This window comes from Paraburkholderia sp. J63, from assembly GCF_905220245.1.
Taxonomy (GTDB): Bacteria; Pseudomonadota; Gammaproteobacteria; order Burkholderiales; family Burkholderiaceae; genus Paraburkholderia.
In genome coordinates this window covers 1-104,303 of the sequence record NZ_CAJMZF010000027.1, presented here as the reverse complement: position 1 = coordinate 104,303, position 104,303 = coordinate 1, and the positions used below count along the sequence as shown (strand labels likewise).

Here is a 104,303-nt window from a genome sequence, read left to right as displayed (position 1 = left end):
TGGTGCTTGAGCAGGACGAAGCCGGTATTCGAGTTCAGCAGGGGTTGCCCCTGGGCGTCCTTCGCGCCATCGGAAATGGCGCTCTTGCTGACCCGGTAAGCCACGACGTCGCCGTCGGCGATCGCTCGCACCGGTTCGTGCTGCTCACCAGGATTCAGATGCATGCCGCAGTGAAAACGGCGGTCGAAGGTGACTGGATAGACGCCGTGATGGCCGATCTCGAACTGGTCAACCAGGTCCATCATGGGATCGGGCCTCGACGCATCGGTAGACGTCAGGCCCGATGCGGGCAGAAAGGGAGGGCTGATAATCATGGCTTCAGTGGGACGACGAGTACTGGTCGGAGATTTTCAGGCTGGCCTTCGGCAGGGACGGCAGCGGCGTTGTGACGTTGTCCGGTCCAACGAAGGTAAACGAGGCGGCCTTGATGGTGTATGCGCCAGGACAATGGAACGTGATGTTGCCGTTCTCGATAACCACGGAAGCCCCACCGTTATTGAGGGTGATCTTCGACTTGGCCGATACCTGGACGTCCGCGCTTTCGCTCGCGATGCGCACCTGCTTCTGCGCAAAGAGGTCCAGCCCGTCCGTCAGCGCCGCTATCAGCACCTTGCCCTTCGCCGCGACAAAACTCAGCCCGAGCTTGTGCGCGCACAACGAGATCAGCTCGCCCGCCACCATGCGCAGCCGTTGCGTGACGCTCACGTCCATGTTCTGGCCGGCGGTGACGATCACGTTTTCGCCCGCCGAGTGCTGGGTCGATTTCGGCGTGACGAACGCCATGCCGCCCGGGGCGCTCGCGAGCAGCCCCGCGTCGCGAAGCTGGTTCAGCCCGTCGAGGAGCGCCGCCTGCGTCGCGCGGTCGGCAGGATCGGCCCCGGCCTGCGTCGTGGCCGCCGCGAGATCCGTCACGCGCTGTAGCGCCGACCTGAGCAGCGCAACGGCGGCAGGCATGTCGAGGTGAGGCGTATCGGCCCCCGCCGCCGCATCCGCCGTAAAGAACAGCCCTTTCGCCGCGCGCGTCGTGCCCCATCCCTGGGTCGTGATTTCGAACCCCTCCCCGCGCTTGAGCTTTTTGCTGTTGAGCAGGTACCCCTGGTTCATCGCCGTCTGGTTGTAGACCGTCGCGATCCGCGCGCTTTCCTTGCCCTGCAGATCGTTAAAGACGATCTCCGCGCCGCACAGCGGCGAGCGCCATATCGCGTAGGAAAACATCGCCTGCGCGCCATGCACCACGTCCGGGTGGGCATAGTCGTGCAGGGCGCCGGAGATATGGATACGGTCGACGTCGTTATGGGCCGCTTCGAGCAGGACCTCGGTGCCCGGCAGCAGCGGCGAATGGAAGCCCCCCTGATACGACGAGGACGGACGCAGCAGGCGCAGCTTCAGCAGTTGCCGGTCGGTATTGCCCGAGCCCTGCAGGAACTTCGGCAGGACCGGATAGCGGCCATATTCGTCCACGCACGCGTAGGGCGTCGAGTCAAATGTTGTCACGACGCCGACGACGGGGCCATTCAGAAATCGCCAATGCTTTTCGTAAACGAATCGAGGCCGGTATGCGAGGTGCGCGGGCATGGCCTTGAAGCGGGTGAACGCCGGTTTCGTGCGGCTGCCCTTCATGACCATCGACGTGATCACGAAACCGTATTTCGCGCTCGCGAGCTTCGCGTTCGTCAGCTTCATGACCACGCCCGGCGCGACGCCCTTCGCGTCGGTCGTGCCCGAGAGCGTCGCCTGCCGCGCGACCAGTTCGTCGCGCCGCGTCTGCACGACGGCCTCGCCCTGCTGCCGCGCGAGGTGAAACTCCGCGCTGCGGCTGATCTGGCCGAACACCGAGCGGTCCCCTGCGTCGGCGCAGACCTTCGCGCTCGCCCGTAGCGGGTCGTCCGGCATGCGATAGTTGCGCTCCCACACCTCGACCGACGCGGCGACCAGCCTGCGGTGCTCGTTGATCTTCTGCGCCGCTTCCTGCCAGTTGCTGTTCAGCCCCGCACCGTCGAGCAGCGGTACGTCGATCGAGCGGACATAGGCGCGCGGATTATTCGCAAAAACAAGGGTATCAAGCCGCCCGTTCTTGGCGCGGCCCTGTTTGTAAAACCAGAAAACGCCCTTGCGGCGGCAATGACGGGCGATCAGGTTGTAAAGCGACTCCTCGTACATGACAACCTGTTCCATCTTCTCGTCGAGTCCCTCAATCTGGAACTCCACGTCGAAGGCGTCGAAATTCTTCCGGTCGACGATCACCGTTGTGATCAGTTCCCGGAGGGTGACGTCCTTGAACGTATCGGATTTGACGATCCGTTTGAGCAGGGCCGCGAAGCGTGGCTCGATGCGCAGGCGGTAGGTGCCCTCGTCGCGACTCACACTGACCCGCTTCCAGCGTGTAACAACGCCGTTCCAGGTTGCCGCCTCACGATCGACGAAGCCAGCATAGCTCGCCGAAGGCACCGCCGCGCGCTCGTCGATCTGCAACCCCGCGCGTTTGCCCACGCAGAGCGTGCCGTCGATGGCCAGTTCCGGCGACGTGACCGTGACGTCAACGAAATAGTCCTGGCAGAAGCCCGCCTTCGCCTTGAACCTGACCACGTCGAGCGGAATTTCGACGCCGCCTATCCACAGGCTCAGGCGCTGGCTCAGACGCGCGCTCGGGTGGAGCAAGGTATCCCTGAAACGTTTTGTCACGGCATCCATATACGCACCCCTGTCCGTTTGAAATTAACGAGGCGAAATCTGTTGCATTCGCAACTACGAGCAGGAAAATCTAGGGTCGAAGAAATAGATGGTCAATCGAACAAACCGACCGGCATCTGAAATTCCAGTCAGATTTATTGAATATCGATAAATCGCCGACCTTCGATTTATTGAGAGACGATGACGTGATAGCGAAGAGGGAGGGTGTTATTCGCGCACGATCAGCACAAGAGATTCACGCGAGGAGAATGGCCAACCATCGCAATTCTCACGACGCAGAACGATCGCTGCGTGAACGTGACCCGATTCGTTCAGCGATACGATCGGCCACACTGCTCGTCGGCAAAGAGGCCGCGCTGTTCCGCTTCACGGTGCGCCATAGCCTCTTTTTCGCGGCCATCGTCGGCGTGATGACGCTGATTCAGGCCTATGTGCTCACGGGCATGATCCCCCATTGAGCGCGCGAAAGACACGCTCACCCCGCGTTTTAAGGGACTTTTAAGCCGCGCTGCCTACTCTGGATTCGTCCGGCGCACAACACGCGCCGGAGTACCTGACCCATTGGAGGTAAACAATGAAAGCACGCTCAACTCCGTGGATGGGCGCGGCCGCTTCGCTTGCCGCCGCACTCGCGCTTGCACTCGGCGCGCAAGGCGCTTTCGCCGCCACCCCGAGCGCCCCTGGCGCCGCAGCGCCGGCCGCCGCCGGCACCCTGCCGCCGGCGCAGCATGCGGGCAGTATTGCTTATCTGTCCGGCGGCATCGGCAGCGACCAGTCGGCGGCGTTCAAGGCCGCGATGACGCGCTACCCGCTCTCGCTCGAATTCGCGCGCCAGTCGGCGGGCGGCAACGAGTACCTCGCGAACGTGCCCGTCAAGATTGCCGACGCGCACGGCCAGCCGCTCCTCTCCACCCGCACTAACGGCCCGTTCATGCTCCTCACGCTGCCCAACGGCCACTACGTCGTGACGGCAAGCCATGATGGCAAGACGGTCCACCGCTCCGTGGATATCGGCAAAACCTCGCACGCGCACGAAGCCTTCGTCTGGCCGATGTAACGCGAACGCGGCGCAGTTCAGTGCAAAACGACGCAAGACGGCACAAGACGGCACAAGCCGGCGTAATCCGGCGGCGCACGCCGCCACGGCGTCGGCCACGCATGCGCATACGCCCCAGTGCGGCGCGTCCCGCACGTCGCGCCACGCGCCGCGCGCATTCATGGCATCTACATCAACTCCGGCCCCGTTTGCGGCTATGATCGTGGTCTGCAGCCCGCAGGCGCACCTGGGGCACGCCTGCCGTGCCCTCACCCGCGCCATGCGGACGGCCCACGTCTTCAACCCGCACGCAGCGGATTTCCCGGAGGAAGTCGGATGGCTTTGGGCTGGCTCGTCATACTTCCGTTCGTGGGCGCGGCGCTCGTGGCGCTCACGGCCCCGCACGCCCGTGCGCTCTCCACCTGGATCGCGTTCGCGACGGCGCTCCTCGGCCTCGGGCTGGCCTTAAGCGAACGCGTGGGCATGCCCACCTATGGCGTCATGCAGTGGCGCCGCGAGTGGGTGCCCGAGATCGGTCTCGCGCTCTCGCTGCGCCTCGACGGCCTCTCGTTCATGTTCGCGCTGCTCGTGCTCGCGATCGGCCTGCTGGTCTTCATCTACGCGCGCTATTACCTCGCCGGCAGCGACACGCTTCCGCGCCTCTATCTGCTGCTCCTGCTGTTCATGGGCGCGATGCTCGGCGTCGTGCTCTCGAACAATCTGCTGCTGCTCGTGATCTTCTGGGAGCTCACGAGCCTCGTCTCGTTCCTCTTGATCGGCTTCTGGCCTGCGCGGCCCGACGCGCGGCGCGGCGCGCGCATGGCGCTCACCATCACGGGCGCGGGCGGGCTCGCGCTGCTCGCGGCGGTGCTGCTGCTCGGCCACGTGTGCGGCAGCTTCGAGCTCAACGACGTGCTCGCGCAAACCGGCAAGATCCAGCACGACCCGCTTTTTCCGGCCATTTTGCTGCTCACGCTCTTCGCGGCGTTCACGAAGTCGGCGCAGTTCCCGTTCCATTTCTGGCTGCCGCACGCGATGTCGGCGCCCACGCCGGTCTCCGCGTATCTGCATTCGGCAACGATGGTGAAGGCCGGCATCTTCCTGCTCGCGCGCCTCTACCCGGTCTTCGAAGGCACCGACTGGTGGGCCTACTCAGCCACGCTCGCCGGTCTCGTCACGCTCGTGGGCGGCGCCTCGATGGCGCTGTTCCAGCGCGACATCAAGGGCCTGCTCGCCTGGTCGACGATCAGCCACCTCGGCCTCATCGTGCTGCTGTTCGGTCTCGACACCCAGCTCTCCACCGTGGCCGCGCTCTTTCACACCGTCAATCACGCGGTATTCAAGGCGTCGCTCTTCATGGCCGCGGGCATCATCGACCATGAGACCGGCACGCGCGATCTGGGCCGCCTGCGCGGGCTCGCGAAATACATGCCGCATACGGCCGTGCTCGCGGGCGTGGCCTCGCTCGCGATGGCGGGCGTGCCGCTGCTCAACGGCTTTCTCTCGAAGGAAATGTTCTTCGGCGAAACGCTTGCGCAAGGCATGTTCGGGCCGTTCAACTGGGCGATTCCCGTGATCGCGATCGTGGCCGCCGCGCTCTCCGTGGCGTACTCGCTGCGCTTCGTCTGGGGCGTGTTCTTCGACGGCGCCGCGCCGCGCGACCTGCCCCACTATCCGCCACACGAGCCGCCGCGCTTCATGAAGCTGCCCGTGGAGATCCTCGTGGTGCTCTGTCTGCTGATCGGCCTCTTTCCGCAGCAGACCATCGGCAGGCTGCTCGAATCGGCGGCGTGGTTCACGCTCGGCGGCAAGGTGCCCGAGTACAGCCTGAGCCTGTGGCACGGCGTCAACACGCCGCTCGTCATGAGCCTGGTCTCGTTCGCGGCGGGCGCGCTGCTGTTCTTCCTGCGCCGCGACGCATTCCGCCATCACCGCTCGGTGCTCTCGGACATGAACGCGAGCGAAGGATTCGACCGTCTCGTGCAGCGGCTCGAAAAAGGCGCGGCTGTGGTGGTACGCGTATTCGAGACGCGCTCGCTGCCCGACTACCTCGCGTGGATGATCGCGGCGATGATCGTCGTGCCGGGCACCGCGTTCGTCGCGCTCGGCGCCTGGGGCGGCGACTTCGTGCGCCTGCCCATCGACCCGCTCACGCTGTGCGGCCTCGTGCTGATGGCGCTGCTCGCCGCGGGCGTCGTGCTGGTGCGTGCGCACACGCTCTACGCGCTCGTGATGCTGAGCACCTGCGGGCTGCTGGTGACGCTCGCGTTCGCGCGTTTTTCCGCGCCCGACCTCGCGCTCACGCAGGTGTCCGTGGAAGTGGTGACGGTGCTGCTGCTGGTGCTGGCCATCTACTTCCTGCCCAACCTGCAGCCCGACATCGAGCCGATTCCCACGCGCATGCGCAACGGCGCGCTCGCGCTCGCGGGCGGCGCGCTGCTCGGCAGCGTGGCCTATCAGGTCATGACGCGGCCGCCCGCGCAGGGCATCGCGCCGTACTTCCTCGCCAACGCGCTACCCGGCAGCGGCGGCCACAACGTCGTGAACGTGATCCTCGTGGACTTCCGCGGCTTCGACACCATGGTCGAGATCAGCGTGCTCGTGGTGGCCGGACTCGCCGTGAAGGCGCTGCTGCGCGGCCTGCGCCTGAAGGCGCCCGACACCGGGCCGGGCGGGCTGCCGTGGTCGTCGCAATCGCATCCGCTGCTGCTCGCGATTCTCGCGCGCCTGATGCTGCCACTCACCGCGCTCGTGGCCGTGTTCGTGTTCCTGCGCGGCCACAATCTGCCCGGCGGCGGCTTCATCGCCTCGCTCATCCTCTCGATCGCGCTGCTGCTCCAGTACATGGCGAGCGGCGTGCTGTGGGCCGAATCGCGCATGCGCCTCAACTACCGCGCACTCGCGGGGCTCGGCATTCTCGTTGCGGCCACAACGGGTTTGGGCAGCCTCGCGTTCGGTCATCCGTTCCTCACGAGCGCGTTCGGGCACTTCCATCTGCCGCTGATCGGCGAAATCGAGCTGAGCACGGCGATGCTGTTCGATCTCGGCGTGATGGGCGCGGTGGTGGGCACGACGCTCACGATCGTTTCGCACCTGGGCGTGCGCGACAAGGACATGCAATCCGTGGAGAAAAGCTGATGGAAGCCGCCTTCGCCGCCGCAATCGGCGTGCTCTGCGCGTGCGGCATCTACCTGTTGCTGTGCGCGCGCGTGCTGCCCGTGATCCTCGGCATCACGCTGTTCTCGTATGCGATCAACCTGTTCCTGCTCGGCATGGGGCGGCTCGCCACCGGCAAGCCACCCGTGATCGCGGGCGCCGGCACGCCTCAGCTGGGCGCCCAGTATGCGGACCCGGTGCCGCAGGCGCTCGTGCTCACGGCCATCGTGATCGGCTTTGCGATGACGGCCTTCACCGTGGTGCTCGCGCTGCGCTCGCTCGCGCTCACCGGCAGCGACCACGTGGACGATCAGGCCGGCGCAAAAGCCAGGCAGCAGGCGAACGGCGGGGAGACGCGCGGCGCATGAATCACGCCCTCCTGCTCCCCATCCTGATCCCGCTCTTCGCGGCGGGCGCCATCGTCGCGCTGCCGTTGCGCGCGAAGCGCGTGCAGCGCGCGCTCAACACGCTCGCGACGCTCGCGCTGCTGCCCGTCGCCTGCGTGCTGGCCGCGCGCGCGGCGCAAGGCGATATCGCGAGCTATGCGCTCGGCGCGTGGCCCGCGCCGTTCGGCATCGTATTGCAGCTCGACCGCCTCTCCGCATTGATGCTGGTGCTCACCGCCGTGCTCGCGTGCTGCTGCCTGCTGGGCACGTCGAGCGCCGACGCGCGGCGCGGGCGCTACTTCCGCGCGCTGTTCCAGTTCGAGCTGATGGGCCTGAACGGCGCCTTCCTCGCGGGCGACATGTTCAACCTGTTCGTGTTCTTCGAGCTGCTGCTGATTGCCTCGTATGCGCTGCTGCTGCATGGCGGCGGCGCGCGGCGCGTGCGCAACGGGCTGCACTATCTGATCATGAACCTCGTGGGCTCGTCGTTCTTCCTGATCGCGCTGGGCGTGCTGTACGGCATCACCGGCACGCTGAACATGGCCGACATGGGCGAGCGTCTCGCGCATCTGAACGCCGGGACGCTGCCGCTCGCGCAGTTCGCGGGCGCGACCCTCATGCTCGTGTTCGGCCTGAAGGCCGCCGTGTTTCCGATGTCGTTCTGGCTCCCGCAGGCGTATCGCAGCGCCATCGGCCCCGTCGCCGCGCTGTTCGCGATCATGACCAAGGTGGGCATCTACGCGATGCTCCGTTGCGACGCGCTCGTGTTCGGCGGCGGCAGCAACGGCGGCGTGCTCGACACGTTCATGCACGACTGGGCATGGTGGCTCGCCATCGCGACCATCGCTTTCGGTGCGCTGGGCGCGCTCGCCGTATCGAGCCTGAAAACCACCACGGGCTACCTCGTGCTCGTTTCGGTCGGACTCCTGATCGCCGCCGTCACGCAGCAAACACCACTTGCGTGGAGCTCACTGCTTTACTACCTCATCAGCACGACGCTGTGCACGGGCGCACTGTTCCTGCTCGCCGATACGCTGGAGCCCGAGGCCGCAACTACGGCGACGCACCCGACGAACGCGCTTCATGGCGTCGAGCCCGGCTCGCTCGAGGCGCTCGACGACGCGGCGGCCGCAGCGATCTCGCCCGAGTCGGACAGCGAAGCGGTCGCGACCCTCGCCGTGGCGACGGCAGCGGCGCAAGCCACGCTCGTGCCCGTGGCGGCATCGGTAGAGGTCGCCACGGCGGAAGACCCCGCGCCGCAGGTTCCGCCCAAAGAGCACGCCCCGTGGCCTTCGAACGCCGCCGCGCTGCTCTATCTCGCCGCCGCAGTCGGCGCGGCGGGGCTGCCACCGCTCTCCGGCTTTCTCGGCAAGGCCATGGTGCTCGCGGCCACGCCTGCTCATGAAGCGGCCGTGCTATGGCCCGCCGTGCTGATTTCGAGCCTCCTGCTGATCGTCGCGCTGAGCCGCACCGGCACGCGCCTGCTGTGGGCCGAACCCGCCGCGCGCGCCGCCGCTTTCGCACCCGCGCGCGCGCCGAAGGGCAGCGCGGCCAAGCTCGCGGCCTGCGCGCTGCTGCTCGCCTGCGTGGTGGCGGCCACGCTCGGCGCGGGGCCGCTGCGGCGCTATCTCGACGCCACGGCCACGCAGCTGTTCGATCGCGCCGCCTACGTGCACGCGATCCCGCCCGCGCAAGACGCATCATCGGCGCCGGCTGCGCCATCCACCCAGACCAACGGGAGCTGACGATGTTCAAAAGGCTCTTTCCGCACCCGTGGCTCACCGTCGTGCTGCTCGTCTGCTGGGTGCTGCTCATGAACGACGTCTCGCCCGGCAATCTGCTGCTGGGCGCCGTGCTGGGCACCGCGATCTCGTTCTGCGTGGGCGAAGGATTGTGGCTGCAGCCGGTGCGTTTCGGCAGGCCCTGGCTGCTCGTGCGCCTGTTCGTGCACGTGCTCATCGACATCGTCGTGGCCAACGTGGAAGTCGCGCTGCTCGTGCTCGGCCCCACGAAGCGCCTGCGCCCCGCGTTCATCGAAGTGCCGCTCGACAGCACGCATGAAATCGCGCTCACCGCGCTCATCAGCATCGTTTCGCTGAGCCCCGGCACGCTGTGCGCCGAACTCAGCGACGACCGCACGCGCCTCATCGTCCACGTGCTCGACCTGGCCGACGAAGCCGCGCTCGTCGCGCTCATCAAGTCCCGTTATGAAGCCCCATTGATGGAGATCTTCGCATGCTAGCCATCGTGATCCCGGTCTCGTTCGCGATCCTCGGCATCGCGTTCCTGCTCACGCTGCTGCGCCTCGTGCGCGGCCCTTCGCTGCCCGACCGCATCGTCGCGCTCGACACGCTCAATGTGAACGCGATCGCGCTGATCGTCGTGTACGGCATCAGCCTGCGCTCGACGGTCTTCTTCGAAACCGCGCTGCTCATCGCGCTGATGGGCTTCGTGGGCACCGTCGCGCTCACGAAGTATCTGCAGCGCGGCGACATCATCGAACTCAACTGAACGAACCCACCCACAGGAGGCCCGCCGATGCAAACCGTCGTCGAAGCGATCGTGAGCGTGCTGCTGCTCGTCGGCAGCCTGTTCACGCTGATCGGCGCCATCGGGCTCGCGCGCCTGCCCGACTTCTTCATGCGCCTGCATGGCCCCACCAAATCGACCACGCTCGGCGTGGGCGGGATCGTGCTCGCCTCGGTGATCTACTTCAGCGCGCACAATAATTTCGCGAGCCTCCATGAGCTCCTGATTCCCGCGTTTCTGTTTCTCACCGCGCCTATCAGCGCGCATATGCTCGCGAAGGCCGGCATTCAGCAGCGCGTGCCGCTTGCGGCGGGCACGCGCGGGCGGCCGCCTGCAACGGGCGCTTGCGCGGAGCATGGGGATACGCGCGAGACGAGCGGCGGCGATGAAAACGCGAATGACGGCAAGCCTGCTCAGGACCCCTGATCGGCCAGGGCGACCCCACGCCCGCTCTTGCGCGCCTCGGCCAATACATAGTCGATAAACGTGGAAGCCGCACGCGTATGGTGGCGATTGGGCATGTACAGCATGTACATCTGCGTGCCGAAGATGCTCAGGCGCCACGCGTCGAGCGAAGTCACGACCTGACCATTGCGGATATCGTCATGAACCACATAGTCGGGCACGATACCCACGCCTAATCCCGCCAGAATCGACTGCCGCAGAAAAAGGAAGTTCTCCGAAATAATGGAAGGTTCGAGCAGCACCTCGTGCCGCTCCTCGCCAAGGTAGCCTGCAAGCCGCAACTGCCGCCCCACCACGGTCGCGGTGATGACCGGCGCGCGCGCAAGGTCTTCGAGCGTCTCGGGCATGCCGTGCTCGGCGGCCCATTGCGCCGATGCGCACGCGATATACCGCACCGCGCCCATGTCGCGCGCGACAAGATTCTGCGGCGGCTCGTGCATCACGCGCACGGCGATATCCACTTCGTCGCGCAGCAAGTCTTCGACGCGGTTCTCGAACATCACATCGAGCACGATGCCGGGATACAGGCGCTTGAAGCGGATCAGCCATTCCGACATCACGAGCTGTCCATAGCCGCTCGGCACCGAAAGGCGCACGCGCCCCTGCAGGCTCTGCCCGAGCGTGGAGACGGACTCGCGCGCCGCGAGCAGCGCGTTCTGGATCGCGCGCCCGTGCTCGTAGAGCTTCAGGCCGATCTCGGTCGGCTCCACGCGGCGCGTGGTGCGCCGCACGAGTTGCAGGCCGATCGACTTTTCGAGGTGGTTGAGGTGATAGCTCACGTTCGCGCGGCTCATCTTGAGGCGCCGCGCGGCCTCGCTCAGGTTGCCCGCGTCGAGGATCTCCACCAGCAGGGTCAGCGCATTGACGTCCACGGTTCGGCTCACTGTCAAATAATCTTTGACAGCATGTCAATGAACCATGGGATTGTCAATTAACGCTGGCATCCACACAATGAAACCCACATTGGAGAACCGCCATCCGGCCCGCCGCCCGCCGTGCCTTCGCAGACAACGCAAAGGCGCAACGGCAGCCGCGATCCGCCCCTAATCTGGAGACATCCTGCATGGCAACCGAAACGGCCGCCCCCGCTTTTTCCCCCGTCACCCATGAACTGCGCGGCAAGGTGCTGCTCGTCACCGTCGACAATCCGCCCGTGAACGCGCTGGGCGTGGACGTGCGGCGCGGTCTCGCCGCCTCCATCGAGCATGCCGAGGCGAACGCGGCCGTGCAGGCCGTGCTGATCGTCGGCGCGGGACGCAACTTCATCGCCGGCGCGGATATCCGCGAATTCGGCAAGCCGCCGCAGCCGCCCGCGCTTCCCGACGTCTGCAATCGCATCGAGGCCTGCCACAAGCCCGTGATCGCGGCCATTCATGGCGCGGCGCTCGGCGGCGGTCTCGAGATCGCGCTGGCCGCGCATTACCGTCTCGCCGTGACGGGCGCGAAGCTCGGCCTGCCCGAAGTCCAGCTGGGCCTCTTGCCCGGCGCGGGCGGCACGCAGCGCACGCCGCGCCTGATCGGCGCCGAAGCGGCGCTCTCGCTGATGCTGAGCGGCCGCCACGTGGGCGCGGCCGAAGCGCTGAAGCTCGGGCTCGTCGACCGCGCGGGCGCGAGCGACGATATCCTCGCCGAAGGCCTCGCCTACGCGCAGGAACTGCTCGCCGGCCATGCCCACGTGCGCCGCACGCGCGACGCGCAAGGGCTGGCCGACCGCGCCGCCGCGCAAGCCGCCATCGACGCCGCGCGCGCCGAGACCGCAAAGAAGTCGCGCGGACTGTTCTCGCCGCTGAAGATCGTCGATTGCGTGCAGGCCGCGCTCGACGAATCGTTCGACGAAGGCCTGCGTTTCGAGCGCAAGCAGTTCCTCGCCTGCCTCGAAAGCCCGCAGCGCGCGGGCCTCGTGCACGCGTTCTTCGCCGAGCGCGAAGTGCAGAAAGCCCCTGAAACGAAGAGCGCCGCGCCACGCGCGATCGAAACCGTGGGCGTGATCGGCGGCGGCACGATGGGCGCGGGCATTGCCGTGGCCGTGCTCGACGCGGGCCTGCCCGTGACGATGATCGAGCGCGACGACGCCGCGCTCGCACGCGGCCGCGCGCACGTCGAAAAAGTCTATGACGGCCTGATCGCCAAGGGCCGCATGAAGCCCGAAGCGAAGACGCAGATCCTCGCGCGCTTCAGCGGCAGCACCTCGTACGATGCGCTCGCGAACGCCGATCTCGTGATCGAGGCCGTGTTCGAGGACATGGCCGTGAAGCAGGCCGTATTCGCCGAGCTCGATCGTGTCTGCAAGCCGGGCGCGGTGCTCGCGACCAACACCTCGTATCTCGACATCGACGCCATCGCGGCCAGCATCACGCGTGCGCAGGACGTGGTCGGCCTGCACTTCTTCTCGCCCGCGAACATCATGAAGCTGCTCGAAGTCGTGGTGCCGAAAGCCGTGAGCGCCGACGTCGTGGCCACCGCATTCGATCTCGCGAAGAAGCTGCGCAAGGTGCCGGTGCGCGCGGGCGTCTGCGACGGCTTCATCGGCAATCGCGTCCTCGCCGTGTATCGCACGGCCGCCGATCACCTGATGGAAGACGGCGCCTCGCCGTACCAGATCGACAAGGCCGTGCGCGAGTTCGGCTTCCCGATGGGCCCGTACCAGGTGGTCGATCTCGCGGGCGGCGACATCGGCTGGGCCACGCGCAAGCGCCGCGCGGCCACGCGCGACCCGAACGCGCGCTACGTGCAGATCGCCGACCGCCTCTGTGAGCGCGGCTGGTTCGGCCAGAAGACGGGCCGCGGCTTCTATCTCTACCCCGAAGGCGCGCGCACCGGCGCGCCCGATCCCGAAGTGGAAACGATCATCGCCGCCGAGCGCGAGCGCGCCGGCATCACGCCGCGCACCTTCAGCGACGAAGAAATCATCCGCCGCTACATGGCCGCGATGATCAACGAAGGCGCGAACGTGGTGTTCGAGAAGATTGCGCTGCGTCCGCTCGACGTGGACGTGACGCTGCTCTACGGCTATGGCTTCCCGCGCTATCGCGGCGGCCCGATGAAGTATGCCGATACCGTGGGCCTCGCGAACGTGCTCGCCGACATTCGCGAGTTCGCGAAGGAAGACCCGCTGTTCTGGCGTCCTTCGCCGCTGCTCGTCGAGCTGGTCGAGCGTGGCGCGGACTTCTCGAGCCTGAACCAAACCGCCTGAATACAGGGCTTGGCCCGCGCTCGCGCAGGGTCCGCCAGGAGCAAGACACATGGATCTGAAATTCACCGCCGAAGAAGAAGCCTTCCGCAGCGAAGTACTCGACTTCCTGCGCGAGCGCCTGCCGCAGCGCATTGCCGACAAGGTGCGCAACGGCCGCCATCTCACGCGTGAGGACATGGCGCAATGGCACGCGATCCTCAACGAGAAAGGCTGGTTCGCGAATCACTGGCCGAAGGAATACGGCGGCCCCGGCTGGAGCGCCGTGCAGAAGTTCATCTTCGAGAACGAATGCGCGATTGCGGGCGCACCGCGCATCGTGCCGTTCGGCGTGAACATGCTCGGGCCCGTGCTCATCAAGTACGGTAGCGAGGCGCAAAAGCGCCACTGGCTGCCGCGCATTCTCGACGGCTCCGACTGGTGGTGCCAGGGCTATTCGGAACCGGGCGCGGGCTCGGATCTCGCCTCGGTGCGCACGAGCGCCGTGCGCAAGACCGACGAGCAAGGTGATCACTACGTGGTGAACGGCCAGAAGACATGGACCACGCTCGGCCACTATGCGAACATGATCTTCTGCCTCGTGCGCACCGCCACCGACGTGCGCAAGCAGGAAGGCATCAGCTTTTTGCTGATCGACATGAACACGCCGGGCATCGAGGTGCGCCCGATCATCACGCTCGACGGCGAACATGAGGTGAACGAAGTATTTTTCACCGACGTGCGCGTGCCGGTCGAGAACCTCGTCGGCGAGGAAAACAAGGGCTGGACCTACGCGAAGTACCTGCTCACCTATGAGCGCACCAACATCGCGGGCGTGGGCTTTTCGGTGGCGGCGCTCGCGCGCCTGAAGCGCGCCGCGCAAACGGTCAAGCGCAACGGCAAGCCGCTCGCGCAGGACCCGCAGTTCGCGGCGCGCGTGGCCAAGGTCGAGATCGACCTCGAGAACATGAAGACCACGAATCTGCGCGTGATCGCGGCCGTGGCCGGCGGCGGCGTGCCGGGCGCGGAAAGCTCGATGCTCAAGATTCGCGGCACGGAAATTCGTCAGGAGATTTCGTCGCTGCTGCGCCGCGCGATGGGTCCGTATGCGGCGCCCTTCGTCGAAGAAGCGCTGCAGGAAGGCTACGAGGGCGAAGCCATCGGCCCCGAGGAAGCCGCCAGCGCCGCGGCGCTCTACTTCAACAACCGCAAGCTGTCGATCTTCGGCGGCTCCAACGAAATCCAGAAGAACATCATCTCCAAGATGATTCTCGGTCTTTGAGAGGCCCCGCCATGAACTTCGAGCACACCGAAGACCGCCGCATGCTTGCGGACACGCTCAACCGCTTCATCGCCGAGCAATATGGTTTCGATGCACGCGATAAAATCGCGCGCTCCAGTGACGGTTTCAGCGCCGAAATGTGGCAGCGCTTCGCGGAGCTGGGCGTGATCGGCGCGCTGTTCGACGAGGCCGATGGCGGCTTCGGCGGCCAGGGCTTCGACGTCGCCGTGGTATTCGAGTCGCTCGGGCGCGGTCTCGTGGTCGAGCCGTTCCTCGATACGATGATCGTGGGCCGCGCGCTCGCGCAGGCGGGCAGCGATGCGCAACGCGCGCGCATCGCCTCGTTCATCGACGGCTCGCAGATCGCGGCCCTCGCGCACGACGAGCCGGGCTCGCATTACGAAGCGTCGCGCGTGAGCACGCGCGCCGAAAAGACCGGTGACGGCTGGCTGCTGCAAGGCGCGAAAGGCGTCGTGCAGCATGCGGAACACGCCGACGTGCTGCTCGTTAGCGCGCGCATCTCGGGCGACGAATTCGACGAAGCGGGCATTGCGCTGTTCCTCGTGCCGCGCGATGCACAGGGCGTGAGCGTGCGCGGCTATCGCAAGATCGACGGCGGACGCGCGGCGGAAGTGAGGCTCGACAACGTGACGCTGGGCGCCGACGCGCTCGTGGGCGCGGCCGGCACGGGCTTCGCGACGCTCGAACACGCGCGCGGCTATGGCCTGCTCGCGCTCGCTTCAGAAGCCGTGGGCGCGATGGACGTCGCGCGCGATTACACGCTCGACTACCTGCGCACGCGCAAGCAGTTCGGCGCGCCCATCGGCAGCTTCCAGGCGTTGCAGCACCGCATGGCCGACGTGCTGCTCGAAATCGAGCAGGCGCGCTCGGCGGTCATCAACGCGGCGGCAGCCATCGACGCGCCGCGCGTCGCGCGCGAGCGGGCGCTTTCGGCGGCCAAGTACACGATCGGGCGCATCGGCGCGCGCGTGGCCGAAGAAGCGATTCAGCTGCACGGCGGCATCGGCATGACGTGGGAGCTGCCGCTCGCGCACTACGCCAAGCGCCTCGTGATGATCGACCATCAGCTCGGCGACGAAGATCATCATCTCGCGCGCTATATCGCACTGGAACCCGCCGCCGCCTAACCCTTGCGGGCGATGCGAAAGCTCGCCGCCGCGTATGACGCGCGGCGTGGCCTTCCATTCCCAACGAACCAGGAGTGCCTGCTGATGCAGAGCGACAACCCGAGCCTGCCACTGGCGGGCGTACGCGTCCTCGATTTTTCTCGCGTGCTGGCCGGACCGTGGAGCGCGATGGTGCTCGGCGACCTCGGCGCAGAAGTCATCAAGGTCGAGCATCCCGGCCGCGGCGACGACACGCGCGACTGGGGCGTGCGCGTCGGCAAGACCGAGACCGCGTATTTCAACAGCGTGAACCGCAACAAGCGTTCGGTCACGCTCGACCTGCAAACACCCGAAGGCCAGCAGATCGCGCGCGAGCTGGCGAAGACCTGCGACGTCCTCATTCAGAACTTCAAGTTCGGCGGCATCGACAAGCTCGGCCTCGGCTATGAAGCACTGAGCGCCGCGAATCCGCGTCTGATCTATTGCTCGATTACCGGCTACGACCGCACCGGGCCCGAGGCGAAGCGCCCCGGCTACGACCTCGTGGTGCAGGGCGAAGCAGGCCTGATGGCGCTGAACGGCGAGGCGCATCAGCCGCCGCTGAAGTTCGGCGTGGCCGCAGTCGATCTGTTCACGGGCATGTATTCGGCGCAGGCGATACTGGCCGCGCTCTACGAGCGCGAGCGCACCGGGCGCGGGCGCCACATCGAAATGGCGCTGTTCGACTGCGGTCTCATGATCACCGCCTACTACGGGCTCGAAGCGCTGCTGATAGGCGAGGACCCGCCGCGCTACGGCAACGCGCATCCGTCCATCGTGCCTTATGGCGTGTTCGATGCGGCCGATGGTCCGCTCGTCATCACCGTGGGCAACAACGCGCAATTCGAGCGCTTTTGCCGCGAGGTGATCGAGCGCCCCGACCTTGCCGACGACGCGCGCTACAAGACCAATATCCTGCGCGGGCAGAACCGCGAAACGCTCTTGCCCGAACTCACGCGCGAGCTGGGCAGCCGCCCTCGCAAGCTGCTGCTCGAACGCCTCGCACGCGCCGGCGTTCCGTGCGGCGAAGTGGCGGGCCTGCGCGAAGCGCTGCTCTCGCCGCGCGCGACGCAGGGAGGACTCGTCACGCAGCAACCGCATCCGCACACGGAAAGCGGCACGACGCCGGTGCTCGCGCCGCCGTGGCGCTTCGACGGCGAACGCATGCCCGTGCGCCGCGCGCCGCCGCAACTGGGCGAAGGCACGCGCGACGTGCTGGAACAGACGCTGGGCTATTCGGCGGAAAAGCTCGCCGAGCTCAAGAGCAAAGGCGTTATTTGACCGGTTTGAAATCAGGTGCATCAGGAGGAGTGCTATGAAAATTCTCGTACCCGTCAAGCGCGTGGTCGATTACAACGTGAAGGTTCGTGTGAAGTCGGATGGCACGGGCGTGGATATCGCGAACGTGAAGTTCTCGATGAATCCGTTCGATGAGATTGCGGTTGAAGAGGCGGTGCGGTTGAAAGAGGCGGGCGTAGCGACGGAAGTTATCGCTGTGTCCGCCGGGGTCGTGCAGGCGCAGGAGACGCTGCGTACGGCGCTCGCGATCGGCGCGGATCGCGCTGTGCTGATCGAATCGAATGAGGAGTTGCAGCCGCTTGCGGTGGCGAAGCTTTTGAAGGCGCTCGTCGATAAGGAGCAGCCTTCGCTGATCATTCTCGGCAAGCAGGCTATCGACGATGATTCGAACCAGACCGGGCAGATGCTTGCGGCTTTGGCGGGTCTGCCTCAGGCAACGTTTGCTTCGAAGATCACCGTCGCCGACGGCAAGGCCACGGTTGCGCGTGAAGTCGATGGCGGTGCTGAAACGCTTTCCCTGCAATTGCCCGCTGTGGTGACCACCGATCTTCGTTTGAACGAGCCGCGCTATGTCACGCTGCCCAACATCATGAAGGCGAAGAAGAAGCCGCTGGAGACGGTCAAGCCTGAGGATCTGGGTGTGGACGTGGCGCCGCGTCTGAAGACGCTGAAGGTGGCCGAGCCGCCCAAGCGTTCCGCAGGCGTGAAGGTCGCCGACGTGAAGACGCTGGTCGAGAAGCTGAAGACCGAAGCCAAGGTGCTGTGAGAAGCGAGGAAAAAATGACGAGTCTGGTTATTGCCGAACACGATAACGTGTCGATTAAAGCGGCAACGCTGAATACAGTTGCTGCGGCACAGAAGATTGGCGGCGACGTGCACGTGCTGATCGCGGGTCACAACGCGCAAGCCGCTGCCGATGCGGCAGCGAAGATCGCAGGCGTGTCGAAGGTGCTGCTGGCCGATGCGCCGCAGCTCGAAGTGGGTCTTGCTGAAAACGTCGAAGCGACGGTCCTGACGCTTGTGCAAGACCCGGCAAAGAACTACTCGCACATCCTGGCTCCTGCAACGGCAGCGGGCAAGAACGTCACGCCACGTATTGCCGCGAAGCTCGACGTCGCGCAGATCAGCGATATCACCGCAGTGGATTCGCCGGACACGTTCGAGCGTCCGATCTACGCGGGCAACGCGATTGCCACCGTGCAATCGCAAGACGCCATCAAGGTCATCACGGTCCGTACCACGGCATTCGATGCGGTCGCGGCCGTTGGCGGTAGCGCAGCGGTCGAAAAGCTCGAAGCGGCAGCAGACAGCGGCCTCTCGCAGTTCGTCGGCCGTGAGGTCACGAAGCTCGACCGTCCGGAACTAACGAGCGCGAAGATCATCGTCTCGGGCGGCCGTGGTCTGGGCAGCGGCGAGAACTACACGAAGGTTCTCGAACCGCTCGCCGACAAGCTCAACGCGGCACTGGGCGCCTCGCGCGCGGCGGTCGATGCGGGCTACGTGCCCAACGATTATCAAGTGGGTCAAACCGGCAAGATCGTCGCGCCGCAGCTTTACATCGCGGTCGGTATCTCGGGCGCGATCCAGCATCTCGCGGGCATGAAAGACTCGAAGGTGATCGTGGCGATCAACAAGGACGAAGAGGCACCGATCTTCAGCGTGGCCGATTACGGTCTCGTCGGCGATCTGTTCACGGTCGTGCCGGAGCTGGCAAGCACGCTCGCCTGACGGGGCGCGGGCCGCGAGACGCGCGTCGAGCGCACGCCATCGCGGCCACCACTCTCGCTCCACGCGCGCAATTGCGTGGCCGGTTATATTGCGCAGGGGGCGCCGCGCGCGACCGTGTGCAATCGGGCTCGACCTGGCGCACCCGGGCAGCGCGGTCCCCTGCCCGATCAACCGCCGCCACGCCCGCACCGAAGCCGCCTCGTCGATGGAGCACGCCTACGTCCAGTTGCTGCACCTGCTTGCCGACTACCCGGGCTGGACGCTCGCGTTCGTGGTGTTCGCCGCATTCGTCGAGTCGCTCGCGCTCGTCGGCACGTTTTTCCCCGGCAGCACGGCCATGTTCATCGCGGGCGCCTTCGCGGGCACGGGCACGCTCAATCTGGGCTGGCTGTTCGTCTGCGCGATCGCGGGCGCCGTGGCCGGCGACGCCCTGAGCTTCTGGATCGGCCGCCGCTATCGCGACTCCATCGCCCAGGTCTGGCCGTTCAGCCATCATCCCGGCATCCTCGAAAAAGCGCAGGCCTATTTCGAAAGCCACGGCACGCGCAGCGTGATCCTCGCGCGCTTCATCGCGCCGCTGCGCGCGGTGGTGCCCGTGGTCGCGGGCATGGCGGGCATGTCGCCGCTGCGCTTCTTCGCGATGAACGTGATCTCGGCGCTCGTCTGGGCGCCCGCGCACATCGTGCCGGGCGTGGTGTTCGGCGCGTCGCTGCAACTGGCGGGCGCCGTGTCGTTCCGGCTCGTGGTCGCGCTCGCGATCATCGTGCTCGCCGGCTGGCTGATCTGGCGCTTCACGCACATGCTGCTGGGCCACCTGGACGCCTGGGCCAGCGACTCGCGCCGCGCCGCGGCGCGCTGGGCCGCGGGCCACCAGGGGCCGGCGGGCCGCCGTCTCGCGCGGGTGCTCGATCCGCAGCAGCCGGCGCTCGCCGCGCTGCTCGTCGTCACGGCGCTCGTGCCCGTGTGCGCGGCCGTGTTTTCCTATGTGCTGAGCAATCTGCTGCACGGCGCGCCGCTCGTGCAGGTCGACCAGTCGGTGCGCCAGTTCCTCCACTCGATCCACACCACCTGGGCCGACGAGGTCCTCGCCCACGTCGAAACGCTCGGCAGCAACTACACGCTCGCGGCGCTCGTGGCCACCGTCACGGCGTGGATGGCGCTCGAGCGGCGCTGGCGCACCATCGGCTACTGGGCGCTCGCCGCGGGCGTCTCGCAGGCGCTCATCCTCGTGCTGCGCTTCGCGATCCACCACGACATCAACGGCGCGGCGCACGTGGGCGCCTATGTGTTCCCGAGCGACCGCGTGGCCTCGATGGTGATCGTCTACGGCTTCGCGATGTTCCTGCTCGTGCGGCGCGTGAACATGGCGCAGGCGGCCATGGTCGCGACGGTGGGCAACGCGATCGTGGTGGCGGTCACGTTCGCGGGCCTCTATTTCGACCGCTTCCTGTTCTCCGACGCCATCGGCGGCGCCGCGTTCGCCTCGATCTGGGTGGGGGCGGTCGTGCTGCTCTCGCTGTGGCGCTATCCGCAACGGCCCGCCGCTCGCAACGTGATGCCGTCCGTCGTGCTCGCCGTGCTCGCACTGGCCTTCGTGCTGCAGCGCGGCGTGGCGCAGCGCGAGGCCGAGCTCGCTTCGCACGAGGAGGCGCCGCCCGTGTCCGTCACGCAGCTCGCGTGGACCGATTCGCTCTGGAGGACGTTCGCGTGCTATCGCATCGACATGAAGGGCGAGCGGCGCGAGCCGATGACGATCCAGTGGGCCGCCAGCGCGAGCGATCTGCGCGCGGCGCTGCGCGACGCGGGCTGGAGCGAGGGCACGCAGTTCTCGCTGAAGAGCGTGCTCTCGCTCGTCGCGCCGAACGTGGATGTGCTTTCGCTGCCGCTTTTGCCCAAGCTGAACAACGGCATGCCCTCGCCGCTCGTGTTCGAGCGCGCGTATCTGCCCAGCGGACCGGCGCGGCCCGGCAGCCGCCGCGACGTGCTGCGCTTCTGGCCGACGGGCTATGCGATCGAGCGGCGCGCGGGCACGACGGCAACACCACCGACGCCAGCGTCCGGCGGCTCGGAGCTCACGCCGATCTGGGCGGGCTCGCTCGTGCACGAGCGCTTGCGGCGCGCGTCCTGGCCGTTCAACGTGCTGGCCACCTACACCGACAATGCCGCCAACGCGCGCGACGCCCGCCCCGACCTGGCTGCGCCGGGCCAGCCCCCGAGCTGGCGCGCGATCACCATGCCGGGCAGCGAGGGCTGCGAAGGCCGGCCCGTGACGCTGATCGTTTCCGGCGGCCGCTGAGCCCAACGCGCCTGCTGGAGCCGTTAGATCCACTGAACCTGCGCAACTCGCCGAGCCTGATCAACCCGCCGAGGCCGCCATATCCGCGCAACCCGCCAGCCCCACCGTCCCGCATCGGCGCCCCGGCCGCGCTAACCGCCGTGGCTTTCCGCCCAGCTTCCCGTCGCCCGAAAGCGGTCGATGCGCTCGCGCGCGTCGGCGTAGGCCGCGTCGAGCGCGGCATCGGGGCCGACGTAGTTGCGCATCAGATCGTGAAAGCGGATGCTGCGTCCTTCCAGATGCGCGTCCGCACCATGGCGGCAGATATAGCCGCTGTAATGAAAGAGCGGCTCGGGCGAGCGCGGCCCGAACGCCGGAATCGGCAACACCCAGATCTCGAAGCCTTCATGCTCGGTGTGATCCCACATGGTGTGTCTCTCAGAGGCCGTGACGACGACTATCGTCGCACGCCAGGCCGCTCGCCTGCAAACCGCCCTTTTTCGCGAGTTTGGCTAAACTATGCGGGCAGCCGGCTCGCGCGGCGCCTTGGCGCGCCCGCCGCGAGCGGCACCCCGCAAGCGCCCTGCGCCCCGACCTGGCACCGAACAAAGCCAAACCAAGCCGAGCGATACCCCACACCATGACGCCGTCCACCGCAACGCCCGATCCGCAGTCTGTTTCCACTCCCGTCACCCGCAGCGCGTTCTTCATCGTCGCGACCCTCAACGAAGACGCCGCGAGCCGCGCCGCCGTGCGCGCCTGGTGCGCCGACGTCGCCAATCTCGTGCGCGCGGTCGGCAAGCGCGTGCCGGGCGGCAACCTCTCGTGCGTGGTGGGCTTTTCGTCCGACGCATGGGACCGCTTGTTCGGCGACCCGCGCCCGGCCGAGCTGCATCCGTTCCGCGAATTCGGCTCGGGCGAGCGCGTGGCGCTCGCCACGCCCGGCGACCTGCTCCTGCACATCCGCGCCGACCAGACCGACCTCTGCTTCGAGCTGGCCACGCAACTGATGAGCCGGCTCGAAGGCGCGGTCACGACCGTCGATGAAGTGCACGGCTTCCGCAATTTCGACATGCGCGCGATGATCGGCTTCGTCGACGGCACCGAGAATCCCAGCGGCAACGAGGCCGTGCATTTCACGGTGATCGGCCCCGACGAGGACCCCGATTTCGCGGGCGGCAGCTACGTGCTGGTGCAAAAGTACCTGCACGACATGAAAGGCTGGAACGCGCTCACCGTGGAGGCGCAGGAGCGCGTCATCGGGCGCACCAAGCTGCAGGACATCGAGCTCGACGAAAGCGTGAAGCCGAGCTGCTCGCACAGCTCGCTCACCACGCTCGAAGACGCCGACGGCAACGAGATCAAGATCCTGCGCGACAACATGCCGTTCGGCCGGCCCGGCTCCGGCGAATTCGGCACCTACTTCATCGGCTACGCGCGCTCGCCCGCGCCCATCGAGCAGATGCTCGAAAACATGTTCGTCGGCAAGCCGCCCGGCAACTACGACCGTCTGCTCGACTTCAGCCGCGCCGTCACGGGGAGCCTGTTCTTCGTGCCCTCGGAGCCGCTGCTCGAAGCGCTCGCCGAGCGCGTGCCGGGCTCGGCCGCCACCATCGACGTGGCCCCCGCCGACGCGAACGCAAACACGAACACGAACGACCAACCTGAACCCGAGCCCGCTGCCGTGCCGTGCGCGGACGGCTCGCTCGCCATTGGATCCCTCAAAGGAGCACCCCGGTATGAATAATCTGCATCGCGAGCTGGCGCCCATTTCCACGGCTGCGTGGTCGCAAATCGAAGAAGAAGTCGCGCGCACCTTCAAGCGCTCGCTCGCGGGCCGCCGCGTCGTCGACGTGAACGGCCCCGGCGGCATGGACCTCGCCGCCGTCGGCACCGGTCACCAGAGCGGCATCGAGGCGCCGCTCGAAGGCATCCGCGCGCGCCAGCGCGAAGTGAAGGCGCTGGTCGAGCTGCGCGTGCCGTTCGAGCTTTCGCGCGAAGCCATCGACGACGTCGAGCGCGGCGCGGAAGACTCCGACTGGCAGCCGGCCAAGGACGCGGCCACGCGCCTCGCGTTCGCCGAAGACCGCGCGATCTTCGACGGCTACAAGGCCGCGCAGATCACGGGCATTCGCGAAGGCACGTCGAACCCGCTGCTGCCGATGCCCGCCGACGTGGCCGATTACCCGACCGTGATCGCCAAGGCGCTCGAGCAGTTGCGCCTGCAAGGCGTGGACGGCCCCTACGCGGTGCTGCTGGGCTCCGACGCCTACACGGCCGTGAGCGAGGCGAGCGACTCGGGCTACCCGGTCCTCGAGCACATCCGCCGCCTCGTGAAAGGCGAGATCATCTGGGCGCCGGCGCTCGAAGGCGGCAGCATCCTCACCACGCGCGGCGGCGACTTCGCGCTGCACCTGGGCCAGGACGTCTCGATCGGCTACTCGTCGCATGACGAGAACGTCGTGCGCCTCTATCTGCAGGAGAGCTTCACGTTCATGATGCTCACGTCCGAGGCTTCGGTCACGGTCACGGGGGAATAAGCGCGGCCGCTGCATGACGCGCAAGCACGTGCATACGCGCGTGTGAAAAAGCAGGGGGCGCCTCGAGCGCCCCCTGCTTCGTTTACGTCATGCGAGCGTGCGGCGCAAGCCTCACTGATAGAAGTTCAGCGTGACCATCGCCGAGCGGCCCGGCGCCCACGTCGCGTAGATCGGATACGCGCTCTGGTAGTACTTCCTGTCGAAGATGTTGTTCACGTTGAGCTGCAAATCGACCTTCTTCGTCACGCGCCACGTCGCCGAGGCGTCGAAGCGCGCGTAGCCCGGAATCCACTTGCGCGTGGTCGACGACACCGACGCATAAGTCTCGCTCGACACCGTCGCGCCCGCGCCCAGCGTGAGCTTCGGCATGACGTCGTAGCTCGTCCACAGCGTGAAGTTGTGCTTGGGCACCATCACCATCGGCAAGCCGGAGTTCTGCGGGCTGGTCGGGCCCGCGTTGGTCGTGATCGCATCGAGATACGAGTAGCCGCCGAACACGGCCCACTGGTTCGTCACGTTGCCCGCAAAGCCGAACTCGAAGCCGCGCACGCGCTGCGAGCCCGCGTTGATCGTGCCGCCAAGGCCGTCGCTCACGCGCGCGTTGGTCTTGTCGGTCTGGAACAGCGCCGTGGTGAGCGAGAGGCGCTCGTGGAGCACGTCCCACTTCGCGCCCACTTCGATATTGCGCGAGCGCTCGGGCGCGAGGTCCTGGTTGGTCGCCGTGATCTGGTCGGTGCCGCCGCCGAGGCCCGAATTCGCGCCCGGCGGATTCGCCGAGGTGCCATACGACGCGTACAGGCTCACAGTCTGGATCGGCTTGAACACGAGGCCGAACTGGTAGCTGAAGAGGTTCGAGGTATTCGACAGATCGGGCACGCCCGCCTGCTGCGCCGTGACGTCGAAGCGGTCGAAGCGCAGACCCGCGTTGAAGATCCAGCGCTCGGAAAGCTGCACGCTGTCGAACAGATAGGCCGAGGCGGTATTGGTCTGCGTATGCGTGGCCGGTCCCGGGAAGCTCTTGTCGCCGTTGAGCAGCACGCTGCCGGTCCACGGATTGTTCGGATTCCAGTACGCAAGCGGCGTGCAGTTGTAGGCCACCGAGCACGGGCCGCCCGAACGGATGTTGTTGCCCGCCGAATCGGCCACGAGATAGCCCTCGTAGAGATCCTGCTCGTGGCTGAACTCCACGCCCGCCGTGAGCGTATGACGCATGCCGTAGAGGTCGAACTTGGCCGAAGCCTCGGTCTGGTTCGCCACGCTGTTGGTCGCGTATTTGCCGCTCTTCGCCTGCAGGCTCAGGATGTTCGAGGTCGCGCTCGTGAGCTGCGGATTCGTCGCAATGTAGTCGAGCGTCGAGCGGCCGAACATCGTCGTGTTCTTGAGCTTCCACGCATCGTTGAAGCGGTGCTCGACCTTCACTTCGCCCGTGTCGTTCTGGCCGCGCCGGTAGTCGCGCGCGTTCAGCCCGTAGAACTGGCCGCGATTGGTGGGCACCGGCGTGCCGCCCGTCGAGCGGAACGGCACGCTGAAGTCGGGCATGTCGTAGGTGTTCAGGTGGTAGTAACTCAGCGTGACCGTGGTGGGCGTGTTCAGGCCGAACGCGATCGACGGCGCCACGCCCCACCGCTTGCTGTAGATGTCGGTGCGGCCCGGCTGGTCGGCGTCGTGGCCCATCGCGTTCAGGCGGATCGCCGTGGTGTCGTTGAGCTTCTGGTTCCAGTCGACGGTCGCGCGGCGGTAGCTGTCCGTACCCAGACCCACGCTGCCGTTGATGAAGTTGTCGTTCTGCGGCGTCTTGGTCGTGATGTCGATGCTGCCGCCCACCGAGCCGCGCCCCGCATAGACCGAGTCCGGGCCCTTCACGACGCTGATGTTCTCGACGTCGAAGGTCTCGCGGTTCTGCACGCCCGAGTCGCGCATGCCGTCGACGAAGATCGAGTTGCGCGACTCGAAGCCGCGAATCACGGGACGATCGGCGGAAGGATTCGCCGCCGCGTCGCCGCCGAGGAAGGTGATGCCGGGCACCGTGCGCAGCGCGTCCTCGAAGGTCGTGACGTTCTTTTCCTTGAGCACTTCCTGCGGGATCACCGTGACCGAGCGCGGCGTGTCGATGAGCGGCGAGGTGAACTTGTACGAGTCGAGCGTCTTCGCCTGCATTTCGGAGGGCGCCGACATGACCTTCACGGCGGGCAAAGTGGCTTCGGCGGCGGCGTTGGCGCCGGCGTTGGGGCTTGCATTGGAACCTGCATCGGCGCCCGCATCGGCGATGGACACGGGCGCGTCAGGCGCGGCGTGAGCGGCCTGGGCGTGAACGGCGGGTGCGAAAAAGCCGGAGCAATACAAGGCTGCAACGGACGCGACAGCGCGCATCCGCGTCGGGAAGAGGACGGACATGGTGAGCGTTTGGATTGAAGGCGGACACGTCCTGAGCCGGGCGTCACGCGCCGCCCGCGTCAGCGAAATCCTGTGTTAAGTCTTATTTACGAATGCGTATGATTCTCATTTGCTGTTGCAATTGTAATTAAACGTTATAGATGTGTAAACTGTCGTTATGCGTTTTGCAGGTTTTCGCTGACGGACTCAGGAAGACCTACCCCGCCAAAAGCACCGGGCCGCTTCGCCGCATGCGTCGAGGCCGGTATGATGTCGGTCCCGCTCCGGGCGCGCAGGATCGCGCCCGCCTGGCGCCAACGCATCCATTCACGACGACTCAGAGGAAGACCGCCATGACGGCCGCAACCCAATTCGACCAGGTTTCCGTAGTCCGCAAAGCCAACGTCTATTTCGACGGCAAGTGCGTCTCGCACACGGTGCTGTTCGCCGACGGCACGCGCAAGACGCTCGGCGTGATCCTGCCGGGCCAGCTGAACTTCGGCACCGACGCCCCCGAGCTGATGGAAGTGCAAGGCGGCAAGTGCCGCATCCGCCTCGACGGCAGCGATGAGTGGAAGACCTATGGCACAGGCGAGTCGTTCTCGGTGCCGGGCAAGAGCCGCTTCGACATCGACGTCGTCGAGACGCTCGACTACTGCTGCAGCTACCTGTAAAGCGCGCACGCGCTGGTGGCCGCCAGCCCACGCCCGCCCTGCCTCGCGCACGGCGGGCGTTGTTGTTTTTTGGGGTGAGGTGCTGCGGGAGATCGCGGCGCGCCAAGCGCCGGACGGGTGGAGTATGAAACGATGCGGCGCGCAGACGATCCGCGCGCCGCGAGCGTTCAGCGCATGGCGCGCGTCACGCGCCCAGATCGGCGAGCGGATGCGCCTGCGCACGCCACGGCGAGCACAGGAAATGCCGCACGCGCTCCTCGCGCAATTCAGCGAGCGTCGCGGGCGCCCAGCGCGGCTTGCGGTCCTTGTCGACGAGATGCGCACGCACGCCTTCGCAGAAGTCGCCCTCTTCGATTGCGCGCGCAACGATCCCGAGCTCCATGCGGAAGTTTTCGGCGAGTGTCAACTGGCGGCCGCGCAGCAGCGCCTCGCGCGTGACTTCGAGCATCGTGGGCGAGTAATGCGTGAGCGCGTCGAGCGTGGTTTCGAGCCATGCGCGCACGTCCTCGGGCTGCTCGCGCTCGAGGTCGGCGTGCAACGCGCCGACGATCTGCTCGACGCGCGCACGCGGCTCGAAGTAGCGGGCAATCTGCGGCGCACGCGCGATCAGCGTGCTGGCATCCGCGGCGTGAGACGGCGCGTCGCGAGATACGTCAAACACGCCGCGCAGCGCTTCGAGCACGTCGCCATCGAAGCGGGCCTGCGCGAGACGCGCCTCGTAGCCGTCGAGCCACTCGCCCGGCACGCAGATATCGGCGAGATGGCAGTGCAGTGCGTCGGCGCCCGAAAGCAGCACGCCGGTCAGCCCCACGTAGAGCCCGGTTTCCACCGGCATCTTCGCGAGGAAATGCGTGGCGCCCACGTCGGGCAACATGCCGATGCGCGTCTCCGGCATCGCGATCTTCGTGCGCGTCGTGGCCACGCGCAGCGCCGCCGCCTGGCCGAGGCCCATGCCGCCGCCCATCGTCACGCCGTCGAGCAGCGCGACGAGCGGCTTCTCGAACGTATGCAGCGCGTAGTCGAGCCGATATTCGTCGACGAAGAACTGCTGCCAGCCGTGTTCGCCCAGGCGCTCGCCCGCGCGCGCGAGCCGGTCGATCGCGCGCACGTCGCCGCCTGCGCAAAAGCCTTTCGGGCCCGCGCCTTCGAGCACGAGCGCGACGATCGCGTCGTCGCGGCGCACGCGTTCGAGCTGCACGGCAATCTCGCGCACCATCGCATGCGAAAGCGCGTTGAGCGCGGCAGGGCGGTTCAGCGTGATGATCGCGACGCGATTGACCACGCGGAACAACACGTCCTGTCCGGCTTCCGGTGGAGTCTCGGCGGAAGCGGGTAGTGCATTCATTGCTTAGTTCTCCGTTTCAATATGCCAGTGCGGCTTGCGCTTCTCGAGGAAGGCGTTCACGCCCTCGCGCTGGTTGGGCGAATCGAACAGGTCGACGAAGCGCTCGCGTTCCACCGCGAGCGCCGCGCCGCGCGGCACGCCGTTGCGCGCCTGATGGATCAGCGACTTGCTGAACGTGACGGCCTGCGGGCTCAGTGACGCCACGCGCGCGGCCATGGCGAGCGCGGCCTCGCGCGCCCCGCCCTGCGGGACCACTTCTTCGACGAGGCCGATGCGCAGCGCCGTGGCGGCATCCACGCGCTCGCCGGTGAGGATGATGCGCTTGGCCCAGCCCTCGCCCACGAGCCAGGGCAGCGTCTGCGTACCGCAGCCGCATGGCAGCAGGCCCACGGCGGGCTCGGGCAGCGCGAGCTGCGCGTGTTCTTCGGCGATACGGATATCGCAGGCGAGCGCGCATTCTAGCCCGCCGCCCATCGCATAGCCGTTGATCGCGGCGATCACCACGGGCCGCGCGTTCTGCAGCGTCTCGAACGCGGCGCCGAAGGCCGAGGCCGCCGCACGCGCGACGTCGCGATCGCCCGTGGCGAATGCGTTCAGGTCGGCGCCCGCGCTGAAGAATTTCGACCCGTTGCCGGTGATGACGATGGCACGCACCTTCGCCTCGCGGTTGAACGCCTCGATCACCTCCTGAAGCTGGCCCAGGCCATCGACGGTAAACGCGTTCGCGGGCGGACGCGCGAGCGTGATGAGGGCCACCGCGCCGTCATGCGCGTACTCGAACTCGATCATTTCGGACTCCAACTGGATTTCAACGCAACTCGGGGAAGTCCTCTTCCCAGTATTCGTCGGGCTGGCGCGCGGGTTCCCCGGTGCGCTCCATTTCGCGGCGGCGCAACTCGACGCGGCGGATCTTGCCGGAAATGGTCTTCGGCAAATCGCTGAACTGCAGGCGGCGAATGCGCTTGTACGGTGCGAGCTTTTCGCGCGAGAAGCGGAACACCTCGCGCGCGAGATCGGGGCCGGCCTCGTAGCCCTGGCGCACGATCACGAACGCCTTGGGCACCGAAAGCCGCAACGGGTCGGGGCTCGGCACGACGGCCGCTTCGGCAATCGCCTCGTGCTCGATCAGCACGCTCTCGAGCTCGAACGGACTCAGGCGGTAATCGGACGACTTGAACACGTCGTCGGCGCGGCCCACGTAGACGAAGTAGCCGTCGTCGCGGCGCAGCGCCACGTCGGACGTGTGGTAGTAGCCGTTGCGCATGGCCTGCTCGGTGGCCTTCGCGTTGTTCGCGTAACCGGTCATCAAACCGAGCGGACGATGCGCGAGCGACAGCGCGATTTCGCCCTCGCTCACGGGCTGATCGTCGGGATCGACGAGCTCGACGCGGTAGCCCGGCAGCGGCCGGCCCATCGCGCCGGCCACCACGGGCTGGCCCGGCGAATTGCCGATCTGGCAAGTGGTTTCGGTCTGGCCATAGCCATCGCGAATCGTGATGTCCCACGCGTGACGCACGCGCTCGATAATCTCGGGATTGAGCGGCTCGCCCGCGCCCACGATCTCGCGCAGCTTCACCGCGTAGCTCGCGAGCGGCTCCTGCACGAGCATGCGCCACACCGTAGGCGGCGCGCACAGCGTAGTCACGCCGCATTGCACGAGCGCGTCGAGCGTATCCTTCGGCACGAAGCGCGCGTAGTTGTAGACGAACACGCAGGCCTGCGCATTCCACGGCGCGAACAAGCAGCTCCACGCATGCTTGGCCCAGCCCGGCGAGCTGATGTTCCAGTGCACGTCGCCGGGCGTGAGGCCGATCCAGTACATCGTCGAGAGGTGCCCCACGGGATAGCTCTGGTGCGTATGCTCGACGAGCTTCGGCTTCGACGTGGTGCCCGAGGTGAAATAGAGCAGCAGCGGATCGCTCGCGCGCGTCGGGCCATCGGGCTCGAAGGCGGCGCTCGCTTCATAGGCGCGCGAGAGATCGACCCAGCCTTCGCGCGATGCACCCACGGCGATGCGCTTGACGTCTGCATCGAGCGTGTCGAATTTCGCGAGCTCGGCCGCATCGACCACGACGTAGCGCGCGCCGCCCGCCTCCACGCGCTCGCGCACGTCGTCGGGAGAGAGCTGAGTGGTGGCGGGCAGCACCACGGCGCCCAGCTTCATCGCCGCCAGCATCACGTCCCAGAGCTCGACGCGGTTGGGTAGCATCAGCAGCAGACGATCGCCGCGGCCCACGCCTTCCGCACGCAGGAAATTCGCCATGCGCGACGAACGCTCGGACATCTGCGCGAACGAATAGCGCGTGCCGCCGTTCGCGAGATCGTCGACGATCCAGAGCGCCGGATTGTCATTGCCGCGCGCCATCACGTCGAAGTAGTCGAGCGCCCAGTTGAAGGTGTCGAGCTGCGGCCACGCGAATGCCTCATACGCACGCGCATAGTCGGTGCGGTGACGCAGCAGCAAATCGCGTGCGTCGATAAAGGCCTGCGCGGAAGGGGTGAACCCGGTCATCGTCGTCTCCTTTCCTGTCCTAAGGCGCGTGCGCGCTCTATTTTTTCAACCCATTCAATACTTCGTTATCCTTCCTTATAGCTGGCGCGCGATCACCATGCGCTGCACTTCGCTCGTGCCTTCGTAGATCTGCGTGATGCGCGCGTCGCGGTAATGGCGCTCGACCGGATAGTCGTTGAGGAAGCCATAGCCGCCGTGAATCTGGATCGCGTGCGAGCAAACTTCCTCGGCCATTTCGGAAGCATAGAGCTTGGCCTGCGAAGCCTCCGAAAGACAGGGCAAGCCGCGCGTGCGCAGCCTGGCCGCATGATGCACGAGATGGCGCGCGGCGTTGATGCGCGTGTGCATGTCGGCGAGCATGTTGGCCACGCTCTGATGCCGGATCAGCGGCTCGCCGAACTGCACGCGCTCGTGCGCATAGGTGCGCGCCGCGTCGAAGGCCGCGCGCGCGATGCCGAGCGCCTGCGCCGCGATGCCGATGCGTCCGCCTTCGAGATTCGAGAGCGCGATCTTGAGGCCCTCGCCGCGCTGGCCGAGCAGGTTCGCCTCAGGAATCGCGCAGTCGACGAGCGAGATCGGGCAGGTGTCCGAGGCGCGAATGCCCATCTTCTTCTCGGGCGGCCCCACGTTGAAGCCCGGCGTGTCGGTGGGCACGACGAAGGCCGAGATGCCGCGCTTGCCCGCGTCGGGATCGGTCACCGCGAACACGATGGCGAGGCTCGCGCGCGAGCCGTTCGTCACGAACTGCTTGTTGCCGTTGAGCACCCACTTGCCATCGCGCAGCTCGGCGCGCGTGCGCAGGTTGTTGGCCTCGGAACCGGCCTGCGGCTCGGTCAGGCAAAACGCGCCGATCATCTCGCCGCTCGCGAGCTTCGCGAGCCAGCGGTCCTTCTGCGCGTCGGTGCCGTACTGGAGGATCGGCCCGCAGCCCACCGAGTTGTGCACGCTCACGAGCGTCGCGCACGAGGCGCAGCCCGCGGCGATCTCCTCCATCGCGAGCGCATAGGCCACGTAGTCGGTATAGGAGCCGCCCTGCTCCTGCGGCACGATCATGCCGAGAAAGCCCAGCTCGCCCAGTTGCGCGACCACCTCGTCGGGCAGCTTGCCGTCGCGGTCCCATTGCGCCGCATTGGGCGCGAGGCGCTCGGTCGAGAAGTCGCGCGCGGCGTCGCGAATCATGCGTTGATCGTCGGTATAGAGCTCGTCCATCTGTGTCCCCTTCCTGTCTCGCCTGCGCGCCCGCGTCGCGTGGTGTCGTGGTCTCGTGACGGGAGCGCCTGTGCTTCAACTGTCGTCCCATGCGGCGGCCGCCGCAAGGTCTACGAAAAGTTTAGGCATCCGCGCCCCCGCATTCGATGCCCGCCACGATCAAAATCACTGAGCGAATTTGCCATAATGGCCTCCATAACCCCACTGGAGGCTATGCCTTGCATTCAGGGAAAACCAGCAAAGTGAGCGAAAAAGGCATGATCGCGATGAGCCTCGTGCACGAGACGCTCTCGCTCGCGCGAGCGCGCGGGCTCGACGTGGCGCCCGTCGTCGAGGCAGCGGGCATCGCCGCCAGCGCGCTCGATGCGCCGCAGGCGCGCGTGAGCGCCGCGCAGTACGGCGCGCTGTGGGCCGGCATCGCTGGCGCGCTCGACGACGAATTCTTCGGCCAGGACTCGCACGCGATGAAGCGCGGAAGCTTCATCGCCATGACGCACTCAGCGCTCGGCGCGCAGACGGGCCGCCAGGCGCTGCAGCGCACCGTGCACTTCATGCGCCTCGTTCTCGACGACCTCGCGGGCGAGATCGACATCGACACCACGCGCGTGCGCATCGCATTCCGCCAGCGCGCGGGCACGCCGGTGCCGACGCTGTTCGCCTACGCGACCTGGTTCATCCTTGTCTACGGATTGCTGTGCTGGCTCGTGGGGCGGCGCATTCCCGTGGTCGCGGCGCGCTTTCGCTGCGCGGCGCCGCCCGACGCGCACGAGTACCAGCTCATGATCTGCGAGGACATGGCCTTCGATCAGCCCGACTCGTGGTTCGACCTCGCGCCCGCGTTCCTCGAACTGCCCGTGATCCAGAGCGCCGCCTCGGCGCGCGCCTTCCTGCGCAATGCGCCCGGCAATTTCGTCGTGAAGTATCGCAATCCGGGCTCGTTCGCGGCACGCGTGCGGCGCGCGCTGCGCGCCCTGCCCGCGCACGCGTGGCCCGATGCCGACGCCATCGCGCAGCGCCTGAACGTGGCAAGCGCGACGCTGCGCCGACGCCTGCGCCAGGAAGGGCACAGTTGCCAGTCGATCAAGGACGAGCTGCGCCGCGACCTGGCGCTCGAGGCGTTGCAGGACCCCGCGCGCTCGGTCGCCGACGTGGCCGCCGCCGTGGGCTTCGCGGAGCCGAGCGCGTTCCATCGCGCGTTCCGCAAATGGACCGGCTTGCGCCCCGCCGAGTACCGGCAGCTGCGCGAACGGCCCGCTTCGAAGGCGCGGTCAGGGTGAGTTGAAGAGACACCGGATACGGCGCAAAGACCGACGCGCTGCGCGCGTATTTTTCTGGTTGCAAACCTTTCAGTTATCGAGATAACGCCTAAAATTCAAAGGGTTATCCCTTATACGAAAGGCATTGCCATGGACACTCTTTCGCGTGTGGCCACTGCTCTCGTGGCAGCGGCATGCTGCGTCGCTTCGGCGAGTGCGTGGGCCCAACCGTACAACCCGTCGGGTCCGTTGACGCGCGCCCAGGTGCTGGCTGACCTCGCTGCATGGCGTGCGGCGGGCTACGATCCACTCGACTGGATCCACTACCCCGAAAACGCCCAGCGCGCCGCGGCCATCGTCGCGCAACGGCGTGAAGCGAGCATGATGCCGCAATCGACGCAGTAAGCGTGGCGCGCTGAAGACTCTCCCCTCGGCGGGAGCGTCGATCCGTCTGCGAAGGCGGACCGAGGCTCCCGCTTTGTGCTTTTAGCGGCGTGCAGGCGCCCACCCCTACATTTGACGCACCGCAAACTGTTGCGGCCGTTCCACGTTCGCCAAGGCTTTTCTGCGTTTGCCGGACAATTGTTTAAAATCCCGCCCGTAAGCCGCGTGCACGGGTCCCGGCGACGCCCGCCGGCCGCCCGTGCAGCCTCCACAACAAATCAACCTGCACGACTCTCAAGGGCCCGACCTTCATGGACGCCATCAAACGCTATTTCGGATTCGAAGAAGCAGGAACGAACCTGCGCACCGAAGTGCTCGCCGGCTTCACCACCTTCCTCACGATGGCGTACATCATCTTCGTGAACCCGGCGATTCTCGGCGACGCCGGCATGCCCAAGGACGCCGTCTTCGTCGCCACCTGCCTCGTCTCGGCGCTGGCGTCGATCATCATGGGCCTCTACGCGAACTACCCCATCGCGCTCGCGCCCGGCATGGGCCTGAACGCGTACTTCGCGTACGCCGTGGTCAAGGGCATGGGCTTCACGTGGGAGGCGGCGCTCGGCGCGGTGTTCATCTCCGGGTGCCTGTTCTTCGTGGTCACGCTGCTGCGCGTGCGCGAGGCGATCATCAACGGGATTCCGCATTCGCTGCGGGTCGCGATCACCTCGGGTATCGGCCTCTTCCTCGCGATCATCTCGCTCAAGACCTCGGGCGTGATCGTCGGCAGCCAGGCCACGCTCGTCGAGCTCGGCAACCTGCACGACCCGCATACGCTGCTCGCGATCATCGGCTTTTTCGTCATCGTGACGCTCGACGTGCTCAAGGTGCGCGGCGCGATCCTGATCGGTATCGTGGGCGTGACGATCCTCTCGTTCTTCTTCGGCGGCAACCAGTTTCACGGCATCTTCTCGGCGCCGCCCTCGATCGCGCCGACCTTCGCGCATCTCGACATCAAGGCCGCGCTCTCGACCGGCATTCTGAACGTGGTGCTGGTGTTCTTCCTCGTCGAGCTGTTCGATGCGACCGGCACGCTGATGGGCGTGGCCAACCGCGCGGGCCTGCTCGTGCACGGCAAGATGCACCGCCTGAACCGCGCGCTGCTCGCGGACAGCACCGCGATTCTCGCGGGCTCGATCCTCGGCACCTCGTCGACCACGGCCTATATCGAAAGCGCCTCGGGCGTGCAGGCGGGCGGGCGCACCGGCGTGACGGCGCTCACCGTGGCCGTGCTGTTCCTCGCGAGCCTCTTTGTCGCGCCGCTCGCGGGCGTGGTGCCCGCCTACGCAACCGCGCCGGCGCTGCTCTACGTCTCGTGCCTGATGCTGCGCGAGCTCGCCGAGCTGCCCTGGGACGATGCCACCGAAGTCGTGCCCGCGGCGCTCACGGCGCTCGCGATGCCGTTCACGTATTCGATCGCGAACGGGGTGGCCTTCGGCTTCATCTCGTATGCGGGCCTGAAGCTGCTGACGGGCCGCGCGCGCCAGGTGCGCCTGATCGTCTGGATCATCGCGGCCGTGTTCCTGTTCCGCTACTTCTATCTGGGTTCGGAATAAGCGGCTGGCCCGTGCGCATCGTGGCCCGCGGTTGCGATCCTGCGCGAGCCACGTCAAGTATTCCGGCCACGCAGGCGCACGGCGCGCCATGTCGTCCTTATCATACGGATACCCGACGATACCGACGATAACGATCCCCGCAAAGGAACCGCCCCGTGGCCACCTACCCCGCCTCCGCAGAACGCTACTCGAAGCCCGCGATCTTCTTTCACTGGATCATCTTCCTGCTCGTCGCGCTCGCGTATCTCGCCATCGAGATACGCGGTCCCAAAGGCACGGACAGCCGCGTGTTCTGGAGCAACGTGCACTACTGGGCCGGCACGCTCGTGCTCTCGCTCGCCGTGCTGCGCCTCCTGTGGCGCATGTGGCACGGCGCGCCGCAGGATATCGATTCGAATCGCGTGCTCACGTTCCTGTCGCGGCTCGTGCACGTGGCGCTTTACGTATTCATCTTCGTGCAGCCGCTGCTCGGCATCCTGACGATCAACACCGGCGGCAAGCCGGTCACGCTCGCGGGCATCGACCTGCAGATCGTGCTGGTGGGCGCGGACCCGGTCGCGCGCAAGGTCATCAAGGAGGCGCACGAGCTGATCGGCAACGCGTTCTACTGGATCATCGGCATCCACGCGCTCGCGGCCATCGGGCACCATCTGGTGTTTCGCGACAACACGCTGCGCCGCATGATCTGAGCCGCGCACGAGCGCACGAGCGCACGCGGCCCGGCGCACGCCGTTGCGCGAGCAAAAACGAAAACCCCGCGACGTCTGGTACGTCGCGGAGAATCTCAAGACACTATTGGGACAAGAGACGGGACAAAAAACTCAGGACGCCGCCGCGTGCGCCTGCACGAAACGCACGTAGCCGCTGCGCAGCGTGAGGCACTGCGCACGCGTGTCGGAAAGCAGCCGGCGCGCGACTGCCTCGATGCGCTCGCGATGGTGATCGAATGCGTCGAGCATGTCTTCGGCGCGTGTCGAAGCCGCGCCAAAGTGATCCTCCAGCGCCGCCGCCGTGATCGTACATTCCACCCGCTCTCCATCGATCATCGCCGGAAACGCCAAGGTCAAATCGGGTCCCGAGTATTCGGGCACCTCATTCGGAAACAGAATCTGCATGAGAGTGGCCTTAGGTTGAGAGTGAGCGGGCCGCGCCTTTCGATGCTCCTCCCCGGCATACGCGCGGTTCAAATGTCGACCGCCGCAAGTGTCGCTTCGTTCGACACGATTGCGGCGGCCGTCTGGATTCACTTTAGGACACTTCCTGCCGCCCGCAAGCCCGACTTTGTCACACGCGCGAAAAGATCTTCGGGTCCGATTTTTTCAGCACTTTGCGAACAGGCCGTTGCGCGCGCAAACGGATGCTCCCGCGCCCTGGCCGCACATGGCATGGCGCACTGCAACACGGCACGCGCCGTCCGCACACGCGGGCGGCACATCGGGCACTCGACTTCGCAGAACCGGCTGTGCGAACTCACGATTCGCGATGCTGGCCATGCTCGATTTCGACGTCCTTCGGGTGCACGGTGAGCATCGCCACGAACGCGACGATGCCGCTCGACACGATCGCCATGCCGTACAGCACGACGCGGTGCTCGTCGAAGAGCAGACCGTGGATCGCGACCGCGAGACCCGCCAGCACGACAAAGACGGCGAGCGCCGCCACGAGGATCCTCAATTCGCCTTGGACCATGACGGCCCTCCGCAAGGAACCGCGGCCGCGCCCAAAACCCCGTCATGCCCGCTGCGCCGCCGCCGGGACGCCGCACGACGCCGCGCGTCTTGCGCCCCTGCCTTCATCCTGGCACTCGCGCGCGCAAAGGCAAGCCGCGCGTGAAGCGTGCGGGCCCGCGCCAATCGGCCCCCATCGTCCGGATTTGCCCGGAATCGCCCGGATGTGGCGCGCGCCGAGCTTCCTGTACCATGGACCGATTCGTACGCACGGATACAGCGCAGCGCCTGCGCAGCGTCAAATCAAGATTGGAGACACGCGTGACCCGACACCCCTCCGCCACCGTCAAGCCCCCCGAAGCGGCCCGTGCGGACATGATCGCCCAGGCGCACGCGCGCTCGCGCGCCATCGGCCTGCGCGTCTCCGAGGCGCCGGAATTCCATCCGCTCGGCCGCGCCGATCTGCGCGATCTGATCGACGGCAATCGCACGCTCTACACCCAGGCGCGGCCCGTGATGGATGCGCTGCACGCGCAGATCGTCGATACCGAGAGCATGGTGCTGCTCACCGACCGCAACGGCGTGATCCTGCACAGCCTCGGCGACCCCGACTTCGTCGAGAAAGCGCGGCGCGTGGCGCTGCGTCCCGGCGTCTCGTGGGCCGAGCGCGACCGCGGCACCAATGCGATCGGCACGGCGCTCGTCGACGGCCAGCCGACCACCGTCCACGCGGGCGAGCACTTCCTGCACGCGAACCACATCCTCACCTGCTCGTGCGCGCCGATCGCCGATCCGTGGGGCCGCACGCTGGGCGCGCTCGACGTGAGCGGCGCGCCACACGGTATGAACGGTTCTCACAAGCACACGCTCGCGCTCGTGCGCATGTCGGCGCAGATGATCGAGAACCATCTGTTCAACACCGAATTCGCCGATGCCATCCGGCTACAGTTTCACGCGCGCGCGGAGTTCATCGGCACGCTCTACGAAGGACTCGCCGCGTTCGCCGCCGACGGCACGCTGCTGTGCGCCAACCGCAGCGCGCTGTTCCAGTTCGGCTCGTCGCTCGCGGCGCTGCAGCAGCGCGGCTTCGAAGCGCTCTTTGGCCAGCCGTTTCCGGCGTTCATGCAGCAGCTCATGCGCGCGCGCGGCGAGCCGCGCAGCGAATTCATTGCGCTCACGCTGGCGAGCGGCGTGCGCGTGCTCGCACGCGGCACGCCGGGCGCGGCGGTCGTCGGCGCGCAGCCGGCCTGGCCCGAACGCGCCGCACGCCCCGCGCAGGCGGCCGAGCGAGATCCGGCGAGCGCCACCGCACCAGCCGGCGCGCGTACGGGCACGGCCGCGTGGCAACCCACGCTCGCCGACCTCGACACCGGCGACGCGCGCGTGGCCGCCGTGCTCGAGCGTGTCGCGCGCGTGCGCGGACGCGACATTCCCGTGCTCGTGCTCGGCCGCACCGGCACCGGCAAGGAATGGCTCGCGCGGGCGCTGCACCAGGATTCGCCGCGCCGCGATGCGCCGTTCGTCGCGCTCAACTGCGCGGCGCTGCCCGACACGCTGATCGAGGCCGAGCTGTTCGGCTACGAGGACGGCGCGTTCACGGGCGCGAGACGCCGCGGCAGCGCGGGCAAGATCGTGCAGGCGCACGGCGGCACGCTCTTTCTCGACGAGATCGGCGACATGCCGCTCGCGCAGCAAGTACGGCTCATGCGCGTGCTGCAGGAGCGCGCCGTGATGCCGCTCGGCGGGGCGCGCGCGGTGCCGGTCGACTTGCGCATCGTCTGCGCGACGCACCGCGACCTGCGCGCGATGATCGCCGAAGGCAGCTTCCGCGAGGACCTCTACTACCGCATCAACGGGCTCGCCGTCACGCTGCCGCCGCTGGCCGAGCGCAGCGATCTCGACGCGCTCGTCGCGCGCGTGCTGGACCACGTGCGGCGCGAGATCCACGCCGCGCCCACGCGGATCACGCCCGAGGTGCGCGACTATTTCGCGCGCTGCCGCTGGCCCGGCAATCTGCGTCAGCTTGCGAACGTGCTGCGCACCGCTGCGATCATGGCCGAGGGTGAGGACGCCATCGACCTCGTGCATCTGCCCGAGGACCTCGAGCACGACTGCGCGCCGGTTGAAAACGGCGATGTCGACGGCGATGGTGCCAACGCCCGCGATGCCGCTGTTGCGCAGACGCCTGGGTCTGCCTGCGCGCCGAAAGAAGGCGCCCACGCCTCGCGCCCGGCCCGCCTCTCGGACTGGCAGGCGCGCCTGATCGACGACGCGCTCTCGCGCCACGACGGCAACGTCTCAGCGGCGGCGCGCGAGCTGGGGCTCGCTCGCAACACGGTGTATCGGCATTTGCGGCGACGCTGAGGCGCGCGAGGCGGAGGGGATCGTACGGCCGTTGCTGATCGATCACGCTGAAGTCGTGCGAATCGAAGTCGTGCCGAAACGAAATCGCGTCGGACTCCGTTGAACCGCACCGAGCCGCATCTGAGCGCACGACCAGATCGCGGCCATTCGCACCGAGCCGCAACGAGCCACGCGCGCCCGCACGCGCTCGCCCCCCACTCTCACACGCCGCGCCGACAGACGAGTCCCGCCAGGTTAAGCTTCGCGTCAAACGAATCTCGCACGCGCATCATGGCCTCCCCTCAGGAACTCCGCCGCTACCGGCGCAACCTCGCCGACGAACTCGACAGCGCCGCCGTCTACGACACGCTCAGCGCCGTCGAGAAGGACGCGGGCCGGCGCCGGATCTTCGCCGAGCTCGCGGCGTCGGAGCGCGAGCACGCCCAGGTCTGGCGCGACAAGCTCGCCGCCAACGGCGTGCACGTGCGGCCGCACCGCCGCAGCGCGAAGACGCGTCTGCTGCAGACGCTCACGCGCACCTTCGGCCCCTCGCTCGTGCTGCCCACCGTCGCCGCCGCCGAGTACGCCGACCGCGACCGCTACGCGCGCGAACCCGGCGCGCAGACGCTTTCGGCGCAGGAGCAGCAGCACGCCGCCATCGTGCAGTCAATCGTGGCGAGCAAGCGCGCGCAAGGTCAGTCGAAGGGCGCGCAAATCGCGGGGGCCGAGTCGTGGCACAAAGGGGCGACCTCGGGCAACGACTTGCGCGCGGCGGTGCTCGGCGCCAACGACGGGCTGGTCTCGAACTTCTGCCTGATCATGGGTGTAGCCGGCGCCGGCAGCGCCAACCGCGCGATCCTGCTGACCGGCCTCGCCGGGCTGGTCGCGGGCGCGTGCTCGATGGCGCTTGGCGAATGGCTTTCGGTGACCAACGCGCGCGAACTCGCGCGCACGCAGCTCGCCAAGGAAGCCGACGAGCTCGAGAACACGCCTGACGCCGAGCGTCACGAACTCGCGCTCATCTATCAGGCCAAGGGCATCGACGCCGACGAAGCCCGCCGCGTGGCCGCGCAGATCATGCGCGACAAGAATGAGGCGCTGGATACGCTCGCGCGCGAAGAGCTCGGCATCGATCCGAAAGAGCTGGGCGGCAATCCGTGGACGGCCGCGGCCATGTCGTTCTGCCTGTTCGCGCTGGGCGCGGCGTTTCCCACGGCGGCGTTCCTCTGGGCGCACGGCATGGCGGCCATCGTGCAATGCGTTGCGCTGAGCACGCTCGGGCTCGCTGCCGTCGGCGTATTCACGTCGCTTTTCAACGGGCGCAGCGCGGCGTTCTCGGCGTTCCGCCAGATCGCCATCGGGCTCGCCGCCGCCGCGTTCACGGCGGGCGCGGGCCACTTGCTCGGGGTATCGGTCTCATGAGCATCGACGATTCCGGCAAGCGCGCAGGCGAGGAAAGCCGCGAGAACGGGTGTGGTGGCCAGAATGGCCGGAACGGCGATGGCGGCGAGCGCGCCAACGTAGCCGAGGGTGCCGCCGCAGACGTGCCATCAACGCCGCCGGCACCATCAACACCATCCGTGCCACCCGTACCGCTCGTGCGCATTGAGCCGCTTGGCCGCACGTTCGAAGCACCGCCCGAGCTCACGCTGCTCGAAGCGGCCGGATTCGCCGGCATCCGCCTGCCGCGCCTGTGCCGCAATGGCACGTGCCGCACCTGCCTGTGCCGCGTCGTGAGCGGCGAGGCGAGCTTCACGATCGAATGGCCAGGCCTGTCGCGAGAAGAAAAAGCCGAGGGCTATGTGCTGACTTGCGTCGCGGTGGCACGCACGGATCTCGTGCTCGACGTGCCGGACGCGGAACTCTTGTAGCCCGCTTCTGTGCCCACCCCAGCGCCCGCCCAAAAGCAAAACCGGCCCGCGACTCAACATCGCGGGCCGGTTGTCTTTGGCGAACCGAGGCGTCTGGCGCCCCGGCAGGCAGCGTTACTGGCTGACTTTACTGACCACCGAAATACACCGATTGCGGACCCGTGCGGGCGGCTTCGGAGACGTAGTGCGCGCCCGCCATCGACGACGAATTGCTCACGCCGCCATACGAGCTGTCACCCTGAGCGACGGGGGCGTTCACCGCCGTCACGCCGGCGTTCTGATTGCGCTGGGCCTGCTGGAACTCGACGAGCTGCGCGCGCACCTGGTCGCGTGTGAGGCCCTGGTCGGACTGCGCGAAAGCGGCCAGCGGCGCAGCGCAGGCAGTGGCGATGACAACGGCTTGAATGAGCGACTTCATGGCGATTACCTCCGAAATTGTATGAATCGCCTGGCATGCTGCATTGCGTCGCGCACCGCAGGCGTCGACTGGATTCTAGGCAAGCGCGGGCTCCGGATATATGGCGATCGTGACGAATTCCAGTTGCGAATTTCGCAATAATTCGCAGGCAAAGGCGGCACCAACATGTCCCCCAAAAACCCACTCCCATCGCGTCCCAAAGAAATAATCAGACAAAATCCGCGCGTGATTGTTGTCTCCAGGAGAACACTGAATTCGCTTTATCAGTATTTACCCTGATGCCCGGAAGACCTAAAGTGTCGACATGGGTCACGCCATCGTGCGAACCCCTTAAAAGAACTCGGAGGTCACAGTTATGAAGTCGCTTCTCAAGGCCGCAGTTGTAGCCGCAATCGTCGCCGTTCCGGCCCTTTCGTTCGCTCAATCGCAACAGCAACCTGTTACGCGCGCGCAAGTTCGTTCCGAACTCGCCCAGCTGCGCGCCGCAGGCTACGATCCGAGCGACTGGATGCACTATCCGGAAAACATCCAGGCTGCTGAAGCACGCGTCGCCGCCGACAAAGCCAACACAGCTTACGGCCCGTCGACGTCCGGCACCTCGCAGTCCGGTCAGTAAGTACGCTTGAACGGGGAAGCCGCGCGGTCGCGGTTTCCCCGTTCTGCTCCCGGCCGCCTTGCCCCTTACGTGGTCAGGAAGCGCCGAAGGAAATCAGGCCCGCCGCTCGAAAGAGCGGCGGGCCTGATCGTTTCTGCCGTTGAGAGCCTGGCGCGGTAGCCGTCAGTGACGACCTCCGCCGCCATGACCGCCACCCCGGCCATCGCCTCCGCCGTGGCCGCCACCCGAAGGTGCCCACGGGCCGCCGCTGTGGCCTCCGCCGCCATGCCAGCCGCCGGAATCGCCGTGACCGCCACCGCCGGGCCGTCCTCCCCATCCGCCGTGACCGCCGTCATGCCAACCGCCGTGATCGTGGTCATGGCCGTGGTAATAGCCGCCACCGCCGCCGCCCCAGATGCCGACGTTCACGCTGCCATACGCGGGCGCGACATAACCCGGCGCGTAGCCGTCATCGTAATAGCCGGGTTGTCCGTAGCCGTAGTCGTAACCCGGTGCAACACACCCGGCCAGCAGGGCCACGGCACCGGCCATCAACGCATATTTGAGCATGGCGAAGCCTCCTTTCTTACTGTAAGAAAGCAGCGCCAGTCTTAAGTTCTCTCTGAATTGTGAGCGTGGATTACGGATGTATCGACATATTCTGTCGGAATTCCGGCCCGCCGCTCGATCCCTTGCGCCTTAGTTGCGACGACCGAACGCGTCGTCGATCTTCCTGTCGGTCTGATATTGGCTCAGCGAATACACGGCCCAGATGGCGGCGGGAATCCAGCCGATCAGCGTGATTTGCAGGACCAGGCAGATGATGCCCGAGATGGGCCGGCCGATCGTGAAGAATAACAACCAGGGCAAAACGAGTGCAATCAGTAAACGCATCCTGGGACAATCCTCGCAAGTAAAAAAGTCAGTTGACGGGCGCGAATCGCGGCACGAGCGCGCCTTCGAATTCGACCAGTTCGAAGAAGATGGAAGCGGGCCGCGTCCAGATCGTGCCGTTCGCGGCCCGGTACACGATCATCGTGACCGAGGGATCGGACTCGAGCGTCGCCTCGCAAACCAGTTCGTAGATGCCACCCTTGTAGTGCCGATAACGCACCATTGCCTTGTCCTCGTCGATCGCGCAAACCGGTTTTGCGCCATCGGCGTAGTTTATCAATGGATCGCGCGCGGCCCGCCGGCTCGCGCGCGAGCGCGGTACGCTCCGCGCTCAGGTCGCCAGATCGGCGAACACGGACTTCAGGTCGCGGCCCGTGCGCAAGCGCGCCTGGCGCACCACGCGCGCCTCGATTTCACCCAGATGCTCGCGTACGGTGGCGAGCGCCGCCGCCTGATCGCCGGCTTCGAGCGCCGCGATGATCTGCGCGTGCTCGTCGGGTGCGCAAGAGGTGGCCTTCGACGGATCGAACAGCGCCTTGTAGAGCTCCGTGCGCGCGACGAGCTGCGCGAGCGCCGCCACGAGCGCCGCGCCACCCGCGAGCTCGGTCAGGATCAGGTGGAACTGGCCGGCGAGGCGCACGGCCTCGTCCACGCGGCCCTCGCGCAGCGCCTTCTTTTCGCTGCGCACGTGCGCGGCGAGCCTGCGGCGCATGCCCGCGTCGAGCGCGCCGCACAGGCTCACGACCACGCCCGCCTCCACCACCTGACGCGCCCGGTACGTCGCGCGGATGTCCTCCTCGGAGGGCGACGGCACGAATGCGCCGCGATTGGGTTCGAGCTCGAGCTTGCCTTCGAAGCCGAGGCGCGCGAGCACCTTGCGCAGCGCGCCGCGCGTGCAGCCGAACGCGGCCGCGAGCTCGCGCTCCACGAGCTGCTGGCCCGGCGCGAGCTTGCCTTGCAGAAGCGCCGAGTTGATGGAGGCATAGACGAGCGCTTCGACGTCGTCGGCGCTTTCGCCCGCGACGTGCCCTGCCTGGATGTCGGCTGTGCCGGTTGCCTCGCCGATGCGAGGCGGTTCGCCCGTACGGGCAGATCGTGTTGTCGAGGCCATGAGGAAGGCGCATGCGAACGGATTCAGGCGGCATTGTAGCGACGCACCTGGCCAGACGATATACGCAACGCGGTCGCCATCGTCATTTTTCGCTCTATACCGGGCATAGCACCCACACCCAGAATTGTTGACAATTATTTCGTATAATGGTCAACCAAACGACCGTATTAAAGTTGACCAGATGGGCATGACTTCCGACCCCGCTTCCGACTCCATGGATCCCAGCCAGCACGCAGTGGCCGTATCCGCACGCGCGAGCGCGCTCGCCTGGTACGCGGCCATCGTCGCCATCGGGCTGAATCTGCGGCCGCTGCTCACCTCGATCAGTCCCCTCATGGCGACCATCCGTCAGGCTACCGGCCTCTCGTTCTATGGCGCGTCGCTGCTCACGAGCCTGCCGGTCGTCGCGATGGGGCTCGGCGCGTTCGGCACCGGCGTGCTCGCGCGGCGCCTCGGCGAAACGCGAGGCGTGGCGCTCGGTCTCGTCGCGATTGCGGCGGCTTGCGGCGCGCGCGCGTTCGCGTCGACGGGCGGCGCGCTCATGCTCACCGCCACCGCGGCCGGCGCAGGCGTCGCGGCCATTCAGGCCCTGCTGCCCGCCGTGATGAAGCAGCGCTTCGCGCACCGCGTGCCGCTCGCGATGGGGCTTTTTTCGGCATCGATCATGGGCGGCGGCGGCCTCGGCGCGAGCCTGAGCCCGCTGGCCGCGCGCCTTGGCGGCTCGTGGCACGCGGGGCTCGCCGTCTGGGCGGTGCCCGCGCTCGCCGCGCTCGCGGTGTGGATCTGGCTCAGCCGCGGCGTGCAGCACGGCGCGCCGGCCAAGGCGACGGATAGAGCGGGGGCGGCCACGGCCGGCGCCCACCGCTCCGTGCCGGTGTGGCGCAAGCGCCGCGCGTGGACGCTCGGCCTGCACTTCGGCCTCGTGAACGGCGGCTATACGAGCCTCGTGGCGTGGCTGCCCGCGTACTACCAGCAGCACGGCGCGAGCGTCGAAAAAAGCGGCTCGCTGCTCGCCGCCATGACGGTCTTCCAGGCCATCTGCGCGCTCCTGCTGCCGCTCGCCGCGGCCCGCTTCAAGGACCGCCGCCCGTGGCTCGTCGCCGGGCTGACTGCGCAGTTGATCGGTATCGTCGGCCTCGCGGCCTGGCCCGAGGCCGCGCCGCTGCTGTGGGTGGCCGTCGCGGGCGCGGGGCTCGGCGGAACCTTCTCCGTTTCGCTCGTGACCGCGCTCGATCATTCGGGCGACCACCGCATCGCAGCGAGCCTCGTGGCGTTCGTGCAAGGGCTCGGCTTCGTGATCGCGGCGATCGCGCCCGTCGTGGCCGGCCGCGTGCGCGACCTCACCGGCGGCTTCACCGGCGCGTGGATCATGCTCGCCGTCTCCATCTCCGCGATGATCGTGCTCACGCTGGCTTTCTCGCCGCATAGCTATGGCCGCTGGCTCGGCCGGCACGGCACGGCCGCGCCCGACGCCTGAGCCACCGACCTCCGCACGCCGGGTGCCGCATCCACGCAACATTGGCGCGGTATGCTCCGTCAAACGTTTGCATTCACCGCTGTACGAATGTACAGTGCGTGCAGCCGATTCCCGTGCCGCCCGCTTGCCGTAGCGGGCTGCGCCGCCTTCGGGCGGGCGAGCCCGCCAGCCTTCGCACCGCGCGAGGCGAAGCGGCCAGGCGGGCCGGCTTACCGAAACGGAGATCACGACGTGCGATTCATCCTGACGGGGACCGTGCTGTGCGTCCTCGCATCCACCGCGCTCGCCGGGGAACATTACACCGAGGTCTGGAATCCGCCCGAGGCACGCATGCCCGCGCGTCTGCCCGGCGCAAATCCGGCCAGGCCCGAGAAGAAGGCTCATGCGCATCACGGCACGAAGCACAAGCTAGCGAGCGCCGGGCGCCCCGACGCGCGCAAGGTAGCCGAGCCCGCGGTACGCGCTTCGGCGGCAACGGTGCCGATGCTGCCCAATGTGACCAACAGCGGCGCCGGCCACTCGAAGCCGGACCGCGACCGCACGCCCTTTATCCCGCCGCAGATCGGCCCGGACGGCAACGTTCTCCAGGTGAGCTATGCGGCCCCCGCGCGCCGCGCGCCAAGTCCGCTGATGCCGGTGCCCACCGTCCCGGCCGCTGCGCCGTCCATCGTTCGCGCGCGCTGAGCGCCGCCGTCTCCTTCTCCAGACCAATCGGATCGCGGAAAAAAAGCGGCCCCGTCACCAGGCGGTGCGGGGCCGAATCCCATGTCAAGGAGATGCTCATGGAGGAGACGGTTTCATTCTGGCAGCGCCCGTAAAGCAACCCAACCAATGCTTTCAGCTATGCATATGGCGCGCGGCGTGCACGGCTGACCAGGCCCCATACGCATATCCTTAGAACAAAAAGTCGTTTCGCGAGGCGCGGCGCGCTCACTAAGATGGCGTTTCAGGCGTCAGGAGCGAAACCACGCGTTGCCGCGCGTCGCCGACGGCCCGCACCGGGCATCACCGCTTATCCGAGGAGCACCCCTTGAGCATCACCGATTCCAGACACCGCCCGCTCGTGGTCGGCATTGGCGGCACGACGCGCGAAGCGTCGTCGACCGAGCGCGCGCTCGCCTTCGCGCTGCGCGGCGCGGAGCAGTCCGGCGCGCGCACGCGGCTGTTCGGCGGCACCTTCCTGCACAGCCTGCCCCACTACGCGCCCGAAAGCGGCACGCTCACCGACGCCCAGCGCGAGCTGATCGAAACCGTGCGCGCGGCGGACGCCGTCATCATCGGGACGCCCGGCTATCACGGCGGCGTCTCGGGCCTCGTGAAGAACGCGCTCGACACGCTCGAAGAACTGCGCGCCGACGCGCGCCCGTATCTCGACGGCCGCGCCGTGGGCTGCATCGTGACCGCCTATGGCTGGCAGGCCGCCGGCTCGGTGCTCACCTCGCTGCGCTCGATCGTGCACGCGCTGCGCGGCTGGCCGACGCCGTTCGGCGCCGGCATCAACACGCTCGAGACGCGCTTCGAGAGCGCGCACCAGTGCTCAGATGCGAAAGTCGTCGAGCAGCTCTTCACGGTCGGGCAGCAGGCCGCGCAGTTCGCGCTCGCGTTCGATGCGCAGCGCGCGGCTTCGCAGGCCGGCGATACGCGCGCCATTGCGGCGGGCGCCGGCGCGGCGCGCAACGAGGATCGCCTGAGCCTCGCCGTCTGATTCGCTGCTGGATTCCGCGGGGCGCCTTCCGTGCGCCCCATGCGCTCGGCTCCGCCCCTGCCTCGCACCGCAGCACGTGCAACCGGCCTGACCCGCATTCGGGCGGAGGCTGCGCGCCCCATCCTGCATCCGCTCCACGTTCCTTCCTCCCGATCCGCACGCGCTACGCGCGCTGGCGCACACAGGCACGCGGGTTGCGTCATCCAGCCCACAGACGCCTCGTGCCGAGCGTTCCACATTGAAGCCGAACCGGCACCCTCGCCTCATCCGGATCATTCTGCTGACCGTTCCTGGCCACCCGTGATTTGCTTGCGACGAATGATTGGTTCCGCCCGCGCGCGGCAGCCCCTACGCTTCACTCGTACCGGCACACGAGCAACGAGGCGCCCATGCGTAATACGCACACGCACAAGAGCAGGACGCACCAGCAGGATCGAGAAGCCATGAATGCACCTATCCGCTATAAAGGCTACGAAGTCGCGCCCAGCGCAGAGCGGCTTCCGAACGGCCTGTACGCCGCCAATCTCACGATCGGCACGCTTTGCGCGCAAGCGTCGTCGCAGGCCGCAACGGCATCGAGCACTCCATCGAACGCAACTAACACATCGAACGCGCCGGACTCGCCTCGAAGCGCCCCGCGCGGCGCGCTCGTTTCGTTCGACGCGCTCGACTACTTTTTCGACGAACGCCACGCGCTCGCCTACGCGTGCCGCTGGGCGCGCATGTGGATCGACGAGCAGCGCCGCTGCGCGTGACGCCGCCCCTTCCCTTACAGTTGTGACAGAATAGGAGTCATATCACCGTCATCATTCACGCTCAATGTCCGAAACCGTGACGCAGCCAGCCGAGGGCGCAGACATCGACGAAAGCGCCCTCGCCGACCAGGACGCCGCGCTGCGGCACTGGACTCACGACACACCGGGGCCCATCAGGATCGGTTCGGCCGAGCACCGGACGATGTTCTCGCGGATGCTGCTCGACACGCACGATCCCTATCGCCCCGCCGTGCTCGACTGGCCGAAGCTCGAGCCCGACGAGCTGCGGCGCCTCACTTCGCTGCCGATCTGGGACATCGCCGTGCAGACCGAAGGACGCGCGTCGATCCGCGTGAAAACCTACGCCGCCACGGTCGCCGATCCGCTCCTGCGCGCCGCCATCGAAATGGACGGCGACGAGGAAGCGCGCCACAAGGTCGTGCTCTCGCATCTCGTCGAGGCCTACGGCATCGCGCTCGCCCCCGAACCCGCCTATCCGCCGCCGAAAGACCCGGAATGGGCGTGGATGTTCACGGGCTACAGCGAGTGCATCGACAGCTTCTTCGCGTTCGGCCTGTTCCGCTCGGCGCAGCGCTCGGGATTTTTCCCGGCCGAGCTCGTCGAGACCTTCGAGCCCGTGATCCAGGAGGAAGCGCGCCACATCCTTTTCTTCGTGAACTGGGTGGCCTGGTATCGCAAGAATCTGCCCTGGTGGCGCCGGCCGTGGCACTCGCTGCGCGTCGCGGCAATCTGGATCAAACTGGTGTGGGACCGCATGGCGATCGCGCGCGGCATCGACGCCGACGGCGTGGCGCACGACTCGAACTTCCTGCCCGCCAACCGCGAAGTGCTGGGCGATTCGCTCAAGCCGCGCGAGATGATCGAGCTGTGCCTGAGCGAAGACCGCGAGCGCATGAGGGGCTACGATTCGCGTCTGTTGCGCCCGACCTTCGTTCCCACGCTCGCCCGCCTCGCGCTGCGCTTGATGAAGCCGTAACCAGCGGCACGGCGCCGGATTTTGCACGATGAAGCACGCGGCGCGTGGGCATCGCGATGCATCGCCCCCACGGCTGCACGAGGAGGAGACCGCATGAACTGGACTGTCGACCAGCAACTCGACCTGAGCGCGACGCAAGCCGTCGAAGCCATCCGCGCGGGGCGGCTCAAAGCCGCCGATTACGTCGCCACCTTGCTCGCGCGCGCAGAGGCGCTCGAAAACCTCAACGCGCTCACGACGCTCGACGTGGAAGGCGCGCTCGCCGCCGCGCAGCGCATCGACGCGCTCGGCACGCACGAGCGCGCGCACCTGCCGCTCGCCGGCCTGCCCGTGGTCGTGAAGGACAACATCAACACGCGCGGCCTGCAGACCTCGGCGGGCACGCCCGCGCTCGAAGGCTTCGTGCCCGCGCGCCATGCGCCTTCGGTGCAGCGTCTCGTGGACGCGGGCGCGATCGTGCTCGGCAAGGCCAACATGCACGAGCTCGCGTTCGGCATCACGAGCACGAATCTCGCGCCGCACGCGGGCCCCGTGCGCAACCCCTGGGACCCCGAACGAATTCCCGGCGGCTCGTCGGGCGGCACGGCCGCCGCGATCGCGGCGCGCATCGTGCCCGCGGGCCTCGGCACCGACACCGGCGGCTCCACGCGCATCCCGGCCGCGCTATGCGGCATCGTCGGCTTGCGCCCGAGCGTGGGCGACGGCGGCACGCAGCGCCGCTACCACGACCCGCAAGCCGTGGTGCCGATCAGCCATACGCGCGACACGGTCGGGCCGATGGCGCGCACCGTCGCCGACGCCGCGCTCATCGACGGCGTGATCACCGGGCACGGCCCGCTCGCGCAAGCCGCCGTGACGAACCTGCGCGTGGGCTTGCCCGCGCCGTTCTGGGAAGGCCTCGAAGCCGCGACCGGGAACGTGGCCCGCGCGGCGCTCGCGAAGCTCGAAGCGGCCGGCGTGACGCTCGTGCCCGTGGAGATGAGCGACATCTTCGCGCTCAACGACCGCGTGAGCATGGCCATCGCGCTGCACGAGCCGATCGAGGACCTGCAGGCGTGGCTCGTCGCGAACCAGGCCCCCGCGCGGACCGTGGCCGACGTGGCGGCGCGCATCGCGAGCCCGGACGTGCGCGCGGCCTACGATGCGATCCTCGCGGACGTGCGCGGCGGCGACTATCAAACGGCAATGACGGTCTGGCGTCCGCGCCTGCAGCAGCTCTATGCGCAGACCTTCGCCGCCGGCGGGCTCGACGCGCTGCTGTTTCCGACCACGCGCCTCGCCGCGGTGAAGATCGACGAAGTGAACGGATCGTCGAGCGTCTCGATCGATGGCGGCGCACCGGTCGACGAACTGGAGGCGTATCTGCGCAACACCGACCCCGCGAGCAACGCGGGCATTCCGGGGCTCGCGCTGCCCGCGGGGCTGATCGACGCGCGGCTGCCGGTCGGCCTCGAACTCGACGGGCCGGCCGGCAGCGACCGCCGGCTGCTCGCGATCGGGCTCGCGTTCGAAGAGATTTTGGGGCCCTTGCCGGCGCCGGAAATTTGACGGGGTAAGATGCTTTTCGCGCGGCAAACGCGCAGTCCACTATTCGAAGAACCAGGAGACGTGTCATGAGGCTTTCGAAGCTCTTCCTTACAAGCGTACTTGCCGTATCGGCGTTTGGCCTGACCGCCGTCGCCGCTCATGCGGAAGACCTGCTCGATAGCGTGAAGCAGGCAGGGGTGCTCAAGATCGGTCTGGAAGGCACTTATCCGCCGTTCGATTCCCGCAACAGCCAGGGCGAGCTGGTCGGCTTCGACGTCGACGTCGCGAAAGCCGTGGCGGCCAAGCTGGGCGTGAAGCCTGAATTCATTCCCACCGAATGGAGCGGCATCATCGCGGCGCTGCAAGCCGGGAAATTCGATGTGATCGTCAATCAGGTGACCATCACGCCGCAGCGCCAGCAGGCGCTCGACTTCAGCCAGCCCTATACCTATTCGGCCGCCCAGTTGATCCAGCGTTCCGATGACAAGCGCGAGTTCAAGTCGCTCGACGAGTTCAAGGGCGACAAGAAGCTCGGCGTGACGCTCGGGACCAACTACGACCAGATGGCGCGCGCCGTGCCGGGCATCAACGTGCAGACCTATCCGGGCGCGCCGGAAAAGCTGCGCGATCTGTCCGCCAAGCGGATCGACGCGACGATCGACGACCGCCTGATGCTGCCGTACATCATCAAGAATTCCCAGTTGCCGCTGCGCCCCGGCGCCGTGCTCCAGGGCGCCAACCAGGACATGGGCATTCCGTTCCGCAAGGGTAATCCCAAGTTCGAGAAGGCGATCAACGACGCGCTGACTTCGCTGAAGCAGGACGGGACGCTCAAGAAGATCTCGGAGCACTGGTTCGGGACCGACGTTACGGTGCCGATCGCGCAGTAATGGGTGCGGTGAGGACGCGACAGTCGTGACTCCGGCACGCCGGCCGCGTTGACGGTCGGCGTGCGGGCAGCGATGAAAGAAGCCGCTAATTCCGCTATTGGCCGCGATCTCCGCTGAGATACGCCACGACGGCCCCGGTCAGCGCGAGGCCGCGCAACTCCTCGGGCGACGCCAGTTGCGCGGCGACGATCTCGCGATTATCGAGCCGCAACTCGGGCATGCGATCGAGGCGCAGCTCGAAGAAATACACCTGGTCTCTTCGTCCGTCCCAGATGCCGCAGGCGCTGCCCGCGGGGACCAACGGGCACGACGCGAGACCGATCTCCTCCTCCATTTCGCGCCGCGCCGCTGCCTCAGGCGCCTCACCGGGCCGGATACTGCCGCCCGGAAAATTCCACTCGGCCCGGTACGACGACTTCAGGAGCAGCAGCGCCTGCCCGACATAGATGGCGACGAGCGCGCCCTCATGACGAGGCCGCCGGACACGCCACCAGACACGCGCGAGCCGGAAGCCGACGCGAAGCGCCATGCGCCAGAGCGCGTCGATCAACATGGCCGGTCGCGCCCGCTTGAGGCTCGGCATGAACTCATGAGGTTTCTCCTTTCCGTTTTACCGAAAGGGTACCGGCTCTGCTCGCGCCATGCGTTTCAAACCGCCGTTGCGCCATGCTCGCCCCGCTGCGTCAATTGCCCGTACCCATCCATCCGGTTCCCGCGCTGGCGCCCGCTTCCCCTTGCCGCACGCAAAGGCGCGTCACATACTTTCGGCTACACTCCCCGCAGCACGACAAGCCCGCGCGGACGCGCCCTCTGCGCCGCGGCAACCCCGCTGCACCGCGCGGCCCCCGTACCCGACTTGCCCATCGCGCGCATCCATGCCTCACGTCTTCTCCGCCTGCCGCAGCCGCCGATCCGCTCTCGCGGCGCTCGCCCTCTCGCTCGCTGCCGCGTTCGCCGCCACCGGCTGCGTGCGTCTCTCCACGCTCGACGCAAACGGACTCTGGAAGGTCGTGGGCGAGCAATGCGTGCCGAACGCGCGCGACAAAGGCGAGCCCGGCCCCTGCACGACCGTGGACCTCCAGAAACGCTACGCAGTGCTCAAGGACATCAGCGGACGCGCGCAGTATCTGCTGATCCCCACCGACCGCGTGCCGGGCATCGAAAGCGCCGAGATTCTCTATGGCGGCTCGCCCGAATACTGGGCGGGCGCCTGGGCCGCGGGCCGCTACGTGGACGCGAAACTGAAGACGACGCTCGCGCCCACCGAGCTCGGCCTCGAAATCAACTCGTCGCAGCGGCGCTCGCAGAACCAGTTGCATATCCACGTCGATTGCATGCGCAACGATATCGCCGACGCGCTTGCGCCCTATCGTCACGACGCACCCGGAACATGGCGCTGGACGACGCTGGACGGCAAGCGTTATCGCGTCACGCGCGTGATGAGCCTCACCGATCGAGGCAATCCGTTCCGCGTGGTCGCGCGCGGCCTGGGCGCACAGCAAAGCATGGCGGTGCAGACGATCCTCGTGACCGGCGCCGGCCCCGACACCGCGCGCGACGGCTGGCTCGTCGTCAATAGCGGGCTCGACGTGGAAGGCGGCACGGGCACCGCCGAAGGCCTGCTCGATCATTCGTGCGCGCTCGCCCAGGCACACGCCCTGGCCCAATAACGCGGCGAGCGACGCTCACCGCGCTTCGTCCTCGCGCGCCAGTCGCGCCAGCCATCGACGGATCACCTGCTCCTCGTCGGGCGTAAAGCCTTCGGTCATCTGGGCCTCGAGTTTCTTCACGCGCACGCGGCACTGCTTGAGCAGCGTCTCGCCTGCGCCGGTCACCTCGATCTGCTGAATGCGGCCGTGGACCGGATGCGGCCGGCGCTCGATCGCGCCGCTGCGCTCGAGATTCGCGACGATCACGCTGACCGTTTGCGGCGTGAGCACGGCGAGCCGCGCGAGATCGGCGCCGGAAATCCCCGGATAGGCCGCGAGCATCGTCAGCACCACGAATTGCGGCGGCGTGATGCCGAGATCGGCCAGCGCACGCTCCATACGCAAGCGCTGCGCCGCGCCCGCCTGGCGCAGCAGATAGCCGATATGGCCCGCCTCACCGCGCTTTCCCTCGCCGGGTGCGGGGATGGGTACGTCACGAGTGCCTTCGTGCTTCGGCCCGGATTTCGCGGTCTTGCGCATGATGTCAGAGTTCGAATATGATGTTCGTGCTCTGATATTATCCTTCAACCGACGCGAGGTCCAGTCATGTCCGGCACTTCTTCCCGCATCAGCTACGAAACCTTCAGGCGCGACGCCGCGCAGGTGGCCGCCGCGCTTTCGGCGATGAGCAAGGCCGTCGACGACTCCGGGCTCGAAAAACCGCTCACCGAGTTGCTGAAGATCCGCGCATCGCAAATCAACGGCTGCGCGTTCTGTATTCAGTTCCACCTCAATATCGCGCGCGAGAAGAACGTGCCGCGCGCGAAGCTCGACCTGGTGGCGGCGTGGCACGAAGCGCCCGCGCTTTATAGCGAGCGAGAGCAGGTCGCGCTCGCTTATACCGAAGCGTTGACGTCGAAGCTGCACGAGGGGGTGAGTGACGCGTTGTACCGGAAGGTGGAAGAACAGTTTCCCGGGGCACAGTTGGCATTCCTGACTGCTGCCATCGCCAATATCAATGCGTGGAACAGGATTGCAGTGGCGTTGCAGTTTGCGCCGCCGGTGAAGGAAGAAAGCTGATCGTTTGCGCGCGCGACGGCTTCAGTTTTCGGCCGGGTTCGTGCCGCCTGTGCCGCTCTGTGGATCCCGGCTCATACAGGACGTGCCCCGGCGAGCACGGTCGCGCGGAACCGGTCGGGCAATGCGTTGGGGGTCAACACATCCACCGGTACGCCGAGCAGCTTGCGCAGCTCGTGACGAATTGCGCCGATGTCAAACAATGACGTTTCCGGTGTCGGGTCGACGAGGAGGTCGAGGTCACTGCCGTCCGTATCCAAACCCTGGAGGACTGAACCGAACACGCGCGCGTTTGCCGCGCGATGGGTTTCCACCACGCGCCGGATGGCTTCCCGATTCGATAGAAGTGCGTCTGAAGGCTTCACTACATGCTCCCGAGCCAGTTTTCGGTTCCATAATAGCAATGAATGCCTGACGCGACCCAAAAAAGGCGTTCCGCTCCAGCGAAACGCCCCAAGGGTCTCACTCTCAGTTCCTCATCCGCTCAAAGCCAAAGCATCACTCGGCTTCGAGCATCAGCAGTTGCGCACCATCGGCAACCTGATCGCCCACGGCGTAAAGCACTTCAGTCACCTTACCCGCCGCCGGCGCACCGATGGTGTGCTCCATCTTCATCGCCTCCATCACGATGAGCGGCGCGCCCTTCTCCACCACCGTGCCCGGCTCCACGAGCACGGCGATCACCTTGCCCGGCATCGGCGCCGTGAGGCGGCCTTCGCCGTGCTCGGCGTCCGCCGCGTGCGCAAGCAGGTTCTGCCATTCGAACGCCATGGCCGCGCCGAGGCAGAACACATGGAACACGTCGCCGTCGATGAACACCCGGCCCGTCACGCGCATATTGCCGATGGTCGCGCCGTATTCGTTCTCGCCTTCGCCGCGCCACCACGTGTAGCGCTCTTCCTCGTCCGCGCACGCGAACGTCTGCGCACCGCCATTGTGCGTGAAGGCCGTCGACAACGCCGCGTCGCTTTCGACGTCGCGCCACGCGAAGGTCTGCGCAAAGCCGCTATTGAGCCGCCAATGCGCCAGCGCCTGCCACGGCGATGCGCCCAGTCCCACGCTGCTCTCGCGCGCGATCAGCGCCGCACAGGCCAGCGCGAGCGCCTCGCGCTGCGGCTTGTTCTGCGGCGCGAACAGCGCGTCGTGATGACGCTCGATCAGGCCCGTGTCGAGATCGGCGCTCGCGAACGGCTCGCAGGTCACGAGCCGATGCAGGAACTCCACGTTCGTATGTGGGCCAACTACTTCGCATTCCTCAAGCGCGCGTCGCATCCGCGCGAGCGCGTCGTCGCGCGTCGCGCCATGCACGATGAGCTTCGCGATCATCGGGTCGTAGAACGGCGTGATGGTATCGCCCTCGCGCACGCCGCTGTCGATGCGCACGCTCGCGCGCTCGCCCGCGTCGCCGATCCTGAACTCGACGCCCTCGGGCATACGCAGATGCTTGAGCGTGCCCGTCGAAGGCAGGAAGCCGCGCGCCGGATTCTCGGCATAGATACGCGCTTCCAGCGCATGCCCCGTCACCGTGAGCTGCGCCTGGTCGAGCGGCAGCGGCTCGCCCGCGGCCACGCGCAACTGCCATTCGACGAGATCGAGGCCCGTGACCATTTCCGTCACCGGATGCTCGACCTGGAGGCGCGTATTCATCTCCATGAAGTAGAAGTCGGCGCCCGTCATGATGAACTCGACGGTGCCCGCGCCCACGTAGTTCACGGCGCGCGCCGCGGCAACGGCGGCTTCGCCCATGGCGCGCCGCACGCTGTCGTCGAGGCCCGGCGCGGGCGCTTCTTCGAGCACTTTCTGGTGGCGGCGCTGCACGGAGCAATCGCGGTCGAACAGGTACACGGCGCCCCCGTGCTGGTCCGCGAACACCTGCACTTCCACGTGGCGCGGACGCGTGAGGTACTTTTCGATCAGCACGCGGTCGTTGCCGAAGCTGCTCGCCGCCTCGCGCTTGCACGACGCGAGCGCGGCCGCGAAATCGGCGCTGCGCTCGACCACGCGCATGCCCTTGCCGCCGCCGCCCGCGCTTGCCTTGAGCAGCACGGGATAGCCCATCGCGTCGGCTTCGCGCTGGAGCAGCGCGGGGTCCTGGTCGTCGCCGTGGTAGCCCGGCACGAGCGGCACGGCCGCCGCGTGCATGAGCGCCTTGGCGGCGGCCTTCGAGCCCATCGCGGCGATCGCCTCCACAGGCGGCCCGATGAAGACGATGCCGGCCTCTTCGCATGCGCGCCCGAAATCTTCGTTTTCCGAAAGAAATCCGTAGCCCGGGTGAATGGCCTGCGCGCCGGTTGCTTTCGCGGCTGCGATGATGCGCTCGATGCGCAGATAGCTCTGCTGTGCGGCCGCCTCGCCGATATGCACGGCCTCGTCGCACGCGGCAACGTGCTTGGCATTGGCATCGGCGTCCGAATAAACGGCCACGCTCTTGATGCCGAGGCGTCGGCAAGTGGCCGCGACGCGGCAGGCAATCTCGCCGCGGTTGGCGATCAGAATCTTGTTGAACATAGGAGTCTCGCTATCGTTCTGGTTCGCCCGTCGATCACGCCGAATCGCGCCAGCGCGGCGTGCGTTTTTCAAGGAACGACGACACGCCGTCGCGCCCCTCTTCGCTCGCGCGGATGCGCGCAATGCGCACGGCCGTGTCTTCGATCAGCGTGTTATCGATCGTCTCGCCCGCGATGTCCTGCACGAGCTGCTTGCATTCGCGCACCGCGTTCGGGCTGTTCGCGCAGAGCGTATCGGCGATGCGCTGCACCGTGGCGTCGAGCTCGCTGGCGCTCACTGCTTCGCTCACGAGGCCGAGGCGCAGCGCCGTTGCGCAATCGAACGCCTCCGCCGTGACGAAGTAGCGGCGCGAGGCCTGCTCGCCGAGCGCGCGAATCACGTAGGGCGCGATGGTCGCGGGCATGAGCCCGAGGCGCGCTTCGGAAAGGCAGAAATGCACCGTCTCCACGGCCACGACGATATCGGCCACGCACACGAGGCCCATGCCGCCCGCGTAGGCGTCGCCGTGCACGCGCGCGATCACGGGCTTCGGGCAGCGGTACACGGCCGAGAGCATCTGCGCGAGACGCAAGGCGTCGGCGCGGTTTTCCTCGTCGGAGTAGCCGGCCATCTTGCGCATCCAGTTCAGGTCGGCGCCCGCGCAGAATGCCTTGCCGTTGCCCGCGAGCACGATCGCACGCACGTCGTCGCGCGCGCCGAGCGCCGTGAATGCGGCGGTCACGTCGGCGATCATCGTCTCGTTGAACGCGTTGCGCACGTCGGGGCGATTGAGCGTGACGGTCGCAACTTGGGCCCTCACCTCGACCAGCAGCGTTTCGTATTGCATCGTCATGTTCTCCTTCGCGCGCTCACATGCGGAACACGCCGAAGCGCGTTTCCTCGATCGGCGCGTTCATCGTGGCCGACAGCCCGAGGCCGAGCACGTCGCGCGTCTGGGCCGGATCGATCACGCCGTCGTCCCAGAGGCGCGCGCTGGCATAGTACGGATGCCCCTGGCGCTCGTACTGGTCGCGAATCGGCTGCTTGAACGCTTCTTCCTCGTCGGCGCTCCACGCGCCGCCCTTCGCTTCGATACCGTCGCGGCGCACCGTGGCGAGCACGGAGGCGGCCTGCTCGCCGCCCATCACCGAGATGCGCGCGTTCGGCCACATCCACAGGAAACGCGGCGAGTACGCGCGGCCGCACATGCCGTAATTGCCCGCGCCGAACGAGCCGCCGATGATGACCGTGAACTTCGGCACTTTCGCCGTGGCCACGGCCGTCACCATCTTCGCGCCGTTGCGCGCGATGCCTTCGTTCTCGTACTTGCGGCCCACCATGAAGCCCGTGATGTTCTGCAGGAACACGAGCGGAATCTTGCGCTGGCAGCAGAGCTCGATGAAATGCGTGCCCTTGAGCGCCGACTCGGAAAAGAGAATGCCGTTGTTCGCAACGATCCCCACCGGATGGCCCCAGATGTGCGCGAAGCCGGTGACGAGCGTGGTGCCGTAGCGCGCCTTGAATTCGTCGAAGGCGGAATCGTCGACGATACGCGCGATCACTTCGCGCACGTCGAAGGGCTTGCGCGTATCCACGGGAATCACGCCGTAGAGGCTTTTTGCGTCGTAGCGCGGCGGCATCGGCTCGCGCAGCACCACGGGCGGCGTCTTCGTGCGATTGAGATTACCGACGATCGAACGCGCGATCGCGAGCGCATGCGCGTCGTTCTGCGCGAGATGATCGGCCACGCCCGAAAGGCGCGTATGCACGTCGCCGCCGCCGAGGTCTTCGGCGCTCACTTCCTCGCCCGTTGCCGCCTTCACGAGCGGCGGGCCGCCGAGGAAAATCGTGCCCTGGTTCTTCACGATGATCGACTCGTCGCTCATCGCGGGCACGTAGGCGCCGCCTGCCGTGCACGAGCCCATCACCACGGCGATCTGCGGAATACCTTGCGACGAGAGATTCGCCTGGTTGTAGAAGATGCGGCCGAAGTGATCGCGGTCCGGAAATACGTCGTCCTGATTAGGCAGATTCGCGCCGCCCGAGTCGACGAGATACACGCATGGCAAGCGGTTTTCCTGCGCGATTTCCTGCGCGCGCACGTGCTTCTTCACGGTGACGGGGTAGTACGTGCCGCCCTTCACGGTGGCGTCGTTGCAGACGATCACGCACTCCTGGCCCGCGATGCGCCCGATGCCGGTGATGATGCCCGCGCCCGGCGCGTCGTCGTTGTACATGCCGTAGGCCGCGAGCTGCGAGAACTCGAGAAACGGCGTGCCCGGATCGAGCAGTTGCGCGATGCGCTCGCGCGGCAGCAGCTTGCCGCGCGAGACATGCTTGTCGCGCGCCGCCGCACCGCCGCCGAGCGACAGCTTCTGGATCTTCTCGCGCAGGTCCGCGACTACGGCTTCGAGCGCGGCGGCGTTCGCCTTGAAGTCATCCGAGCGCGGGTTGAGCTTCGATTCGATGATCGGCATCTCGTCTATCCTCAGGAATGCGAAATCAGGCGGTTTCCGCGAACAGCTCGCGGCCGATCAGCATGCGGCGAATCTCGCTCGTGCCCGCGCCGATTTCGTAGAGCTTCGCGTCGCGCCAGAGACGCCCGACCGGATACTCGTTGATATAGCCGTTGCCGCCGAGGATCTGGATGGCCTCGCCGGCCATCCACGTGGCCTTTTCGGCGGTGTAGAGAATCACGCCAGCGCAGTCCTTGCGCACCTGGCGCACGTGCTCCTTGCCGATCGTGTCTAGCTGGCGGCCGACCGCGTAGAGATACGCGCGGCACGCCTGGAACGTGGTGTAGAGGTCGGCGACCTTGCCCTGGATGAGCTGGAATTCGCCGATGGCCTGGCCGAACTGCTTGCGCTCGTGAATGTACGGCACGACCGAATCCATCACGGCGGCCATGATGCCGGTGGGACCGCCCGCGAGCACGGCGCGCTCGTAGTCGAGACCGCTCATGAGCACCTTCACGCCGCCATTGAGCTGGCCGAGAATATTTTCTTCCGGGACCTCAACATCCTGGAACACGAGTTCGCCGGTATGCGAGCCGCGCATGCCGAGCTTGTCGAGCTTTTGCGCCACGGAGAAGCCCTTCATGCCCTTCTCGACGATGAACGCCGTGATGCCGCGCGGGCCCGCTTCGAGATCGGTCTTCGCATAGACCACGAGCGTGTCGCAATCGGGGCCGTTGGTGATCCACATCTTCGTGCCGTTGAGCACGTACTTGTCGCCCTTTTTATCGGCGCGCAGCTTCATGCTGACCACGTCGGAACCCGCGTTCGGCTCGCTCATCGCGAGCGCGCCCACGTGCTCGCCCGAGACGAGCTTCGGCAGGTACTTGCGCTTTTGCGCCTCGGTGCCGTTGCGGTGGATCTGGTTCACGCAGAGGTTCGAGTGCGCGCCATACGAAAGGCCGACCGACGCCGAGGCGCGCGAGATTTCCTCCATCGCCACCATGTGCGCCGTGTAGCCCATGTTCGCGCCGCCGTATTCCTCCGAGACGGTCATGCCGAGCACGCCGAGGTCGCCAAACTTGCGCCAGAGGTCCATCGGGAACTGGTCGGTGCGGTCGATCTCGCCCGCGCGCGGGGCGATTTCCTTTGCGGCGAAGTTCGCGATGCTGTCGCGCAGCATTTCGACTTCTTCTCCAAGCGGGAACTGCAAACCGGGTACGTTGCTCATCTGCGTGTCTCCTTCCTGACTGTCGGGCGCGGGCGTTCTCGCGGCTGGCGCGACTGGCCCCTCGGGGACACATTTCACGCCACATTTACGTTAACGTCAATAGATATTTTTGAGTATCACTCAGATTTCCCGCCTGCCTATGTTTGCAAAGACCCGTACGCATTGCAAAGCGCGAGATATCGTGCATAATCGGCACGAATTCCGCCGGAAACTGAACTTTACTCAGAATGTCTACCGCCCCCAATACTTTCCTGCCCGCGTCGCGCCGCCAGCCCGCGGGCCGCAAGTCCCAGCAGCGCGTGAAGGAGATTCTCGAGGCCGGGCGCGAGGTGTTCTCCGAGAAGGGCTACACGCGCGCCACCACGGCGGAAATCGCCCAGCGCCTGGGTATCTCCGAAGCCACGGTGTTCAGTTACTTTCGCGGCAAGCGCGAGCTGTGCTCCCGCGTGATCGGCGACTGGTATGACGAGGCAATCGAGGCGATCGAGGCGGGCCTGCCGCGCGACGGCACCGTGCGCCAGCAATTCGCCTTCATCGTACGCATGCATCTGCGCCTGATGCTGGAAAGCGGCACGGGCATCTGCGAGCTCGTGCTTTCGGAAGGGCGCACGCGCCATCACGAGCTCAGCGAGGCGCTCACGGAAATGCAGCGGCGCTACACGGCGCCGCTCATGCGCGTGCTCGCGCGCGGCCAGGAATGCGGGCAGATTCGCAACGACATGCCGCTGCGCCTCTTGCGCTCGCTGATCTTCGGGCCGATGGAGCACGTGCTCTGGGACGCGACGCTCGCCAACCGCCGCACCGATATCGACGCCACAGCGGAGAAACTCGCCGACGTACTGTGGAATGCGCTGCAACCGCCCAATATCGAACTGGCCGCGCTCGCGCAATTCAGCCAGGACGTAGGCGAAGCCATGCGCCGCCTCGAACGCGAACGTGCGCCGCGCAAGGCGGGTCCGCCGGTGTCTTCGCACGATTAGCGTCTGGTTAGCGTCTGCTATGCCGGTAGCGGGCATCAAGGCGCGGCGTCCATCGCGCAGGCACCGCACGCAGATTTCGCGCTAAGCTGGCGCTTTCGTATCGGTGCTTCCCAGTCCTGCGTCCCACGTTGTTACGTCGCCGCGTTCAGACCACCATGCCCACCACGCTCACCGCTCCGCTCGCCTCCCGCTTCGCGTCGCTCGCGCTCGCTCACCTCACGCGCGAATATCCGAACAGGCTCACTCATTCGCTGGCCGGTCCGCAGGACGTGCAGGGCCCGCGCGCGCTGCATCCCGTGTTTTACGGCAGCTACGACTGGCATTCGTGCGTGCACGGCTACTGGCTCGTCGCGCATCTGCTCGAGCGCTTCCCCGGCTTGCCCGAAGCGCCGCGCATCGTCGCGGTGATCGACGAGCACTTCACCGATGCGAACATGGCCGGCGAGCGCGCCTATCTCGACCTGCCGCACAATCGCGGCTTCGAGCGCCCCTATGGCTGGGCCTGGCTGCTCGCGCTCGCGGCGCAACTGCACGGCATGCAGACGCCCGAGGCCCAGCGCTGGTCGCGCACGCTGACGCCGCTCACCGAGGCGTTCGTCGAGCGCTTCGAAGAGTTTCTGCCGAAAGCAACGTATCCGCTGCGTGTGGGCACGCACTTCAACACCGCGTTCGCGCTCACGCTCGCGCACGACTTCGCGCGCCGGACGTCGCGCGATGCGCTCGCGAAGCTGATCGAGGAGACGGCGCGGCGCTGGCACGAAGGCGATGCGGGATGCCAGGCGTGGGAGCCGTCGGGCGACGAATTCCTTTCGCCCGCGCTGATGGTCGCGGTGCTGATGAGCCGCACATTGGCCGCCAATGAATTCACCGCGTGGTTCGGGCGCTTTCTGCCCGCGCTGGCCGCACGCGAGCCGGCCACGCTGTTCATGCCCGCCACGGTCACCGACCGCAGCGACGGCAAGATCGCGCATCTGGACGGCCTGAACCTGAGCCGCGCGTGGTGCCAGCGCATGCTCGCGCGCGTGCTGCCCGCGGGCGACGCGCGCGCGGACGTGCTGCGCGAAGCCGCGCAAACGCATCTGGACACGGCGCTCGCGCACGTGGCCGGCGACTACATGGGCGAGCACTGGCTCGCGAGCTTCGCGACGCTTGCGCTCGAAGCCTGAGCGCTTCGCGCACCATCGCGGCGCTCAGAACGCCGCGGCTTCCTCGGCCACGCGCTCGCACAGCGGCACAGGATCGAGCAGCATCAAGGTGCCCTGCCCCGGCAACTCCACCGCCTCGCGCATGTCGCCGCGCGTTTGCATGCCCCCGGCGCGCGTGAACATCTCGGGCATCGTCAACTGCGCGCCGCCGTTGAGCGTGACGATGTCCTCGACCGAATCGACTAGCAGTCCGTACTTTTCTCCGCGATGCTCGACGATCAGGATCTTCGCGCGCGCGAGATCTTCGTAGGGCGGCATGGCATACATCGAGCGCACGTCGATGACCGTCACGAGCACGCCGCGCAGATTCAGCACGCCGCGCACGAAGGCGGGCAAGCCCGGCGTCCTGACGATATCGTCGCGATAGTCGATCACCTCGCGCAATTCGGCGATGCGCACACCGATCAACTGGCCGATGCGGAACGTCACGAGCGTCTGCCGCGTGCCGCCGCAACGCTTTTGCGCCGCATCGCCCGCCTGCACCGCCTTGCGATAGAGGTCGCGATGAGCCGTCGCCAGCGTCGCGATGCGCTCGTTCGCATAGAGGGCGTCGGCGCTCACGAGCAGCACGCCCGTCGAGTCGGCCGCCGCGAGATAGCCCGCGAACAGCGAGCGATGCGCGCCCCCATACGAAGGCATCGGCAAAAGCTCGTCTTCGTGGTACGCGACGATGCTCGCGACTTCGTCCACCAGCAGGCCGAAGCACCCCGCGTCGCGGTTGAGCACCACGATGCGCCGCTCGTCCGCGGCAGCCGGCGCATCGGGCGCAGGCGTAAAACCGAGGAAGGTGCCGAAATCGAGCACCGGCACGGTCGCGCCGCGCAGGTTGAGCATGCCGATACACACGTCGTCGGCCAGCGGCGAATGCTGGAGCGCCGGCACGCGGATGATCTCCTGGATCGCGCCCATCGGCAGCGCGAGCGCGGTGCCGCCCACCTTGAACGACACGTTCTGGTGCCGCTGGCCCTGCTGCGCCCTGCGCTCCGTTGTGTGCGCAACGTGTTCGGCAAAATGCGGCACGTCGCGTAATCCGAGCAGCGCCGCCGCCGAGAGCACCTGCAGGATATGCTCGCCGCCGTCGAGCTTGAGCACCGCGCCGATCGTCGCGGGCGCACTGCCTTCGGCCGTTTCGATCGCGATCACCTGATCCTTGGGCACGCGCAGTATCTCGCCGGTCGCATCGAACCGCAAGCCCACGCGTACGCCCGAGGCCTCCACGATGGCGATCTTGCGCGCGAGCGTCGCGCCTTCGTCGGGCAGATTGAGCAACTGGTGCAGATCGACCACGGGAATCAAGGTGCCGCGCAGATTGAACAGGCCGAGCAGATACGGCGGCGCGAGCGGGACCGGCGTGAGCGTCTCGGGATGATTGACGACCTCCTGGAGCGCGGCGACGGGCAACGCGAGCTCCGTGCCGGCGAGGAGAAACGACCCGTACAGCTCGAGCTGGGCGCCGGCGGCCAGCGTGCGATGGTTCATCGTGAAGCTCCCAAGCAAATTGAAACGGCGGGCATCGTCCGCAGGCCAATGCGCTGCATCCGGCAAGCAGGCGCGCCGCCTATGCAGGCCGCGAAAAGCGGCGCACCGCGTAGTCCTGCTGCCCGCAGTCGATGGTCAGTTGCCGCCCGCACTCGCCGCCCACGTCGGTGTGGATGACGCGCACGCGCGCGTGCGCGAGCAACTGCTGCGCCATGCGCACGTTGAGTTCGCCTATCGGCTCGTGAATCGTGGTGCGGTGATGCATCATGTTGGCGCCGCCCGCCAGCACGGCTTCGATTTCGCCTTCAGGCGCCGCCTCGGCGCCCATCATCGAGATCAGCGCGGGCAGCGCGTCGATCACGTACTTGGCATCCTGGCCGTCGCGCTCCGCTTTCACCGCGCGCAGCTTGCCCGCGGGCTGCGGCAGCAGGCAATGCGCGAGCCCGCAGGTGCCGCGCGCGCGCCACAAAAGCCCGATGCCCACGCACGAGCCCAGCGTGGCGCGCAGGATTCGGGCGTCCTCGCGCGTGCTCACCGCGATCTCGCACATGCGCACCTGCACGTCACGCGGGCTCATGATCGCGCTCCTCACTGTGCTGGCCGTTGCGGTAAATGAGCGGCTGCTCGAACGTGAAGCTCGTCGTCACCCGGCTCAGCGACTCCGACTCGCCCACGATCAGCACGGCATCGGGGCACATTGCGCGGCGCACGTTCGCGAGCACCGCCTGTTGGCCTTCGAGATCGAAATAGATCAGCACGTTGCGCAGCAGCACCAGATCGAACTGGCCAAGGTCGCGCGGCGCCGCGTAGAGATTGTGGCGGCGAAACGCAACATGCGCGCGCAACGCCTCGCCCACGTCCGCCTGCACCCCTTCGCTGCGAAAATACTTCTGCAGCAGCGCGGGATGACCCTGGCGCAGGCCTTCGATGCTGCGGCCCCGATAGCTGCCGGCGCGCGCACTCGCAAGAATGCCGTCCGAGATATCGGTGCCGACGATCGCGTAACGGAATGCCGTCTCGCGCTCCCGGAACTCCTCGCAGAGCATCGCCGTGGACCACGCTTCCTCGCCACTCGACGCCGCCGCCGACCACACGCGCAACGTCGCGCCGGCGTGCGCCGCGAACCATTGCGGCAAGAAAGTCTGCGCAAGATAGTCCCAGATGCGCGGCGTGCGGAAGAACGACGTTTCGTTCGTCGTCACGAGGTCGATGAAGTCGCCGATTTCATCGGCGTTCGTGTCGAGCACCTGCAAATAGTCGCGATAGTCGGGCAGACCGAGCGCCATCACGCGGCGGCGCAAGCGGCCCTTGAGCATGGTCCACTTGCGCTCGTTCATCGCGATGCCGGTATGGCGGCGCACCTGCTCGAACAACGCGCGCTGCACCGATGGTTCGACATCCTGATCGAAATCCACTGCATCCCCCGCGTCTTATACGACGAAGCGCGCCACCGTGTTGTCGAGCCCCTCGGCGCCGCCCTTGAGCGATGCCGCCGCGCGCGCGATGGTGTCGCAAGCGCCGGCCGACTTCTCGGTTTCCTCGGCCACCTGCTGGATCGCGGCGCTCACTTCGCGTGCGGCCACGAGCTGCTCGTCGGCGCCGCACGAGATTTCGGAGATCGCCTGGGTGGTCCGCGCGACGCCGGCCACGATCTTCTCGAACGCTTCGCCCGCCTGCTTCGAGATCTCGCTGCCCTGCGCGACCCGCTTGACCGACTCGTTGATGAGCTTGGAGATTTCCTTGGTCGCCTGCGAGGAGCGCTCGGCGAGCTTGCGCACTTCGTCGGCGACCACCGAGAAGCCGAGCCCGTGCTCGCCCGCGCGCGCCGCCTCGATCGCCGCATTGAACGCGAGCAGATTGGTCTGGCTCGCGATCTCGCCGATCACCTTGATGATCTCGCCGATGTCTTCGGACGAGCGGTTGATGAGCTCCATCGCTTCGATCGAACGCGTCACTGCCTTCGCGCCGCGTTCCGCTTCCTGCTGCGTGTCCTTGGCCAGTTGATCGGCGCCGCGCGAATTGTCGGCGATCGAGTTGATCGAGGCCGTGAGCTCCTCGATCGACGCGTTCATTTCCTCGACGGTTGCGCCGAGCAACTGCGCGCCGCCCGCGACCGTATCCGCACGCGCGGCAATGTCCTTCGACGAATCCTTGAACGTACCCGCCGATTCCACGACCTTACCGATCACGCCGGAGAGATCGCTCATCATGCTCTTGATGCCGGCCGCGAGCTGGTCGATGGGCTCGTCGCCGGCCACGTCCACGTGACCGGTCAGATCGCCCGACGCGGCGCTGCGCACCACGACCAGCAGCTTCTCGACCTTGTGCTGATCGGTCTCGGCGCGGCGCTTCACGCTTTCTTCGAGCTCGACCTGCGCGCTCACGTCGTTCGCGAACTTCACGACCTTGTAGAGGCGGCCGTTCACGTCGAAGATCGGGTTATAGGTGGCCTGAATCCACACGACGCGGCCGCCCTTGCCGATGCGTTTGTAGCGGCCCGCGTCGAACTCACCGCGGTTGAGCTTGGCCCAGAACTCGCGGTATTCGGCGCTCTGCGCGTGCGCGTCTTCGCAAAACATTCGGTGATGCTTGCCCTGGATCTCGTCGAGCCGGTAGCCGAGCGTATCGAGGAAATTCTGGTTGGCCTGCAGCACGATGCCGTTCGTGTCGAACTCGACCACGGCCTGGGCCTTGTCGATCGCGCGCAGGCGGCCTTCGTGGTCGGCGTGCTGCTGCTTGGCCTCGGTGATGTCGGTGGCGAACTTGATGACCTTGCAAGGGCGGCCGTCCGCACCGAGCACCGGGTTATAGGACGCGTTGATCCAGATTTCGCGGCCGCCGCGCCCGATGCGACGGTATTCGCCGCGATCGAACTCGCCGCGGCTAAGACGCTCCCAGAACTGGCGATACGCGTCGCTACGCACATAGTCAGGATCACAGAACATTCGATGGTGCTTGCCCCGCACCTCTTCGAGCGTATAGCCGAGCACCGCCAGAAAATTGTCGTTCGCATGCAGGACCGTGCCCTGCAGATCGAATTCGATCACGGCCTGCACCCGGTTCAGTGCTGCGCTCACTGCACTCAGCTCGATCAGTTCGAGTTGCCGGTCCGGCGTCGCATGTTCCATCTTTCTACCCCCGTTGTTGTTGCAGCGGCTGTGCCTCGCGGCGCAATCCAGCGACTCGCCCGCAGTTCGCGGGCGTTCTCTCATTGATTTTATTGACGTTTTTTATTACGTCTGCCTTTACATCGAAACCGATCGGGAAACACCCATTCCTGTGCCGACGCCGTCGCCCACGAATGGGCTTCCCTACTTGCGTAATAACGGCGCTCGCACGGTGCGGCTTGACCAGGGGTTTTCTCTAAGGCAAACGTTTGCTTTACGGGGCATTTTCGCGTTCCGGTGCGATCTTTTTCGTCCGCTCACGAATGAGCTTTTAAAGCGCGCAAATGATGAAAATTTAATGAAAGGTTTTTCCTTCCCGTGCAATTTTCTTTATTTCTCTTTGAATATTGCGCGGTTATGGCATTAAAGAAAAAGCGCGCCGTTGCGGCGCGCTTTTCATGGCATTGAGCGGGGAAAACTACCGCTGCACGTAGGCGACATAGGGCCCCGTCGCGCCCGCGCCCGACGACATCCCCTCGAGACCGTAATAGATGCGCCGGCCGTAGAAAAACGGCAGGCCCAGATCGACGGTCTGCGCGATGAAGGTGCCGAGATTGCTGAACGCGAAGTTCAGCGACGCGAACAGCGCATCCGCATTGCCGATGACGACGTTCGTCGTGGCATTCACGCCGTTCGTACCGGATAGCGTGACGGTGCGCTTGAGCGGCGAGGCGGGCACGTAAAAGCCGCTATCCTGGACGATCGACCAGTCCTCGAAACTCAGCGTGTTCGAACCCGAGTCCATGAACGTCTGCACCGTGCTGCCATTGCCAACGCTACCGCTGAAATTGCCCCAGCGATCGGTCGCGAGCACAGTGGCGCCCGCTCCGGCCAACAGGTTGTTCGCCTGCGTGCCGATGCCGAACGTGACCGTGCCGGTCGCGGTAGGCGCACCGTCCGCGGCAATCGCCGGCATGTCGACGATCAGGCCGTTGTTATCGATGGGGAAGAGCGCCACCGGATTCGCGACCTGATTGGCGAGCGGCATCGAAATGGGCGTGGCCGGACCGCTATCGGCGTAGTAGTAGCCCGCGCGCGGCGTGCTGCCCGCACACGCGGTGCCGCAGTCGTAGCGCGCGACACCGACGCCGAGGATGCCATTCGCGCCCAGCACCGCGGGGCTCGTGAGCGCCGTATTCCACACGCACGAGGCGGGCGCCTGCGAGGCGATCGCGGGGTCGGCGATGACCTGGATCGGCAGGCCGGCGGCGACCTCGCGCGCGAGCTTCACGTCCGCGGTGCGCAGGCTTCCCCACGTGTAGCCCGAGCCGAATGCGGCACAGGCCGCCACGCTCTTGCCGCTGGCGGGATCGGTCTGCACGGGCAGCGCGGCGAGCGTCGAGGCGGGAATCGCCGAAGCGTAGAGGCGCAGGCCGAACGAGCCGGTGTCGAGCAAGACATTGTCGATCGTCGAGCAGCTCGCCTGTGCGCCGCTGCCGGGCTGGCAAACCGTGACGCTCACGAGCGGAAAGTTGCGCACGACGCTTGCCGAGGAGACAAGTACCGGAATCGTATTGCCGATGTCGGCGGCGGAGCCGCCGCCCGAACCGGAGTTGCCGGAACCGGAGTCCGATGTGCCAGAGCCGGAGGTGCCTGAACCGGAGGTGCCTGAGCCCGAGGTGCCAGAGCCCGAGCTGCCCGAACCGGAGGTGCCCGAACCGGAGGTGCCCGAACCGGAGGTGCCCGAACCGGAGGTGCCCGAACCGGAAGTGCCCGAACCGGAAGTGCCCGAGCCCGAAGTGCCTGAGCCAGACGCACCTGAACCGGAGGCACCCGAGCCAGAAGTACCCGACCCGGACGCACCAGAACCCGAACCCCCGCTATTCGCTCCGCCCGACGCGCCGCCGCTCGTCGCGGCCGACGCCCCCGAAGCAGCCGAAGCACCCGAAGCACCGCCGTTCGACACCGCCGCGTTGTTGGCCGAATCGCCGTCACCCCCGCCACCGCAAGCCGACAGCAGCACACTCGCGCTGAGCGCGCAAACCATGATGATCTTGTTCATCGCGCGTTCCCCGCTTATTGAATCTGATCGGCGCTAATGCCTTGCGGCAGCGCCTTCGGCAACCACGCGCGGCCCGTCAAGGCGCCCATATGGCCGCCCGTTTCCACGACGAGATCGCTCTGACGCACGGCAACCGGTCCATAGCCGCCACCGCGCGCGGCCTGCGCCGCCGCGAGCCCCTTTTGCCACGCGGGAAAGTAGCCGCCCAGCAGCGTATCGAGCGAGCCGACACGCGGCCCGCGCCACGAAACGGCGAACACGGTGCCGCCGGAGTCGAGATATTCGTGGATCACCGTGCCGTTATCGAGCGTGGCCGTCGTGACGGTCCATGGCGCCGCAGCGGCATTTGCCGCGGCCATCAGGCGCGAGCCGGGCACGCGCTGGGCCTCCGGAAATGCGGGCGCGCCGCCCAACGCGGCCCACGTGGGCGCAGCGGCGAGCCCGATGGCGGCCGCCGCGCTTATTGTCAGAATCCCCTTCATATTGTAGTCCTTACTAAATCGATGACGTGCAACCGATGCTCCGCGCCTTGCACGGAGCGCCCGAGGAGTCTAAGTGGGTCGAGGGACGCGCATCCCGATCGGCCAGTCGAAATGACTATTCGAGTTCTTAGCGTCTCTTCGCGGCGTCAATACCTTACACCCTGAAAGCCTGCGCTCATCGGCATCGAAGGTGTCCAGGCGCGTGAAGGCAGCCGCATGGCGCGCCCTGCAACCGAGGGAAAAGCGCGAAACTTGATCGGCGTCTATTGCATCGACGCGAAATTCGGTCCACCCATCGATGTCCAAGTATTACAAGACCGCGTTTTTCCGCCTCGTTGTAACAACTCGAAAAAACAGTGGCGTTCGCGTAATTGCATTGAACGTCGCAATGTCATAGCGTTGCAGGATGTATGGACGTGCAAGGCCGGACCGGCGCGCGCGTCCGATTCAATTCCGTTCTGGAGATCGGTGTGAGAAGGTCGAAATGGATTTGCGGGGCTGCCGTGGCCGCCCTGGCCTGCGCCAGCGGCGCGGCGCAGGCGGCGCATGTGGGCGTCTTCATCAGCGGCGGCGTGCCTTATTACTACCCGGTCGCCCCGGTGCCCTACTACTATGCGCCGGCTCCCGTGGTCGTCGCGCCGCCTCCGCAGGCGCCCGACTACGTCGAGCAGGGCCAGCCGCAGGCTCAACCCCAAGCTCAGGCTCAAGGGCCCGGCGCGGACGACGGCCAGAACGCCGACACGTGGTACTACTGCGACGCGTCGAAAACCTACTACCCGTATGTGAAGCAATGCTCGTCGGGCTGGCGCGCCGTGCCGGCCCAACCGGCGCCTTCGAACTGAGCTGACCTGACGACATCGATCGAGTTAATCATGAAATCCACCTATTTCGCGCTGCTCGCCACGGCGGGCCTTCTGAGCGCATGCGCCGTGGTCCCGACCGGGCCGAGCGTGATGGCCTTGCCGGGCAGCGGCAAGAGCTTCGACCAGTTCCGCAACGACGACTACAACTGTCGCCAGTTCGCCTTCCAGCAGGTGGGCGGCGGCGCCACCAACCAGGCCGTGAGCAATACCGCCGTGGGGAGCGCAGTGGTCGGCACGGCGCTCGGCGCCGCCGCGGGCGCGGCGTTCGGCGGCGGCAGCGGCGCGGCCATCGGCGCGGGCGCCGGCCTGCTCGCGGGCAGCGCCGTCGGCATGGGCAACGCGCAAGGCTCGGCTTACGACGTCCAGCGCCGCTACGACTATGCGTACCTCCAGTGCATGTACGCCAACGGCAACCGCATTCCTGTCGCGGGCCGCATGCAGACGCAGCAGCCGTACTATCAGACTCAGCCGCGCTATCTGCCGCCTCCGCCGCCCGGATCGCCGCCCCCGCCGCCGCCCGGCGCGTACTGATCGACGGATCGCGCCGCTTCTCACGCTCGCCTGCGCGAGCGCTTGAGCCGTCCATCAAAAGAAACGCGCCCATTCCGGGCGCGTTTCGATCGATCCAGCAAAACCCACGAAGCTATGACGTCATTTCACATGCGTTTTCGCCTGAATTGATTCGGCATCCGAATAAAATCCCGGCGCCGTGCTGGACCAGCCAGCCGCCGTGCGCAATTGAGCGAGCGGCAAGCTCACATGCTGCACGGCGCCGGTTTGCTGATCGATCAGCGTCATCTCCTGCGAGTCGGTGCCGGCCTTCAGCTTGCCATCGGGCGCGTCCTTGTCCTCCAGCAGCGGTTGCAGCACCGGCGCAAGCGACTTCAGCAACTGCACCGAGAGCGCGCTCGTGAACGTATAGCGGGCCGCGTACGGCTCATGCACAAAGGCGGTAAGCGTACCGTAAAAGCGGTTGCCGATGACGAACACGAACGTCGCGGTGCGGTTCACCTTGCGCGATTCGATGAGCCGCGCGCCCGGCGCATACACGTTGAAGCGCTGATCGCCCGTGCCGGTCTTGCCGTAGACCTGCAGCGTCTTGCCGTCGGGGAGCGTCATGCCGTCGGCGAGCCGCTTGGCCGTGCCGCCTTGCACCACCATGTTCAGCGACTCGCGCACCACCTGGGCGATCTCGGGCGAGACGAGCGGCTGCGGCGGCACGCTCGCGTGCACGAAGCGCGTCTCGTACGGCGTGCCGCGCGCAAAGTCGAGCGACTCGAAGCTATGCGTCGGCAGCTTGTCGCCGTTGTTGGAGACGAGGCCGATCAGATACGCGAGCGCCGAAGGCCGGTCGCCCGACGCGCCAATCGCCGCGCCATACGAAGGCGTGATGTTGTCGAACGGATAGCCGAGCGCGCGCCACGACTTGCCGATCTCGGCATACGCCTTCATCTCGATCATGCGACGGATGCGCCTATTCTGCGTGGCGTAGTAGCGCGTCTTGAAGAGCCACTTGTAGGTATAGAGGCGCACGTCGCGGCTTTGCGCCTGGACCTGGGCGAGCGTCGCATCGGGATGCGCGCGCAGATAGTTCAGCAGCCACAGCTCGAGCGGATGGATGCCCGCGATATAGCCGCGATCGTTGAGGTTGAACTTGTCGATCGCGTACTTGTTGTAATAGTTGGCGAGGTCTTCGTCGTCGAGCCACTGGAACTTTGTATTCTTTAGTTGCGCGCGCATCAATGCGTTGAACCACGCCTGGTCGCCGTTGGGGTTCACGCTGCGCAGCACCGTCGCAATCCGCGCCGGGCCCTTGCGTGTGTGCTGCAGCAGAATCTGCAGCGCCTCGTCGTTGCTCTTGCCCGCATAGCGCGTGTAGAAGCGCTTCATGTAGACCTGGCTCTCGCCGTCGGCGAACTGCGTGAGGTAATGATTGCGCACGGCCGGATCGTCGAGGTAGGTCGAGGGCGGCCCCGAAACCTGGATCATCTCGTAGTGGACGATGTCGCGCATGAGCCGCACAAACACGAGATTCACCGAATGCTGGAATGCACGCTGCACGGTGAGGATCTGCGCGTTGTCGCTCGACTCGAAGTTATTGAAGGTCTGCGCGCCGCCGCCCGTATAGAAGGTCTCGCCCGGATTCGCCGAATACTTGCGCTGCACGGCCGCTTCGAGCATCGCGGAGAGCGAACGGTCGGGCGTCTTCGAGAGATAGTCGAGCGCCCAGCGCGTGAGCGCATCGCTCGGATCGACTTGCGGAATCATCGCGCGCAGCGTCTTCGCATCTTCGTCGGCGTACTTCGCATGCAGCGCGCTCACGATCTGCAGATACGTGATGATCGTGCGCAGCTTCGCCGTCGAGCCGAGATTCAGGCGCGCGCCGGAATTGATGTCGAACGGCTCGTTCACGCTATCGGTCTGCACGCGCACGAGATTCTCGCCGCCGCGCCGCTCGAACAGCGTGAAGCTGTAGGCGATCTTCGAGGGATCGTCGGCGGGCTTGAGCATCTCGAAGCCCACGAGCCCCGCTGCGCGCGCGCCGTCCTTGGTCGCGGCATCGGCGAGCCGGTCGCTCACGGCCTGCTGCACGGAGTCGTCGAGCGTGGAGGTGGCCGAGAGATCGAGGCGGTCGACGTCGTAGAGCGTCTTGAGGCCCAGCGCCTGCATCAGTTGCGTGCGCATCGTGAGCACGGCCTTGCGCTCGACGTAGGAGACCGCCGCGCGCGGCGCGGGCTTCGAGCGGTCGAGCGTGAGCTGCGTCGCGAGCGCCGCGTCGCGCAGCGCGGGCGAAATCACGCCGCCGCTGCCGAGCAAGCGCAGATAGCTATCCGTGAGCTTCGCGAGCGCGTCGTTGTTCTTCTGCAGGAAATACGAGGGCGCGCGCTGCGCGATCAAGAGCGAAAGCACCTGGCGGAACGCGAGCGCCTGCTCGTCGAGCGTCGTGCTCGAAACGGGCTCGCTCAGGATGCGGTTGACGTCGCGGAAGTCGCGTCCGTACCAGGCCGCGAGACCGTCGCCGATACCGTTGACTTCGCCCACGCCCGCCTTCGCCGAGAGCGGCACGGAATTCAGGTAGTGCACCAGAATCTGCTGGCGCGCGGGCATCGTCTGCGGGCCGTCGAGGTAGGCGCGCACCGAGGCCGAAGCGATCTGGCGCAGCTTCTCCGGCGGCGTGGCGGTGCGCCCGCCCGCGGAGTGGCGGAACTTCTCGATCTGCGTGGCAAGCGTGCTGCCGCCCGGCGTGTGCTGATGCTTGTTCACGAGCCGCGCGCCCTGGTCGACGAGTGCGCGCGAAAAGCGGCCCCAGTCGATGGCCGGATTGCGGTTCGGCTGGTCGGCGGCGAGCAGGTATTTGTCTTCGATGAAGAGCAGCGAATCGCGCACGAGCGGCGGCACGGCATCGAAGTTTTCGTAGGCGCGCTGCGGATAGCGCGTGTGGAACAGGGTCGCGCCATCGGCATCGCGCAGCACGATGCCGGCCTGGTCCTTCTCTTCGTAGGGCAGGAAAAGCCCCTCATCGGCGAGCGAGAGCATGCGCGCCGAATCGCGCGCCTGCGCGGCGACGGTGAAGCCGCGCTTTTCCAGCCGCCCGGTGAACGCAGGCAGCTCGGCGTAGCCAAGCCGCACGTCGTAGGGGCCGTTCGTGGTGGGAAAGCGGATGCTGTTGCTCGGTCCGGGCTCGACCGCGAAGCCGATGTCGCGCGTGAGCTCGGAGAGGTAGCGCGCCTGCAGCCGCGAGGTGTCGATTTCGATCTGGACGATGCGCACCACGATGGCGATGGCCGCCAGGATCGCGACGAGCAAACCCCACTTGATCCACCGCCAGATTGAACTGGCATGGGTGGCAGGAAGAGGAAAACGGACCGACGGGCGGCTCATGGTTATTCTCCCTGACGTCGCGTCAGATCGCGGAGTACACCTCTGAGATAGTCTATCTCGCCTGGTTGATTCGTGTGTAGCAGTGTCGCACCACAGCAGCACCAGTCGCATGCCCGCAACACCCGTGCCCGCCCCGTGTGTGCGGCGCCGCACCGATCCGCACACTTTTGCTCACATTGCTACTCGTGTTTCCACTGTATGCGGCCCGTATGTCGCGCTGATGGCGGGCCGCCAGCGCATGTCGCGCGACGCCGGCATGCGACATGCTGCCGCTATAATCTTCTGTTCCTTGCCGCGTGCGACCGCACGAAGGAGAAATATGAAGAAGCTTGCTGTACCCCTCGCCCTTTCGCTCAGCCTTGGCGCCTGCGCCTGGTTCCAGAGCAACCCGGATTCCGGCCAGCCCGTTATCGATTCCACGACCAGCCGTTCGGTTCAGGAGGTTGTCTCGTGCCTGACGGCGGAAGCCAGCCAGCACGGCGCGAGCTTCCAGACGACCGCGCTGCCGCAAGGCGAAATGCTCGACTTCGGCGACTCCAACGTCATCAAGATCCGCGCCGACAACGGCACGACCACCTATCGCTTCTACGCCGGCAAGCGTCACGCCGCCAATCTGTGGATCGAAGGCGCGAGCAAGACCTGCGCGCCCTGAGGTCCCTGCTTTCCCGCGTCCGTTTGCGCAGCGCCCCCCTTATCGGCGCAAGGCCGCTTACAAACGATTACGGAAGGCCGCGCCGTGTAGTACGGCGACACATTTTCGCGGCGGGTTTTAAGAATCGCTTAAGTCTTCGTCCGCATCATCGCGTCACCCGGAAGAAACGCTGCAGGAGGTAGTCGTGAACTGGACAGGATCGAAGCAGCAGGCAGCAACTCAGGCGGCAACTCAGGGAGCGACTTCGGCAGCCTCGCCGGCGCAACCCGCCAGGCCCGCAAAGCGCACGATGCTGCGCCGCCTGCTGAGCCATCACGAGCTCGCCACGCTGCTGTTGCTGCTGCATGCACCCATCGACGCCCACGCCAAACCCGAGGTCACCACGCTCCAGGAAGCGGGCCTCGTCGAGCAGGTGCCCGGCGACGCCACCGCGGGCGCGACGCAGATCCGCCTGACGCCGGAAGGCAACGCGGTGCTGCAGGGACTCGGTCTCGCACGCTGATACCCGCGGGCGGGCGCGTGGCGCCCGGGCGCCGCGCAATCCTCGCAAGCGCCCGCGCGGGGAGCCTGAAAATGCAAATGGCGGCACGCCACGCGTGCCGCCATTTTTTTATTTCCGTCTGAAAGGATGACGCAGCGTCAAGCCGCCTCGCGCTCGAAAGGCATCGACTCGTCCTGCAAGCGCAACAGCCGGTAGCCGCTCTTGTAGACGGGCTGAAGGCGAAAGCCGTTGTGCGCTTCGATTTCCAGCAGCACGCGCAGGCGCGAGACGTGACTGTCGATGGTGCGCGTGAGCGTGTGCAGCTCGCGGCCCCACACCATGGCGTAGATATGGTCGCGCGAGAGCACGCGCCCGACGTTCGCGAAAAACAGCGAGGCGAGCCGATACTGCGTACCCGAGAGTTCGACGGCCTTGCCGTGCACAGTGACGCTTTGGCGGCGCATGTCGAAGTGATACGGGCCGGCTTCGAGCGCCGTATTGTCGTAACGATCGGGGAAGGCGCGCCGCAGCAGCGCATTGACGCGCGCGCGCAGCACCGACGGACACACCGGCAGGCTCACGTAATCGTCCGCGCCCACCGAGAACGCGCGCACCACGCTCTCGTCCGAGTCATCCTCGGAGGCAAACAGCACCGGAATCTGGTTGCCGTTCACGGCACGCACCGTCTTCAGCAGTTCCGTGCCCGAGAGCCGCGAGCCCTGCCAGTCGAGCACGAGCATGTCGACGGTGGACGCGGCCAGCGCCTTGGCGAGCGTGATGCCGTCGCTGAATGGCATGCACGCGTGCCCGCACTGTGCGAGCGTGCGCTCGATCAACCCGCGCTGCGCGGCGTCACGCTGAAGAATCGCGATACGCATAGAGACCTCCCTTGACCCCTTAACCAATACGAATACGAACCGAACAAAGCGGGTGCAATTCTGTGGAGATGTGCAAAGGCCGCCCATAAGAGGACTCTTAATTGCGACGAGGCAGGGACAATTCCTGCGACACCGGCGGGCGCGGCTGACAGTCACGGCACCAGGGCGATGGCGCGCCCCCATGCTTCGATCTTTCACGCCGCGCTGAAACGTCGAAGCGGGCCCGCGTCCTAAGATAGTTCGCATGAATACGCCCCTTACCCCTGAGCCCTCCGCGCACCCTCCGCAGCCCGGCCAGCCCGGCCAGCCCGTGCGCTTCACGCCCGCGCTCGCGCGCGTCGTGGCGACCGTGAGCGTGGGCTTCGTCGTGACACAGCTCGACGTCACCATCGTCAATATCGCGCTGGCGCGCATCGCCGCCGATCTGCACGCGAACGTCGCCCGGCTGCAATGGATCGTCGACGCCTATACGCTCGCCTTCGCCGTGCTGATGCTCTCGGGCGGCGTGCTCGGCGACCGCTACGGCGCGCGCCGCATGTACGTGGCCGGCCTCGTGGTGTTCGCGCTCGCCTCGCTGGCCTGCGGGCTCGCGGCCAATCCGGCCTTGCTGATCGCCGCCCGGGCGCTGCAGGGCGCGGGCGCCGCCGCCATGCTGCCCAATTCGCTCGCGCTGCTCAACGAGGCCTGCCGCCACGAGCGCACGCTGCGCGCTCGCGCCGTGGGATTCTGGACGGCCGCCGGCGCCATCTCCATCGCCGCCGGGCCGATTGCCGGGGGCTTGCTGATCGCCGCGTTCGGCTGGCGCAGCATCTTCCTCGTCAATCTGCCGCTGTGCGCGGCGGGCCTCGCCGCCACGCTGATGTGGATTCCCGCGTCGAACCGCGAGGGCAGCGCATCGGCGAATCGGGACACGAATCGGGCTACAAGCGCCGCCGCCGAAGCGCCCGCGCAACGCCCGCGCAGCCTCGACGTGCGCGGCCAGCTACTCGCCATCGTCGCGCTCACGGCGTTCACAGGCGCCGTGATCGAGTGGCGCCCGCTCGGCTTCGCCCACTGGGCCGTCTGGGGCGGCTTCGTGCTGGCGCTCGCCGCGGGCGCGGCGTTCGTCGCGCTCGAGGCGCGCATCGACGCCCCCATGCTGCCGCTCGCCATGCTGCGCAACCGCACTTTCAGCGCGGCCGTGCTGTTCGGCATCTGTGTGAATCTGACTTATTACGGCACCGTGTTCGTGCTCGCGCTGTTCCTGCAGCACGCGCGCGGCCAGTCGCCGTTGCAGGCGGGGCTCACCTTCATCCCGCTCACGGGCGGCTTCCTGCTCTCCAATATCGCGAGCGGCCACGTGGTCGCCCGCTACGGCACGCGCTTGCCGATGATCGGCGGCGCGCTCGTGGCGGGGCTCGGCTATGCGCTGCTGATTCCCGTCGATGCGAACACGCCGCTCGTCGGCCTGCTCGCGGCATTTTTGCTGATTCCCAGCGGCATGGGGCTCGCGGTGCCGGCCATGACCACGACCGTGCTCGCGTCGGTGGAGCCGGCGCGCGCGGGCACGGCTTCGGCGCTGCTCAACACGGCGCGCCAGGCGGGCGGCGCGGTGGGCGTGGCGGCGTTCGGCGCGCTCACGGGCAACGGGACGGCGGCCCAGGTCGTGAGCGGCCTGCATGCGGATACGGCGATCTCGGCGGCGCTTCTGCTGATCGCCGCCTGCCTTGCCTGGAATATGCGCGCGGACGCGGCGCATCCGGCCCAGGCCGCTGCCGACGTGAAGCGCATGAAGGAGCCGCGCAGGGGCAAGCGCGCGTATGAATGAGGCGTGAAAGACTCAGCGCCTCGACCCGGCTCCGGCAATGACACGCGGAAACGGGAGCGCCCACCGGGCCCTTGCCCGGGCTCCGGGGCAAGAAGCGTCCGGCGGACGCGCGCCGCGGCTAAAGCGACGTTTCCTGGATCGCGCCGGTGCTCAGCGCACGTTCGATCAATCCTTCGGTCTGCGCCTTGTGTATGGCATGCTCGATCAGCCGGTCCGGCTCCTCGAGTTCGGCCTTGAGCGTGCCGATGAGTCCCGAGGCGTCGAGGATCACCAGTGTCTTCGCCGTATCGGCGGCACTGATCAGCACGCGCCGCGTGCCGTCTTCGGCAAGGCTCGCGCAGAATTGCCCGTCCTTGCCGCCCACGTTGAAATCGAAGTTCTTTATCACAGCCGGCTCCCAGGTTTCTCAGTGGATCTTATTCGTTGTCGAGGTGCTGCGCCTGTGGCCAGGGCCGCGCAACCCGGTGCTCGACCCAATGCACGGCGCGAAACACAGCGCGCCCGTTCAGCCCCGCAGGCCACCGCGCGGCGCACGCAATCCATCAATGGAAGCACGTCCCGCGCCCGTTACCGTGAGCAGCAGGAATCCGCCGGCGATCGCGATGTTCTTCCAGAAATGCACGACCGCGTCCTGCTGCAGCGCGGCCTCGGTGACGTTCCAGAAATCGTGCCCGAGAACGGCCGTGACGATGGCGTAGATAGCCAGCCCGAAGGCCACGAAGCGCGTGCGCACGCCGAACACGATCGCGAGGCCGCCGAGCAGTTCCACCGCCGTGGCGACGGGCGCCATGAATTTCGCATAGGGCACGCCGTGCGCGTGCAGATAGGCGATGAACCCCGCATACCCCAAAAGCTTCATGGCGCCGCCCCACAAAAACAGAATTGCGAGCGCAATACGGGCGATGAAGATGATCAGGGAATCAGCGGGACGGGTCATGAAGGGCTCCGGTATGCAATATGGCAGTGACACCGGTACTGTCCTACAGTTCCCGACCTAATGAACTACACGACGTGGCGGTCGGCGGGGTCGCGGCTGCTGGCTTGAGTCCACGCCCACCCGCGCTCACGACAGCCCGGAGCAACAGCCGCGAAAATTAATTCGGACTGCCATCTGTTTGGCGCCGGGGAACGCCTCTACCGGGCGGGTGACCCGCGTTTACCCGCACGCGGCTGATTTCGGAGATCGACTTGCTGGCACGCTCAATGCTTGTGACGCATGCCGTGTCCGCGGTGCGCGTCGAGCCATCGGGTCACGCGCTCTTCGAGCACGCCCCGGCTACGGCGCGATACGGCCCACATGGCCGCGCACACCAGCAGCATCACAGCCGGACCCAGCAAATAAGCAGCCACCGTTTCCCTCATGGCCATCTCCTGTCGACGGGACCTGGTCCCAACCCACGCGACGCTCGCCATACCATCGAACAAATTGTGAGATATGAATTCTAGGCGAAACGCGCGGACATCGATAAGCGGTCTGCGAGAACGTCGCGGAATTTTTTTCGCGCGGATTACTTATGACGGCGCACCCTGCCCGACGCGGCCCGCCCGCTGGCCTTTGCGCCCTGCAGGCGCGAATCCATTACCTCGCGGGTAATCGATCGAACGCGCCATTTCGCTAGAATCGGTGCCATGAACACGCTCGCTCACGCCTTCGCCGTTCCCCCCACCGCGCAGCCGGGCCCCGGCGCGGCCCGCCGCAGCGTCGGCGAATTGCTGCGCGAGTGGCGCCTGCGCCGCCGCATGAGCCAGCTCCTGCTCGCGACCGAGGCGGACATTTCCACGCGGCACCTGAGCTTCGTGGAGTCGGGCCGCTCGCTGCCGAGCCGCGAGATGGTCATGCACCTCGCCGAGCGCCTCGACGTGCCGCTGCGCGAGCGCAATGCGCTGCTCGTCGCGGCCGGCTATGCGCCGCTCTACCGGGAGCGCACGCTCGACGACCCGCAGCTCGCGGCGGCGCGTGAAGCGGTCGAACTCGTGCTGCGCGGCCACGAGCCCTACCCGGCGCTCGCCGTCGACCGGCACTGGAACATCGTGGCCGCCAACGCGTCGCTCGCGCCGCTCGTCGGCGAGGCCTCGCCCGCGCTGCTGGCCGCACCCGTGAATGCGCTGCGCCTTTCGCTGCATCCCGAAGGCATGGCGCCGCGCATCGTCAACTGGCACGCCTGGCGCGCGCATCTGCTCGCGCGCCTGCAGCGGCAGATCGAGGCGAGCGCCGATCCCGCCCTCGTCGCGCTCCACAACGAGCTGGCCGCCTGTCCCGCACCGCAACATGCCCAGCCCGCCGCCGCGGAACCGCTCCAGCATGCCATCGCGGTGCCGCTGCGCATACGCACGGCGCTCGGCGAGCTGTCGTTCTACAGCACGACGACCGTGTTCGGCACGCCCGTCGACATCACGCTGTCCGAACTCGCGATCGAAGCATTCTTTCCCGCCGACGAGCAAACCGCCAGAACGTTGCGCGCACAATTAATTTGATGTGCTTGATACGGCATTTACGCTTCGATCCAGAAAATGAACGAAGCTCCATTCACAGACTCATCGAATTATTTAGAACCACGAAAATATTTGATTAACCGATTCATGGCGAATTTTATTTCCGCCGGAATACATTGAATTCGTCGATGAATACCGCATCACGGAATTGTCGCACCGATATTCCCATATAAATACAACGAAAACGATTAATAACATCTCAATCCGGCCCGCCAAAAGACAGGCGAACTCCTCTTCAAACACCATGAAATCGAGGAATTAGCGATTATCCAGATTGCATTGCACGAGCCGAGCGGAAAGAAAAACATAGGCCGCTGAATTTATTTGTTGCATCAGCTTTACTTCTTCACATTCATCTTCTTAAATCAATCCTGTCCCCCAAACAGCAGTCTGGAGATGCCATGAGTCATTTTCTGGATCGTCTGCGTTACTTCACTACGGCCAGGCCACAATTCGCGGACGGCCACGGCGCCGTTACAGACGAAGACCGCAAATGGGAGGACGCCTACCGCACGCGCTGGGCGCACGACAAAATCGTACGCTCCACGCATGGCGTGAATTGCACGGGCTCGTGCTCATGGAAGATCTATGTGAAGGGCGGCATTGTCGCGTGGGAGACGCAGCAGACCGACTACCCGCGCACGCGCCCCGACATGCCCAATCACGAGCCGCGCGGCTGCTCGCGCGGCGCGTCGTACTCGTGGTATCTCTATAGCGCGAACCGCCTCAAGTATCCGCTCGTGCGCAGCGCGCTCGTGAAGCTGTGGCGCGAGAAGCGCCGCACGCTCTCGCCCGTGGACGCGTGGGCCGCGATCGTCGACGACGACGAGGCGCGCAAGAGCTACCAGTCGCGGCGCGGCCTCGGGGGCTTCGTGCGCGCCGACTGGAGCGAGGTGACCGAGATCGTCGCGGCGGCCAACGTGCATACGGTCAAGCGCCACGGCCCTGACCGCGTGATCGGCTTCTCGCCCATTCCTGCGATGTCGATGGTCTCGTATGCGGCGGGCTCGCGCTATCTCTCGCTGATCGGCGGCGTGTGCCTCTCGTTCTACGACTGGTATTGCGACCTGCCGCCCGCCTCGCCGCAAACGTGGGGCGAGCAGACCGACGTGCCGGAGTCGGCCGACTGGTACAACTCCACGTTCATCATGCTGTGGGGCTCGAACGTGCCGCAAACGCGCACGCCCGACGCGCACTTCATGGTGGAGGCGCGCTACCGCGGCACGAAGATCGTGTCGATCTTTCCCGATTACGCCGAAGGCGCGAAGTTCGGCGACATCTGGCTGCATCCCAAGCAGGGCACCGACGCCGCGCTCGCGCTCGCGATGGGCCACGTGATCCTCAAGGAATACCATCTCGCGGGCAAGAGCGCGTATTTCGCCGATTACTGCCGCCGCTACACCGACATGTCGTGCCTCGTCACGCTCGCCGAGCGCGACGGCCAGTACGTGCCCGAGCGCTATTTGCGCGCCTCCGATTTCGCCGACGCTCTCGGCCAGGCCAACAACCCCGACTGGAAGACCGTCGTGATCGACTCCGCGAATGGCGCCTTCGCGGTGCCCGCGGGTTCGGCGGGCTTTCGCTGGGGCCAGCAGGAAGGCGGCGATCTCGGCAAATGGAATCTGCGCGAGGAAAGCGCGCAGGGCGCGCCGCTCACGCCGGCGCTCTCGCTCGTCGCGGGCCACGACCAGGTGGTCGACGTGGCGTTCCCGTACTTCGGCAACGTCGCGCATGCGCACTACGCGCACACCGATCACCAGTCGGTGCTGAGCCGCCGCATCGGCGTGCGCCGCGTGGCCACGCGCGATGGCGAGCGGCTCGTGGCCACCGTCTACGATCTGTTCATCGCGAACTACGGGCTCGATCAGGGCCTCGGCGGCAAGGACGTCGCGCAAAGCTACGACGACGACGTGCCCTACACGCCCGCCTGGCAGGAAGCGATCACGGGCGTCAAGCGCGCGGACGTGATCAACGTCGCGCGCCAGTTCGCGGAGAACGCGGACAAGACCCAGGGCAAGTCGATGGTCATCATCGGCGCGGGCATCAATCACTGGTATCACATGGACATGGCGTACCGCGCCATCATCAACATGCTGGTGATGTGCGGGTGCGTGGGCCAGTCGGGCGGCGGCTGGTCGCATTACGTGGGCCAGGAGAAGCTGCGCCCGCAAACGGGCTGGACTGCGCTCGCGTTCGCGCTCGACTGGAGCCGTCCGCCGCGCCAGATGAACGCGACCTCGTTCTTCTATGCGCACACCGACCAGTGGCGCTACGACCCGATGAACCCCACCGACCTGCTCTCGCCGCTCGCGGACAAGTCGGCGTATCACGGCACGCCCATCGACTACAACGTGCGCGCCGAGCGCATGGGCTGGCTGCCCTCGGCGCCACAGCTCGCGTGCAACCCGCTCGAACTCGGGCGCGCGCTCGGCGAAGCCGCACAGGCGGGCGCGACAGTGGCGGACAAGCTCAAGGACGGCAGCCTCAAGCTCGCCTGCGAGGACCCCGACAATCCTGCCGTCTTCCCCCGCAACCTGTTCGTGTGGCGCTCGAACCTGCTCGGCTCGTCGGGCAAGGGCCACGAGTATTTTCTCAAGCATTTGCTCGGCACCACTAACGGTGTGCAGGGCGAGGAAGTCGCGAAGCACGGTGCGCCGCGCCCCGAGGAAGTCGTCTGGCACGAGCAAGCGCCGCGCGGCAAGCTCGACCTGCTCTGCACGCTGGACTTCCGCATGTCCACCACCTGCATGTACTCGGACGTCGTGCTGCCCACGGCCACGTGGTACGAGAAGGACGACATGAACACGTCCGACATGCATCCGTTCATTCACCCGCTCTCCGCCGCCGTGGACCCCGCGTGGCAGGCGAAGAGCGACTGGGAGATCTTCAAGGGCATCGCGAAGCGCTTCTCGGAGCTCGCCGTGGGGCACCTGGGCCGCGAACGCGACGTGGTGCTCTCGCCCATCGCGCACGACGCGCCGGGCGAGCTCGCGCAGCCCTTCGGCGTGGCCGACTGGAAGCGCGGCGAGTGCGAGCCGGTGCCGGGCAAGACCATGCCGGCGGTGGCCGTGCTCGAGCGCAACTACCCCGAGACATACCATCGCTTCACCTCGCTCGGACCGCTGATGGACAAGCTCGGCAACGGCGGCAAGGGCATTAGCTGGAACACCGAGCACGAGGTGAACGAGCTTGGCGCCCTCAACTACCGTCATGCGAACGAGCCCCGCTTCGGCGACGCCGCGGGCCGCCCGCGCATCGAGACCGCGCTCGACGCGGCCGAAACGATCCTCTCGCTCGCGCCCGAGACCAACGGCGAAGTCGCGGTGAAGGCGTGGGAGGCGCTCGGCAAGATCACCGGCATCGGGCACGAGCATCTGGCCGAAGCGCGCGCCGACGAAAAGATCCGCTTCCGCGATATCCAGGCCCAGCCGCGCAAGATCATTTCGTCGCCTACGTGGAGCGGCATCGAATCCGAGCACGTCTCGTACAACGCGGGCTACACCAACGTGCACGAGCTGATTCCGTGGCGCACGCTGAGCGGCAGACAGCAGCTTTATCAGGACCACGAATGGATGCGCGCGTTCGGCGAAGCGCTGTGCGTCTACAAGCCGCCCATCGACACCGGCAGCTACGCGCACATGGAAGGCACGCGCTCGAACGGCAATCCCGAGATCGCGCTCAACTTCATCACGCCGCACCAGAAGTGGGGCATTCACAGCACCTACACGGACAATCTGCTCATGCTCACGCTCTCGCGCGGCGGCCCGATCGTCTGGATCTCGGAGCAGGATGCCGCGCAGATCGGCGTGGCGGACAACGACTGGATCGAGTGCTTCAACTCGAACGGCGCGCTGTGCGCGCGCGCCGTGGTGAGCCAGCGCATTCCGCGCGGCATGGTGATGATGTATCACGCGCAGGAGAAGATCGTGAATACGCCGGGCTCGGAAATCACGGGCACGCGCGGCGGCATTCACAACTCGGTCACGCGCATCTCGCTCAAGCCCACGCACATGATCGGCGGCTATGTCCAACTTGCTTACGGCTTCAACTACTACGGCACGGTGGGCTCGAATCGCGACGAGTTCCTGCTCGTGCGCAAGATGAAAAACATCGACTGGCTCGACAGCGAAGAAACGCCCGTGGGCGCCCTGCCCCCCGCCGTCAACGCGGCCGTCCGCGAAGGAGAAGCGTCATGAAGGTGCGCGCACAGATTGCCATGGTGTTGAACCTCGACAAGTGCATCGGCTGCCACACGTGCTCGGTCACCTGCAAGAACGTCTGGACGAGCCGCGAGGGCATGGAGTACGCGTGGTTCAACAATGTCGAGACGAAGCCCGGCATCGGCTATCCGAAGGAATGGGAGAACCAGGAGCGCTGGCGCGGCGGCTGGGTGCGCAAGGCCGACGGCAAGATCGAGCCGCGCCAGGGCAGCAAGTGGCGACTGCTCGCGAAGATCTTCGCCAACCCGCATCTGCCCGAGATCGACGACTACTACGAGCCCTTCACCTTCGATTACGCGCATCTGCAGGAAGCGGGCAACACGAAAGCGATGCCCGTTGCGCGGCCGCGCTCGCTCGTGAGCGGCGAGCGCATGGAGAAGATCGAATGGGGGCCGAACTGGGAAGAGATTCTGGGCGGCGAGTTCGAGAAGCGCTCGAAGGACTATAACTTCGAAAACGTGCAGAAGGACATCTACGGCCAGTTCGAAAACACCTTCATGATGTATCTGCCGCGCCTGTGCGAGCACTGCCTCAATCCGGCCTGCGTGGCCTCGTGTCCGTCCGGCTCGATCTACAAGCGCGAGGAAGACGGTATCGTGCTCATCGACCAGGACAAGTGCCGCGGCTGGCGCATGTGCGTCTCGGGCTGCCCGTACAAGAAGATTTATTTCAACTGGCGTAGCGGCAAGGCCGAGAAGTGCATCTTCTGCTATCCGCGTATCGAGGCGGGGCAGCCCACGGTGTGCTCGGAAACCTGTGTGGGCCGCATCCGCTATCTGGGCGTGCTGCTCTACGACGCCGATCGCATCGAACAGGCCGCCAGCGTGGCCGACGAGAAAGACCTCTATCAGGCGCAGCTCGATGTGTTCCTCGACCCGTTCGATCCTGAAGTGATCGCGCAGGCCGCGCGCGACGGCGTTCCGCAGGCGTGGATCGACGGCGCGCAGCGCTCGCCTGTCTACAAGATGGCGATCGACTGGAAGATCGCGTTCCCGCTGCACCCGGAGTACCGCACGCTGCCGATGGTCTGGTACGTGCCGCCGCTCTCGCCGATCAACTCGGCCGCGAACAGCGGCGACCTGGGCATGAACGGCTACCTGCCCGACGTGGAGTCGCTGCGCATTCCGCTGCGCTATCTCGCGAATCTGCTCACCGCCGGCGACGAGCAGCCCGTGAAGGTGGCACTCGAGCGCATGCTCGCGATGCGCGCGTTCATGCGCGCGCGTCACGTAGACCGCGTGGACGCCACCCAGGTGCTCGAGCAGGCGGGGCTTTCGCTGCATCAGGTCGAGGAGATGTACCGCTATCTCGCGATCGCGAATTACGAGGACCGCTTCGTGATCCCCACGACGCACCGCGAATATGCGGAGGACGCGTTCGATCTGCGCTCGGGCTGCGGCTTCACCTTCGGCAACGGCTGCTCGGACGGCCGCAGCGAGGCCAGCCTGTTCGCGCCGAAGAGCGGCCATCGCCAGATTCCCATTCAGGAGATCTGAATGTTTGCGACCCGCCCCAATAGCCTCACGTTCCGGCTGCTCGCCGCGTGCCTCGAATATCCGAACGACGCGCTGCTCGGCTCGCTCGACGAAGTGCGCACCCTCGTGCAGGGCGAGCGCGCGCTGCGAGGCGAGACGCGCGAGCGTCTGCTGCGCTTTCTCGACTATCTCGGCTCGCGCGATCTGCTCGCGCTCCAGGAGAACTACGTCGCGCTGTTCGATCGCGGCCGCGCCACCTCGCTGCATCTGTTCGAGCACGTGCATGGCGAGTCGCGCGAGCGCGGCCAGGCCATGATCGACCTGAAGCAGATGTACGAGCGCCACGGCCTGCTGCTCGGCCCCGAGCAACTGCCCGACTATCTGCCGGTGTTCCTCGAATATCTCTCGATACTCGAAGCGGGCGAGGCGCGCACGCTGCTCGGCGAGACCGCCGCGATCCTGCAGTCGATCACCGCGGAGCTGAGCCGCCGCAACAGCCACTACGCGTATGTGACGGGCGCCGTGCTCGCGCTCGCGGGCAACGTCGCCGGCGACATCGAGGCGGCGCTGCCCGCAGCCGCGCACGACGACGATGCGAACGCGCCGCACGACGGTCAGGACCTCGATGCGCTCGACGCCGCGTGGAGCGAGGAGCCCGTGCGCTTCATGGGTAACGCGCAGCCGGCCGTGGCGCCCGTGCAGTTCCATGCGCGCCGTCCGCCGCGTTGAAACACGGACAGGAGCACGCAGCACCCGGTTCAGTACAGCGCGCGGTACCCGACGCATTCAGCAAACAAGGAGCAGTCATGGGCCCATATTTCCATCAGTTCCTGTTCGGCATCTATCCGTACATCTGCCTCGCGGTGCTGCTGTTCGGCTCGCTCGTGCGGTTCGACCGCGAGCAATACACGTGGAAAAGCGACTCGTCGCAACTGCTGCGGCAGGGTACGCTGCGCGTCGGCAGCAATCTCTTTCACTGGGGCATCCTCGTCGTGGTGATGGGGCACTTCGTGGGCTTTCTCGCGCCGCACTGGCTCGTGGCGCCGTTCATCTCGGCGTCCGTGCACCAGTTGCTCGCGATGGTCGCGGGCGGCGTCGCCGGCCTCTTCGCCATCGTCGGCTTGACGATGCTGATCGCGCGGCGTCTCGGCGACTCGCGCATCCGCCACAACAGCCGCACGTGGGACATCGTCATCGTGCTGATGCTGTGGGTGCAGCTCGCGCTGGGGCTCGCCACCGTCGTGCTTTCGGCGCGCCACATGGACGGCGCGATGTTCGAGCAGCTCACCGATTACGTGAAGGGCGTCGTGACGTTCCGCAGCAATATCGCCGGCCTCCTCGACGGCGTGCCGCTCGTCTACCAGACGCACATCGCGCTCGGCTTCACGATCTTCCTCGTCTCGCCGTTCACGCGCATGGTGCATATCTGGAGCGGCATCGCTTCGGTGGCCTATCTGCTGCGCCCTTATCAACTCGTGCGCAAGCGCTGAAACGCCGGGGAGACCGAACATGAATGCCGATTCGCAAGCCGTGGCGGACGCCGGGTATGACGCACCCGCCCGCGTGAACCAGGTGGCCATCGATCTGGACGCGATCGCCGACGAAAGCCGCCATCACGCCGACGATCCCAACCCGCTGCTCGCGGCGCGCCGCGCGCTGGTGGTGCGCGAACTGCTGCGCCAACGTGCAGTGGCGCTCGCGCTGATCGATGCCGCAAGCCCGCTCGACGACGACGTGCTCGAAGCGCTGCTCGCGCGGGAATTGCGGACGCCGGAGCCGACGCCGGAGGACTGCCGGCGCTTCTACGAGCAGCATCCCACGCGCTTCATCCGCAACGAGATCGTCTACGCGAGCCATATTCTCTTCGCGGTGACCGACCGTGTGCCGCTCGCGCTGCTGCGCCACAAGGCCGAGGAAGCGCTCAACACGCTGCTGCACGAGCCCGAGAGCTTCGAGGCGCGTGCCCGCGAGCTCTCGAACTGTCCCTCGGCGGGCGTGGGCGGCAGCCTTGGCCAGCTGATGCGCGGCGACACCGTGCCCGAATTCGAGAGCGCGCTCTTCGACAGCCCCGAAGTGGGCCTGCTGCCGCGTCTCGTGCGCACGCGCTACGGCTTTCATCTCGTGCGCATCGAGCGCCGCGTGCCCGGCGAGCCCGTTGCGTTCGACGCTGCCGCCGACGACATTGCGCGCTTCCTGAGCGAGCGGGTGCGCCACAAGGCCATCCAGCAGTACGTGTCGATTCTCGCTTCGGAGGCGACGCTAGAAAACGCCGCCGTCGATGCCGCAACGAGCCCGCTGGTTCAATGATTTAATGATCCGGACTGCCAGGGAGACGTCATGAATCTGCGTAACGCCTCAACCCGCATGCCCACCCAGGGCGCCGCGCCGCCCGTGGTGGCGGACGCCAAAGCGTGGTCCGTGCTGCTCGTGAGCACGCTCGCGTTCATGGTCTGCTTCGTCGTATGGATGATGTTCGGCGTGCTCGGCGTGGAGTTGCGCGAGGAGCTCAAGCTCAACAGCACCGAGTTCGGCCTGCTCACGGCCACGCCCGTGCTGACCGGCGCCGTGATGCGGCTGCCGCTGGGCACGTGGACCGACCGCTTCGGCGGGCGCATCGTCATGACGATCCTGCTCGTGGTCTGCGCTGTGCCCGTCTATATCATCAGTTATGCGAACGAGCTATGGCAATTCCTCGTAATCGGCCTCTTTCTGGGCTGCGTGGGCGCCTCGTTTGCGGTGGGCACGCCCTATGTCGCGCGCTTCTTTCCGCCGAAGCAGCGCGGCTTCGCCATGGGCTTCTTCGGCGCGGGCACCGTGGGCGCCGCGGTCAACCTGTTCGTGACGCCGGAACTGGAGAAGCTCTACGGCTGGCGCTTCGTGCCGCGCGTCTATGCGCTCGCGCTCCTCGTGACCGCCGTGATCTTCTGGCTGGGCTCCGCGCGCGACCCCGGCGCGGGCAAGTCGAACGGCTCGTGGCTCGACGCCTTCAAGGTGCTCGCCGACTCGCGCGTCTGGCGCCTTTGCCAGTATTACTCGATCACGTTCGGTGGATTCACGGCGCTCTCACTATGGATTCCTCAATATCTGAAGGCCGAATACGGCATGTCGCTTGTGATGGCCTCGGCATTTGCGGCGGGCTTCTCGCTGCCGGGATCGGTGCTGCGGGCGGTGGGCGGCGTGCTCGCCGACAAGCTGGGCGCGCACAACGTCACCTGGTGGGGCTTGTGGGTCGCGTGGATCTGCCTGTTCATTCTCTCGTATCCGGCCACCGACTTCGTTATCCACACCATCGACGGCGCCGCAACGCTGCACATCAGCATGCCGCTCGCGGGCTTCGTCGCGCTCACCTTCGTGCTGGGCGGCGTGCTCGCGTTCGGCATGGCCTCGACCTTCAAGTACGTGGCCGACGACTTTCCCTCCAACATGGGCGTCGTGACCGGCGTGGTCGGCCTCGCGGGCGGGCTGGGCGGCTTCCTGCTGCCGATCCTGTTCGGCATGCTGCTCGACCTGCTCAAGATCCGTTCGAGCTGCTTCATGCTGCTCTACGGCATCGTGTGGGTCTCGCTCATCCTGCTCTATATCAGCGAGGTCAAGCGCGCGCCGATCCTCGGCGACAAGCGGGCCCCAGTCTCCGGGGCGCATGCACATACTTAGTTAGCGCGCTCCTGGCTCGGCGCTCGCACGACTCGCAAACGGCACACACGGCTCAGGCGGCCGCCGCTTCGGCTGCCTCCGGCGCCGTCACCACGAGCACGCTGCACGAGACCCGGTCGAGCAGCTTGCGGTCGTCGCGGCCGTCCCACCAGCGCGCAAACGGGCCCCTGCGATGATGGGCCAGCACGATGAGGTCGGCGCTGAACGACGCGCTCGCGCGGGCGATCTCATCGATCGCGCGGCCCACGGCGAAATGCCCCGTGGCCTCGAGCCCGAGCGCCTTCAGGCGCGCCACGCCGTCTTCGAGGATGTCCTTGGCCGCCGCCTCCGCGGCCTCATAGGGCACGGCCGACGCGATGTCGGTGCCCCATTGCAGCGGCGACTGGTCCAGCACCGCGAGCAGATGCGTCTGCGCCCGGCATTCGAGCGCCAGCTCCTTGCCCTCGCGCAACGCGCGGCGCCCCTCGCGGGTGGCGTCGTAACACAGCAGAATGCGATTGAACGCGCCCATCCCGGTTCTCCCTCGTTCGTTCCCGAACCCAACCTGCCAACCAAACTACACCATTATTTTATATCACGTCGTGATATAAAACGATAATAAAGCCCGTGTGGGCGCGATCCTCTCCAAGCGGCGCCATGCCGACGGCGGCTATCTTCATCAGAAGATTGGGGGCCGCCTCATGCGATTGACACACCCACGTCAACGAGCCGCGTTACAAAGCGCGTCAACGCGACCGACGGCTCGTCCGTTTGTCACATCTTGATAGAACTGGTTACACAGGGTCGCAACACCTGTTACAAGTCAATCTTCATACCTATTTGATTTGTAACGCGCAGTTATTACCGATAAACGCAATTCCTTTCAATTCCGTTATCCGTAACGCATCAATAAAGCACGCTTCCTGATTCATTGCGCATGCCTCGGCACCCTTCCGAAAAACCCTTATGCCGCAGTGCCTTACGGAAAACTCCTTGTCCCATAAGGTTTGGCTGATCCGTGCTATGAGTCAGCCGGAACAGGCAAGAACAAATTACCGAAAAGCTTTGTAACAGACAGATTATTTTTTGAGAAAAGGATTGATTTCTCGAAGTTGTCCTCATACAATTCGCTCCAACATGTTACGAGTTGTAACGTGTTGTATCAAAGAGTCAGGCGACGCCACCAAAGAGCGAGCCGGCCAAAGACCAAAAAAGTTACAACGGCGAACAACGCCGGGGGGTTAATCGGGGCTTCGGAAAAGAGAGAAATGGACCGCAGCAGCGAGACGCTGGATTCAATCCGCGAAATTAACTTGTCGTATCTGATGCTCGCACAGCGCATGCTGCGCGAGGACAAGCCAGTCGGTATGTTCCGGCTGGGACTGTCGTCGGAACTGGCCGATCTGCTTTCCGGTCTGTCGCTCGCGCAGATCGTAAAGCTGGCCGCTTCCGACCAGCTCCTTTGTTTGTTCCGCTTCGACGACCATGCCATGCTGTCCGCGCTCACGCAGACGACCCGGCATGCCGACGTGGCGGCCACCCACGCGGCCATCCTGCTTGCAGGGCAGCCCGCTGTGCAATTCGCCTGAGGACGGGCCATGTCGACCAACCGGCGCAGCCTCACCGAAGACGCACAGGAAGTGTTTCGCGCGATCGCGCTGATCGAGCTGGGCGCGCGCATGCAGGTGCTGGAGAGCGAGCTTTCGCTCTCGCGCGACCGCATGATCCGCCTGTATCGCGAGATCCGCGGCGTGTCGCCGCCCAAGGGAATGTTGCCGTTTTCGGCGGACTGGTACATGACGTGGCTCGCGAACATCCACGCGTCGCTGTTCTACAACACGTACCTGTTCCTGAAGCATGAAGCGCGTTGCTCGCATCTCGACGCGCTCACCAAGGGGTTCCGGCTGTATCTGGAACACTGCCGCCACAGCGGGACCGAGCCGGTGCTCGATCTCACGCGTGCGTGGACCCTGGTGCGGTTTTTTGATGCCGATATTCTGCAGATGACGCCTTGCTGCCGTTGTGGTGGCAAATTCGTCGCGCACCGTCACGACCTGCAGCACAACGTCGTGTGTGGCGCATGCCAGCCGCCTTCGCGCGCTGGCAAGACGAAGAAGGCGGCTGCAGCGCGACGGGGCGCCGAGCAGACCGACCGCGACCTTCCGGTGCAGACGCCGGATGGCATTGCCGAGGCTGCATAAGCGTAGGAGACCAAAGATCCGGCGTGTCGCGCAGGCACAAAACCGGACGCATCAACACTAGACGCGAAGCCGTCCGGCGCTCGGAACGAGGGCCGGACGGCGAAGCGCATTCAGGGCCGTTCTGTGGCCCCGCTGCGAGCGCCGCGCGCGCCGCCTTCTTCCCTCTCCCTCAATTCCCGCTGAACGTCTGCCAGACGAGCCACAGGTTCGCCGCCGTAATCACGGCAAACAGCAGCCACGCAATCAGGCGCGTGGGCAGCCGGTTCGCAAATTCCCCCATCAGCGCCCGGTCGTTGGTCATGCGGATGAGCGGCCACAGCGCGAACGGCAGTTGCAGGCTCAGCACCACCTGGCTTGCCACCAGCAACTTGCCCACCGCGCCGTTGCCGAGCAGCCACACGCCCACGAAAGCGGGAATCAGCGCGAGCACGCGCGTGATGAGACGCCGCTGATAGCACGGGATCTTCATCTGCAGAAAGCCTTCCATCACGACCTGCCCCGCCACGGTGCCGGTGAAGGTCGAGCTCTGCCCGGAGGCCAGCAGCGTCACGGCGAACAGCACGGCCGCCGCGCCGCTGCCCACGATGGGCGCGAGCAGCTTGTAGGCGTCTTCGATCTCGGTGACCTGGGTGTGGCCCGTCGCATGAAAAGCCGCCGCCGCGAGAATCAGAATGGCTGCGTTGATGAGCAGCGCGAGCGTGAGCGAGACCAGAGTGTCGAGCCGCGAAAGCCCGATGGCCTGCGCGAGGCTCGCGTGGTCGCGCTTCACGGCGCGCGTCTGCACGATGGACGAGTGCAGATAGAGGTTATGCGGCATGACCGTCGCGCCGAGAATGCCGATGGCGAGATACAGCGGCTCCTGCGATGCAATCGCGTGCCACGAGGGCACGGCGCCCGCGAACACCGCGGGCCAGTGCGGCTTCACAAGCGCTAGCTCGATCACGTAGCCCACGCCGATGGTGGCGATGAGCCCGGCCATGATCGCTTCGAGCGTGCGGAAATTCTTGCCCTTGAGGCCGAGCACGATCAGGGTGTCGAAGGCCGTGAGCGCCACGCCCCACAACAACGAGCAGCCCAGCAGCAGATGGAACGCGAGCGCGCCGCCCAGCACCTCGGCAAGATCGCACGCGATGATCGCGACTTCGGCCAGCGCCCACTGCCCGAGCACGACGGGCCGCGGATAGCGCGTGCGCGAGAGTTCGGCCAGGTCGCGCCCGGTAACGATGCCGAGGCGCATCGCGAGGCATTGCAGCGCCATGGCCGCGATGCTCGAAAGCACGACGATGAACAACAGGTCGTAGCCGTAGCGCGAACCGGCCTCGATGTCGGTGGCCCAGTTGCCGGGGTCCATGTAGCCGATCGACACCAGCAAGCCGGGCCCGGCGAACTGCAAGAACTTTTTCCAGAATGGCGCCCGTGGCGAAACCTCCACGCTGCCCTGCACTTCGGACGGGCAGAACGGCGCCGTCGCCGTAGTCGGTAGCTTGAACTCCAACGGAACGTTCCTCGAGAGATGGACGGTCGCGCGCGGGCCGCGGTTGCATCGGGCACAGCGCGCAAGGCGTGCTGAGCTGGGTGCGGGGCAAGATCCCCACTCTCTCACCGGGCCGCGCGATCGGTCCCTCAAGTGTACAGCGTCGGCTCCGGCAGCTCCTGCGTGAGTGCGTGGCGGCCCACGTCGCGCACACGGTAATCGAGCGGGTCGTGCAGCGTATGCACGCGCGCATTGCGCCAGAAGCGGTCGAGCGCGAGCGCGGCGTTGGTGGCGCGCGCGCCGCAGGCATCGAACAGTTGCTCGCCCGCGTAGAGCGCCGCGCGGTGCGCCACGATCTTCGCCTCCGAAATGGCGAGCGAGACTTCGGCGCGCGCCGCCGCGTCGAGATCGTCGCCCGCTTCCCACGCGGCATCAAGAATGGACGCCGCGCGATCCGCGAGCACGGCCGCCGACAAGGCCTGGATACGCATTTCGCCAAAGCGCTGCTGAAGATACGGATCCTCGGCGGCGCGCTGCACGCCCGCGTTGACCCACGGGCGGCCATGGGCGAGCACGTAGGCGCGCGCCTCGTCGAGCGCGCCTTCGGCCAGACCCACGAAGAGATTGGTCAGCACGAGCTGCGAAACCAGCGTGCGCAGCGACGCGCGCGGCGTTTCGGGCCGATTCAGTACCTCGGACGCGCGCACTTCGACGGCATCGAACGACACCGTGCCGCTATCGGTCTGACGCTGGCCGATCGGGTCCCAGTCGTCGTGCACCGTAATGCCTTCGCGCGTCGTGGGCACCACGGCGAAGACGGGCTTGCCCGTGGCGGGATCGTGCGCGCTCACGGTCATCATCTGCGAGCCCCAGGTGCCCGAGCAGAAGCCCTTCTTGCCGTGCAGGCGCCAGCCGCCCGCCTTGTCCGGCTGCGCGACGAGGCGCGTGTCGAGCGGATTGACCGCGTTGCCCCACCACCAGCGATACTCGACCGTGCCTTGCAGCCAGTTCGCTCGCTGCGCGGCGTTGCCCCAGAGATCGACGCTCGCGATCTGCAGATATTGAAAGCCGAGCAGGTGCGCAAGCGCGCTGTCGACGCGCGCAATCGCGCGAATGGTTTCGTAGAGCGCGCCCCAGCGCAGCCCGCCCTCGCCGAATGCGCCACCGAACGCGCCGCCGAACTCGCGCGGCACGGCGAGCGCGAGCAGGCCCGCATCGGCGATGCGCTGCTTTTCCGCTCCGGCGTGGCCGCCCGCCAAGTCGCGCCGCGCGGCGCTCTCGCGCAAGGTCTCGATCAGCGCCGAGAGTGAGGCGTCGCGGCGCGCGGATGCAGTGTGCGAGGCCGGTGGCCGGCGTCGATCGTTCATGCCTGTGTTCCCCTGTGAGTAGCCCGAAGCGATGACCGGAGCGCCGTGCGCCACTAGCCGAGCGCCACTAGCCGTGCGCCACTAGCCGTGCGCCACCATCCACGAACGCAGACGTTATACGAATACGAACGACGATCGCGCGCCATCCGCTCCAGCTTCGATCGACCGATGATAGTGGCGCGCGCGCCGGCGGTCTACGAACTGATTGCGCAAACGAAATCGCGGCTGGCGATATGCGTGGACATATCGGCCAGCCGCGAGGCGACTGCGTGCGGGTTCGGCGCTCAGCGAGCAGCGAGCGGCGCTAAAGGCCCCGCGCTCGCGGCCGGCGCATTGACTGGCTGCGCACCAGGCGCCGCGTCGGGCCGCGCATCGCCCCAGCCGCCGCCCAGCGCGCGGATCAGATTGACGGTCGCCACCGCCTGCGAGCCCTCCAAATGGCTCGCCTGCAGTTGCGAGACCAGCACCGAGCGCTCGCTGTCGATCACGTTCAGATAGCTGACCTCGCCCTCCTCGTACTGCGTGCGCGAAAGATGCGCGGCGCGCTGCGAGGCGCTCACCGCATCGTCCTGCGCGCTGATCTGGTCGTCGAGCAGACGCAGGTCGGAGAGGTTGTCCTCCACCTCGCGGAACGCCACGAGCACCTGCTGGCGATATTGCGCGACGTCCTCGTCGTACTTCGCGCGCGCCTGCGCGAGGTTGGCCTTGCGCCGCCCGCCGTCGAACAGCGGCAAGGTGAGCGCCGTGCCCGCGAACGGTCCGAGCAGAAACGCGCGGCTCGACCACATGAAGAGGTCGCCGAGCGAGGCCGACTCGTAGCCGAACGCGCCCGTGATATCGAGCTTCGGAAAGAACGCTGACTTCGCGAGGCCCACGCGCGCGTTCGCGGCGGCCATCGCACGCTCGGCGGCGGCGATGTCGGGGCGGCGTTCGAGCAGCGTCGACGGCAGCCCCGGCGGCACCTGCACGACCACGGGCGCGAGCGGCGTCTCGGGGAACGTGAAGTCCGCCGGCGCCTTGCCGAGCAGGATCGCGAGGCTGTGCTCCGAGGCCGCGCGCTGGCGCGCCACGCCCACGGCGTCGGCGCGCGCGCTCGCCAGCTCGTTGCGCGCCTGCGATACGTCGAGCTCGCTGATGTCACCTTCCTTGAAGCGGCGCTCGACGAGCTTGAGCGCGTCTTCGCGCAGCGCCACCGTGCGCCGGTAGAGATCGGCATCGGAGTCGAACTGGCGCAACTGGAAGTAGTTCTGCGCAACGTCGGCCTGCAGCGCGAGCTGCACCGAGCGGAACAATGCTTCGCTCTGCTGCGCATCGGCCTGAGTGGCGTGCACGTTCGAGCTCACGCGGCCGAACAGATCGACTTCGTAGCTCGCCGTGGCCTGCGCGCGCCACAGCGTTTGCGCGGGCACGTTGGCGTTCTGCGGCAGATACTGCGAGGCCGGCGAGGCGCGCTCGTAGGTCGGCCCGAAGCCCGAATCGATGGACGGGAACCACGAGGCGCGCGCCGCCTGCGTGAGCGCGCGCGACTGCTGCACGCGCGCGGCGGCAGCCTTGAGGTCCTGATTCGCGGCCTGCGCCTGATCTTCGAGCTGGTCGAGCGTGGGATCGCCGAACGCCTTCCACCACTCGCCGCGATGCGCGTCGTCGGCGGGTTGCGCGGGCGTCCATGAGCCCACGTCGTGCGGGCCTGCAGGCTGGGCCTGCGTTTGCAGCGGCGCTTCCTTGTACGCGTTCGGCACGCCCGCGTCGGGCACCTTGTAGGTCGGCTCGACGTTGCACGCCGCGAGCCACGCAAACAACGCGACGCTCGCGGCCAGCCGCGTCAGGCGCCAGAAGCCGCTCATCTCGCCGCTCATCTCGCCGATCTGGCGCGGCTTCGTCGATGGAACTGAATAGTTAGTCATCTTGATGATCCTTCGTTACGCATCCACCGTGGAGCGGGTCGTGCGCGCGTTGTCCTTCTGCGCGACGTGTATCTTGCCGCCCGCGATCGTGCGCAGCACCACGTAGAACACCGGCGTCAGCAGCAGGCCGAAAGCCGTCACGCCGAGCATGCCGAAGAACACGGCCACCCCCATCGCATGGCGCATCTCGGAGCCCGCGCCCGACGACAGCACGAGCGGCACTACGCCCATGATGAACGCGATCGACGTCATCAGAATCGGACGCAAACGCAGCCGGCTCGCCTCGATGGCAGCCGTTAGCGGCGTATGTCCGTCATGCTCGAGCTCGCGCGCGAACTCCACGATCAGGATCGCGTTCTTCGAGGCGAGGCCCACCAGCACCATCAGGCCGATCTGCGTGAAGATGTTGTTGTCGCCCTGGGTGAGCCACACGCCGGTCAGCGCGCACAGCACGCTCATCGGCACGATCAGGATGACCGCGAGCGGCAGCGTCAGGCTCTCGTAGAGCGCCGCGAGCACGAGGAACACGAGCAGCACGCTGATCGGAAACACCCAGATGCCAGAGTTGCCCGCGAGAATCTGCTGATACGTGAGGTCGGTCCACTCGAACTTGATGCCGCGCGGCAGCACCTCGGCCGCAATGCGCTCGGCCGCCGCCTGCGCCTGCCCCGACGAATAGCCGGGCGCCGGGCCGCCGTTGATGTCGGCCGCGGTATAGCCGTTGTAGCGCACCACCATCTCGGGCCCGTACGTGGGCGTCACCGTCACGAGCGACGAGAGCGGCACCATATCGCCCGCGGCGTTGCGCGTCTTCAGTTGCAGGATGTCGTCGGCCTTCTGGCGGAACGGCGCATCGGCCTGCACGCGCACCTGATAGACGCGCCCGAAGCGATTGAAGTCGTTCACGTAGAGCGAGCCCAGATAGATCTGCATCGTGTCGAACACGTCCGTGACCGGCACGCCGAGTTGCTTGGCCTTGGTGCGGTCCAGATCGACGTTCAGTTGCGGCACGTTGATCTGATAGCTCGAGAAGGTCGGGCCCAGCTCGGGCGTCTTCGCGGCGCGCTTCACGAAGTCCTCGGTCGCGCGGTTGAGCGCTTCATAGCCGAGCGCGCCGTGATCCTCTAGCTGCATCTTGAAGCCGCCTAGCGTGCCGAGACCGAGCACCGGCGGCGGCGGGAACACCGCAATAAAGGAGTCCTTGATACCCGCGTATTGCTGGTTGAGCGCGCCCGCGATCGCGCCCGCCGAAAGCGCGTTGCCCTTGCGTTCCTTGAACGGCTTGAGCGTGACGAACACGATGCCGGCACTCGAACTATTGGTGAAGCCGTTCACCGAAAGACCCGGGAACGCCACCGCGCTTTCCACGCCCGGCTGCTTGAGCGCGATCGCGCTCATGTCGCGGATTACGTTTTCCGTGCGGTCGAGCGAGGCGCCGTTGGGCAGCTGCGCAAACGCGATCAGATATTCCTTGTCCTGCGCGGGCACGAAGCCGCCCGGCACGATGCGCGCCATCAGCACCGTCGCGCCGATCAGCACGGCGTAGACCGCGAGCATCCCGCCCTTGTGGCGCAGCACGCCATTCACGCCGCGCCCGTAGTCCTCCGAGCCGCGATGGAACACCTTGTTGAAGCGCCGGAAAAAGCCGCCCAGCACACGGTTCATCACGCGCGTGAGCCAGTCTTCCTTCGCGCCGTGGCCGCGCAGCAAAAGCGCCGAGAGCGCCGGCGAAAGCGTGAGCGAGTTGAACGCCGAGATCACCGTCGAAATGGCGATGGTCATGGCGAACTGCTTGTAGAACTGGCCCGTGAGGCCGCTCATGAACGCGAGCGGCACGAACACGGCCACGAGCGTGAGCGCGATCGCGATGATCGGGCCGCTCACTTCCTGCATGGCCTTGTAAGTGGCGTCGCGCGCGGAAAGCCCGCTGGCGATGTTGCGCTCGACGTTCTCCACCACCACGATCGCATCGTCCACCACGATGCCGATGGCGAGCACCATGCCGAACAGCGACAACGCGTTGATCGAGAAGCCGAACGCGAGCAGCAGCGAGAACGTCCCGACGATCGACACCGGCACGGCGATGAGCGGAATGATCGACGCGCGCCACGTTTGCAGGAACACGATCACCACGACCACGACCAGCGCAATCGCTTCGAGCAGCGTATGCACGACCGCCTCGATACTCGATCTCACGAACTGCGTGGGGTCGTAGACGATCTTGTAGTCCACGCCCGCGGGCATGTCCTCCTTTAGCTCCTTCATCGCCGCGCGCACCTGGTCGGAGATCGCGAGCGAATTCGCGCCGGGCGCCTGATTGATGGCGAGCGCCACGGCGGGCTTGTTGTCGAGCAGCGAGCGCAGGCCATATTCGGACGCCGCGAGCTCGATGCGCGCGATGTCGCGCAGATAGGTCACGCCGCCGTCGGGGTTGGTCTTGACGATGATGTTGCCGAATTCGCTTTCCGTGCGCAAACGCCCGCGCGCATTCACGTTCAGTTGCAGCGGCGTGCCCGGCACGCTCGGCGAGGCGCCGATCACGCCCGCCGCGACCTGCACGTTCTGCTCGCGAATCGCGTTGACGACGTCCTGCGCCGTGAGATTGCGCTGCGCGACCTTCTGCGGATCGAGCCAGATGCGCATGGCGTAATCGCCCGCGCCCCACAATTGCACCTCGCCCACGCCCTGGATGTTCGAGAGACGGTCCTTGACGTTGAGCAGCGCATAGTTGCGCAGATACGTCATGTCGTACTGATTGTTCGGCGAGATCAGGTGCACCACCATCGTGAGCGTGGGCGAGCTCTTGATGGTCGTGATGCCGAGCCTCTGCACGTCCTCGGGCAGGCGCGGCAGCGCCTGGTTCACGCGGTTCTGCACGAGCTGCGTGGCCTTGTCGGGGTCGGTGCCGAGACGGAACGTGACCGTGAGCGTGAGATTGCCGTCGCTGTTCGCCTGCGACTGCATGTAGAGCATGTTCTCGACGCCGTTGATCTGCTCTTCGAGCGGCGCGGCCACGGCTTCGGCGATCACTTTCGGATTCGCGCCCGGATACTGCGCGTGGACGACCACCGAAGGCGGCACGACCTCGGGATACTCGGAGATCGGCAACTGGAACAGTGCGATCACCCCGGCCAGCAGGATCAGCACGGACAGCACGCCCGCGAAGATCGGCCGGTCGATGAAGAATTTCGATATGTTCATGGGTCGCTCTAAATTTCGGATGACTAACTGGATGCGTGGCCGTGGGCCGCCGAAGCGGCAGGCACTACGCGCGTCAGGAAGTCTTGGCGGGCTTCGAGGCAGAATTCGCGAGCGAGGACGCCGCATCGCCGTCGGGGTCGCCGTTCATCGGCACCTCATGCGAGCGCACGGCTTCGCCGGGCCGCACGCGCTGCGTGCCGTTCACGATCACGTGGTCGCCCACCTGCAGGCCGCCCACGATCACGCGCAGATTGCCCTGCTGGCCGCCGATCTGCACGTTGCGATACGCGACCTTGCCCGCGCCGTCCACGACATAGACGAACTTCTTGTCCTGGTCCGTGCCGATGGCCGCTTCGTCGACGAGCAGCGCCGGATGAGGCGCGCTGCCGCTCACCTTGATGCGCGCATAGAGACCCGGCACGAGCGCGCCGTCCGCGTTGTCGAAGCGCGCGCGCACGCGGATCGTGCCCGAGGCGGTGTCGAGCCGGTTGTCCACCGACTCGATCGTGCCGCTGCGCGAGTAGCCGGTCTCATTCGCGAGCCCCAGTTCGACGGGCACTTTCGAGCCATCCTTCATGCGGCTGATGTAGTCGAGATAGGTCTGCTCGTCGGCGTCGAATTCGGCGTAGATGGGCGACACCGAAACGAGCGTCGTGAGCGGCGGCGCGCTCGCGCCCGCCGAGACCACGTTGCCCACCGTGATCTCGGCGCGCGAGACGCGCCCCGAGACCGGCGCGACGATGCGCGTATAGCCGAGATTGATCTGCGCGGCTTCGAGCGCGGCCTGCGCGGCCTTGAGATTCGCGCTCGCCTCGCGCGCGGCGTTCTGCTTCTCGTCGTAGTCGCGCTTCGCAATGGCGTTGTCGCCAATGAGGCGCTGCGCGCGCTCCCAGTCGCTCTGCGCATAGCCGGTGCGCGCCTGCGCGGCGGCCACCTGGGCCGCGGCCTGATCGACGGCGGCCTGATACGGACGCGGATCGATCACGAACAGCGTGTCGCCCTTTTTCACGAGCGCGCCGTCGCGGAAGTTCACGGAGACGATCGTGCCCGAGACCTGCGGGCGGACCTCGACTTTCTCGACGGCGGCCATGCGCCCCGAGTAGCTTTGCCAGTCGGTGACGTTGCGCTTGAGCACGGCGGCGACATCGACCTCGGGCGCCGGCGGCGCTTCGGCGGCCACGGCCGGGTGCGAGTCCAGACGCATGGCGACGAGCGAGCCGAACCCCGCAACAACGAGAACAGCGGCCACCGCTAGCGCGATGCGCTTACGGGAATGCGAGTTGAGTGACATGGCGGGCTCCAGAAAAATAAGGGCTTGTTTTTCGATGAATACGTTTTCCGGTTCGCTACGGCGGCGCTAACAGGCCGCGCCGGCTTCGAAGCAACAGCGGAAAAAGCGCACCGCTTCGGCCAGCGCTTCGGGATACGCGCCGATCTGCGCGTGCGAGACACTCGGGTAGCGCACCACATGCGTGCGCACGCCCGCTTCGATCAGGCGTACCGCGTACTTCTCCGCTTCGATATGCAGGACGTCGTTTTGCGCGGTGACGATGAACGTGGGCGGCAAGCCCCCAAGACGCGACGACTCCAGCGGCGCCGCATACGGATGCATGCGCTGCGCGGCTTCGGGCAGATACGCGCGATAGCAGGCCGCGCATTCGCTCGCGGAAATGTCGGAGGCGAGCCGCGCTTCGTCGCCGAGGCGCGTGAGGCTCGGGTCGAGCATCGGCGCGAACAGCGCCTGCGCGGCAAGCCGCACGTCGCCGCGATCGCGCCCGATAAACGCGAGCACGTTGGCGATCTGGCCACCTGCGTCATGTCCCGCGGCAACGATGCGCTTCGTGCTGCCACCGAATGCGCGGGCACGCGTGAGCACCCATTGCGCGGCGCGATACGCGTCTTCGGGTGCGGCCGGAAATGGAAACTGCGGCGCGAGCGAATAGCCCACCGACACGACGAGCGCAGGTAAGCGCTCTGCGAAAAAGCGGCTGGCCGCGTCGGCGTCGTCGAGCGTGCCGCGCACGAAGCCGCCGCCGTGGAAATACAGCAGCACGGGCAGATTGTTTGCGCCGCGCGGACGGTACAGGCGCAGCACGATCTCCTGCGCGTAGCCTTCGATCGTCACTTCGCTCACGTCGATGGGCGTCTGTGCCGTCTGGGCCGCTTGTGTGGCCTGGGCCCTGCCCGCCGGGGCCGGCGCCGGTGCTGCGGCGAGGCGCGGCGCGGCCGTGCCGCCAGCCGAAGGGCGCGCCGATAGCGGCGCGCCCTCGGCAGCGCTACCGGAGAGGTCGGCGGAAATCCACGGCGTCGAACGTTTGAAGGCATCCATGTCGAAACGGCGCAATGCGCGAGAATAGAATCGAATGGTGCGAATTGTGGGTTCGGCAGACTTGCAAATAAATGCCTATAATCCGGCAACACAATTCGGCGCACCTGAACAATCTGTTTCCTTTATTCGCGCGACTGGCCTCGCACAAAGCCGCGCGGCGTGCGTCCGATGTCTTTCGGAGAGTGGCAATGGACCGCCTTCAGGCCATGCAGGTGTTCACCCGCGTCGTCGACACCAACAGCTTCACGCGCGCAGCCGAGACGCTCGACATGCCGCGCGCCTCGGTCACGACGATCATCCAGAATCTCGAAGCCTTTCTCGGCGTGCGCCTCATGCACCGCACCACGCGCCGCCTTTCGCTCACGCCCGACGGCGCGGCGTACTACGAGCGCTGCGTGCGCATTCTTGCGGACGTCGAAGAAACCGAGCTGACGTTCCAGGACCGCAACCGCAAGCCGCACGGCAAGCTGCGCATCGACATGCCGGGGTCGATCGGACGCCTCATCGTGATTCCTTCGCTGTGCGAATTTCACGGGCGCTACCCCGACATCGACCTGCAACTGGGCCTGACCGACCGCCCGGTCGATCTGCTCCAGGAGGGCGTGGATTGCGTCGTGCGCGTGGGCGCGCTGCAGGATTCGTCGCTGGTCGCGCGCCGCATCGGCCTGTTCGAAGGCGTCTCGTGCGCGGCGCCCTCGTATCTGGAGCGCCACGGCACGCCGCAGACGCTCGAGGAGCTGAGCGGGCATCGCGCCGTGAATTACTTTTCGCCTCGCACGGGGCGCGTGATCGACTGGGCGTTTCTCGTCGACGGCAAGGAAGTGGAGATCAAGCTCAAGAGCATGATTTCGGTGAACGACGCCGATGCCTATGTGACGTGCGGCATCGAAGGTTTCGGCCTGATTCAGGGGCCGCGCTACATGGTGCTGCCGCATCTGAAATCGGGCGCGCTCGTCGAGGTCCTGCCCGATTTCAAGCCGCTGCCCATGCCGATTTCGGCCGTGTATCCGCACAGCCGCCATCTGTCGCCGAAGGTGCGCGTGTTCGTCGACTGGATCGCCGAAGTCTTCGACCGCTGCCCGCTCCTCTCCGGCCGCGCCTCGCTCGACAAGGCCTGCACGCTGCGCACGCTCGAAGAGCGCGAGCAGGCGCCCGCGCTCGAAACGCCGGTGATTTCGGAATGGGCAGCGTAGGCCGGGCTGTATAAGCCGCCAGGCCGCATCCCACGCATCTTCCCAATACGCGCGCCATCAGGAGCAACATGATGGCGCGCGTTTTCACGATTGTTCCGGTTTTTCGACAATTCCTTTCGCGTTCGGGACGTTTATCGCGCGAGCCTGCACATCTACATTTGCACCTGTCGCCACGGCCATCGGTTCATCGTTCAGAGCCAGGGCGCCTATAAACAGGAGCAGATCATGAAACGCACTCTCGCAACCGCGCTCGGCGCCACCCTCGTCATCACGCTCGCCGCGAGCGCATCGGCCTTCGCGGGCGGCATCGGCCGCGCGGGCACGTATGGCCCGCAAAGCGATCAGCCAACCGTTGCGCAAACCGCGCCACAAGCAGAGCAAGCTACACAAGTCGACAACAGCACGCCTAAAACGCGCGCACAAGTGAAGGCGGAAGTAGTCGAGGCTTATCGCAACGGCACGCTGCCCTCGCTCAACAAGACGACGTATCCGGAGCAGAGCCTGATCGGCCGCACGCAGGCCCAGCGCATCGCGCTGCAGGAAAGCCGCGCCAACGACGCTACGCGCCTGGCACGCGCGGGCGAATGAGCGTCACCAACCCAATTTGATAAGGATATCTTATCATGTTCAATACACAGCCTTCCGAGCTGGATAGCTGGGACGAAACCACTCCCGTGTGGGCGCCGTTCCGCCACTAGCA

The 104,303-nt window shown here is 66.5% G+C and carries 94 protein-coding genes and 1 pseudogene; 54 read left to right on the top strand and 41 right to left on the bottom strand.

Going from position 1 to position 104,303, the window contains the following annotated elements; all coding sequences use genetic code 11:
* Both U5775_RS25580 and U5775_RS25575 read right to left on the bottom strand, forming a co-directional pair.
* A pseudogene (locus tag U5775_RS25580) lies at positions 1 to 314 on the bottom strand (hypothetical protein); the annotation flags it as partial.
* A gap of 4 nt (positions 315 to 318) precedes the next feature.
* Positions 319 to 2,691, bottom strand: a complete 2,373-nt coding sequence (locus U5775_RS25575; protein WP_322060889.1) for a type VI secretion system tip protein VgrG — start codon at positions 2,689 to 2,691, stop codon at positions 319 to 321.
* A gap of 248 nt (positions 2,692 to 2,939) precedes the next feature.
* Here U5775_RS25575 and U5775_RS25570 point away from each other — a divergent pair, with 248 nt between their 5' ends.
* The 8 genes from U5775_RS25570 (at position 2,940) to U5775_RS25535 (ending at position 10,224) form a co-directional block, all read left to right on the top strand.
* Complete coding sequence (locus tag U5775_RS25570; protein WP_322060897.1) at positions 2,940 to 3,149, top strand: hypothetical protein; 210 nt, start codon at positions 2,940 to 2,942, stop codon at positions 3,147 to 3,149.
* 116 nt (positions 3,150 to 3,265) lie between these two features.
* The gene (locus U5775_RS25565) at positions 3,266 to 3,748 is read left to right on the top strand and encodes a carboxypeptidase-like regulatory domain-containing protein (protein WP_322060888.1); all 483 of its coding nucleotides are present in this window, start codon (positions 3,266 to 3,268) and stop codon (positions 3,746 to 3,748) included.
* A 315-nt stretch (positions 3,749 to 4,063) separates the two neighbouring features.
* Positions 4,064 to 6,865, top strand: coding sequence for a monovalent cation/H+ antiporter subunit A (locus U5775_RS25560; protein ID WP_322060887.1), 2,802 nt, complete (start codon positions 4,064 to 4,066; stop codon positions 6,863 to 6,865).
* Positions 6,865 to 7,251: a Na+/H+ antiporter subunit C gene (locus U5775_RS25555; RefSeq protein ID WP_322060886.1), complete on the top strand. Its 387-nt coding sequence runs from the start codon at positions 6,865 to 6,867 to the stop codon at positions 7,249 to 7,251. The genes U5775_RS25560 and U5775_RS25555 overlap by 1 nt, the downstream gene beginning before the upstream one ends.
* On the top strand, positions 7,248 to 9,014 hold the full coding sequence (locus U5775_RS25550) for a monovalent cation/H+ antiporter subunit D (RefSeq protein WP_322060885.1): 1,767 nt from the start codon (positions 7,248 to 7,250) through the stop codon (positions 9,012 to 9,014). Before U5775_RS25555 ends, U5775_RS25550 begins: the two co-directional genes overlap by 4 nt.
* 2 nt (positions 9,015 to 9,016) lie before the next feature.
* Entirely contained in the window at positions 9,017 to 9,511 is a 495-nt protein-coding gene (locus tag U5775_RS25545) for a Na+/H+ antiporter subunit E (protein ID WP_322060884.1), read from the top strand.
* A complete protein-coding gene (locus U5775_RS25540) occupies positions 9,505 to 9,780 on the top strand; it encodes a K+/H+ antiporter subunit F (RefSeq protein WP_134754345.1) in 276 nt (91 codons plus the stop codon). Before U5775_RS25545 ends, U5775_RS25540 begins: the two co-directional genes overlap by 7 nt.
* Before the next feature lie 27 nt (positions 9,781 to 9,807).
* On the top strand, positions 9,808 to 10,224 hold the full coding sequence (locus U5775_RS25535) for a Na+/H+ antiporter subunit G (RefSeq protein WP_322060883.1): 417 nt from the start codon (positions 9,808 to 9,810) through the stop codon (positions 10,222 to 10,224).
* Here U5775_RS25535 and U5775_RS25530 read toward each other — a convergent pair.
* Positions 10,212 to 11,135, bottom strand: coding sequence for a LysR family transcriptional regulator (locus tag U5775_RS25530; protein WP_322060896.1), 924 nt, complete (start codon positions 11,133 to 11,135; stop codon positions 10,212 to 10,214). The genes U5775_RS25535 and U5775_RS25530 overlap by 13 nt on opposite strands.
* A 191-nt stretch (positions 11,136 to 11,326) precedes the next feature.
* Between U5775_RS25530 and U5775_RS25525 the strand changes: the two genes are divergently transcribed.
* From U5775_RS25525 to U5775_RS25495, 7 genes are all read left to right on the top strand, one after another.
* The gene (locus tag U5775_RS25525; RefSeq protein ID WP_322060882.1) at positions 11,327 to 13,456 is read left to right on the top strand and encodes a 3-hydroxyacyl-CoA dehydrogenase NAD-binding domain-containing protein; all 2,130 of its coding nucleotides are present in this window, start codon (positions 11,327 to 11,329) and stop codon (positions 13,454 to 13,456) included.
* Between the two features lie 49 nt (positions 13,457 to 13,505).
* Positions 13,506 to 14,714: an acyl-CoA dehydrogenase family protein gene (locus U5775_RS25520; protein ID WP_322060881.1), complete on the top strand. Its 1,209-nt coding sequence runs from the start codon at positions 13,506 to 13,508 to the stop codon at positions 14,712 to 14,714.
* Between the two features lie 11 nt (positions 14,715 to 14,725).
* The gene (locus U5775_RS25515; RefSeq protein ID WP_322060880.1) at positions 14,726 to 15,862 is read left to right on the top strand and encodes an acyl-CoA dehydrogenase; all 1,137 of its coding nucleotides are present in this window, start codon (positions 14,726 to 14,728) and stop codon (positions 15,860 to 15,862) included.
* Positions 15,863 to 15,946: 84 nt separating this feature from the next.
* Positions 15,947 to 17,161 carry a CaiB/BaiF CoA-transferase family protein gene (locus tag U5775_RS25510; protein WP_322060879.1) on the top strand — a complete coding sequence of 405 codons (1,215 nt, stop codon included), beginning with the start codon at positions 15,947 to 15,949 and terminating at the stop codon, positions 17,159 to 17,161.
* Between the two features lie 34 nt (positions 17,162 to 17,195).
* The gene (locus tag U5775_RS25505) at positions 17,196 to 17,945 is read left to right on the top strand and encodes an electron transfer flavoprotein subunit beta/FixA family protein (RefSeq protein WP_322060878.1); all 750 of its coding nucleotides are present in this window, start codon (positions 17,196 to 17,198) and stop codon (positions 17,943 to 17,945) included.
* Between the two features lie 14 nt (positions 17,946 to 17,959).
* A complete protein-coding gene (locus tag U5775_RS25500; RefSeq protein WP_322060877.1) occupies positions 17,960 to 18,907 on the top strand; it encodes an electron transfer flavoprotein subunit alpha/FixB family protein in 948 nt (315 codons plus the stop codon).
* 205 nt (positions 18,908 to 19,112) lie between these two features.
* Positions 19,113 to 21,203, top strand: a complete 2,091-nt coding sequence (locus U5775_RS25495) for a VTT domain-containing protein (RefSeq protein WP_322060876.1) — start codon at positions 19,113 to 19,115, stop codon at positions 21,201 to 21,203.
* 131 nt (positions 21,204 to 21,334) lie between these two features.
* Here U5775_RS25495 and U5775_RS25490 read toward each other — a convergent pair whose 3' ends face one another.
* Positions 21,335 to 21,610 carry a hypothetical protein gene (locus U5775_RS25490; RefSeq protein WP_322060875.1) on the bottom strand — a complete coding sequence of 92 codons (276 nt, stop codon included), beginning with the start codon at positions 21,608 to 21,610 and terminating at the stop codon, positions 21,335 to 21,337.
* A 212-nt stretch (positions 21,611 to 21,822) separates the two neighbouring features.
* Here U5775_RS25490 and U5775_RS25485 point away from each other — a divergent pair, with 212 nt between their 5' ends.
* Together U5775_RS25485 and U5775_RS25480 are read left to right on the top strand one after the other, a co-directional pair.
* Positions 21,823 to 22,929: a Dyp-type peroxidase gene (locus U5775_RS25485; protein WP_322060874.1), complete on the top strand. Its 1,107-nt coding sequence runs from the start codon at positions 21,823 to 21,825 to the stop codon at positions 22,927 to 22,929.
* Positions 22,922 to 23,722: a family 1 encapsulin nanocompartment shell protein gene (locus U5775_RS25480; protein WP_322060873.1), complete on the top strand. Its 801-nt coding sequence runs from the start codon at positions 22,922 to 22,924 to the stop codon at positions 23,720 to 23,722. Before U5775_RS25485 ends, U5775_RS25480 begins: the two co-directional genes overlap by 8 nt.
* 111 nt (positions 23,723 to 23,833) lie before the next feature.
* On the opposite strand, the gene U5775_RS25475 is transcribed toward U5775_RS25480, so the two are convergent.
* Positions 23,834 to 26,116: a TonB-dependent siderophore receptor gene (locus tag U5775_RS25475; protein ID WP_322060872.1), complete on the bottom strand. Its 2,283-nt coding sequence runs from the start codon at positions 26,114 to 26,116 to the stop codon at positions 23,834 to 23,836.
* A 332-nt stretch (positions 26,117 to 26,448) separates the two neighbouring features.
* Between U5775_RS25475 and U5775_RS25470 the strand changes: the two genes are divergently transcribed.
* On the top strand, positions 26,449 to 26,769 hold the full coding sequence (locus U5775_RS25470) for a pyrimidine/purine nucleoside phosphorylase (protein ID WP_322060871.1): 321 nt from the start codon (positions 26,449 to 26,451) through the stop codon (positions 26,767 to 26,769).
* Positions 26,770 to 26,953: 184 nt separating this feature from the next.
* Here U5775_RS25470 and U5775_RS25465 read toward each other — a convergent pair whose 3' ends face one another.
* From U5775_RS25465 to U5775_RS25450, 4 genes are all read right to left on the bottom strand, one after another.
* A complete protein-coding gene (locus U5775_RS25465; protein WP_322060870.1) occupies positions 26,954 to 28,114 on the bottom strand; it encodes an enoyl-CoA hydratase/isomerase family protein in 1,161 nt (386 codons plus the stop codon).
* 3 nt (positions 28,115 to 28,117) lie between these two features.
* Positions 28,118 to 28,903: an enoyl-CoA hydratase gene (locus U5775_RS25460; RefSeq protein WP_322060869.1), complete on the bottom strand. Its 786-nt coding sequence runs from the start codon at positions 28,901 to 28,903 to the stop codon at positions 28,118 to 28,120.
* 19 nt (positions 28,904 to 28,922) lie between these two features.
* Positions 28,923 to 30,626 carry an AMP-binding protein gene (locus U5775_RS25455; RefSeq protein WP_322060868.1) on the bottom strand — a complete coding sequence of 568 codons (1,704 nt, stop codon included), beginning with the start codon at positions 30,624 to 30,626 and terminating at the stop codon, positions 28,923 to 28,925.
* Between the two features lie 75 nt (positions 30,627 to 30,701).
* Positions 30,702 to 31,835, bottom strand: coding sequence for an acyl-CoA dehydrogenase (locus U5775_RS25450; protein WP_322060867.1), 1,134 nt, complete (start codon positions 31,833 to 31,835; stop codon positions 30,702 to 30,704).
* Between the two features lie 257 nt (positions 31,836 to 32,092).
* Between U5775_RS25450 and U5775_RS25445 the strand changes: the two genes are divergently transcribed.
* The 4 genes from U5775_RS25445 (at position 32,093) to U5775_RS25430 (ending at position 35,777) form a co-directional block, all read left to right on the top strand.
* Positions 32,093 to 33,112 (top strand): AraC family transcriptional regulator, encoded by a 1,020-nt coding sequence (locus tag U5775_RS25445; RefSeq protein ID WP_322060895.1) that lies wholly within the window; start codon positions 32,093 to 32,095, stop codon positions 33,110 to 33,112.
* Positions 33,113 to 33,241: 129 nt separating this feature from the next.
* Complete coding sequence (locus tag U5775_RS25440; protein WP_322060866.1) at positions 33,242 to 33,496, top strand: DUF4148 domain-containing protein; 255 nt, start codon at positions 33,242 to 33,244, stop codon at positions 33,494 to 33,496.
* A gap of 290 nt (positions 33,497 to 33,786) precedes the next feature.
* Positions 33,787 to 35,088, top strand: a complete 1,302-nt coding sequence (locus U5775_RS25435) for an NCS2 family permease (protein WP_322060865.1) — start codon at positions 33,787 to 33,789, stop codon at positions 35,086 to 35,088.
* Positions 35,089 to 35,243: 155 nt separating this feature from the next.
* Positions 35,244 to 35,777: a cytochrome b gene (locus tag U5775_RS25430; protein WP_322060864.1), complete on the top strand. Its 534-nt coding sequence runs from the start codon at positions 35,244 to 35,246 to the stop codon at positions 35,775 to 35,777.
* A gap of 132 nt (positions 35,778 to 35,909) precedes the next feature.
* On the opposite strand, the gene U5775_RS25425 is transcribed toward U5775_RS25430, so the two are convergent.
* Both U5775_RS25425 and U5775_RS25420 read right to left on the bottom strand, forming a co-directional pair.
* Complete coding sequence (locus U5775_RS25425) at positions 35,910 to 36,203, bottom strand: DUF1488 domain-containing protein (RefSeq protein WP_322060863.1); 294 nt, start codon at positions 36,201 to 36,203, stop codon at positions 35,910 to 35,912.
* Positions 36,204 to 36,558: 355 nt separating this feature from the next.
* Positions 36,559 to 36,777: a DUF2964 family protein gene (locus U5775_RS25420; RefSeq protein WP_322060862.1), complete on the bottom strand. Its 219-nt coding sequence runs from the start codon at positions 36,775 to 36,777 to the stop codon at positions 36,559 to 36,561.
* Between the two features lie 353 nt (positions 36,778 to 37,130).
* On the opposite strand from U5775_RS25420, the gene U5775_RS25415 reads away from it, so the two are divergent.
* The 3 genes from U5775_RS25415 (at position 37,131) to U5775_RS25405 (ending at position 40,969) form a co-directional block, all read left to right on the top strand.
* Positions 37,131 to 39,119: a sigma-54-dependent Fis family transcriptional regulator gene (locus tag U5775_RS25415; protein ID WP_322060894.1), complete on the top strand. Its 1,989-nt coding sequence runs from the start codon at positions 37,131 to 37,133 to the stop codon at positions 39,117 to 39,119.
* Positions 39,120 to 39,389: 270 nt separating this feature from the next.
* A complete protein-coding gene (locus U5775_RS25410) occupies positions 39,390 to 40,520 on the top strand; it encodes a VIT1/CCC1 transporter family protein (RefSeq protein WP_322060861.1) in 1,131 nt (376 codons plus the stop codon).
* 122 nt (positions 40,521 to 40,642) lie between these two features.
* Complete coding sequence (locus U5775_RS25405; RefSeq protein WP_415913651.1) at positions 40,643 to 40,969, top strand: 2Fe-2S iron-sulfur cluster-binding protein; 327 nt, start codon at positions 40,643 to 40,645, stop codon at positions 40,967 to 40,969.
* Between the two features lie 127 nt (positions 40,970 to 41,096).
* Here the strand turns inward: U5775_RS25405 and U5775_RS25400 are convergent, their stop codons facing one another.
* Entirely contained in the window at positions 41,097 to 41,387 is a 291-nt protein-coding gene (locus U5775_RS25400) for a DUF4148 domain-containing protein (protein WP_322060860.1), read from the bottom strand.
* A gap of 355 nt (positions 41,388 to 41,742) precedes the next feature.
* Between U5775_RS25400 and U5775_RS25395 the strand changes: the two genes are divergently transcribed.
* Complete coding sequence (locus tag U5775_RS25395; protein ID WP_322060859.1) at positions 41,743 to 42,003, top strand: DUF4148 domain-containing protein; 261 nt, start codon at positions 41,743 to 41,745, stop codon at positions 42,001 to 42,003.
* 162 nt (positions 42,004 to 42,165) lie between these two features.
* Here the strand turns inward: U5775_RS25395 and U5775_RS25390 are convergent, their stop codons facing one another.
* From U5775_RS25390 to U5775_RS25375, 4 genes are all read right to left on the bottom strand, one after another.
* On the bottom strand, positions 42,166 to 42,552 hold the full coding sequence (locus tag U5775_RS25390) for a hypothetical protein (protein ID WP_322060858.1): 387 nt from the start codon (positions 42,550 to 42,552) through the stop codon (positions 42,166 to 42,168).
* Positions 42,553 to 42,681: 129 nt separating this feature from the next.
* Positions 42,682 to 42,876 (bottom strand): YqaE/Pmp3 family membrane protein, encoded by a 195-nt coding sequence (locus U5775_RS25385; protein ID WP_322060857.1) that lies wholly within the window; start codon positions 42,874 to 42,876, stop codon positions 42,682 to 42,684.
* A 28-nt stretch (positions 42,877 to 42,904) separates the two neighbouring features.
* Entirely contained in the window at positions 42,905 to 43,099 is a 195-nt protein-coding gene (locus tag U5775_RS25380) for a DUF1653 domain-containing protein (protein ID WP_322060856.1), read from the bottom strand.
* Between the two features lie 108 nt (positions 43,100 to 43,207).
* A complete protein-coding gene (locus tag U5775_RS25375) occupies positions 43,208 to 43,987 on the bottom strand; it encodes a GntR family transcriptional regulator (RefSeq protein WP_322060855.1) in 780 nt (259 codons plus the stop codon).
* A gap of 214 nt (positions 43,988 to 44,201) precedes the next feature.
* Here U5775_RS25375 and U5775_RS25370 point away from each other — a divergent pair, with 214 nt between their 5' ends.
* The 7 genes from U5775_RS25370 to U5775_RS25340 all read left to right on the top strand — a co-directional run bounded on the left by U5775_RS25370 (position 44,202) and on the right by U5775_RS25340 (position 51,338).
* Positions 44,202 to 45,464 carry a cyanate transporter gene (locus U5775_RS25370; protein ID WP_415913650.1) on the top strand — a complete coding sequence of 421 codons (1,263 nt, stop codon included), beginning with the start codon at positions 44,202 to 44,204 and terminating at the stop codon, positions 45,462 to 45,464.
* 231 nt (positions 45,465 to 45,695) lie between these two features.
* Positions 45,696 to 46,148, top strand: coding sequence for a hypothetical protein (locus U5775_RS25365; RefSeq protein WP_322060853.1), 453 nt, complete (start codon positions 45,696 to 45,698; stop codon positions 46,146 to 46,148).
* Between the two features lie 346 nt (positions 46,149 to 46,494).
* Entirely contained in the window at positions 46,495 to 47,169 is a 675-nt protein-coding gene (locus U5775_RS25360) for an NAD(P)H-dependent oxidoreductase (protein WP_322060852.1), read from the top strand.
* A gap of 443 nt (positions 47,170 to 47,612) precedes the next feature.
* Positions 47,613 to 47,924, top strand: coding sequence for a transcriptional regulator (locus U5775_RS25355; RefSeq protein WP_322060851.1), 312 nt, complete (start codon positions 47,613 to 47,615; stop codon positions 47,922 to 47,924).
* Positions 47,925 to 47,988: 64 nt separating this feature from the next.
* The gene (locus U5775_RS25350) at positions 47,989 to 48,921 is read left to right on the top strand and encodes a ferritin-like domain-containing protein (RefSeq protein WP_322060850.1); all 933 of its coding nucleotides are present in this window, start codon (positions 47,989 to 47,991) and stop codon (positions 48,919 to 48,921) included.
* Positions 48,922 to 49,014: 93 nt separating this feature from the next.
* A complete protein-coding gene (gene iaaH / locus U5775_RS25345) occupies positions 49,015 to 50,469 on the top strand; it encodes an indoleacetamide hydrolase (RefSeq protein WP_322060849.1) in 1,455 nt (484 codons plus the stop codon).
* A gap of 65 nt (positions 50,470 to 50,534) precedes the next feature.
* A complete protein-coding gene (locus U5775_RS25340; protein ID WP_322060848.1) occupies positions 50,535 to 51,338 on the top strand; it encodes a transporter substrate-binding domain-containing protein in 804 nt (267 codons plus the stop codon).
* 94 nt (positions 51,339 to 51,432) lie between these two features.
* On the opposite strand, the gene U5775_RS25335 is transcribed toward U5775_RS25340, so the two are convergent.
* Complete coding sequence (locus U5775_RS25335) at positions 51,433 to 51,921, bottom strand: NUDIX hydrolase (protein ID WP_322060847.1); 489 nt, start codon at positions 51,919 to 51,921, stop codon at positions 51,433 to 51,435.
* A 292-nt stretch (positions 51,922 to 52,213) separates the two neighbouring features.
* Here U5775_RS25335 and U5775_RS25330 point away from each other — a divergent pair, with 292 nt between their 5' ends.
* Positions 52,214 to 53,008: a CDP-diacylglycerol diphosphatase gene (locus tag U5775_RS25330; RefSeq protein WP_322060846.1), complete on the top strand. Its 795-nt coding sequence runs from the start codon at positions 52,214 to 52,216 to the stop codon at positions 53,006 to 53,008.
* 15 nt (positions 53,009 to 53,023) lie between these two features.
* On the opposite strand, the gene U5775_RS25325 is transcribed toward U5775_RS25330, so the two are convergent.
* Positions 53,024 to 53,527: a MarR family transcriptional regulator gene (locus U5775_RS25325; protein WP_322060845.1), complete on the bottom strand. Its 504-nt coding sequence runs from the start codon at positions 53,525 to 53,527 to the stop codon at positions 53,024 to 53,026.
* A 66-nt stretch (positions 53,528 to 53,593) separates the two neighbouring features.
* Between U5775_RS25325 and U5775_RS25320 the strand changes: the two genes are divergently transcribed.
* The gene (locus U5775_RS25320; protein ID WP_322060844.1) at positions 53,594 to 54,067 is read left to right on the top strand and encodes a carboxymuconolactone decarboxylase family protein; all 474 of its coding nucleotides are present in this window, start codon (positions 53,594 to 53,596) and stop codon (positions 54,065 to 54,067) included.
* A 71-nt stretch (positions 54,068 to 54,138) separates the two neighbouring features.
* Here the strand turns inward: U5775_RS25320 and U5775_RS25315 are convergent, their stop codons facing one another.
* The 5 genes from U5775_RS25315 to U5775_RS25295 form a co-directional block, all read right to left on the bottom strand.
* Entirely contained in the window at positions 54,139 to 54,429 is a 291-nt protein-coding gene (locus U5775_RS25315) for a nucleotidyltransferase family protein (protein WP_322060843.1), read from the bottom strand.
* 133 nt (positions 54,430 to 54,562) lie between these two features.
* On the bottom strand, positions 54,563 to 56,572 hold the full coding sequence (locus tag U5775_RS25310; protein WP_322060842.1) for an acetyl/propionyl/methylcrotonyl-CoA carboxylase subunit alpha: 2,010 nt from the start codon (positions 56,570 to 56,572) through the stop codon (positions 54,563 to 54,565).
* Between the two features lie 34 nt (positions 56,573 to 56,606).
* On the bottom strand, positions 56,607 to 57,398 hold the full coding sequence (locus tag U5775_RS25305; protein ID WP_322060841.1) for an enoyl-CoA hydratase/isomerase family protein: 792 nt from the start codon (positions 57,396 to 57,398) through the stop codon (positions 56,607 to 56,609).
* 22 nt (positions 57,399 to 57,420) lie between these two features.
* Positions 57,421 to 59,028 carry a carboxyl transferase domain-containing protein gene (locus U5775_RS25300; RefSeq protein ID WP_322060840.1) on the bottom strand — a complete coding sequence of 536 codons (1,608 nt, stop codon included), beginning with the start codon at positions 59,026 to 59,028 and terminating at the stop codon, positions 57,421 to 57,423.
* A gap of 25 nt (positions 59,029 to 59,053) precedes the next feature.
* Positions 59,054 to 60,235: an isovaleryl-CoA dehydrogenase gene (locus U5775_RS25295; protein ID WP_322060839.1), complete on the bottom strand. Its 1,182-nt coding sequence runs from the start codon at positions 60,233 to 60,235 to the stop codon at positions 59,054 to 59,056.
* A 227-nt stretch (positions 60,236 to 60,462) separates the two neighbouring features.
* Between U5775_RS25295 and U5775_RS25290 the strand changes: the two genes are divergently transcribed.
* A complete protein-coding gene (locus tag U5775_RS25290) occupies positions 60,463 to 61,215 on the top strand; it encodes a TetR/AcrR family transcriptional regulator (RefSeq protein ID WP_322060838.1) in 753 nt (250 codons plus the stop codon).
* Positions 61,216 to 61,370: 155 nt separating this feature from the next.
* The gene (locus tag U5775_RS25285; protein ID WP_322060837.1) at positions 61,371 to 62,381 is read left to right on the top strand and encodes a DUF2891 domain-containing protein; all 1,011 of its coding nucleotides are present in this window, start codon (positions 61,371 to 61,373) and stop codon (positions 62,379 to 62,381) included.
* Positions 62,382 to 62,405: 24 nt separating this feature from the next.
* On the opposite strand, the gene U5775_RS25280 is transcribed toward U5775_RS25285, so the two are convergent.
* The 5 genes from U5775_RS25280 to U5775_RS25260 form a co-directional block, all read right to left on the bottom strand.
* Entirely contained in the window at positions 62,406 to 63,899 is a 1,494-nt protein-coding gene (locus U5775_RS25280; protein WP_322060836.1) for a chemotaxis protein CheW, read from the bottom strand.
* Positions 63,900 to 63,978: 79 nt separating this feature from the next.
* On the bottom strand, positions 63,979 to 64,476 hold the full coding sequence (locus U5775_RS25275; RefSeq protein ID WP_322060835.1) for a chemotaxis protein CheD: 498 nt from the start codon (positions 64,474 to 64,476) through the stop codon (positions 63,979 to 63,981).
* On the bottom strand, positions 64,463 to 65,314 hold the full coding sequence (locus tag U5775_RS25270) for a protein-glutamate O-methyltransferase CheR (RefSeq protein WP_322060834.1): 852 nt from the start codon (positions 65,312 to 65,314) through the stop codon (positions 64,463 to 64,465). Before U5775_RS25270 ends, U5775_RS25275 begins: the two co-directional genes overlap by 14 nt.
* A gap of 15 nt (positions 65,315 to 65,329) precedes the next feature.
* On the bottom strand, positions 65,330 to 67,027 hold the full coding sequence (locus U5775_RS25265) for a PAS domain-containing methyl-accepting chemotaxis protein (RefSeq protein WP_322060833.1): 1,698 nt from the start codon (positions 67,025 to 67,027) through the stop codon (positions 65,330 to 65,332).
* A gap of 457 nt (positions 67,028 to 67,484) precedes the next feature.
* Positions 67,485 to 68,546: a DUF3443 family protein gene (locus U5775_RS25260; RefSeq protein WP_322060832.1), complete on the bottom strand. Its 1,062-nt coding sequence runs from the start codon at positions 68,544 to 68,546 to the stop codon at positions 67,485 to 67,487.
* Between U5775_RS25260 and U5775_RS25255 the strand changes: the two genes are divergently transcribed.
* Positions 68,539 to 69,105, top strand: a complete 567-nt coding sequence (locus U5775_RS25255; protein ID WP_322060831.1) for a hypothetical protein — start codon at positions 68,539 to 68,541, stop codon at positions 69,103 to 69,105. The two genes, U5775_RS25260 and U5775_RS25255, sit on opposite strands and share 8 nt — an antisense overlap.
* On the opposite strand, the gene U5775_RS25250 is transcribed toward U5775_RS25255, so the two are convergent.
* Positions 69,083 to 69,550: a DUF2844 domain-containing protein gene (locus U5775_RS25250; RefSeq protein ID WP_322060830.1), complete on the bottom strand. Its 468-nt coding sequence runs from the start codon at positions 69,548 to 69,550 to the stop codon at positions 69,083 to 69,085. The genes U5775_RS25255 and U5775_RS25250 overlap by 23 nt on opposite strands.
* A gap of 470 nt (positions 69,551 to 70,020) precedes the next feature.
* Between U5775_RS25250 and U5775_RS25245 the strand changes: the two genes are divergently transcribed.
* A complete protein-coding gene (locus U5775_RS25245; protein ID WP_322060829.1) occupies positions 70,021 to 70,392 on the top strand; it encodes a hypothetical protein in 372 nt (123 codons plus the stop codon).
* A gap of 30 nt (positions 70,393 to 70,422) precedes the next feature.
* Entirely contained in the window at positions 70,423 to 70,944 is a 522-nt protein-coding gene (locus tag U5775_RS25240; protein WP_322060828.1) for a YMGG-like glycine zipper-containing protein, read from the top strand.
* Between the two features lie 120 nt (positions 70,945 to 71,064).
* On the opposite strand, the gene U5775_RS25235 is transcribed toward U5775_RS25240, so the two are convergent.
* Positions 71,065 to 74,295: a transglycosylase domain-containing protein gene (locus U5775_RS25235; RefSeq protein WP_322060827.1), complete on the bottom strand. Its 3,231-nt coding sequence runs from the start codon at positions 74,293 to 74,295 to the stop codon at positions 71,065 to 71,067.
* A gap of 319 nt (positions 74,296 to 74,614) precedes the next feature.
* On the opposite strand from U5775_RS25235, the gene U5775_RS25230 reads away from it, so the two are divergent.
* Together U5775_RS25230 and U5775_RS25225 are read left to right on the top strand one after the other, a co-directional pair.
* Entirely contained in the window at positions 74,615 to 74,947 is a 333-nt protein-coding gene (locus U5775_RS25230; protein WP_322060826.1) for a hypothetical protein, read from the top strand.
* Positions 74,948 to 75,236: 289 nt separating this feature from the next.
* Complete coding sequence (locus U5775_RS25225) at positions 75,237 to 75,449, top strand: hypothetical protein (RefSeq protein ID WP_322060892.1); 213 nt, start codon at positions 75,237 to 75,239, stop codon at positions 75,447 to 75,449.
* Between the two features lie 137 nt (positions 75,450 to 75,586).
* On the opposite strand, the gene U5775_RS25220 is transcribed toward U5775_RS25225, so the two are convergent.
* The gene (locus tag U5775_RS25220) at positions 75,587 to 76,306 is read right to left on the bottom strand and encodes a response regulator transcription factor (protein WP_322060825.1); all 720 of its coding nucleotides are present in this window, start codon (positions 76,304 to 76,306) and stop codon (positions 75,587 to 75,589) included.
* A gap of 244 nt (positions 76,307 to 76,550) precedes the next feature.
* On the opposite strand from U5775_RS25220, the gene U5775_RS25215 reads away from it, so the two are divergent.
* Positions 76,551 to 78,113 carry an MFS transporter gene (locus U5775_RS25215; protein ID WP_322060824.1) on the top strand — a complete coding sequence of 521 codons (1,563 nt, stop codon included), beginning with the start codon at positions 76,551 to 76,553 and terminating at the stop codon, positions 78,111 to 78,113.
* Between the two features lie 118 nt (positions 78,114 to 78,231).
* Here U5775_RS25215 and U5775_RS25210 read toward each other — a convergent pair whose 3' ends face one another.
* The 3 genes from U5775_RS25210 to U5775_RS25200 form a co-directional block, all read right to left on the bottom strand.
* Positions 78,232 to 78,501: a hypothetical protein gene (locus U5775_RS25210; RefSeq protein WP_322060823.1), complete on the bottom strand. Its 270-nt coding sequence runs from the start codon at positions 78,499 to 78,501 to the stop codon at positions 78,232 to 78,234.
* Positions 78,502 to 78,618: 117 nt separating this feature from the next.
* Positions 78,619 to 79,050: a DoxX family protein gene (locus U5775_RS25205; RefSeq protein WP_322060822.1), complete on the bottom strand. Its 432-nt coding sequence runs from the start codon at positions 79,048 to 79,050 to the stop codon at positions 78,619 to 78,621.
* A 263-nt stretch (positions 79,051 to 79,313) separates the two neighbouring features.
* Positions 79,314 to 79,475: a hypothetical protein gene (locus U5775_RS25200; protein WP_322060821.1), complete on the bottom strand. Its 162-nt coding sequence runs from the start codon at positions 79,473 to 79,475 to the stop codon at positions 79,314 to 79,316.
* A 267-nt stretch (positions 79,476 to 79,742) separates the two neighbouring features.
* Between U5775_RS25200 and U5775_RS25195 the strand changes: the two genes are divergently transcribed.
* The 7 genes from U5775_RS25195 to U5775_RS25165 all read left to right on the top strand — a co-directional run bounded on the left by U5775_RS25195 (position 79,743) and on the right by U5775_RS25165 (position 89,955).
* Entirely contained in the window at positions 79,743 to 80,588 is an 846-nt protein-coding gene (locus U5775_RS25195) for a helix-turn-helix domain-containing protein (RefSeq protein WP_322060820.1), read from the top strand.
* Between the two features lie 419 nt (positions 80,589 to 81,007).
* Complete coding sequence (locus U5775_RS25190) at positions 81,008 to 84,802, top strand: nitrate reductase subunit alpha (RefSeq protein WP_322060819.1); 3,795 nt, start codon at positions 81,008 to 81,010, stop codon at positions 84,800 to 84,802.
* On the top strand, positions 84,799 to 86,322 hold the full coding sequence (gene narH, locus U5775_RS25185; RefSeq protein ID WP_322060818.1) for a nitrate reductase subunit beta: 1,524 nt from the start codon (positions 84,799 to 84,801) through the stop codon (positions 86,320 to 86,322). The genes U5775_RS25190 and narH overlap by 4 nt, the downstream gene beginning before the upstream one ends.
* The gene (gene narJ, locus U5775_RS25180; protein WP_322060817.1) at positions 86,323 to 87,030 is read left to right on the top strand and encodes a nitrate reductase molybdenum cofactor assembly chaperone; all 708 of its coding nucleotides are present in this window, start codon (positions 86,323 to 86,325) and stop codon (positions 87,028 to 87,030) included. It begins immediately after the preceding gene.
* 77 nt (positions 87,031 to 87,107) lie between these two features.
* Positions 87,108 to 87,791: a respiratory nitrate reductase subunit gamma gene (gene narI, locus U5775_RS25175; RefSeq protein ID WP_322060816.1), complete on the top strand. Its 684-nt coding sequence runs from the start codon at positions 87,108 to 87,110 to the stop codon at positions 87,789 to 87,791.
* 19 nt (positions 87,792 to 87,810) lie between these two features.
* Positions 87,811 to 88,608 carry a peptidylprolyl isomerase gene (locus tag U5775_RS25170; protein ID WP_322060815.1) on the top strand — a complete coding sequence of 266 codons (798 nt, stop codon included), beginning with the start codon at positions 87,811 to 87,813 and terminating at the stop codon, positions 88,606 to 88,608.
* Positions 88,609 to 88,665: 57 nt separating this feature from the next.
* Entirely contained in the window at positions 88,666 to 89,955 is a 1,290-nt protein-coding gene (locus U5775_RS25165; protein WP_322060891.1) for a nitrate/nitrite transporter, read from the top strand.
* Between the two features lie 52 nt (positions 89,956 to 90,007).
* Here the strand turns inward: U5775_RS25165 and U5775_RS25160 are convergent, their stop codons facing one another.
* Positions 90,008 to 90,466 (bottom strand): universal stress protein, encoded by a 459-nt coding sequence (locus U5775_RS25160; RefSeq protein ID WP_322060814.1) that lies wholly within the window; start codon positions 90,464 to 90,466, stop codon positions 90,008 to 90,010.
* Positions 90,467 to 91,202: 736 nt separating this feature from the next.
* Between U5775_RS25160 and flhD the strand changes: the two genes are divergently transcribed.
* Positions 91,203 to 91,523 carry a flagellar transcriptional regulator FlhD gene (flhD, locus tag U5775_RS25155; protein ID WP_028220752.1) on the top strand — a complete coding sequence of 107 codons (321 nt, stop codon included), beginning with the start codon at positions 91,203 to 91,205 and terminating at the stop codon, positions 91,521 to 91,523.
* Between the two features lie 9 nt (positions 91,524 to 91,532).
* Positions 91,533 to 92,135: a flagellar transcriptional regulator FlhC gene (gene flhC / locus U5775_RS25150; protein ID WP_322060813.1), complete on the top strand. Its 603-nt coding sequence runs from the start codon at positions 91,533 to 91,535 to the stop codon at positions 92,133 to 92,135.
* 169 nt (positions 92,136 to 92,304) lie between these two features.
* Here flhC and U5775_RS25145 read toward each other — a convergent pair whose 3' ends face one another.
* From U5775_RS25145 to U5775_RS25120, 6 genes are all read right to left on the bottom strand, one after another.
* Positions 92,305 to 93,630 (bottom strand): Nramp family divalent metal transporter, encoded by a 1,326-nt coding sequence (locus U5775_RS25145; protein ID WP_322060812.1) that lies wholly within the window; start codon positions 93,628 to 93,630, stop codon positions 92,305 to 92,307.
* A gap of 128 nt (positions 93,631 to 93,758) precedes the next feature.
* Positions 93,759 to 94,976 carry an acyl-CoA dehydrogenase family protein gene (locus tag U5775_RS25140; RefSeq protein ID WP_322060811.1) on the bottom strand — a complete coding sequence of 406 codons (1,218 nt, stop codon included), beginning with the start codon at positions 94,974 to 94,976 and terminating at the stop codon, positions 93,759 to 93,761.
* 284 nt (positions 94,977 to 95,260) lie between these two features.
* Positions 95,261 to 96,820, bottom strand: coding sequence for an efflux transporter outer membrane subunit (locus tag U5775_RS25135; protein WP_322060890.1), 1,560 nt, complete (start codon positions 96,818 to 96,820; stop codon positions 95,261 to 95,263).
* Positions 96,821 to 96,895: 75 nt separating this feature from the next.
* Positions 96,896 to 100,081 (bottom strand): efflux RND transporter permease subunit, encoded by a 3,186-nt coding sequence (locus U5775_RS25130; RefSeq protein WP_322060810.1) that lies wholly within the window; start codon positions 100,079 to 100,081, stop codon positions 96,896 to 96,898.
* A 73-nt stretch (positions 100,082 to 100,154) separates the two neighbouring features.
* On the bottom strand, positions 100,155 to 101,372 hold the full coding sequence (locus tag U5775_RS25125) for an efflux RND transporter periplasmic adaptor subunit (RefSeq protein WP_322060809.1): 1,218 nt from the start codon (positions 101,370 to 101,372) through the stop codon (positions 100,155 to 100,157).
* Between the two features lie 66 nt (positions 101,373 to 101,438).
* Positions 101,439 to 102,410 (bottom strand): alpha/beta hydrolase, encoded by a 972-nt coding sequence (locus tag U5775_RS25120; RefSeq protein WP_322060808.1) that lies wholly within the window; start codon positions 102,408 to 102,410, stop codon positions 101,439 to 101,441.
* A 188-nt stretch (positions 102,411 to 102,598) separates the two neighbouring features.
* Here U5775_RS25120 and U5775_RS25115 point away from each other — a divergent pair, with 188 nt between their 5' ends.
* Positions 102,599 to 103,603 carry a LysR family transcriptional regulator gene (locus U5775_RS25115; RefSeq protein WP_322060807.1) on the top strand — a complete coding sequence of 335 codons (1,005 nt, stop codon included), beginning with the start codon at positions 102,599 to 102,601 and terminating at the stop codon, positions 103,601 to 103,603.
* 225 nt (positions 103,604 to 103,828) lie between these two features.
* Complete coding sequence (locus U5775_RS25110) at positions 103,829 to 104,191, top strand: DUF4148 domain-containing protein (RefSeq protein ID WP_322060806.1); 363 nt, start codon at positions 103,829 to 103,831, stop codon at positions 104,189 to 104,191.
* The last annotated feature ends 112 nt before the right edge of the window (positions 104,192 to 104,303 follow it).

What these genes read in the sequence shown, in the direction of transcription:
- U5775_RS25475 (WP_322060872.1), bottom strand. Translation starts at nt 26,116, where the DNA reads ATGTCCGTCCTCTTCCCGACGCGGATGCGCGCTGTCGCGTCCGTTGCA.
- U5775_RS25310 (WP_322060842.1), bottom strand. Translation starts at nt 56,572, where the DNA reads ATGTTCAACAAGATTCTGATCGCCAACCGCGGCGAGATTGCCTGCCGC.
- U5775_RS25225 (WP_322060892.1), top strand. Translation starts at nt 75,237, where the DNA reads ATGCTGCGCCGCCTGCTGAGCCATCACGAGCTCGCCACGCTGCTGTTG.
- U5775_RS25395 (WP_322060859.1), top strand. Translation starts at nt 41,743, where the DNA reads ATGAAGTCGCTTCTCAAGGCCGCAGTTGTAGCCGCAATCGTCGCCGTT.
- U5775_RS25240 (WP_322060828.1), top strand. Translation starts at nt 70,423, where the DNA reads ATGAAATCCACCTATTTCGCGCTGCTCGCCACGGCGGGCCTTCTGAGC.
- U5775_RS25555 (WP_322060886.1), top strand. Translation starts at nt 6,865, where the DNA reads ATGGAAGCCGCCTTCGCCGCCGCAATCGGCGTGCTCTGCGCGTGCGGC.
- iaaH (WP_322060849.1), top strand. Translation starts at nt 49,015, where the DNA reads ATGAACTGGACTGTCGACCAGCAACTCGACCTGAGCGCGACGCAAGCC.
- U5775_RS25305 (WP_322060841.1), bottom strand. Translation starts at nt 57,398, where the DNA reads ATGCAATACGAAACGCTGCTGGTCGAGGTGAGGGCCCAAGTTGCGACC.
- U5775_RS25410 (WP_322060861.1), top strand. Translation starts at nt 39,390, where the DNA reads ATGGCCTCCCCTCAGGAACTCCGCCGCTACCGGCGCAACCTCGCCGAC.
- U5775_RS25165 (WP_322060891.1), top strand. Translation starts at nt 88,666, where the DNA reads ATGCCCACCCAGGGCGCCGCGCCGCCCGTGGTGGCGGACGCCAAAGCG.
- U5775_RS25560 (WP_322060887.1), top strand. Translation starts at nt 4,064, where the DNA reads ATGGCTTTGGGCTGGCTCGTCATACTTCCGTTCGTGGGCGCGGCGCTC.
- U5775_RS25540 (WP_134754345.1), top strand. Translation starts at nt 9,505, where the DNA reads ATGCTAGCCATCGTGATCCCGGTCTCGTTCGCGATCCTCGGCATCGCG.
- U5775_RS25460 (WP_322060869.1), bottom strand. Translation starts at nt 28,903, where the DNA reads ATGATCGAGTTCGAGTACGCGCATGACGGCGCGGTGGCCCTCATCACG.
- U5775_RS25330 (WP_322060846.1), top strand. Translation starts at nt 52,214, where the DNA reads ATGCCTCACGTCTTCTCCGCCTGCCGCAGCCGCCGATCCGCTCTCGCG.
- U5775_RS25390 (WP_322060858.1), bottom strand. Translation starts at nt 42,552, where the DNA reads ATGCTCAAATATGCGTTGATGGCCGGTGCCGTGGCCCTGCTGGCCGGG.
- U5775_RS25285 (WP_322060837.1), top strand. Translation starts at nt 61,371, where the DNA reads ATGCCCACCACGCTCACCGCTCCGCTCGCCTCCCGCTTCGCGTCGCTC.
- narI (WP_322060816.1), top strand. Translation starts at nt 87,108, where the DNA reads ATGGGCCCATATTTCCATCAGTTCCTGTTCGGCATCTATCCGTACATC.
- U5775_RS25565 (WP_322060888.1), top strand. Translation starts at nt 3,266, where the DNA reads ATGAAAGCACGCTCAACTCCGTGGATGGGCGCGGCCGCTTCGCTTGCC.
- U5775_RS25200 (WP_322060821.1), bottom strand. Translation starts at nt 79,475, where the DNA reads ATGAGGGAAACGGTGGCTGCTTATTTGCTGGGTCCGGCTGTGATGCTG.
- U5775_RS25120 (WP_322060808.1), bottom strand. Translation starts at nt 102,410, where the DNA reads ATGGATGCCTTCAAACGTTCGACGCCGTGGATTTCCGCCGACCTCTCC.
- U5775_RS25570 (WP_322060897.1), top strand. Translation starts at nt 2,940, where the DNA reads ATGGCCAACCATCGCAATTCTCACGACGCAGAACGATCGCTGCGTGAA.
- U5775_RS25425 (WP_322060863.1), bottom strand. Translation starts at nt 36,203, where the DNA reads ATGCAGATTCTGTTTCCGAATGAGGTGCCCGAATACTCGGGACCCGAT.
- U5775_RS25355 (WP_322060851.1), top strand. Translation starts at nt 47,613, where the DNA reads ATGAATGCACCTATCCGCTATAAAGGCTACGAAGTCGCGCCCAGCGCA.
- U5775_RS25525 (WP_322060882.1), top strand. Translation starts at nt 11,327, where the DNA reads ATGGCAACCGAAACGGCCGCCCCCGCTTTTTCCCCCGTCACCCATGAA.
- U5775_RS25470 (WP_322060871.1), top strand. Translation starts at nt 26,449, where the DNA reads ATGACGGCCGCAACCCAATTCGACCAGGTTTCCGTAGTCCGCAAAGCC.
- U5775_RS25575 (WP_322060889.1), bottom strand. Translation starts at nt 2,691, where the DNA reads ATGGATGCCGTGACAAAACGTTTCAGGGATACCTTGCTCCACCCGAGC.
- U5775_RS25500 (WP_322060877.1), top strand. Translation starts at nt 17,960, where the DNA reads ATGACGAGTCTGGTTATTGCCGAACACGATAACGTGTCGATTAAAGCG.
- U5775_RS25385 (WP_322060857.1), bottom strand. Translation starts at nt 42,876, where the DNA reads ATGCGTTTACTGATTGCACTCGTTTTGCCCTGGTTGTTATTCTTCACG.
- flhD (WP_028220752.1), top strand. Translation starts at nt 91,203, where the DNA reads ATGGACCGCAGCAGCGAGACGCTGGATTCAATCCGCGAAATTAACTTG.
- U5775_RS25495 (WP_322060876.1), top strand. Translation starts at nt 19,113, where the DNA reads ATGGAGCACGCCTACGTCCAGTTGCTGCACCTGCTTGCCGACTACCCG.
- U5775_RS25130 (WP_322060810.1), bottom strand. Translation starts at nt 100,081, where the DNA reads ATGAACATATCGAAATTCTTCATCGACCGGCCGATCTTCGCGGGCGTG.
- narH (WP_322060818.1), top strand. Translation starts at nt 84,799, where the DNA reads ATGAAGGTGCGCGCACAGATTGCCATGGTGTTGAACCTCGACAAGTGC.
- U5775_RS25520 (WP_322060881.1), top strand. Translation starts at nt 13,506, where the DNA reads ATGGATCTGAAATTCACCGCCGAAGAAGAAGCCTTCCGCAGCGAAGTA.
- U5775_RS25490 (WP_322060875.1), bottom strand. Translation starts at nt 21,610, where the DNA reads ATGTGGGATCACACCGAGCATGAAGGCTTCGAGATCTGGGTGTTGCCG.
- U5775_RS25505 (WP_322060878.1), top strand. Translation starts at nt 17,196, where the DNA reads ATGAAAATTCTCGTACCCGTCAAGCGCGTGGTCGATTACAACGTGAAG.
- U5775_RS25420 (WP_322060862.1), bottom strand. Translation starts at nt 36,777, where the DNA reads ATGGTCCAAGGCGAATTGAGGATCCTCGTGGCGGCGCTCGCCGTCTTT.
- U5775_RS25195 (WP_322060820.1), top strand. Translation starts at nt 79,743, where the DNA reads ATGAACACGCTCGCTCACGCCTTCGCCGTTCCCCCCACCGCGCAGCCG.
- U5775_RS25415 (WP_322060894.1), top strand. Translation starts at nt 37,131, where the DNA reads ATGATCGCCCAGGCGCACGCGCGCTCGCGCGCCATCGGCCTGCGCGTC.
- U5775_RS25250 (WP_322060830.1), bottom strand. Translation starts at nt 69,550, where the DNA reads ATGAAGGGGATTCTGACAATAAGCGCGGCGGCCGCCATCGGGCTCGCC.
- U5775_RS25510 (WP_322060879.1), top strand. Translation starts at nt 15,947, where the DNA reads ATGCAGAGCGACAACCCGAGCCTGCCACTGGCGGGCGTACGCGTCCTC.
- U5775_RS25235 (WP_322060827.1), bottom strand. Translation starts at nt 74,295, where the DNA reads ATGAGCCGCCCGTCGGTCCGTTTTCCTCTTCCTGCCACCCATGCCAGT.
- U5775_RS25350 (WP_322060850.1), top strand. Translation starts at nt 47,989, where the DNA reads ATGTCCGAAACCGTGACGCAGCCAGCCGAGGGCGCAGACATCGACGAA.
- U5775_RS25480 (WP_322060873.1), top strand. Translation starts at nt 22,922, where the DNA reads ATGAATAATCTGCATCGCGAGCTGGCGCCCATTTCCACGGCTGCGTGG.
- U5775_RS25275 (WP_322060835.1), bottom strand. Translation starts at nt 64,476, where the DNA reads ATGAGCCCGCGTGACGTGCAGGTGCGCATGTGCGAGATCGCGGTGAGC.
- U5775_RS25445 (WP_322060895.1), top strand. Translation starts at nt 32,093, where the DNA reads ATGATCGCGATGAGCCTCGTGCACGAGACGCTCTCGCTCGCGCGAGCG.
- U5775_RS25435 (WP_322060865.1), top strand. Translation starts at nt 33,787, where the DNA reads ATGGACGCCATCAAACGCTATTTCGGATTCGAAGAAGCAGGAACGAAC.
- U5775_RS25265 (WP_322060833.1), bottom strand. Translation starts at nt 67,027, where the DNA reads ATGGAACATGCGACGCCGGACCGGCAACTCGAACTGATCGAGCTGAGT.
- U5775_RS25140 (WP_322060811.1), bottom strand. Translation starts at nt 94,976, where the DNA reads ATGAACGATCGACGCCGGCCACCGGCCTCGCACACTGCATCCGCGCGC.
- U5775_RS25380 (WP_322060856.1), bottom strand. Translation starts at nt 43,099, where the DNA reads ATGGTGCGTTATCGGCACTACAAGGGTGGCATCTACGAACTGGTTTGC.
- U5775_RS25340 (WP_322060848.1), top strand. Translation starts at nt 50,535, where the DNA reads ATGAGGCTTTCGAAGCTCTTCCTTACAAGCGTACTTGCCGTATCGGCG.
- U5775_RS25125 (WP_322060809.1), bottom strand. Translation starts at nt 101,372, where the DNA reads ATGTCACTCAACTCGCATTCCCGTAAGCGCATCGCGCTAGCGGTGGCC.
- U5775_RS25290 (WP_322060838.1), top strand. Translation starts at nt 60,463, where the DNA reads ATGTCTACCGCCCCCAATACTTTCCTGCCCGCGTCGCGCCGCCAGCCC.
- U5775_RS25115 (WP_322060807.1), top strand. Translation starts at nt 102,599, where the DNA reads ATGGACCGCCTTCAGGCCATGCAGGTGTTCACCCGCGTCGTCGACACC.
- U5775_RS25440 (WP_322060866.1), top strand. Translation starts at nt 33,242, where the DNA reads ATGGACACTCTTTCGCGTGTGGCCACTGCTCTCGTGGCAGCGGCATGC.
- U5775_RS25220 (WP_322060825.1), bottom strand. Translation starts at nt 76,306, where the DNA reads ATGCGTATCGCGATTCTTCAGCGTGACGCCGCGCAGCGCGGGTTGATC.
- U5775_RS25370 (WP_415913650.1), top strand. Translation starts at nt 44,202, where the DNA reads ATGGATCCCAGCCAGCACGCAGTGGCCGTATCCGCACGCGCGAGCGCG.
- U5775_RS25485 (WP_322060874.1), top strand. Translation starts at nt 21,823, where the DNA reads ATGACGCCGTCCACCGCAACGCCCGATCCGCAGTCTGTTTCCACTCCC.
- U5775_RS25515 (WP_322060880.1), top strand. Translation starts at nt 14,726, where the DNA reads ATGAACTTCGAGCACACCGAAGACCGCCGCATGCTTGCGGACACGCTC.
- U5775_RS25110 (WP_322060806.1), top strand. Translation starts at nt 103,829, where the DNA reads ATGAAACGCACTCTCGCAACCGCGCTCGGCGCCACCCTCGTCATCACG.
- U5775_RS25335 (WP_322060847.1), bottom strand. Translation starts at nt 51,921, where the DNA reads ATGCCGAGCCTCAAGCGGGCGCGACCGGCCATGTTGATCGACGCGCTC.
- U5775_RS25190 (WP_322060819.1), top strand. Translation starts at nt 81,008, where the DNA reads ATGAGTCATTTTCTGGATCGTCTGCGTTACTTCACTACGGCCAGGCCA.
- U5775_RS25215 (WP_322060824.1), top strand. Translation starts at nt 76,551, where the DNA reads ATGAATACGCCCCTTACCCCTGAGCCCTCCGCGCACCCTCCGCAGCCC.
- U5775_RS25325 (WP_322060845.1), bottom strand. Translation starts at nt 53,527, where the DNA reads ATGCGCAAGACCGCGAAATCCGGGCCGAAGCACGAAGGCACTCGTGAC.
- narJ (WP_322060817.1), top strand. Translation starts at nt 86,323, where the DNA reads ATGTTTGCGACCCGCCCCAATAGCCTCACGTTCCGGCTGCTCGCCGCG.
- U5775_RS25230 (WP_322060826.1), top strand. Translation starts at nt 74,615, where the DNA reads ATGAAGAAGCTTGCTGTACCCCTCGCCCTTTCGCTCAGCCTTGGCGCC.
- U5775_RS25535 (WP_322060883.1), top strand. Translation starts at nt 9,808, where the DNA reads ATGCAAACCGTCGTCGAAGCGATCGTGAGCGTGCTGCTGCTCGTCGGC.
- U5775_RS25170 (WP_322060815.1), top strand. Translation starts at nt 87,811, where the DNA reads ATGAATGCCGATTCGCAAGCCGTGGCGGACGCCGGGTATGACGCACCC.
- U5775_RS25160 (WP_322060814.1), bottom strand. Translation starts at nt 90,466, where the DNA reads ATGGGCGCGTTCAATCGCATTCTGCTGTGTTACGACGCCACCCGCGAG.
- U5775_RS25450 (WP_322060867.1), bottom strand. Translation starts at nt 31,835, where the DNA reads ATGGACGAGCTCTATACCGACGATCAACGCATGATTCGCGACGCCGCG.
- U5775_RS25465 (WP_322060870.1), bottom strand. Translation starts at nt 28,114, where the DNA reads ATGAATGCACTACCCGCTTCCGCCGAGACTCCACCGGAAGCCGGACAG.
- U5775_RS25320 (WP_322060844.1), top strand. Translation starts at nt 53,594, where the DNA reads ATGTCCGGCACTTCTTCCCGCATCAGCTACGAAACCTTCAGGCGCGAC.
- U5775_RS25545 (WP_322060884.1), top strand. Translation starts at nt 9,017, where the DNA reads ATGTTCAAAAGGCTCTTTCCGCACCCGTGGCTCACCGTCGTGCTGCTC.
- U5775_RS25300 (WP_322060840.1), bottom strand. Translation starts at nt 59,028, where the DNA reads ATGCCGATCATCGAATCGAAGCTCAACCCGCGCTCGGATGACTTCAAG.
- U5775_RS25455 (WP_322060868.1), bottom strand. Translation starts at nt 30,626, where the DNA reads ATGACCGGGTTCACCCCTTCCGCGCAGGCCTTTATCGACGCACGCGAT.
- U5775_RS25205 (WP_322060822.1), bottom strand. Translation starts at nt 79,050, where the DNA reads ATGACCCGTCCCGCTGATTCCCTGATCATCTTCATCGCCCGTATTGCG.
- U5775_RS25400 (WP_322060860.1), bottom strand. Translation starts at nt 41,387, where the DNA reads ATGAAGTCGCTCATTCAAGCCGTTGTCATCGCCACTGCCTGCGCTGCG.
- U5775_RS25550 (WP_322060885.1), top strand. Translation starts at nt 7,248, where the DNA reads ATGAATCACGCCCTCCTGCTCCCCATCCTGATCCCGCTCTTCGCGGCG.
- U5775_RS25280 (WP_322060836.1), bottom strand. Translation starts at nt 63,899, where the DNA reads ATGAACCATCGCACGCTGGCCGCCGGCGCCCAGCTCGAGCTGTACGGG.
- U5775_RS25135 (WP_322060890.1), bottom strand. Translation starts at nt 96,820, where the DNA reads ATGAGCGGCTTCTGGCGCCTGACGCGGCTGGCCGCGAGCGTCGCGTTG.
- flhC (WP_322060813.1), top strand. Translation starts at nt 91,533, where the DNA reads ATGTCGACCAACCGGCGCAGCCTCACCGAAGACGCACAGGAAGTGTTT.
- U5775_RS25295 (WP_322060839.1), bottom strand. Translation starts at nt 60,235, where the DNA reads ATGAGCAACGTACCCGGTTTGCAGTTCCCGCTTGGAGAAGAAGTCGAA.
- U5775_RS25375 (WP_322060855.1), bottom strand. Translation starts at nt 43,987, where the DNA reads ATGGCCTCGACAACACGATCTGCCCGTACGGGCGAACCGCCTCGCATC.